This window comes from Brevundimonas sanguinis, assembly GCF_029636725.1.
Taxonomy (GTDB): Bacteria; Pseudomonadota; Alphaproteobacteria; order Caulobacterales; family Caulobacteraceae; genus Brevundimonas; species Brevundimonas sanguinis.
Genome location: NZ_CP116770.1, coordinates 2636727 through 2748335 on the forward strand (window position 1 = coordinate 2636727; position 111609 = coordinate 2748335).

At 68.6% G+C, this 111609-nt stretch carries 103 protein-coding genes, 2 tRNA genes, 1 pseudogene and 1 riboswitch (2 of these 107 running past the window's edge); of the genes and pseudogenes, 40 read left to right on the plus strand and 66 right to left on the minus strand.

What is annotated here, in order from left to right; all coding sequences use genetic code 11:
- The 4 genes from PIB44_RS12990 to PIB44_RS13005 all read right to left on the minus strand — a co-directional run.
- Positions 1-1268, minus strand: partial view of a PAS domain-containing protein gene (locus PIB44_RS12990; RefSeq protein ID WP_278069691.1) — the 5' portion only. Its footprint begins 1156 nt before the window's first position; only the first 1268 of its 2424 coding nucleotides appear in the window; the start codon lies at positions 1266-1268; its stop codon lies beyond the left edge, outside the window.
- A 43-nt stretch (positions 1269-1311) separates the two neighbouring features.
- Entirely contained in the window at positions 1312-1791 is a 480-nt protein-coding gene (locus PIB44_RS12995; protein WP_278069692.1) for a YcgN family cysteine cluster protein, read from the minus strand.
- Between the two features lie 143 nt (positions 1792-1934).
- A complete protein-coding gene (locus PIB44_RS13000; RefSeq protein WP_025977889.1) occupies positions 1935-2273 on the minus strand; it encodes a DMT family transporter in 339 nt (112 codons plus the stop codon).
- On the minus strand, positions 2270-2890 hold the full coding sequence (locus tag PIB44_RS13005) for a TetR/AcrR family transcriptional regulator (protein ID WP_278069693.1): 621 nt from the start codon (positions 2888-2890) through the stop codon (positions 2270-2272). The genes PIB44_RS13000 and PIB44_RS13005 overlap by 4 nt, the downstream gene beginning before the upstream one ends.
- Positions 2891-2977: 87 nt before the next feature.
- Between PIB44_RS13005 and PIB44_RS13010 the strand changes: the two genes are divergently transcribed.
- From PIB44_RS13010 to PIB44_RS13030, 5 genes are all read left to right on the plus strand, one after another.
- A complete protein-coding gene (locus PIB44_RS13010; protein WP_376787716.1) occupies positions 2978-4846 on the plus strand; it encodes an ABC-F family ATP-binding cassette domain-containing protein in 1869 nt (622 codons plus the stop codon).
- A gap of 40 nt (positions 4847-4886) precedes the next feature.
- Positions 4887-5429: a DsrE family protein gene (locus tag PIB44_RS13015; protein ID WP_278069695.1), complete on the plus strand. Its 543-nt coding sequence runs from the start codon at positions 4887-4889 to the stop codon at positions 5427-5429.
- A gap of 665 nt (positions 5430-6094) precedes the next feature.
- Positions 6095-7138, plus strand: a complete 1044-nt coding sequence (locus tag PIB44_RS13020; protein ID WP_278069696.1) for an ABC transporter substrate-binding protein — start codon at positions 6095-6097, stop codon at positions 7136-7138.
- A gap of 79 nt (positions 7139-7217) precedes the next feature.
- Positions 7218-8366 carry a hypothetical protein gene (locus tag PIB44_RS13025; protein WP_278069697.1) on the plus strand — a complete coding sequence of 383 codons (1149 nt, stop codon included), beginning with the start codon at positions 7218-7220 and terminating at the stop codon, positions 8364-8366.
- Positions 8363-9481 (plus strand): DUF2336 domain-containing protein, encoded by a 1119-nt coding sequence (locus PIB44_RS13030; protein WP_227157787.1) that lies wholly within the window; start codon positions 8363-8365, stop codon positions 9479-9481. The genes PIB44_RS13025 and PIB44_RS13030 overlap by 4 nt, the downstream gene beginning before the upstream one ends.
- A gap of 79 nt (positions 9482-9560) precedes the next feature.
- Here PIB44_RS13030 and PIB44_RS13035 read toward each other — a convergent pair whose 3' ends face one another.
- The 7 genes from PIB44_RS13035 to PIB44_RS13065 all read right to left on the minus strand — a co-directional run bounded on the left by PIB44_RS13035 (position 9561) and on the right by PIB44_RS13065 (position 14806).
- Positions 9561-9983 carry a Ros/MucR family transcriptional regulator gene (locus PIB44_RS13035; protein WP_025977896.1) on the minus strand — a complete coding sequence of 141 codons (423 nt, stop codon included), beginning with the start codon at positions 9981-9983 and terminating at the stop codon, positions 9561-9563.
- Positions 9984-10148: 165 nt separating this feature from the next.
- A complete protein-coding gene (locus PIB44_RS13040; protein WP_025977897.1) occupies positions 10149-11363 on the minus strand; it encodes a DUF2336 domain-containing protein in 1215 nt (404 codons plus the stop codon).
- 34 nt (positions 11364-11397) lie between these two features.
- Complete coding sequence (gene cysK, locus PIB44_RS13045) at positions 11398-12390, minus strand: cysteine synthase A (protein ID WP_025977898.1); 993 nt, start codon at positions 12388-12390, stop codon at positions 11398-11400.
- Positions 12391-12517: 127 nt separating this feature from the next.
- Positions 12518-13198: a GNA1162 family protein gene (locus PIB44_RS13050; RefSeq protein ID WP_278069698.1), complete on the minus strand. Its 681-nt coding sequence runs from the start codon at positions 13196-13198 to the stop codon at positions 12518-12520.
- A complete protein-coding gene (locus tag PIB44_RS13055; protein ID WP_278069699.1) occupies positions 13195-13560 on the minus strand; it encodes a DUF4810 domain-containing protein in 366 nt (121 codons plus the stop codon). Before PIB44_RS13055 ends, PIB44_RS13050 begins: the two co-directional genes overlap by 4 nt.
- The gene (locus PIB44_RS13060; protein ID WP_278069700.1) at positions 13557-13865 is read right to left on the minus strand and encodes a peptidase associated/transthyretin-like domain-containing protein; all 309 of its coding nucleotides are present in this window, start codon (positions 13863-13865) and stop codon (positions 13557-13559) included. The genes PIB44_RS13055 and PIB44_RS13060 overlap by 4 nt, the downstream gene beginning before the upstream one ends.
- Positions 13862-14806, minus strand: coding sequence for a CsgG/HfaB family protein (locus PIB44_RS13065; protein WP_278069701.1), 945 nt, complete (start codon positions 14804-14806; stop codon positions 13862-13864). Before PIB44_RS13065 ends, PIB44_RS13060 begins: the two co-directional genes overlap by 4 nt.
- A gap of 165 nt (positions 14807-14971) precedes the next feature.
- Here PIB44_RS13065 and PIB44_RS13070 point away from each other — a divergent pair, with 165 nt between their 5' ends.
- On the plus strand, positions 14972-16414 hold the full coding sequence (locus tag PIB44_RS13070) for an aldehyde dehydrogenase family protein (protein WP_278069702.1): 1443 nt from the start codon (positions 14972-14974) through the stop codon (positions 16412-16414).
- Between the two features lie 42 nt (positions 16415-16456).
- On the opposite strand, the gene gloB is transcribed toward PIB44_RS13070, so the two are convergent.
- Positions 16457-17188 (minus strand): hydroxyacylglutathione hydrolase, encoded by a 732-nt coding sequence (gene gloB / locus PIB44_RS13075; RefSeq protein ID WP_278069703.1) that lies wholly within the window; start codon positions 17186-17188, stop codon positions 16457-16459.
- A 123-nt stretch (positions 17189-17311) separates the two neighbouring features.
- Between gloB and PIB44_RS13080 the strand changes: the two genes are divergently transcribed.
- The 5 genes from PIB44_RS13080 (at position 17312) to PIB44_RS13100 (ending at position 21977) form a co-directional block, all read left to right on the plus strand.
- Positions 17312-18082, plus strand: coding sequence for a class I SAM-dependent methyltransferase (locus PIB44_RS13080; RefSeq protein WP_025977905.1), 771 nt, complete (start codon positions 17312-17314; stop codon positions 18080-18082).
- Positions 18083-18092: 10 nt separating this feature from the next.
- Positions 18093-18584, plus strand: a complete 492-nt coding sequence (locus PIB44_RS13085; protein WP_278069704.1) for a SixA phosphatase family protein — start codon at positions 18093-18095, stop codon at positions 18582-18584.
- Between the two features lie 3 nt (positions 18585-18587).
- Positions 18588-18947, plus strand: a complete 360-nt coding sequence (locus PIB44_RS13090; RefSeq protein WP_278069705.1) for a DUF952 domain-containing protein — start codon at positions 18588-18590, stop codon at positions 18945-18947.
- Between the two features lie 8 nt (positions 18948-18955).
- Entirely contained in the window at positions 18956-19993 is a 1038-nt protein-coding gene (locus PIB44_RS13095) for a quinone-dependent dihydroorotate dehydrogenase (RefSeq protein WP_278069706.1), read from the plus strand.
- A 64-nt stretch (positions 19994-20057) separates the two neighbouring features.
- Entirely contained in the window at positions 20058-21977 is a 1920-nt protein-coding gene (locus PIB44_RS13100) for an ATP-binding protein (protein WP_278069707.1), read from the plus strand.
- Here PIB44_RS13100 and PIB44_RS13105 read toward each other — a convergent pair.
- Together PIB44_RS13105 and PIB44_RS13110 are read right to left on the minus strand one after the other, a co-directional pair.
- Positions 21974-22351, minus strand: a complete 378-nt coding sequence (locus tag PIB44_RS13105; RefSeq protein ID WP_376787748.1) for a very short patch repair endonuclease — start codon at positions 22349-22351, stop codon at positions 21974-21976. The genes PIB44_RS13100 and PIB44_RS13105 overlap by 4 nt on opposite strands.
- A gap of 93 nt (positions 22352-22444) precedes the next feature.
- Positions 22445-22933, minus strand: a complete 489-nt coding sequence (locus PIB44_RS13110; RefSeq protein ID WP_025977911.1) for a peroxiredoxin — start codon at positions 22931-22933, stop codon at positions 22445-22447.
- 133 nt (positions 22934-23066) lie between these two features.
- Between PIB44_RS13110 and PIB44_RS13115 the strand changes: the two genes are divergently transcribed.
- Complete coding sequence (locus PIB44_RS13115; protein ID WP_278069709.1) at positions 23067-23648, plus strand: YqgE/AlgH family protein; 582 nt, start codon at positions 23067-23069, stop codon at positions 23646-23648.
- Between the two features lie 31 nt (positions 23649-23679).
- On the opposite strand, the gene PIB44_RS13120 is transcribed toward PIB44_RS13115, so the two are convergent.
- The 11 genes from PIB44_RS13120 to coxB form a co-directional block, all read right to left on the minus strand.
- A complete protein-coding gene (locus tag PIB44_RS13120) occupies positions 23680-25347 on the minus strand; it encodes a putative bifunctional diguanylate cyclase/phosphodiesterase (protein WP_253120707.1) in 1668 nt (555 codons plus the stop codon).
- Between the two features lie 10 nt (positions 25348-25357).
- Positions 25358-25960, minus strand: a complete 603-nt coding sequence (locus PIB44_RS13125) for a GNAT family N-acetyltransferase (RefSeq protein ID WP_278069710.1) — start codon at positions 25958-25960, stop codon at positions 25358-25360.
- 56 nt (positions 25961-26016) lie between these two features.
- The gene (locus tag PIB44_RS13130) at positions 26017-27237 is read right to left on the minus strand and encodes a M16 family metallopeptidase (RefSeq protein WP_278071000.1); all 1221 of its coding nucleotides are present in this window, start codon (positions 27235-27237) and stop codon (positions 26017-26019) included.
- A 65-nt stretch (positions 27238-27302) separates the two neighbouring features.
- On the minus strand, positions 27303-28013 hold the full coding sequence (locus PIB44_RS13135; protein ID WP_278069711.1) for an SURF1 family protein: 711 nt from the start codon (positions 28011-28013) through the stop codon (positions 27303-27305).
- Positions 28010-28375 (minus strand): DUF983 domain-containing protein, encoded by a 366-nt coding sequence (locus PIB44_RS13140; RefSeq protein ID WP_278069712.1) that lies wholly within the window; start codon positions 28373-28375, stop codon positions 28010-28012. The genes PIB44_RS13135 and PIB44_RS13140 overlap by 4 nt, the downstream gene beginning before the upstream one ends.
- A 59-nt stretch (positions 28376-28434) precedes the next feature.
- On the minus strand, positions 28435-29313 hold the full coding sequence (locus PIB44_RS13145) for a cytochrome c oxidase subunit 3 (protein WP_134581551.1): 879 nt from the start codon (positions 29311-29313) through the stop codon (positions 28435-28437).
- 54 nt (positions 29314-29367) lie between these two features.
- The gene (locus tag PIB44_RS13150; RefSeq protein WP_025977920.1) at positions 29368-29931 is read right to left on the minus strand and encodes a cytochrome c oxidase assembly protein; all 564 of its coding nucleotides are present in this window, start codon (positions 29929-29931) and stop codon (positions 29368-29370) included.
- Complete coding sequence (locus tag PIB44_RS13155) at positions 29928-30185, minus strand: cytochrome c oxidase system small membrane protein (RefSeq protein WP_025977921.1); 258 nt, start codon at positions 30183-30185, stop codon at positions 29928-29930. Before PIB44_RS13155 ends, PIB44_RS13150 begins: the two co-directional genes overlap by 4 nt.
- Positions 30186-30191: 6 nt before the next feature.
- Positions 30192-31169, minus strand: coding sequence for a heme o synthase (gene cyoE / locus PIB44_RS13160; protein WP_082891398.1), 978 nt, complete (start codon positions 31167-31169; stop codon positions 30192-30194).
- A 63-nt stretch (positions 31170-31232) separates the two neighbouring features.
- The gene (gene ctaD, locus PIB44_RS13165) at positions 31233-32879 is read right to left on the minus strand and encodes a cytochrome c oxidase subunit I (RefSeq protein ID WP_025977923.1); all 1647 of its coding nucleotides are present in this window, start codon (positions 32877-32879) and stop codon (positions 31233-31235) included.
- A gap of 23 nt (positions 32880-32902) precedes the next feature.
- Entirely contained in the window at positions 32903-33862 is a 960-nt protein-coding gene (gene coxB / locus PIB44_RS13170) for a cytochrome c oxidase subunit II (RefSeq protein ID WP_025977924.1), read from the minus strand.
- 275 nt (positions 33863-34137) lie between these two features.
- Between coxB and PIB44_RS13175 the strand changes: the two are divergent.
- The 4 genes and pseudogenes from PIB44_RS13175 to tldD all read left to right on the plus strand — a co-directional run.
- Positions 34138-34449, plus strand: a pseudogene (locus PIB44_RS13175) (PadR family transcriptional regulator); the annotation flags it as partial.
- A 116-nt stretch (positions 34450-34565) separates the two neighbouring features.
- On the plus strand, positions 34566-35132 hold the full coding sequence (locus tag PIB44_RS13180; RefSeq protein ID WP_278069713.1) for a DUF1700 domain-containing protein: 567 nt from the start codon (positions 34566-34568) through the stop codon (positions 35130-35132).
- 22 nt (positions 35133-35154) lie between these two features.
- Positions 35155-35934, plus strand: a complete 780-nt coding sequence (locus PIB44_RS13185) for a GIN domain-containing protein (protein WP_025977927.1) — start codon at positions 35155-35157, stop codon at positions 35932-35934.
- Positions 35935-36040: 106 nt separating this feature from the next.
- Positions 36041-37471 (plus strand): metalloprotease TldD, encoded by a 1431-nt coding sequence (gene tldD, locus PIB44_RS13190; RefSeq protein ID WP_025977928.1) that lies wholly within the window; start codon positions 36041-36043, stop codon positions 37469-37471.
- A gap of 16 nt (positions 37472-37487) precedes the next feature.
- Here the strand turns inward: tldD and PIB44_RS13195 are convergent, their stop codons facing one another.
- On the minus strand, positions 37488-38405 hold the full coding sequence (locus PIB44_RS13195) for a TraB/GumN family protein (RefSeq protein ID WP_278069714.1): 918 nt from the start codon (positions 38403-38405) through the stop codon (positions 37488-37490).
- A 170-nt stretch (positions 38406-38575) separates the two neighbouring features.
- Between PIB44_RS13195 and PIB44_RS13200 the strand changes: the two genes are divergently transcribed.
- Positions 38576-40639: a TonB-dependent receptor plug domain-containing protein gene (locus PIB44_RS13200; protein WP_278069715.1), complete on the plus strand. Its 2064-nt coding sequence runs from the start codon at positions 38576-38578 to the stop codon at positions 40637-40639.
- Positions 40640-40778: 139 nt separating this feature from the next.
- Here the strand turns inward: PIB44_RS13200 and PIB44_RS13205 are convergent, their stop codons facing one another.
- Complete coding sequence (locus PIB44_RS13205; RefSeq protein WP_278069716.1) at positions 40779-42629, minus strand: peptide MFS transporter; 1851 nt, start codon at positions 42627-42629, stop codon at positions 40779-40781.
- Positions 42630-42979: 350 nt separating this feature from the next.
- Here PIB44_RS13205 and PIB44_RS13210 point away from each other — a divergent pair, with 350 nt between their 5' ends.
- Complete coding sequence (locus PIB44_RS13210) at positions 42980-44146, plus strand: GNAT family N-acetyltransferase (protein WP_278069717.1); 1167 nt, start codon at positions 42980-42982, stop codon at positions 44144-44146.
- Between the two features lie 43 nt (positions 44147-44189).
- Here PIB44_RS13210 and mscL read toward each other — a convergent pair whose 3' ends face one another.
- The 5 genes from mscL to aroA form a co-directional block, all read right to left on the minus strand.
- Complete coding sequence (gene mscL, locus PIB44_RS13215) at positions 44190-44603, minus strand: large-conductance mechanosensitive channel protein MscL (protein WP_025977933.1); 414 nt, start codon at positions 44601-44603, stop codon at positions 44190-44192.
- Positions 44604-44625: 22 nt separating this feature from the next.
- Complete coding sequence (locus tag PIB44_RS13220) at positions 44626-44916, minus strand: integration host factor subunit beta (protein WP_025977934.1); 291 nt, start codon at positions 44914-44916, stop codon at positions 44626-44628.
- A gap of 233 nt (positions 44917-45149) precedes the next feature.
- Complete coding sequence (gene rpsA, locus PIB44_RS13225) at positions 45150-46847, minus strand: 30S ribosomal protein S1 (RefSeq protein WP_025977935.1); 1698 nt, start codon at positions 46845-46847, stop codon at positions 45150-45152.
- A 184-nt stretch (positions 46848-47031) separates the two neighbouring features.
- On the minus strand, positions 47032-47676 hold the full coding sequence (gene cmk, locus PIB44_RS13230; protein WP_278069718.1) for a (d)CMP kinase: 645 nt from the start codon (positions 47674-47676) through the stop codon (positions 47032-47034).
- Positions 47673-48923 (minus strand): 3-phosphoshikimate 1-carboxyvinyltransferase, encoded by a 1251-nt coding sequence (aroA, locus tag PIB44_RS13235; RefSeq protein ID WP_278071001.1) that lies wholly within the window; start codon positions 48921-48923, stop codon positions 47673-47675. The genes cmk and aroA overlap by 4 nt, the downstream gene beginning before the upstream one ends.
- A 226-nt stretch (positions 48924-49149) precedes the next feature.
- On the opposite strand from aroA, the gene PIB44_RS13240 reads away from it, so the two are divergent.
- The 3 genes from PIB44_RS13240 (at position 49150) to PIB44_RS13250 (ending at position 49990) form a co-directional block, all read left to right on the plus strand.
- Complete coding sequence (locus PIB44_RS13240) at positions 49150-49614, plus strand: TIGR02300 family protein (protein ID WP_025977938.1); 465 nt, start codon at positions 49150-49152, stop codon at positions 49612-49614.
- 133 nt (positions 49615-49747) lie between these two features.
- Positions 49748-49823 (plus strand) — tRNA-Ala (locus PIB44_RS13245).
- 91 nt (positions 49824-49914) lie between these two features.
- Positions 49915-49990, plus strand: a tRNA-Ala gene (locus PIB44_RS13250).
- A 62-nt stretch (positions 49991-50052) separates the two neighbouring features.
- Here the strand turns inward: PIB44_RS13250 and PIB44_RS13255 are convergent.
- Together PIB44_RS13255 and trhO are read right to left on the minus strand one after the other, a co-directional pair.
- The gene (locus PIB44_RS13255; RefSeq protein ID WP_278069719.1) at positions 50053-51684 is read right to left on the minus strand and encodes an acyl-CoA dehydrogenase family protein; all 1632 of its coding nucleotides are present in this window, start codon (positions 51682-51684) and stop codon (positions 50053-50055) included.
- Between the two features lie 195 nt (positions 51685-51879).
- Positions 51880-52893, minus strand: a complete 1014-nt coding sequence (trhO, locus tag PIB44_RS13260) for an oxygen-dependent tRNA uridine(34) hydroxylase TrhO (RefSeq protein ID WP_278069720.1) — start codon at positions 52891-52893, stop codon at positions 51880-51882.
- A 194-nt stretch (positions 52894-53087) separates the two neighbouring features.
- Between trhO and PIB44_RS13265 the strand changes: the two genes are divergently transcribed.
- Both PIB44_RS13265 and PIB44_RS13270 read left to right on the plus strand, forming a co-directional pair.
- Positions 53088-54791 carry an MFS transporter gene (locus PIB44_RS13265; RefSeq protein WP_278069721.1) on the plus strand — a complete coding sequence of 568 codons (1704 nt, stop codon included), beginning with the start codon at positions 53088-53090 and terminating at the stop codon, positions 54789-54791.
- 177 nt (positions 54792-54968) lie between these two features.
- Positions 54969-56228, plus strand: a complete 1260-nt coding sequence (locus PIB44_RS13270; RefSeq protein ID WP_025977942.1) for a D-amino acid dehydrogenase — start codon at positions 54969-54971, stop codon at positions 56226-56228.
- Positions 56229-56429: 201 nt separating this feature from the next.
- Here PIB44_RS13270 and PIB44_RS13275 read toward each other — a convergent pair whose 3' ends face one another.
- The 13 genes from PIB44_RS13275 to PIB44_RS13335 are packed head-to-tail and all read right to left on the minus strand — an operon-like array spanning position 56430 to position 66935.
- On the minus strand, positions 56430-56882 hold the full coding sequence (locus PIB44_RS13275; protein WP_278069722.1) for a chemotaxis protein CheE: 453 nt from the start codon (positions 56880-56882) through the stop codon (positions 56430-56432).
- A complete protein-coding gene (locus PIB44_RS13280; protein WP_025977944.1) occupies positions 56879-57466 on the minus strand; it encodes a response regulator in 588 nt (195 codons plus the stop codon). The genes PIB44_RS13275 and PIB44_RS13280 overlap by 4 nt, the downstream gene beginning before the upstream one ends.
- Positions 57467-57469: 3 nt before the next feature.
- Entirely contained in the window at positions 57470-57844 is a 375-nt protein-coding gene (locus tag PIB44_RS13285; RefSeq protein ID WP_134581566.1) for a DUF8776 family protein, read from the minus strand.
- On the minus strand, positions 57844-58389 hold the full coding sequence (locus PIB44_RS13290) for a chemotaxis protein CheD (RefSeq protein WP_278069723.1): 546 nt from the start codon (positions 58387-58389) through the stop codon (positions 57844-57846). Before PIB44_RS13290 ends, PIB44_RS13285 begins: the two co-directional genes overlap by 1 nt.
- Positions 58386-58775: a response regulator gene (locus PIB44_RS13295; RefSeq protein ID WP_025977947.1), complete on the minus strand. Its 390-nt coding sequence runs from the start codon at positions 58773-58775 to the stop codon at positions 58386-58388. The genes PIB44_RS13290 and PIB44_RS13295 overlap by 4 nt, the downstream gene beginning before the upstream one ends.
- A gap of 8 nt (positions 58776-58783) precedes the next feature.
- Entirely contained in the window at positions 58784-59821 is a 1038-nt protein-coding gene (locus tag PIB44_RS13300; protein ID WP_278069724.1) for a protein-glutamate methylesterase/protein-glutamine glutaminase, read from the minus strand.
- Positions 59818-60684: a CheR family methyltransferase gene (locus PIB44_RS13305; protein WP_134581569.1), complete on the minus strand. Its 867-nt coding sequence runs from the start codon at positions 60682-60684 to the stop codon at positions 59818-59820. Before PIB44_RS13305 ends, PIB44_RS13300 begins: the two co-directional genes overlap by 4 nt.
- Complete coding sequence (locus PIB44_RS13310) at positions 60681-61163, minus strand: chemotaxis protein CheW (RefSeq protein ID WP_134581570.1); 483 nt, start codon at positions 61161-61163, stop codon at positions 60681-60683. Before PIB44_RS13310 ends, PIB44_RS13305 begins: the two co-directional genes overlap by 4 nt.
- A gap of 3 nt (positions 61164-61166) precedes the next feature.
- The gene (locus tag PIB44_RS13315) at positions 61167-63500 is read right to left on the minus strand and encodes a chemotaxis protein CheA (protein WP_278069725.1); all 2334 of its coding nucleotides are present in this window, start codon (positions 63498-63500) and stop codon (positions 61167-61169) included.
- A 21-nt stretch (positions 63501-63521) separates the two neighbouring features.
- Positions 63522-63887: a response regulator gene (locus PIB44_RS13320; RefSeq protein WP_003169188.1), complete on the minus strand. Its 366-nt coding sequence runs from the start codon at positions 63885-63887 to the stop codon at positions 63522-63524.
- Positions 63884-64165 (minus strand): STAS domain-containing protein, encoded by a 282-nt coding sequence (locus tag PIB44_RS13325; protein WP_025977951.1) that lies wholly within the window; start codon positions 64163-64165, stop codon positions 63884-63886. Before PIB44_RS13325 ends, PIB44_RS13320 begins: the two co-directional genes overlap by 4 nt.
- Complete coding sequence (locus tag PIB44_RS13330; protein ID WP_278069726.1) at positions 64165-66165, minus strand: methyl-accepting chemotaxis protein; 2001 nt, start codon at positions 66163-66165, stop codon at positions 64165-64167. Before PIB44_RS13330 ends, PIB44_RS13325 begins: the two co-directional genes overlap by 1 nt.
- Before the next feature lie 50 nt (positions 66166-66215).
- A complete protein-coding gene (locus tag PIB44_RS13335) occupies positions 66216-66935 on the minus strand; it encodes a TorF family putative porin (protein WP_278069727.1) in 720 nt (239 codons plus the stop codon).
- Positions 66936-67296: 361 nt separating this feature from the next.
- Between PIB44_RS13335 and PIB44_RS13340 the strand changes: the two genes are divergently transcribed.
- From PIB44_RS13340 to PIB44_RS13360, 5 genes are all read left to right on the plus strand, one after another.
- Positions 67297-68619: a two-component system sensor histidine kinase NtrB gene (locus tag PIB44_RS13340; RefSeq protein WP_278069728.1), complete on the plus strand. Its 1323-nt coding sequence runs from the start codon at positions 67297-67299 to the stop codon at positions 68617-68619.
- The gene (locus tag PIB44_RS13345; RefSeq protein WP_278069729.1) at positions 68616-69218 is read left to right on the plus strand and encodes a response regulator transcription factor; all 603 of its coding nucleotides are present in this window, start codon (positions 68616-68618) and stop codon (positions 69216-69218) included. Before PIB44_RS13340 ends, PIB44_RS13345 begins: the two co-directional genes overlap by 4 nt.
- 91 nt (positions 69219-69309) lie before the next feature.
- A complete protein-coding gene (locus PIB44_RS13350) occupies positions 69310-70755 on the plus strand; it encodes an NAD-dependent succinate-semialdehyde dehydrogenase (RefSeq protein WP_278069730.1) in 1446 nt (481 codons plus the stop codon).
- Between the two features lie 393 nt (positions 70756-71148).
- The gene (locus tag PIB44_RS13355) at positions 71149-72819 is read left to right on the plus strand and encodes an MFS transporter (protein WP_278069731.1); all 1671 of its coding nucleotides are present in this window, start codon (positions 71149-71151) and stop codon (positions 72817-72819) included.
- A 283-nt stretch (positions 72820-73102) separates the two neighbouring features.
- Entirely contained in the window at positions 73103-76477 is a 3375-nt protein-coding gene (locus PIB44_RS13360) for a hybrid sensor histidine kinase/response regulator (RefSeq protein ID WP_278069732.1), read from the plus strand.
- A 170-nt stretch (positions 76478-76647) separates the two neighbouring features.
- Here PIB44_RS13360 and PIB44_RS13365 read toward each other — a convergent pair whose 3' ends face one another.
- A complete protein-coding gene (locus tag PIB44_RS13365) occupies positions 76648-77262 on the minus strand; it encodes a response regulator transcription factor (RefSeq protein WP_278069733.1) in 615 nt (204 codons plus the stop codon).
- A gap of 182 nt (positions 77263-77444) precedes the next feature.
- Between PIB44_RS13365 and PIB44_RS13370 the strand changes: the two genes are divergently transcribed.
- The 3 genes from PIB44_RS13370 to PIB44_RS13380 all read left to right on the plus strand — a co-directional run bounded on the left by PIB44_RS13370 (position 77445) and on the right by PIB44_RS13380 (position 82025).
- Positions 77445-78797 (plus strand): DcaP family trimeric outer membrane transporter, encoded by a 1353-nt coding sequence (locus PIB44_RS13370; RefSeq protein ID WP_278069734.1) that lies wholly within the window; start codon positions 77445-77447, stop codon positions 78795-78797.
- Positions 78798-78887: 90 nt separating this feature from the next.
- The gene (gene acs, locus PIB44_RS13375) at positions 78888-80771 is read left to right on the plus strand and encodes an acetate--CoA ligase (protein ID WP_278071002.1); all 1884 of its coding nucleotides are present in this window, start codon (positions 78888-78890) and stop codon (positions 80769-80771) included.
- A 195-nt stretch (positions 80772-80966) separates the two neighbouring features.
- The gene (locus PIB44_RS13380; protein WP_278069735.1) at positions 80967-82025 is read left to right on the plus strand and encodes a CaiB/BaiF CoA transferase family protein; all 1059 of its coding nucleotides are present in this window, start codon (positions 80967-80969) and stop codon (positions 82023-82025) included.
- Between the two features lie 142 nt (positions 82026-82167).
- Here PIB44_RS13380 and PIB44_RS13385 read toward each other — a convergent pair whose 3' ends face one another.
- On the minus strand, positions 82168-83748 hold the full coding sequence (locus PIB44_RS13385; protein ID WP_278069736.1) for a GNAT family N-acetyltransferase: 1581 nt from the start codon (positions 83746-83748) through the stop codon (positions 82168-82170).
- Positions 83749-83837: 89 nt separating this feature from the next.
- Between PIB44_RS13385 and PIB44_RS13390 the strand changes: the two genes are divergently transcribed.
- The 4 genes from PIB44_RS13390 (at position 83838) to alaS (ending at position 90575) form a co-directional block, all read left to right on the plus strand.
- The gene (locus tag PIB44_RS13390) at positions 83838-85346 is read left to right on the plus strand and encodes a CYTH and CHAD domain-containing protein (RefSeq protein WP_278069737.1); all 1509 of its coding nucleotides are present in this window, start codon (positions 83838-83840) and stop codon (positions 85344-85346) included.
- A 170-nt stretch (positions 85347-85516) separates the two neighbouring features.
- Entirely contained in the window at positions 85517-86596 is a 1080-nt protein-coding gene (recA, locus tag PIB44_RS13395) for a recombinase RecA (RefSeq protein ID WP_025977964.1), read from the plus strand.
- Positions 86597-87206: 610 nt separating this feature from the next.
- Positions 87207-87698, plus strand: a complete 492-nt coding sequence (gene rraA, locus PIB44_RS13400) for a ribonuclease E activity regulator RraA (protein ID WP_278069738.1) — start codon at positions 87207-87209, stop codon at positions 87696-87698.
- A gap of 231 nt (positions 87699-87929) precedes the next feature.
- Positions 87930-90575, plus strand: coding sequence for an alanine--tRNA ligase (gene alaS / locus PIB44_RS13405; RefSeq protein WP_278069739.1), 2646 nt, complete (start codon positions 87930-87932; stop codon positions 90573-90575).
- A gap of 216 nt (positions 90576-90791) precedes the next feature.
- Here the strand turns inward: alaS and PIB44_RS13410 are convergent, their stop codons facing one another.
- Positions 90792-91343: a DUF2939 domain-containing protein gene (locus PIB44_RS13410; protein ID WP_278069740.1), complete on the minus strand. Its 552-nt coding sequence runs from the start codon at positions 91341-91343 to the stop codon at positions 90792-90794.
- 362 nt (positions 91344-91705) lie between these two features.
- Complete coding sequence (locus tag PIB44_RS13415) at positions 91706-92926, minus strand: NADP-dependent isocitrate dehydrogenase (protein WP_278069741.1); 1221 nt, start codon at positions 92924-92926, stop codon at positions 91706-91708.
- Positions 92927-93120: 194 nt separating this feature from the next.
- Between PIB44_RS13415 and PIB44_RS13420 the strand changes: the two genes are divergently transcribed.
- A complete protein-coding gene (locus tag PIB44_RS13420; RefSeq protein ID WP_278069742.1) occupies positions 93121-94254 on the plus strand; it encodes a DUF1176 domain-containing protein in 1134 nt (377 codons plus the stop codon).
- A 3-nt stretch (positions 94255-94257) separates the two neighbouring features.
- Positions 94258-94821: a DUF4189 domain-containing protein gene (locus PIB44_RS13425; RefSeq protein WP_082891397.1), complete on the plus strand. Its 564-nt coding sequence runs from the start codon at positions 94258-94260 to the stop codon at positions 94819-94821.
- Between the two features lie 84 nt (positions 94822-94905).
- On the opposite strand, the gene PIB44_RS13430 is transcribed toward PIB44_RS13425, so the two are convergent.
- From PIB44_RS13430 to PIB44_RS13460, 7 genes are all read right to left on the minus strand, one after another.
- Positions 94906-96705, minus strand: coding sequence for a DUF885 domain-containing protein (locus PIB44_RS13430; protein ID WP_278069743.1), 1800 nt, complete (start codon positions 96703-96705; stop codon positions 94906-94908).
- Positions 96706-96800: 95 nt separating this feature from the next.
- Positions 96801-98624 (minus strand): DUF885 domain-containing protein, encoded by a 1824-nt coding sequence (locus PIB44_RS13435; protein WP_278069744.1) that lies wholly within the window; start codon positions 98622-98624, stop codon positions 96801-96803.
- A gap of 113 nt (positions 98625-98737) precedes the next feature.
- On the minus strand, positions 98738-98965 hold the full coding sequence (locus tag PIB44_RS13440) for a hypothetical protein (RefSeq protein WP_025977973.1): 228 nt from the start codon (positions 98963-98965) through the stop codon (positions 98738-98740).
- Between the two features lie 5 nt (positions 98966-98970).
- Positions 98971-99819: an S-formylglutathione hydrolase gene (fghA, locus tag PIB44_RS13445; RefSeq protein WP_278069745.1), complete on the minus strand. Its 849-nt coding sequence runs from the start codon at positions 99817-99819 to the stop codon at positions 98971-98973.
- An 18-nt stretch (positions 99820-99837) separates the two neighbouring features.
- Complete coding sequence (locus PIB44_RS13450) at positions 99838-100395, minus strand: hypothetical protein (RefSeq protein WP_278069746.1); 558 nt, start codon at positions 100393-100395, stop codon at positions 99838-99840.
- A gap of 11 nt (positions 100396-100406) precedes the next feature.
- Positions 100407-100793, minus strand: coding sequence for a VOC family protein (locus tag PIB44_RS13455; RefSeq protein ID WP_278069747.1), 387 nt, complete (start codon positions 100791-100793; stop codon positions 100407-100409).
- Positions 100794-100874: 81 nt separating this feature from the next.
- Entirely contained in the window at positions 100875-101981 is a 1107-nt protein-coding gene (locus tag PIB44_RS13460; protein WP_278069748.1) for an S-(hydroxymethyl)glutathione dehydrogenase/class III alcohol dehydrogenase, read from the minus strand.
- 173 nt (positions 101982-102154) lie between these two features.
- Between PIB44_RS13460 and PIB44_RS13465 the strand changes: the two genes are divergently transcribed.
- Both PIB44_RS13465 and PIB44_RS13470 read left to right on the plus strand, forming a co-directional pair.
- Positions 102155-103039, plus strand: a complete 885-nt coding sequence (locus PIB44_RS13465) for a LysR family transcriptional regulator (RefSeq protein WP_278069749.1) — start codon at positions 102155-102157, stop codon at positions 103037-103039.
- Positions 103036-103737, plus strand: a complete 702-nt coding sequence (locus PIB44_RS13470) for an NAD-dependent deacylase (RefSeq protein WP_278069750.1) — start codon at positions 103036-103038, stop codon at positions 103735-103737. The genes PIB44_RS13465 and PIB44_RS13470 overlap by 4 nt, the downstream gene beginning before the upstream one ends.
- 134 nt (positions 103738-103871) lie before the next feature.
- Here the strand turns inward: PIB44_RS13470 and PIB44_RS13475 are convergent, their stop codons facing one another.
- Together PIB44_RS13475 and PIB44_RS13480 are read right to left on the minus strand one after the other, a co-directional pair.
- Positions 103872-104195 carry a YnfA family protein gene (locus tag PIB44_RS13475; protein ID WP_025976865.1) on the minus strand — a complete coding sequence of 108 codons (324 nt, stop codon included), beginning with the start codon at positions 104193-104195 and terminating at the stop codon, positions 103872-103874.
- Positions 104192-104977 (minus strand): RNA methyltransferase, encoded by a 786-nt coding sequence (locus PIB44_RS13480; protein ID WP_278069751.1) that lies wholly within the window; start codon positions 104975-104977, stop codon positions 104192-104194. The genes PIB44_RS13475 and PIB44_RS13480 overlap by 4 nt, the downstream gene beginning before the upstream one ends.
- Positions 104978-105081: 104 nt before the next feature.
- Between PIB44_RS13480 and PIB44_RS13485 the strand changes: the two genes are divergently transcribed.
- Positions 105082-105750, plus strand: a complete 669-nt coding sequence (locus tag PIB44_RS13485; protein ID WP_278069752.1) for a DsbA family oxidoreductase — start codon at positions 105082-105084, stop codon at positions 105748-105750.
- Between the two features lie 99 nt (positions 105751-105849).
- Here PIB44_RS13485 and PIB44_RS13490 read toward each other — a convergent pair whose 3' ends face one another.
- From PIB44_RS13490 to PIB44_RS13515, 6 genes are all read right to left on the minus strand, one after another.
- Positions 105850-106722, minus strand: a complete 873-nt coding sequence (locus PIB44_RS13490) for a hypothetical protein (RefSeq protein WP_278069753.1) — start codon at positions 106720-106722, stop codon at positions 105850-105852.
- Between the two features lie 196 nt (positions 106723-106918).
- Positions 106919-107101, minus strand: coding sequence for a hypothetical protein (locus PIB44_RS13495; protein ID WP_278069754.1), 183 nt, complete (start codon positions 107099-107101; stop codon positions 106919-106921).
- Positions 107098-107604 (minus strand): ATPase, encoded by a 507-nt coding sequence (locus PIB44_RS13500; RefSeq protein WP_278069755.1) that lies wholly within the window; start codon positions 107602-107604, stop codon positions 107098-107100. The genes PIB44_RS13495 and PIB44_RS13500 overlap by 4 nt, the downstream gene beginning before the upstream one ends.
- A 6-nt stretch (positions 107605-107610) precedes the next feature.
- Entirely contained in the window at positions 107611-108702 is a 1092-nt protein-coding gene (locus PIB44_RS13505) for a TIR domain-containing protein (protein ID WP_278069756.1), read from the minus strand.
- Between the two features lie 176 nt (positions 108703-108878).
- The gene (thiC, locus tag PIB44_RS13510; RefSeq protein WP_278069757.1) at positions 108879-110813 is read right to left on the minus strand and encodes a phosphomethylpyrimidine synthase ThiC; all 1935 of its coding nucleotides are present in this window, start codon (positions 110811-110813) and stop codon (positions 108879-108881) included.
- Between the two features lie 61 nt (positions 110814-110874).
- Positions 110875-110983, minus strand: a riboswitch (TPP riboswitch).
- A gap of 233 nt (positions 110984-111216) precedes the next feature.
- Positions 111217-111609 carry the 3' portion of a DUF11 domain-containing protein gene (locus PIB44_RS13515; RefSeq protein WP_227157485.1) on the minus strand. 165 nt of this gene lie beyond the right edge of the window, so the window shows 393 of its 558 coding nt (coding positions 166-558); its start codon lies off the right edge, out of view; its stop codon occupies positions 111217-111219.

A 111609-nucleotide genomic window follows, 5' to 3' on the forward strand; every position in this document is an offset into this window, starting at 1 on the left:
GCCTGGGCGGCCTTCTCGGCTCGCTCCTTGGCCTCGATGACCTCGTCCTCCAGCACCTTGCGCTGGGTCATGTCGCGGATCACCACCACCACGTCGTCGACCTGGCCGTGCTCGTCGGTCAGGGCCTTGAAGGCGGACTCCACCCATACCGTGTGGCCCTGGCGGTGCACCGCCCGATGCTCCAGCCGCGTCGGCTGGCCTGTCTGGACCGCCGCGCTGATCGCCTGGAGCACCTGCAGCCGGTCCTCGGGGTGGACATAGTCGGTCGACTGGCCGCTCATGTCCTCAAAGGTCCAGCCCAGCAACTGCTGGATCGCCGGCGAGATGTATTTGCTCGACCCGTCCATCTTGACGCGGGTGATCACGTCGCCGGTGTTTTCGGCCAGCAGGCGATAGCGCCGCTCATTGGTCTGGGCCGCACGCAGCAAGGCCTCGCGCTCGGTCACGTCCTGCAGCACGCCGAACAGGGCGATCACCCGGCCGGTGGCGTCCTTCTCGGCGGCGCCCTCGGCGGCGACCACTCGTTCGACCCCGTCCACGCCTACTAGCCTCAGCTTGAAGGTATAGCCTTCGCCACTCTTCAGCGCCCGTTCGACCAGCCGCTGGACCTCGCCCCGGTCGTCCGCGTGATAGTGGCCGAAGACATCCTCCAGCTTCGGATGGAAGGCGCCCGGCGCCCGCCCGTGGATGCGATAGATCTCGTCCGACCAGGTCACCGCTCCGGTCGCGACCTCATAGCGCCAGCGTCCGACCCCGACCATGTCCTCGGCCAGCCGCAGCGTCTCCAGGCGCGCAGCCTCTTGGCGCATCGCCTCGGCGTGCTCCATCAACTGGCCCGCCAGGCCGGCCAGTTCGCGGATCAGGTCCAGCTCGGCCTGCGTCGGCGCCGAACGCGGCTGAACGTCCATCACGCCGATGGCCCCCGCGGGCCGCCCGTCAGCGCCGCACACCGTGGCGCCCAGAAAGAAGCGGACATGGGGCGCCCCGACCACCATCGGATGGCGGCGATAGACGGGATGCTCACGCGCATCCTGGATCACCATCACGGCGTCCGGCCCCATGGCCGCTAGCTGGTGGCTGACGCTGTCGAGGCGCGGCACGCTCACCTCGTCCAGCCCGACCCCGGACAGAAAGACCGCCCGGTCTTCAGCCAGCGTCGCGATCATGGCGTGGGGCGTGCGGAAGGTCGCGCAGGCGATCGCCGTCAGCCGGTCGAACGCGTCCCGCGCGCCGTTTCCCGACCCTTTTCCTGCTGCGACAATGTCCATTCCGCCCTCGCCCTGACCACGCCCCTAACCCCCAGGCGCCGAATTATTCGTTAGCGACGCCCCGTTCCGCCATCCATTCGGGCGCTTCGAACTCCAGGGCGTACTCGGGCTCCTTCAGCGCCGTCTCGCACACGGTCTGGCGACGCACCGACACCCCGGCCGTATGCACCGTCTCCCGGTCGCCGGAGACCAGCGGATGCCACCAGGCCAGCGGCCGCCCTTCATGCAGCCGACGATAGGCGCACGACAGCGGCATCCATTTCAGCCGCTCGATATTGTCGGGCGTCAGCTGCACGCAGTCCGGCACCTCGGCCTGACGATCGGCGTAATCGGTGCAGGTGCAGGCGTTCGTGTCGAACAGCTTGCAATGCACGCGCGTCGGGATGATCCGGCCGGTGTCCTCGTCCTCGAACCGGATGACGCAGCACAGGCCGCAGCCGTCGCACAGGCTCTCCCACTCGGCCGGATTCATCTCGGCGAGCGTCTTGGTTTCCCAGAAGGGCTTGGCGGGCGCGGAACTCATGGGCGCGCCCTATACGCCTCAAAACCCCCGCTGTCGCCTTCTCCCTCCCCTTCATGAGGAGGGTGGTCGAAGCGAAGCGAAGACCGGGTGGGGAAGGCCAGGCGATCCTGGTCTCGGCGTCTCAGCCGCCCCTCCGGCGCGCTTCAGTGCGTCACGCTTTTCGAGAACAGGTTGATCACCACCACCCCGCCGATGATCAGCCCCAGACCGATGATGGCCGGGCCATCCAGTTTCTGCTTGAACAGGACCAGGCCGATCAGCGAGATCAGCACCACCCCCAGCCCGCTCCAGATCGCATAGGCCAGCCCCACCGGCATCTGCTTCAGCGCCAGCGTCAGCAGATAGAAGGCGATGCCGTAACAGACCGCCAGCCCCGCCGTCGGCAGGGGTTTGGTGAACTGCTGCGACTGCTGCAGCAGGGTCGTGCCCATCACCTCAAAGCCGATCGCGCCCAGCAGGGCCAGCCAGGTGGTCGGGCTCATGCGCCGGTCTCCCCATTGGCGCCGGCCTCTGAATAGCCGTCCGTCAGCAGGCTGCCCGGCGTCAGCAGCGACAGCAGGGCCTGGCGCTGTTCCAGCGACACCTCATGCGTGCCGAACAGATCGCTCATCCACAGGCCGTCGGCGATCAGCCGCAGCATCAGGGCGTCGTCCCGGCCCATCGGATCTTCCGGGTCTCCCACCGTCAGGCTGCGGATCGCCTCGCGCCAGCGCGGGATCAGGCTGGGCTCTATGGCGCAGGCGGCCAGGACGGCGCGGCCGATGCTCACGTCGCGCTCGGTCGCCGGCTCATTGACCACCGTCCTCAGATAGGCCCGCGCATTGCGGCCATAGGGGTTGGGATCCCGCGCGGCCTCGGCCAGCACCGCCGTCGTCATCTCCAGCGCCAGATGATCCAGCACCCCTTCCAGCAACGCCTGTTTGGTCGGAAAGTGATGCAGCAGGGCGCCCTTGCTGAAGGGCAGCCGCCCCACCACGGCGTCTAGCGTCAGCGCCATCGCCCCCTGTTCGGCGGCCAGTTCGATGGCCGCTTCGATGATCTGGCGGCGGGTGTCTTCCGGCGTGCGGCGGTTCGGTTGGGCGTCCATGCGACGCGACATACCGTCTGGACGGTTTTTTGTAAATCCTGAAATATTGGCCCTTCGCCCCCTCGACGCGCTATAGGCGTCGCCTCCCTTTTCGGACTGGTGTCTATGGCCCCTCGCCCTCCTCTCGTCGCCCTCAAGGACGTCCGCCTGCAGGACGGCCCCCGCCCGCTGTTCGACGGCGTCGACATGGCGATGGAGCCGCGCAGCCGCGCCGCCCTGGTCGGCCGCAACGGGGCGGGCAAGTCCACCCTGATGAAGGTGGTCATGGGCCTGATCGAGCCGGACTCGGGCGACCGCTCGTTCCAGGCCGGCACCCGCTTCGCCTATGTCCCGCAAGAACCCGATCTCTCACCGCCCTCAAGCAGCGAGCGCGAAGTCGCGAGCGGTAGGGCCACTCAAGAATGGACCCTGGCCGACTACGCCGCCTCGGGCGAGGCCGAACGCTGGACCGCCGAAAGCTGGCTCGAGACCTTCGGCCTCAACCCGAACAAGTCGACGCAAGGCCTGTCGGGCGGCGAGATCCGCCGCGCCGCCCTGGCCAAGGCCTTCGCCGAAGAGCCCGACCTTCTGCTGCTGGACGAGCCGACCAACCACCTCGACATCCTGGCCATCGAACTGCTGGAAAACGAGCTGATCCAGGCCCGTTTCGCCCTGCTGGTGGTCAGCCACGACCGCGCCTTCCTGAACCGCGTCACCGACACCGTGCACTGGCTGGAAGGCCGCAAGGTCCGCACCCTGAACAAGGGTTTCATCGAGTTCGACGACTGGGCCGCCAAGGTCATGGAGGAGGAGGCCGAGTCCCTTCGCCGCCTGACCAAGCGCATCGAGGCCGAGACCTATACCTTCTACCGCTCCATCACCGCCCAGCGCACCCGCAATGAAGGTCGCGCCCGCGCCCTGCAACAGATGCGCCTGGACCGGGCCGAACGGGTCAAGGACATCCCGCGCGAACTGAACCTCGGCGTCGATTCCGGCGGCGCCTCGGGCAAGCTGGTGGCCGACATCAAGGGCGTCAGCAAGGCGTTCGGCCACCGCGTCATCTTCAAGAACCTGACCACCCGCATCATCCGCGGCGACCGGCTGGCCATCGTCGGCCCCAACGGCGCGGGCAAGACCACCCTGGTCAAGGTGCTGCTGGGCGAACTGGCCCCGGACGAAGGCACGGTCCGCATGGGCGCCAATCTGGAGCCCCTTTACCTCGACCAGTCGCGCGAGGGGCTGAAGTCGGACATGACCCTGTGGGACGCCCTGACGCCGGGCGGGGGCGACAGCATCCTTGTGCGCGGCCGCTCCATGCACGTCGCCGCCTACGCCAAGGACTTCCTGTTCCAGGAAGCCCAGTTGAAACAGCCCATCTCCACCCTGTCGGGCGGCGAACGCAACCGCCTGCTGCTGGCGCGCGCCCTGGCCCAGCCCGCCAACCTGCTGATCCTCGACGAGCCGACCAACGACCTCGACATGGACACGCTGGAGAAGCTGGAAGAGCTGCTCGAATCCTACGACGGCACCCTGATCCTGGTGTCGCACGACCGTGATTTCGTCGACCGCCTGGCCACCTCGACCATCGCCCTGAACGGCCGCGGCGACGTGGTCGAGACCCCCGGCGGCTGGCAGGACTTCCTGCGCCAGAACCCCGGCTTCCTCGCCCCGCCCCCGACGCACGCCGAAGCCGCCCCCGGGGCGCGTCGGGTCGAGAAGGCGGAGCCTTCTGACCGCGCCCCCAAGAAACAAGCGAAGCTCTCCTACAAGGACGCCCGCCGTCTGGAAGAGGTCGAAAAGCTGATGGAGACCCTGCCGGTCGAAATCGCCAAACAGGACGCCATCCTGGCCGACCCCGACCTCTATTCACGCGATCCCGCCGCCTTCGACCGCGCCATGAAGGCCGCCGAAAAGGCTCGCGCTGAACTGGAAACCGCCGAACTCGACTGGCTGGAGCTTGAAGAGAAGAAGGCGGCGCTGGCAGGGTGATCGCCTGCCTCTGCACCCCTCGTTAAATCAGGACCTCCGCATGAAAGCCGTTCTCTCCGCCCTCGTCCTGGCCCTCGGGGCTCTGGGCGTCTCAACCGTCGCCCTCCCGTCTCAAGCCCAAGCCCAGACGGTCGTCGGCCACGGCGCCTTCACCGCCCTGCCTGATGCGGGCGAACAACCTGACGCCGGGCGCGACTACAAGGTCATCCTCGACGTGGCCCAGGGCGGGCCGGACGACAAGCCGCTCAAGTCGCTCGACCGCGTGGCCCGCCTGACCAATCTGCTCGAAGCCGGCGGCGTGACGGGCGAGCGCCGCAAGATCGTCGCCGTCCTGCACGGAGGCGCCACGCTCGCCACCCTGTCCGACGCCGCCTGGGCCGCGCGCGGCAAGGGGCAGGTCAATCCCAACAGCGCCCTGATCCGCGCCCTCCTCGCCGCCGGGGTTCAGGTGCGCCTGTGCGGTCAGTCGATGGTCGCCAACGGCCTGACCCCCGCCGATCTGGAGCCTGGCGTTCAGGTCGATACCGCCGCCATGATGACCGTCATTCACCACCAGCAGGCCGGCTACGCCCTCATTCTCTAGAGTTTGCGACAGGCGCGGGGCCGAACGGCTTTTCCTGTGGACAGCGCAACATCCTGATCCGCCTGCGCGAATTTCGTCCGTCCACAGATATCCACAGACTTGCCCACCGGGTCCGGGATGGTTCCGCACAGACGCGCCGGTTTGGGCGCTTGCCCAATAACCGATTTCGCGGGAACGTCAACAGGCCGAAGGGACACGGAGGCGCGGAAATCCGGGGAGACCCGGACATCAAGCGGATCGGTCCGGCTCTCTGACCCAGGGTTCCAAGCCTCCTCGGAGGACGCGGAAACACCGACGCAGGGCCAAGGCTCCCGATCCTTTAGCGTTTCGGCGCAGGGATCACGGAGAACCAGGCCGGGATCGACGGACGGCGCGAGGTTCGCCTTGCGGAACGCCGAAGACCAGGAGCCGATGAAACAGGCGCTGAACGACGCCGGGTTCGCCCGCCGACGCTGAGGCGAAGTTTCGACCCTATAACGGTCAAGTCCAACCCGGACTTGGCGAGGGGACGCGATCCGCGATCTGACCGGCGACGGTCCGGCTCAAAGGATGACGTCCCCTCGCTCAATTCCGGCGCTGGATTGTTGGATTTCCGGTCGGAATTCGGCCTGGCGACGTCCCGCCGCCTTTCCAAGCGCGGCCCGCCCCCCTACACCCTAGACGTGATGACTCGCGCCCGCCTGAACCGACGCGGCCTGATGGCCGGCGCCCTTGGCCTAAGCGCCGTGGGCCTGAGCGCCGTGGGCGCGCTGTCGGCGTGCAGCCGCACGCCCGCGCCGACCGACGAGTCCGGCCGCGTGCGCCTGCGCGTCGCGGCGGGCGGGCCGGCCGACGCCCTGCACGGCGGCTTCTATCAGGCGCTGGCGGTCGGGGCCTATGAGCGGCGCGGCCTCAACGTCGAGATTCTGGCCGGTCCCTCGGGCGCCGACATTCCCGCCCTTCTGGCGGCCAGCGCGGTCGAACTGGCCATCGGCCGCGACAGCTTCCTGCCCCTGCGGCTGATCGCCGAGCGCGCCCCGGTCAAGGCCGTAGCCGCCTTCCTGCAGAAGGACCCGGTCGTCCTTCTGGCCCATCCCGGCCAGCAGCTGGAGGATCTGACCGTCCTGCGCGGCCGCAAGCTGCTGATGGAGCCCAAGGATCAGGACGGCTTCTGGGCCTGGCTGCGCGCCCGCTTCGATCTGGCCGCCGACCAGGCCCAACCCGGCGCGGTCGATGACAATCTGAAGGCTTTCCGCGACGATGCGGACAGCGTGCTGATCGCCCGCCTGACCGATGGGGGTCCAGAGGCGGTCGCCCGCGCGGTCGGCTTCCAGCCCCTGATCCTGTCCCCGGCCGAGGACGGCTACCCCTCCTATTCCGGCCTGGTGCTGGCGCCCAACGCCTTCGCCCGCGACAACGCCCAGGCCCTGCGCAACTTCATCGCCGCCTCGGTCGAGGGCTGGCGCGACTACGTCCACGGCGACGGGGCCAAGGGCGACGCCCTGATCCGCCGCGCCAATCCCGACCTGCCCCAGCGCGCGCTCGACGCCGCCCGCGCGGCCCTGCGCGCCCGCGCCATGGTCGACGGCGGCGACGCGGCCCTGTACGGCCTCGGCGCCATGACGCCCGAGCGTTGGCAGGCCTTCGCCGATCAGACGCAGGGCGCCTATCCCGCCGCCCCCGACTGGCGCGAGGCCTTCACCAGCCAGTATCTGCCCTCGCGCGGCTAAATCGCCGGACGTTAGGCGAGGATTAAGTCGCGCCGCCTAGGATGCCCGGCTGAACCTCTGCAGTTTTCACGAGGCGCCGTTGACGCGCACCCTGACCATCGCCGCCCTTCTGCCCGCGCTCGGCGCGGCCACGGCCGCCTGGGCGCAGCCCGTCCCGCCTCAGCAAGCCCCGGGCCAGACGCCCTATCCAGCGCCGCCCCACGCGCGCCAGCTGTCCTGGCCCGGCCGCCCTGCGGTCCATCCCGCCCCCCAGCCGGCGCCGGACTGGACCAGCGCCCCCGCCGACAGCTTCGCCCCGCCGCAACAGGTCGTGGCGGACCGCCCGACCTACGCCGCCCGCCCGCCGATCATCCCGCACGGCGGATACCCCTGGCGTCCCGCCCAACCCTACGGCGAGCCCCAGCAAGCCCCCGCGCCCGATTTCCGTCCGGTGACCAGCCACCCGGACGCCGTGTGGCGCCCCTATGTGAGCCCCCCGGCCGAGACCCCGGCGCCCGACTTCACGCCGCCCGCGCCCTATCAGCCGTCCTATCAACCCCCGCCCTGGACGCGCCAACCGACGCAGAGCCAGCCTCAGCCTGCGCCCTATGCCCCTCTGCCCCAGCCGACGCCCGCGCCGATGCCCGAGCCGTTGCGGCCGATGCCGCCGCCAGTTCAGCCCGTCCCGCGCGTCGTCGAACCTGCTCCTCAACCTGCCCCACAGCCGACGCCTGAACCGGTGCGACAGCCGCCGCAGGGCGTTGTCGCCCAGCCCCAGCCTGCGCCGCCCCCGCCGCCGGTCCAGCCTGCCCCCCCGCTCCCGCCCGAGCCTCGGCCCCAAGCTCAGCCAGACCCCGCGCCCGCACCGGCCCAGCCGACCGTCGATCCGTTGGCGCCCCGTCGCGACGCGCTGATCTTCCAGCTGCAAAGGAACGCGCCTCAGGCCCCCGCCGCATCGGCGCCCGCCGCGCCCGAGGCGCCCGCACCGCAACCCGCGCCCCAGCCCGCGTCCAGCGACGCCCCGGCTCAGAGCGGCGCCCGCTATTACTCCGTCCACCGTCAGGCGGGCCGCCAGCCGGACGCCACGCCCCTGCCCGCGCCCAACTATCTGGACGCCCTGCCGGTCGAACTGGATCAGCCCATCGCCTCGGACGACCTGGCTCAGCCGCCCGAGGCGCCCGCCGTCATGCGCGACGCCCAGGGCCGCCTGCGCGCCGCCCCCCTGACGGACGGTCCCGACCTGCCATGAGCGACGGCGCCGCCCTGCCTCCGCCGGCCAAGACCGGCTCGCGCCTGCCTGAGCTGATCGCCCTGGCCCAGGAAGACTCCAGCCCCAAGCGGCGCGCCCTGCTGCGTGAACTGACCGACTGCTTCTTCGGCGCCCCCCAGCGCACCGAGGCGGAAACCGCCCTCTATGGCGCCGTCCTGTCCGACCTCACCGACGCGATGGAGACGGCCGTGCGCGCCGAACTGGCCGAGCGGTTCGCCGAGGCGCCCGACGCCCCGCACCAGCTGATCCGCCGCCTGGCCAATGACGAAGCCGAGACCGTGGCCGCCCCCGTCCTCAGCGCCTCGCCCGTGCTGACCGAGGCGGACCTGATCGGCGTGGTGCGCTCGCGCGGTCAGGGGCATATGCGCGCCGTCAGCCGCCGCGCCGCCGTGTCCGAGGCCGTGTCCGACGCCATTGTCGAGCGCGGCGACGACGAGACCCTGGGCGTGCTGCTGGGCAATGAAGGCGCCAGCCTGTCGCGCGCCGCCTCGGAAACCGCCGTTGAACGCGCCCGCGCCAACCCGGCCCTGCACGCGGTGACGGTCGAACGCTCCAGCCTGCCGCCCGACCTGCTGAACGACCTGTATTTCGAGGTCGAGGCCCGATTGCGCCAGCGCATCCTGGAACAGAACGCGCGGATGGACCCCGCCCTGCTGGAAAGCGCCCTGGCCGCCGGGCGCACGCGCGTCGCCGCCGAAGACGGCGCCCTGCCGCCCGACTACGCCGAGAGCCTGGCCTATGTCGAAGAACTGCGCGCCGCCAACCAGCTGACGCCCCAGGTGCTGGCCCGCTTCCTGCGTTCAGGCGGCCAGACCGCCTTCCTGATCGCCCTGTCGCAGCTGGCTGACGTCGACTTCCACACCGCTCGCCAGATCATCGAGCGGCGCGAGCTGGACGCCCTGGCGGTGATCTGCAAGGCGGCCGACCTGGATCGCGCCCTGTTCCTGACCTACGCCGTCGTCCTGCTGAACACCGACGACAACGCCATGGGCAAGGCCCGCGCCTATGCCGGGATGTATCAGGAACTGACCCGAGAGGCGGCCCTGCGGACGATCCGCTTCTGGCGCGCGCGCAAGGCGATGCAGGCGGCCTGACCGCCTCTCCTTGTCCCGGACAGCAAAACGCCCGCCTTTCGCTGGAAAGGCGGGCGTCTGTTTTTGATTGGCGCCGCTTTTACTTGCGGGTCGCGCGGGCGGGTTTGCGGCCGCCCTGGCCCAGGCCCATCTGCTTGGCCAGTTCCGAACGCGCCTTGGCGTAGTTCGGGGCGACCATGGGATAGTCTTTCGGCAGACCCCATTTGGCGCGGTATTCTTCCGGGCTCAGATTGTATTTGGTGCGCAGGTGACGCTTCAGCGACTTGAACTTGCGACCGTCTTCCAGGCAGATCAGGAAGTCCGGCGTGATCGACTTGCGAACCGGGACGGCCGGTTCTTGCGGCTCGGGCTCGGCCTCGACCGGCGCTTCCGAAACGCCCGACAGGGCGGCGTGGATTTGCGCGATCAGGGTCGGCACAGTGTCGGCCGATACGGTGTTGTTGCTGACATAGGCCGACACGATGTCCGCCGTCATCTCAAGCAGTTCGGGTTTTTCTTCCATCTGGATCAGCCTTCTGTCGTCCCAAATTCATTCGACTGATCTGAAAGGATCCGCCGCTTGTCGGTTTCATACGGATGTTCGAGTTTGAAAGCAATGCAGCCGTCTTTTATCGCTTGATAAGCGAGTTCAACTGCCCTGATCAGTAATTACGACAACGCCGATTTTTTATCGACCGAAGTTCTCCGCAAGGGCCAGCAGGGCTGCACGCTCAGGCGCCGAGTATTCGTCGATCAGCGCCTCCTCCCCCTCGCGGATCGCCCGTAGAAGCGTCGGCGTCAGCGCCGAGGACAGAGACCAGTTCCAGTAACGCAGCACCGTCTGGGCCCGGTCCACCGCCAGCATTTCATAGATGATCTGCACCCGGCGCCAGTCGGGGTGCTCGGCGCCGTCCGCCGTGGTCTCGGGACGCCGCATGGCCCGCCACAGGGCCGCCAAGTCGCGCCGCGCCAACCCCGTCGCCTTGCACAATATGGCCAGGGGCTCGCCACCCGCATCGCCCATGATCTTGGCCGAAGTCAAAGGCTTGATCCCCGACAGATAGCCGATCTCGGCGACCAGTTCGCGCGTCAGCCCCCCGGCGCCCGCCGCCGCGACGGCCGCTTCCAGATCGGCGTAAGGGCTCTTGGCGACCGCCGCGCGGTTGCGCTGGCGTCGCTCGATGAACTGCAGCGCCTTGCGCGCGACCGGGTCGCTCCACCCCTCCTCGGCCGCCAGGGCGAAGACGTCCTCGACGCTGCTCTGCATCACCTCGCGCGACACCGCGAAGCGTTGCAGGATGATGCGCCGCTCCTCGGCCCCGCACCACCAGAACATGACATAGGCGCCCGAGGGCCGCAGTTCCGGGCGCCGCAGGATCAGGGCGCACAGCGCCGGCGCGTTGCGGCTCAGGGCGATCACGCTCTCGACGGCGGATTGCGGCAGGCGCGCCGTGTCATTGCGCAGGACGGCGGCGATCACCGCCTCCTCGGCCCAGTTGAACAGGGCCTCGGCCACGACCTCGGACAGGCCGCGCCGCGCCGCCATCATCAGGCGATGCTCCAGCCCCGCATCGCGCGCGCAGCCGATCAGGTCCGCGTCCGACAGGGCCGCGCACTCCTCCAGCAGCGGCCGCGCCACCTCGGGCTCGTCGCGCAGCAGCAGCCGTTTCAGCGCATCGGGCAGTTCGCCCAGCGGGGCCAGCCGCTCGGCCACCCGGCGGCGCTCATCCGTCGCCGCCGTCCGCAGCACGTCGACCAGCAGGTCGCCGACCACCGAACGCTCGAAGACGTTGATCCGGCTCGCCGGCAGGCTGACCACGTCGGCCAGACGACGCAGCAGGGCGCGGCGCGCCCGCAACGGCCGCGTCCCTGTCTCTTCCGCCCTGACCCTGGGTTCGCTCATGAGCGCAGCCTAGCGCCGACGCGTTAACCGGCCGTCACAGCCCTTCGAACAGGGCCGTGGACAGATAGCGCTCGGCGAAGCTGGGGACGATGGTCACGATGGTCTGACCGGCATAGGCGTCCTGCGCCGCCAGCCGGAAGGCCGCCGTCAGGGCCGCGCCCGAGCTGATGCCGACCGGGACGCCGTCCTCGCGCGCGACGCGGCGGGCCATGGCGAAGGCGTCCTCGTTGGTGACCTGCTCGACCCCGTCGATGACGGCGCGGTCCACCACGGCAGGGATGAAGCCCGCGCCGATGCCCTGGATCTTGTGCGGCCCCGGCGCGCCGCCGGACAGGACGGGAGAGTCGGTCGGCTCGACCGCGATCATCTTCACCGACGGCTTCTTCGCCTTCAGCGCATGGCCGACGCCGGTGATGGTGCCGCCGGTGCCGACGCCCGCCACCACCACGTCCACGGCGCCCGCCGTGTCGTTCCAGATTTCCTCAGCCGTCGACGCCTCATGGATGGCGGGGTTGGCCAGGTTCTCGAACTGGGCCGGGCTGACCGAGCCGGGGATTTCGCTCAGCAGCTCTTCGGCGCGGGCGATGGCGCCCTTCATGCCCTTTTCGGCCGGCGTCAGCTCCAGCTTGGCGCCCAGCAGGGCCAGCATCTTGCGCCGTTCGATCGACATGCTCTCGGGCATGACCAGGATCAGCTTGTAGCCCTTGGACGCCGCGACGAAGGCCAGGGCGATGCCGGTGTTGCCGCTGGTCGGCTCGATCAGGGTGGCGCCCGGCTTGATCTTGCCCAGTTGCTCCAGCGCCTCGACCATCGCCACGCCGATACGGTCCTTGACCGAGGCGATCGGGTTGAAGAACTCCAGCTTGGCCAGCACCGTGGCCTTGGGCTTCAGCGCCGCCGTCAGATTGGGCAGCCGCACCAGAGGGGTATCGCCGATGGTGTCGACGATGCTGTCATAGACCCGCCCCCGCCCCGCCTTCCTGTGGCGGCTGGCGTCATAGGCTTGGGTTTGAGCAGTGTCGGACATGGCGAGGTCTCCGTACGTTCGGGGGGCGGCGTAACAGATAAGGCTTATACGCGCGAGGCAAGGCCCCGCTCCGCAGCTTTTCTGTCGCGGTGTTTAGCCGCGCTGACCGCTCCCGGACGCAACGGACCTATTCGTCCGGAAAGCTCTTGTGATCCTGCCGGTGCTGGGCCGGCAGATAGGGACCGGCGGGCAGGCCCTGACCCAGCGCATGGGTCGCCGTCAGATTGGCCTGCTGGGTCAGCGGCATATAGTTGGGCTTGGCCTTCTCCAGCGCCGAAACGACGGCCTGGACCAGCAGATCGGCCAGCGGATTGCCCGAGTTTGACGCCTGCGGACTGTAGGTCATGGACTGATGATCCGACCACAGCACCTGACCGCTGCGACAGCTTTTCAGCGTGTATTCGAACGCCACATTGGTCGAGGTGGAGATGACGGCGTATTGCGACTCCCACTTCTGGATTTCGACGAACAGCACCGCGTCGCAGCCGAACAGGGGACCGAAGCGCGCGGCGTCGGCCTGATGCACCAGACCGGCGTCCGACAGGCCTTCGTCCTCCAGCACCCCCTTCACCATATAGGCGGGGAAGACATAGTAGCCGCGCTCGGCCACCGGCCGGGAAATGGTCGAGACGAAATAGTCCGCCGCATCCACGTTGACCGTCGAGTTCAGCGCTGGAACCACCATGACGCTGCGCGGATTTTCGGCGCGAAGGGCGGCGTAGCTCTTGGGCGCAGGCCCCGTGGCGCAGGCGGTCAGCAGGGCGGCGCAGGCCAGGGCGGCGACGGCGAGCGATTGGCGGATAATCATTGCGCCTCTCCTCCGGCGACGGCGGCCTGACCGCCGAGGCCGACGATCACCCGATCCATGAAGACGGCGGATTCGGGGAAGCGCGCGCGCTCTTCCTGAAACAGCGTCAGGGCCTGCGCCGTCTCGCCCGCCTGCAGATGCAGATAGCCCAGCTCGGCCAGCAGCCCGGGAGCCACGGCGTCGCGCTTGCGCCCCGCCTCGATGGCGCGCTCCAGCGCGATGCGATAGGCCTCGCGGTTCTCGGGGTTCGGGGCATAGGCGTAGAGCGCGGGCTCATAGGCGCCCCACTCGAACCGCGCGGCGGGCGCGCAGGCGGCGAGGCCGGTCAGGGTCATCAGGGCGGCCATCATCAGACGTTTCACGGCAGCACCACCACAGCCTGCGTCCCGGCGGCGACGATCACCGTCTGGGCGTGAAGGATCCGACCGCCCTGACTGACGACGATCTCATGACGGCCCGGCGTCAGGGCCGCGCCCCCGCCAAGGGCGCTGACCGATCCCAGATCGCGCCCGTCCACGATCAGGCGGGCGTCGGCCGGGGCGTTACGCAGCGTCAGCGTGCCCGCGGATGCGCCCTGCACCGCCTCGCGCGCAGGATAGTTTTGGACGCACCCTCCGGCCGCCAGCGCGGCGCACAGGACGGTCAGCACGACCGCGCTCGTCTTCATGGTCTGATCTCCGTGACCCGCAGGCCGGTTGGATCGGCAGGCAGTTCGCCCTCGATCAGGCGGGCGGTCGCGCCCTCGGTCTCAGGGCTGTCGCCGAAGAAGCCGGTGATCTCGATCTGCGCCACCCGGCTGCCCGGCAGAGTGATCGGCAGGCCCGACTGGCCGCTGACCACCGTCTCGCCCGGCGTTTCGACGTGGAAGCGGTCGCCGGCGCGCAGACCCTGGCTGGGACCGCCGCTGACATAGACGGTCGGGCCGGACACCCGAAGGATGTCGGTGAACCAGGCCCGCTGCTGCAACTGGTTGACAATATTGGTCATGGCGTCCGCGATGGCCGCCGATATGGCCCGATCGTTCAGGGTCGAGTCATAGCCGGCGCGGCTGCCGAAGCCCGCCACCTCGCCCGTCTCCGTCGTCGCCTCCCCGGCGCCCGAGGCGGTGAAGAAGACGCGGCCCGTGCGCACGTCGACCAGACGGATCTCGACCGTGGCGTTGACCGCCTGGCGCCGCTGGGAGTTGAGGAAGCCCTGCTTGCCCTCGTTGCGACGGCCCAGTTGGGTGATCGAGCCCAGCAGCAGGGCGTCGACCCCGCTCAACGCCTGGCCGTCCGCCTCGGACAGCACCCGCTCGGCGTTCAGCGCGGTCAGATCGGATCGCTCGAAGACGAAGAAATGGTCGGAGGCGACCAAAGCGTTGACCAGCATGTCGCCCGCCTGGCTCGCCACCGGATCAGCCTGCCCCGGCGACAGCAGCAGGCGGCCATAGGGGGTGCTGTTGCTGAAGCGCCCGACCGCCACCCGGCGCTTCAGCCCCGCCCGCGCTGAACCCGGCGGCACCGTCTCGACCTCAACCGCGCCGGGCGCGGCGAACGCTGAGGCCGGGCAGGCCGACGCACACACGGCCAGAGCCGCCAAAGCTGCGAAAACCCGCTGGAAAATCATCTGAAACCGCCCCCGGCCGATCAGCGTTATTCATGACACGCCTTGTGCGCTCAGCGCAATCCCTTCGCCAAACCCGCGCCAATTCAACAGAAACATCCGGCGCCGACGCCTTGTCGCCGGTCGCTGCGTCAGGCAATCCAGATGCTGAACCAAGGGAATGACCAGATGACCGACACGCTTGAGCTTTCGCACTGGATCGGCGGCGAGAAGGTCGCCGGAACGCGCACGGGCGAGAGCCTGAACCCATCGGACACCCGCGATGTAGTCGCCCGCACGCCCCAGGGCGGCGCCGCCGAGGTCGATCAGGCGGTCGCCGCCGCCCGCGCCGCCTTCGGCCCCTGGGCCGACGCCTCGCCTGAAGTCCGTTCGGATGTGCTGGATCGCGCCGGGACCCTGCTGATGGAGCGGCGCGAAGCGGTCGGCCGCCTGCTGTCGCGCGAAGAGGGCAAGACCCTGGCCGAGGGCATCGGCGAGACGGCCCGCGCCGCCCGCATCCTGAAGTTCTTCGCGGGCGAGGCCCTGCGCCTGCACGGCCAGAACCTGGCCTCGACCCGCCCCGGCGTGGAAATCCAGACCTATCGCCAGCCGGTCGGCGTGTTCGGCCTGATCACGCCGTGGAACTTCCCCATCGCCATCCCGGCCTGGAAGATCGCCCCCGCCATCGCCTTCGGCAACACCGTGGTCATCAAGCCCGCCGGCCCGACCCCGGCCACGGCCGAGGCCCTGATCGCCATCCTGCATGAGGCGGGCCTGCCCAAGGGCGTGGTCAACATGGTCATCGGCGACGGCGACGTCGGCCGCGCCATCGTCGCCCACCCGGACGTGGACGGCATCAGCTTCACCGGCTCGCAGAAGGTCGGCGCCGGGGTGGCCGAAGGGGCGATGAAGCGTCAGGCCCGCGTCCAACTGGAAATGGGCGGCAAGAACCCGCTGATCGTGATGGACGACGCCGATCTGGACCGCGCCGTGAACATCGCCCTGGACGGCAGCTTCTTCGCCACCGGCCAGCGCTGCACCGCCTCCAGCCGCCTGATCGTTCAGGACGGCATCCACGACCGCTTCGTCGCCGCCCTGGCTGAGAAGGTCGCCGCCTTACGCGTCGGCGACGCCCTGGACCCGTCCACCCAGATGGGCCCTGCCGTGACCGAGGCCCAGCGTGATGTGTCCTATGACTACATCGACATCGCCGCGTCCGGCGGCGGCCGCGTCGTGGCGGGCGGTCAGCGCCTCAGCCTCGACAAGCCGGGCTGGTACGTCCAGCCGACCCTGATCGTCGACACCCTGGCCGACGCCCGCATCAACAACGAAGAAGTGTTCGGCCCCGTCGCCTCGACTATCCGCGTGGCCGATTTCGAGGAAGCGCTCGCCATCGCCAACGGCGTCGAGTTCGGCCTGTCGGCGGGCATCGTCACCCAGTCGCTGAAGCACGCGCGCGAGTTCCAGCGCCGGGCGCGGGCGGGCATGACCATGGTCAACCTGGCCACCGCCGGGGTCGACTATCACGTCCCGTTCGGCGGCACGAAGAAGTCCAGCTACGGCCCCCGCGAACAGGGCTTCGCCGCCGCCGACTTCTACACCCAGATCAAGACCAGCTACTCGGCCTCTTAAGAGTAAAGCCCTCCCCCTTTGCGGGGGAGGGTTCGCCGGCGACTAGCCTTTGAACCCGTCCTTGGCCGCACGGCGCTGGGCGAAGTCTTCGGCGTCGCGGGCGCGCAGGAAGGGGTTGAAGCGGCGCTCGAGCCCGACCGTCGTCGGCACGGTGGCCTCGCCCCGTTCGCGCGCGACGAAGATGGCCTCGGCATGGGCCTGCAAGGCCGCGTCGGCGCCCGGCAGCGCCAGGGCGAAGCGGGCGTTCGACGCCGTATATTCATGGGCGCAGTACAGGGTCGTCGTCTCGGGCCAGGCGGCGATGCGGTTCAGGCTCTCCCACATCTGCTCAGGCGTCCCCTCGAACAGCCGCCCGCAGCCCAGGGCGAAGATGACGTCGCCGACGAAGGCCAGGCCGTCGTCCGCCGCATGATAGACCATATGGCCCAGCGTATGGCCGGGCGACAGCACCACGTCGAAGGCCGTTTCGCCCAGCCGCACCGCCTCGCCGTCGACCAGCACGTGATCCAGCGGCGCCGCGCGGCGCACCTCCTCCGGCCCGGCGATCTCGCAGCCCGTCTCGGCCTGCAGCCGTTCGTTGCCGCCGGTGTGGTCGGGGTGCCAGTGGGTGTTCAGGATCAGGTCCAGCCGCCCCCAGCCCGACGCCTCCAGATCGTCCAGGATCGCCTCGGCGTCTGGCGTGTCGATGGCCGCAACCAGCCCGGTCGCCTCATCGCGGATCAGAAAGCCGTAGTTGTCGGACAGGCAGGGAAACTGGCGGACGGTCAGGGTCATGAGGAGGTCTCCGATCAGGCGGCATCCTAGCAGGCCTATATATAGTTTTCCGCTCATCCGCCGGGATGAGCGGTTTTCAGCAGGAAGGCCGACATCCGCCGCGAAATCCGCCATACTGCTCCCATGCGCCGCAGCATCGACGAGCTCCGCACCTTCTACGGCGAACCGACCGGGGCGCTGGCGCGGCGCATGCTGGCGCGGCGTCTGGACGACGCCTGGGGCGAGGCGAACGGCTGCGACGTGCTGGGGCTGGGCTACGCCACCCCCTGGCTGGACGCCTTCATCGGCGCGCGCCGCGTCATCGCCGCCATGCCGGGCGCACAGGGCGCGGAGCAGTGGACGGCGGGCGGGCGCAACCGCACCGTCCTGATCGACGAGCGCCGCCTGCCTTTCGCCGCCGGGACCTTCGACCGCATCCTGCTGGTCCACGCCTTGGAAGAGGCGGACGACCCCAAGGCCTTGCTGACCGAGGCGGTGCGGGCCCTGGCGCCGTCGGGCCGCGTCATCCTGGCGGCGGCGGCGCGCGGGGGACTGTGGGCCCGCGCCGAGGCCACCCCCTTCGGCCACGGCCGCCCCTTCACCCGCGGCCAGTTGGAGCGGCTGGTGCGCGAAGTCGGCCTGGAGCCGGTCGCCTGGTCCCAGGCGCTGTACGTCCCCCCGTGGCGGCCTCTGCTGGGTCTGGCCGACGGGCTGGAGCAGGTGGGCCCGAAATTGTTTCCCGGCGCGGCGGGCCTGATCATGCTGGAAGCCACGCGCCAGGCCTACGCCCGCGTCCGCCCGCGCGGCCTGGCCCAGACGGTGCTGGCCGGACGGCCCGCCCTGACCCCCTCGCCCGCCGCCCGTGACCACGCGCCTGCGTCGCACCCTATGGGCGCCGCGCGCAAACAGCCTTAAAGCCAGCCTCATGCAAAGACTGATCCTGATGCGTCACGCCAAGGCCGAAGCCTCGGCGCCCGGCGGCGACGTGGACCGCGCCCTGAGCGAGCGCGGCCTGCGCGACGCCGCCGCCATCGGCCGCGCCCTGGCCGCGCGGGGACTGAAGCCGGACATGGCTTTGGTGTCCGGCGCCCGGCGCACGCGCCAGACCTGGGATCAGGTCAGCGACCATTTCGGCGACGTCGAGCTGCGCGTGTCCGACACCCTCTACAACGCCTCGGCCGACACCCTGCGCCGCGCCGTCGAGGCGGCCGAGGACGAGGCGGGCTGCCTGCTGCTGATCGCCCATAACCCCGGCGTGCACCAACTGGCGGTCGAATATCTGATCGAGAGCGCCGCCTCCCCGTCGGTGCTGGACAAGATGAGCGGCGGCTTCCCCACCGGGGCGGCGGCTGTCTTCACCGTCGATGTCGCCGGGCGCCCCTCCTATGAGGGCTGGCTGACCCCGGAGACGCTCTAGGCCATGACCGACCTGCCCGACATCGCCTTCAAGATTTTGAGCCGCGCCGACTGGCGCGCGGCCCTGGCCGAGGGCCGCTACGACGGTTCGGCCGTGGACCTGGCCGACGGGTACATCCACCTGTCGGCCGCCGATCAGCTGGAGGCCACGGCGGCCAAGCATTACGCGGGACAGAGCGACTTGATGCTGGTCGAGGTCGACCTGACGGCCCTGGGCGACGCCTTGATCTGGGAGCCGTCGCGCGGCGGCGCCCTGTTCCCCCACATCTACGGCCCCCTGCCCGTCGCGGCGACGCGCGGCGCGCGCGGCCTGTCGGTGAGCGCCGACGGCCGCATGGTCATTGAAGAGACCGCCCGAGCCTGAACATGAGCATGAGCCTGACCGACCTGGGCGCCGTCCTGCTGCGCCAACTCGACCCCGAAACGGCCCACCGCCTGGCCATCCGCGCCCTGCAGCTGACGCCCCTGCCCGCGCCCGGCGCCGACGATCCGATCCTGAAGACCACGATCGCCGGGCTGCAGATGTCCAACCCCGTCGGTCTGGCGGCGGGCCTCGACAAGAACGGCGAGGCGCTGGAAGGCCTGTCGCGGCTGGGCTTCGGCGCCGTGGAGTGCGGCTCGGTCACGCCGCGCGCGCAAGCGGGCAACCCCAAACCGCGCCTGTTCCGCCTGGCCGAAGACCGGGCGATCATCAACCGCATGGGCTTCAACAACGAGGGGCTGGAGCCCTTCGCCGCACGTCTGGCCCGGCGCCCGACCCGCACCGCCATCGGCGCCAACCTGGGCGCCAACAAGGATACCGAAGACAAGGCCGCCGACTATGTCGCAGGCCTGAAGCGGCTGGCGGGACTGGCCGACTATTTCACGATCAACATCTCCTCGCCCAATACGCCCGGGCTGCGCGCGCTGCAGGGCCGCGAGGCGCTGGACGACCTGCTGGGCCGCATCAACGAGGCGCGCCCCGGCGACGGCGCCCCGGTCTTCCTGAAGATCGCGCCCGACCTGATCGGCGAAGAGATCGGCATGATCGTCGAGGCTTCCCTCGCCCACCGGATCGACGCCCTGATCGTGTCCAACACCACGCTGGAGCGGCCCGCCTCCCTGCGCTCCGCCTTCGCGGGCGAGAGCGGCGGCCTGTCCGGCGCCCCGCTGAAGCCCTTCGCCCTGAAGGCCCTTGAGGCGGCGGCCGAAGCGGCGGACGGGCGCCTGCCCCTGATCGCCGTGGGCGGGATCGCCAGCGGCGAGGACGCCTTCGCCCGCATCCGGGCCGGCGCCTCGGCGGTCCAGGTCTATTCGGCCCTGATCTATGAAGGTCCGGGCCTGATCGGCCGCATCAAGCGCGACCTGGCCGCCCGCCTGCGCGCCGAAGGCTTTTCCAGCATGGCCGAGGCGACCGCCGCCCGGCGTTGACGGAGCATTAGCAACCCTCGGTCGATGATGAACCAATGGGCCCAGCGCCCGTTTGGAACGTCGTATGTCCGACACTATCGCCGACGCCCATATCGGGTGGGCGCCCGCCATTCGCCAACGTCGCAAGGCGACAATGCAGCGCCTTGTCACGGGCGGCGCCACGGCGCTTGTCTTCAGCCCCATTCTGGGACTGGGGCCCGCTATGGGGTGGCTGGCTGTCTATGTCCTGATCCAGGGGGTTGAGGCCTGGCTGGCCCAGCCCGTGCTGCAAGACCGCCAGGAGACGCCAAAGGGCTGGCGCGGACTGGCGATGGACGCCGTGCTGGCGCTGAACGCCGGCTGGCTGGGTTTCCTGTCTGTGCCCCTTTGGCTGATCGGCGGTCCGATGGGCGGTTTCGCCGCTTCCGTCCTGCTTTCGGCAGGCTCGATCAACTCCGTGATCATGTCGGCCGGCAATATGCGGGTGTTCAGCTTCACCGTGCTGCCCCAGCTGGGCTTCATGGCCCTGACGCCCATGTTCATGGCCTTGTGGGGGGCCGAGCGGTCTCTGATCATCGCCGTGGCGATCGGCATCTTCTGTTACGCCCTGTTCTGCTTCAACACGCGCGCGCGCCTGCGCAGCGCCACGCTGGCCGAGCGCCACGCCCTGGCCGAAGCCGAGCGGGAACGCCGCCAGGTCGAGACCGCCATGACCGAGCGCAGCGCCTTCCTGGCCGCCGTCGGCCATGACCTGCGCACGCCCATCAGCGCCATCCTGACGGGCGCAGACTATCTGCGCGCCGCCGCCCCGTCCGCCGCCGCGCGCCAGCAGGTCGCCCTGATCGAGCACGCCGGCCTCATGATGAAGGCCCTGCTGGACGATCTGCTTGATCACGCACGGCTGAACGCAGGCCGGATGCACGTCGAGAGCAATGAGTTCGACCTGCGCCTGTTGCTGGCCCAGACCGCACGGCTGTGGCAGGGCCAGGCCCGCGCCCAGGGTCTGCGGTTGCGGCTGGAAGGCGCGCGCGAGACGCCCCGCTGGGTGCGCGGCGACGCCATGCGCCTGCGCCAGGTGCTGAACAATCTGATCTCCAACGCCATGAAGTTCACCGAGGCCGGGACGGTGACGCTGAAGGCCCGTTGCTGGGTGGACGATCAGGGCGCCTGCGCCCTGCTGATCGACATCGCCGATACCGGGCGCGGCATGAGCCCCGCGCAGCTGCAGAGGCTGTTCAACCCGTTCGACCAGACCCAGGACGGCGTCGCCGCCCGCTTCGGCGGTTCTGGCCTGGGGCTGGCGATCAGCCGCGACCTGATCGAACTGATGGGCGGGCGCCTGACGGTGCGCAGCGAACCCGGCTGCGGCTCCCAGTTCACCGTGGCCCTGAGCCTGCCTCAGGGACGCCGCGATGCGGCCGCCGACGACATCCGCGACGAGCCGATCACCCCGCTGGCCGTGTCCGGCCGCCTCGACCCGCTCGCCCCCCCGCCGGACAGCGCTCCGGCGGCCCAGCCTTCGCAGCACCCGCCTTCGCCGTCCCTGCCTTCGCCGCCGGCCTTCGAGAAGGTCGCGCTCGATGACGACGCGGCGGACGCCCGGCCTCTGCGCGTCCTGGTCGTCGACGACCACGCCATCAACCGGCGCGCCATCCAGCTGATCCTGCAGGCCTTCGACTGCGAGATCGTCATGGCGGAAAACGGCCTGGCCGCGCTTCAGGCCTGCGAGGACCAGCTCTTCGACGTCGTTTTCATGGATGTGCGGATGCCCGAACTGGACGGCCGCGAAACGACCCGACGGCTGCGCAGCGGCGGCGGCCCGAACGCCCGCGTTCCCGTCATCGCCGTGACCGCCGACACCGAGCCGGAAGACATGAGCGCCTGCCTGGCCGCCGGCATGAACGCCTTCGTGTCCAAGCCCCTGACCCCGGCCGCCCTGCTGGAGGCCCTGTCCCGCACGCTGGACGCCGCAGCCCAAGACGAAGCGGACGCGGCCGCCGCCTAGGCGGTTTGCGGGCGCAGGGCCGCGATCAGGCGCTCTTCCCAGCCCGGCTGTCTGAGGTCGCATTCCCACAGCGTTAGGACGCGCCAGCCCGCCGCCGCCAGTTCGTCGGCCACGCGGGCGTCCCGGGCGCGGTTGCGGTCGATCTTGGCGATCCAGTAATCGGCGTTGCCCTTGGGCTGGCGGGCGCCGCGCGGGCAGTCGTGGCCGTGCCAGAAACAACCGTGGACGAACACGACCGTCTTGCGCCCCTTCATCACCAGATCCGGCCGCCCCGGCAGGCCGCAGCCGCCGAGGCGATAGCCGATGCCCGCCGCACGCAGGGCGCGCCGGACCTTGATCTCTGGGCCGGTGTCGCGACCCTTCACGCGCCGCATGACGGCGCTGCGTTGTTCGGGCGTGAAGACGTCGCCCGCCACGGCCTCAGCCCCGCGCGCTGCAGGCCGGCCAGCGGCGGGCGACGCCGGGGATCACAGCTGGGCCAGAAGGTGCTCGGCCGAGGACACCTTGAACTCGCCGCCCTGCTCGATGTTCAACTGGTCGATGACGCCGTCCTTGACCAGCATGGAGTAACGCTGCGAGCGCTCGCCCATGCCGAAGCCCTTGGCGTCCAGCGCCAGGCCCACGGCGCGGGTGAAGTCGCCGTTGCCGTCGGCCAGCATGACGATGTCGTCGGTCCCGTTCAGGTCGTTGGCCTGGGCCCAGGCGCCCATGACGAAGGCGTCGTTGACCGAGACGCAGGCCACGGTGTCCACGCCCTTGGCCTTCAGGTCGGCGCGGTGGTCGACATAGCCCGGCAGGTGGCGCGCCGAGCAGGTCGGGGTGAAGGCGCCCGGCACGGCGAACAGGGCGACGGTCTTACCGCCGAACAGCTCGGCCGTCGTGACCGGCTTGGGGCCCTCGGCGGTCATGGTGGTCAGGGTCGCCTCGGGAATGCGGTCGCCGATCGAAAGGGTCATGTCGGGATCTCCGGATGTCGGCCCGGCCGATCCGGAGCGCGATGGAGTTCAGATAGAGATCCCCGGCCCGAACGCCAAGCGCCCCGGCGCCCGCCGTCTTGCGCCCGAAGGCCGGCGCCCCGATGATAGGGGGATGAAGACCTCCTCCTCCCCGGCGGCCTCCTCCCTGACCGGACGTCTGCTGGTCGCCATGCCCGGCATCGACGACGACCGCTTCCGCCACGCCGTCATCCTGATCTGCGCCCACGACGATGATCACGCCCTGGGCGTGCGCCTGGACCAGCCCGCGCCCGGCGTGTCCCTGGCCGAGGTGCTGGAGACGCTGGATACGCCCAGCGATGACCGCCTGCGCGACCGGCGAGTGCTGATCGGCGGCCCGGTCGAGCGCGAGCGCGGCTTCGTTCTGCACACCGACGACTGGATCAGCGACGAGACCAGCCTCAGCTTCGGCGAGGGGCTGGCCCTGACCGGCACCCGCGACGCCCTCACCGCCATGGCCGACGCCGAAGGCCCGCGCCGGTCGATCCTGCTGCTGGGCTACGCCGGCTGGGGCGAGGGTCAGCTGGAGGAAGAGCTGAACGAAAACGTCTGGCTGACCGCAGAAGCCGACGACGCCCTGATCTTCGACACCGACTACGACACCAAGTGGAGCCGCGCCCTGGCGGGCCTCGGCGTCGACGCCGCCCGCCTGTCCAGCCAGAGCGGCCGGGCCTGAACGCTCCCTCTCCCGCCGGGAGAGGGGATCGCTAAGCCGAGCGCCCCTTGATCGGCGCGGAACCGTCGGCGAGGGACTCGTTCAAATAGACCTCGGCCTCCTGCGCGGGCAGGGCGGGCGCATAGCCGAATCCCTGACCATAGTGGCAGCCGTCGGCCAGCAGCAGCCGGGCCAGGCCGGCGTTCTCGACCCCCTCGGCCACGACTTCCAGCGCCAGGTCGCGGCCCAGGTTGACGACCGATTTGACGATCTTGGCCGAGCCCTCGTCCTTGTCCATCGTCAGCACGAAGTAGCGGTCGATCTTCAGCGTGTCGAACGGCAGCTTGGCCAGGTAGGACAGCGACGAGAAGCCGGTGCCGAAGTCGTCCAGCGCCAGGCTGGCCCCGGCTTCGCGCAGGGCCTTCAGCACCTCGGCGGCGCGGGCGGTGTCGCGCATGATGTCGCCTTCGGTGACCTCCAGCTTCAGGGCGCCGCGCGGCAGGCCCGTCTCCTTGATGATGCGGGCGACGTCCTCAACCAGATAAGGGCGTTCGATCTCGCCGACCGACAGGTTGACGCTGCAGAACAGCCGCCCCGCATTGGGGTGGCGGGTCAGCCACTCGTCCAGCTGACGCGCCGCCTGGGTCATCATCAGCAGGCCCAGTTCGTTCATCAGGCCCATTTCATCGGCCAGGGTCAGGAACTCGTCCGGCGGGACCAGACCGCGCCGGGGGTGGCGCCAGCGCGCCAGCGCCTCGAACCCGGCGACGGCGCCGGTGTTCAGGTTCACGATCGGCTGGAAGAAGGGCTCGATCTCGCCGCGCACGAAGGCGTTGCGCAGGTCCGCCTCCAGCGCCAGACGCGACAGGCTGTCGCTTTCCAGCGCCCGACCATAGGCGGCGGCCCCGCCGCGCCCGGCGGTCTTGGCCTGCTCCACCGCCAGTTCGGCCCGGCGCAGGAGTTCGGCCGGGTCCGGGGCGTCCGGGCCGCCCTCGGCCGTCACCGCCCCGATGGACAGGGTGGGATAGATGTCGAAACCGGCCATGCGCAGCGGCTGTTCCAGCGCCTCGCGCATCCGGGCCCCGCCGCTGGTCCCGCCGCGCTTCACCAGGATGGCGAACTCGTCCTCGCCGATCCGGGCGGGGGCGCAGCTTTCGGAAAAGGCCGCCGACAGTCGCGACCCCAAGGCCGACAGCACCAGGTCCGCCCGCTCGTGCCCCAGGGCCTCGTTCAGGCGGCGCAGGCGGTCCAGATCGCCCACGACCAGTTCATACTCGCCCGGCTGCGCCAGGGTTTCGGCGACGCGGACGCGAAAGGTCCGCCGGTCCAGCAGCCCGGTCAGCGTGTCGCGATCCGCCCCGGCGAACTTGGTCTCCAGGGCGACGATGCCCGCCGCCCGCAGGCCGTCTTCCAGCCAGACCCCGCGCCATAGACAGGTCTCGCACCCGCGCATCCGCAGACGCACGGCGATCTCGGTCCCCTCGGCTTGCGGCTTCAGCAGCCGATCGGCCAGGGCGCGGTCCTGCGGCATGGTCAGGGCGGTGAAGGCCGCGCCCGAGCATTGCGGCGCCAGCGGCCCCAGCCCCAGCGGCCGGGTGGCGCCGGTGAAGCGGATCTGATCCTCGGCGGGGGTCCAAATCCAAAGCGCGGCGTCCGCCGCAGCCAAGGCTTCGATGGCCGTGGTGGGGTCCCACGTCAACGCTCTGGATCTTGCACTCAAAGCGTACCCGCTAACATGACTGAGGAAGGGTGGGCGCGAACTCGGTGTTCAGGACGCCGAACAGCAGATGATCTGCCCAGCGGCCGTTAATTTTCAAATAAGCCCGCGCCAGTCCCTCATGACGGAACCCCGCCTTTTCCAGCACCCGGCGCGAGGCGTAGTTGGTCGGAAGGCACGCCGCCTCGACCCGGTGCAGCTTCAACGGGCCGAAGGCGTAAGCCAGCATGGCGCGCACCGCCGTGGTGCCGACCCCGCGCCCTGCGTGCGGCTGGCCGACCCAATAGCCCAGCGTCCCGGTCTCGGCGACGCCGCGCCGGATGTTGGACAGGGTGACGGCGCCCAGCAGGGCTTCATCATCGCCATCGAAGATGAACAGGGGCCAGGCCGTGCCCAGCTCCATTTCGCGCGCATAGACGCCCAGCCGGCGCCGAAAGGCGGCCCGGGTCAGATCGTCCTCGGGCCAGGCCGGCTCCCACGGCTGCAGATAGGCGCGCGACTCCTCGCGCAGGGAGGCCCACGCCATATAATCAGAAGGGCGCGGCGGACGCAGCACGACCCCCTGCCCGTTCAGGACCGGTCCGGTCGCCTCGGCCATCCAGTCGAACAGGGCCATGGGATCAGGATAACCCGTCGCAGCCCCGGCGTCAGCCGCCGGCGACAAAGATGACGTCAGCCGCCGGCTGCCAACATGGCGGCGCGGAAGGCGGCGCCCGCCCCGCCCGCCCCGCGCGGCCCCAGCACGGCGCTGGCCGAACGGCCCGTCGCCGCCAGCTCACGCCCCACGGCGCGCAGGTCCTCGGCGCTTTGAGCCTCGATGCGGGCCGCCGTCGCCTCGGACGAGACCGGCGCCCCGAACACCAGGGTCTGGCCGGCATTGCGGCCCGCGCGGCTGGCCGGGCTTTCGTCGGCCATCCACAGGCTGGCGTTCAACACCGCCTTGGCGCGCGCCAGTTCCTGCGGCGTGGGCCCCCGCTCGGCCAGGTCCAGGATTTCGGCGGCGCACAGTTCGGCCAGCTCGACCGAGCGTTCGGCCGCCGCCCCGGCGTAGACGCCCAGCAGCCCCAGATCGTCATAGGTCTCGTGATAGGCGTCGATGGCGTAGGCCAGGCCGCGATCCTCGCGCGCGCTCTGGAACAGGCGCGAAGCCATCCCCCCGCCCAGGATTTCGGTGAACAGGCGCAGGGCGGGCAGCCGCTCGTCGCGCGCGCCGATGGTCGGCAGCTGGAACACCAGATTGGCCTGTTCGATCTTGCGCGCCAGCCGCGCCTCGCCGCCGACGAAGACGGCCGGCGGCAGCGCCTCGGTCGGCGTCGCCGTCTGATGGCCGAACCAGGCCTCGGCCAGCGGCAGAAGCTCGTCTTCGTCCACCCCGCCGGAGACGGCCACGACCATGCGGTCGGGCGAATAGAGACGTCGGCGCCAGTCGCCGATCGTCTCGCGCTCGACCGGCGCCAGGCTGGCGATGGAGCCCAGGATCGGCCGACCCAGCGCCTGCCCCACGAAGGCGCGGGTCTGGGCCATCTCGAACACATGGTCGTCGGGGGTGTCGAAGGCCTCGGCGATCTCCTGGGCCACCACGTCCTTCTCGCGCTCGATCTCTTCGGGCGCCAGGGTCGGGCGGAACACCAGATCCGACAGCACCTGCATGGCCAGAGGCAGGCTGCCCTTCAGGGCGCGGATGTCGAAACTGGTGCGCTCATAGCCGGTCGCGGCGTTGATGGAGCCGCCCTCAGCCTCGACACGCTCGACGATCTCGCGCGCGCCCATGTCGCCCGCGCCCTTGAAGACCAGATGCTCCAGCAGGTGCGACCAGCCGGACTGCGCCTCGTTCTCCATACGGGCGCCGCCGTTGACGGCCACCGTCACGGCGATGGTGCGCAGGCCGGGCATGGGGTCGCACACGACGCGGACGCCATTGGACAGGGTGTGAAGGCGAGCAGTCAGATCGATTGTCCTCAGGCAGAACGGTAACGGCGGACCATCACGGCCGCATAGAAGCCGACCAGCACGGCGGCCAGGCCGAACCAGGTCAGGGCGTAGCCCAGGTGATTGTTGCTGAAGGCGGCGGGCGGCGCCACGGGCCGCAGCGCCGTCAGCTCGGGATTGGCCGAGGTGGTCGCATAGACGGTGTAGGGCGACACCGGCCCGGTCACGCCCAGAGCCTTGGCCATCGCCGTCTGGTCGCGGCCGTAGAAGACCTGGCCCGAGGGCGGCGGCGTCATGGCGTTCGGCTCAGTCGCCCGGCGCACCACGCCCGCGATCACGACCGGCATGGCCGCATCGGCGCGAACGGCGGGACGTTCGGCGACCTCGGCAGGCAGGAAGCCGCGATCGACCAGAATGGTCCCCCGCCCCTGAATCGGACAGGCCGAGATCAGCCGCACGCCGGCGTCGCCGTCCTCGATGGTCTGCAACTCGACGAAGGGCGCCGTGTTCAGGCCGCGGCAGGTGACGATCGCCTGACGGAACTCGGGGTCCTCCAGCGCCAGCGCGGTCTCAAGCGGAACCGGCGCCTGACGGGCGGCCGCTTCGGAGCGGGCGATCAGGTCCAGCTTCCACTGCAGCCGCTGCGCCTGCCACACGCCCAGCGTCAGCAGCAGGGCCAGCGCCAGCACCGTCACGACAGTCAGGACATAGGGAAAACGAGGCCGGGCGGCGTCGGTCATCGGGTCTCTCGGTGTGAATCGTCGCTGCGCTGACGCAGCATCTGAAGCGCCGTCATCAACCCCTTTCCCGGCCGCATCAAGGCCAGGGCCAGACCGGCGACCAGCGGCAGCCAGATGATAAGGTGCAGCCAGATCGGCGGGCTGAAGGCGATCTCGACCGCCAGCGCCGAAAACCCGACCAGGAAGCCGACGATCTGCATGATGAAGGTGGCCGCGCCGTCGCCCGTCTCGACCGCGCCCAGATCAAAGCCGCACGCCTCGCAGGACGCACGGCGCTTCAGGAAGCCATCGAACAGCGGCCCGCGCCCGCAGGCGGGACAGCGCCCCCTCAGCCCTGCGCGCACGGCAGGCCAGACAAGCAAATCGGCGCGGGACCTGGGGCCCCGCGCCGACGAAAGCTCGACTTGTCCGTCGTGTTCGATCAACCGAAGACGACGTACATGAAGACGAACAGGAACAGCCACACCACGTCGACGAAGTGCCAGTACCAGGCGGCGGCTTCGAGGCCGAAGTGCTTCTGCGGCGACATCTGACCGACTTGGAGGCGCAGCAGGCAGACAGCCAGGAAGATGGTGCCGACCGCGACGTGGAAGCCGTGGAAGCCCGTCGTCATGAAGAAGATCGAACCGTACAGCTTGGCCTGGGCCGCGTCTTCGCTGAAGAACAGGTGGCCGTGCAGGATGTGGTAATACTCATAGGCCTGAACGCCGGTGAACAGCAAGCCCAGCAGGACGGTGATCAGCAGGCCCATCTTGGCGGCCTTGCGGTCGCCGGCGATGATGGCGTGGTGCGCCCAGGTCAGGGTCGTGCCCGACAGCAGCAGGATGACCGTGTTCATGAGCGGCAGGCTCCACGGATCCAGCAGCTCGACGCCCGTCGGCGGCCAGGTCTTCCAGGCGGCGGCGGTGTCCATCCAGTTGCCGACTTCCGGGATGATCGCACGCGATTCATTGAAGATCGCCATGTCGAAGAACATCCAGAAGAAGGAGACGAAAAACATCACTTCCGACGCGATGAACAGCACCATGCCGTAACGCAGGCCGATGCCGACGACGGGGGTGTGGTCGCCCTTGCGGCTTTCCTTCACCACGTCCGACCACCACGAGAACATGGTGAACAGGACGCCGGCCAGGCCGACGAAGAACATCCACTTGGTGCCGGCTTCGAGGCCGAACAGCCCCTTCATCCACACGACGGCGCCGATGAACATGACGCAGGCGGAGAAGGAGCCGACCAGCGGCCACGGGCTGGGGTCGACCAGGTGGTAGTCGTGTTGCGGTTTCGCGTGCGCGTCGGCCATTCCTGGAGTCTCTGTAATCAAGGCGAGAATGTTTGAAGAGGGCTATAGCCCTCGCTATCCGGCTTTGCCAACAGCAGAGTCGTTCGCAGCCGCCTGCTGGAAGCCCTTGGTCGGGAAGAAGGTGTAGCTCAGCGTGATCTGGCGCACGCCCTTCACCTCGGCGTCGGTCGCCAGTTCGGGCGCCACGAAATACTGAATCGGGAAGGAAACCGTCGCGCCCGGCGCGATTTCCTGACCTTCGAAGCAGAAACACTGCAGTTTCTGGAAATAAGGCCCCGCCCGCTCGGGCACGACATTATAGGCCGCCGTGGCGTGCAGGGTCTGGTTCGAGGTGTTGGTCACCTCGAAATAGGCCATGCCGGTCTCGCCGATCCGCACCTTCTGGCTCAGGGTTTCGGCGCGGAAGGTCATGGGCAGATCGCGCACATTGGTGTCGAACCGAATCAGCACCTCCTGATCCAGGATCTGCGTCGGGGCCGCCTCGGCCCGCTTCACCGTGCCGTCAAAGCCCGTCACCTGACAGAAGATGCGATAGAGGGGCACCGCCGCAAAGGCCGCGCCGGTCATCGTCAGCACCAGAGCCGCGCACAGGATCGCGACCTTGTTCTGCTTGGTCACGGCCGGGCTGCCTCCGAGGACGCGGGCGCGTCCGGCTGAACCGGAGGCGGCAGGGCCGGATCGGCGCGCTCCAGCGTCGCCAGGGCCTCGGCCTCGGCCGCCTTGCGCGCCTCGTTGTTGGCGCTCATCCGCGACAGGGTGACCAGGTAGACCAGGGCGATGAACCCCAGCAGGCCCAGGGCGATGGCCACATTGCGACGCTTGCGCGCGCGGGCCTGCTCATCGGTCAGCTTGATGTATTTGAGTTGGGACATAGGGGTTTAGCCTCCAACGCCGGGCAAATGCTCGACCAGGAGGGCCGAGAACAGCGCCATAAGATACAGAATGGAAAAGGCGAACAGGTTGCGGGCCGGTTTGGCCTCGGCCCGGACGTCATACAATGCGGCCTCTCGTCCCACGGCCTCGGCCTTGTCGGGCTGATCGCCCGCGCGCGAGCGATAGAGCCGCAGCGCCAGGCCCAGGAAGGCCACGCCGCCGACGATCGACACCACCAGATAGATGGGCCCGCCCAGCCCCGTCAGCGCCGGGGCGATCGCCACCGGCACGAAGACCAGGGTGTAGAGTAGGATCTGCAGGCGGGTGGACTTGGCGCCGCGCGCCACCGGCATCATCGGAATGCCCGCCTTGGCGTAATCTCCGGCCGAATAAAGAGCCAGGGCCCAGGTGTGCGGCGGGGTCCAGGTGAAGATGATCAGGAACAGCAGCCAGGCCTGCCACGGGGCGTCGCCCGTCACGGCGGCCCAGCCGATCACCGGGGGAAAGGCGCCCGCCGCCCCGCCGATGACGATGTTCTGGGGCGTGCGGCGCTTCAGCACCAGGGTGTAGAGCCAGGCGTAGTAGACGATGGTCAGGGCCAGCAGTCCGCCCGCCAGCCAATTGGTCGTCATGCCCAGCAGCATGACCGAGAAGACCGACAACACCATGCCGAAGGCCATGGCGTCGTTCTTGCGCACCCGTCCGGCGGCGACGGGCCGGCCCCGGGTGCGGCGCATCAGGGCGTCGGTCTCGCCCTCGATCGCCATGTTGAGCGCGCCGGCGGCCCCCGCCCCCATGGCGATGCACAGGATGGCGACGACGGCGTTGATCCAGTCCAGCCGTCCCGGCGCGACGATCAGTCCGGTGACCGCGGTGAACACCACCAGCGACATGACGCGCGGCTTCAGCAACTGGAAGAAATCTTCCGGCTGGGCGCTGGTGACAAGCGGGGTTTCGCGGGCGGGGTGATCGGTCATGGTCATAAAGAGCAAAGGCCGCCCTTCCGGTTGCGGAAGGGCGGCCTCTCCGGGTCTATCCGATAAGGATCAGTGGTTGTCCGCCTTGACCACCGGCAGTTCGTTGAACTGGTGGTGCGGCGGCGGCGAGGACAGGGTCCACTCCAGGGTGGTGGCGCCTTCGCCCCACGGGTTGGCCTCGGCCTTGCGGCGACGGATGGCCGACTCCAGCAGCATCACCAGGAAGACGCCGACGCCGACGATGGTGATGACGTAGCCCACCGAGGACACGTAGTTCCAGTAGGTGAAGGCTTCCGGATAGTCGACGTAACGACGCGGCATGCCCTGCAGGCCCAGGAAGTGCTGCGGGAAGAAGATCAGGTTCACGCCGATGAACATGATCCAGAAGTGCGCCTGGCCCAGGAACTCGTTGTACTTCACCCCGAACATCTTCTCGTACCAGTAGTAGAAGGCGGCGAAGATCGAGAAGATGGCGCCCAGCGACAGCACGTAGTGGAAGTGCGCCACGACGTAGTAGGTGTCGTGCAGGCTGTAGTCGATGCCGGCGTTCGACAGGACCACGCCGGTCACGCCGCCGACGGTGAACAGGAAGATGAAGCCCATCGCCCACAGCATGGGCGTCTTGAAGGTGATCGAGCCGCCCCACATGGTGGCGATCCAGCTGAAGATCTTCACGCCCGTGGGCACGGCGATGATCATGGTCGCGGCCACGAAATAAGCGCGCAGATTCACGCTCATGCCGACCGTATACATGTGGTGCGCCCACACGATGAAGCCGATGAAGCCGATGGCGACCATGGCGTAGGCCATCGCGAGGTAGCCGAAGATCGGCTTCTTCGAGAAGGTCGAGACGATGTGCGAGATCATGCCGAAGCCCGGCAGGATCATGATGTACACTTCGGGGTGGCCGAAGAACCAGAACAGGTGCTGGTACATCACCGGGTCGCCGCCGCCGGCCGGGTCGAAGAACGACGTGCCGAAGTTACGGTCCGACAGCAGCATGGTGATGGCGCCCGCCAGAACCGGCAGCGAGATCAGCAGCAGGAAGGCGGTGATCAGCACGCCCCAGGCGAACAGCGGCATGCGGTGCAGGGTCATGCCCGGCGCGCGCATGTTGAAGATGGTGGTGATGAAGTTGATCGCGCCCAGGATCGACGAGGCGCCGGCGACGTGCAGCGAGAAGATCGCCAGGTCGAACGACGGCCCTGCGTGACCCATGGTCGACAGCGGCGGATAGGAGGTCCAGCCCCCGCCGAACCCGCGCCCCGGCCCGCCGTCGACGAACATCGACAGGATCAGCAGCACGAAGGCGAAGAAGATCAGCCAGAACGAAATGTTGTTCAGACGCGGGAAGGCCATGTCCGGCGCCCCGATCATGATCGGGATGAAGTAGTTGCCGAAGCCGCCCATCGTCGCCGGCATGACGACGAAGAACACCATGATCAGGGCGTGCGCCGTGACGGTGGCGTTGTAGCCGTGCTTGGAAGCCTCAACCAGGCCCAGATACTGGACGAAGGAGCCTTCCTTGAAGATCTGGATGCCCGGCTCCGCCAGCTCCCACCGGATCAGGCCCGACAGGGCGCCGCCGATGAGGCCGGTGAAGATGGCGAACATCAGGTACAGAAGCCCGATGTCCTTATGGTTGGTCGACAGGAACCAGCGGGTGAAGAAACCCGGCTTGTGGTCGTGCGGATCGTGAACAGCTGCGGTGGCCATCGGTCTGGGCTCTCGCGTCTCTCTTACTGAGCAGCCGGCGCGGCGGGCGCGGCGGCGGTTGCGGGGGCCGCAGGCGCGGCGTCGGTCGGGGCGGCGGCGCCGGCAGCCGGAGCGGCGGGCGCTTCGGCGGCGGCGGGCGCGGCCGCAGCAGCGGCTTCGTCAGCCGCCTTGGTCATCGAGCCGCCCTTGGAGGCGACCCATTCGGCGAAGGCCTGCTTGCTGACCACCTTGACGTGGATCGGCATGAAGGCGTGGTCGACGCCGCACAGTTCAGAGCACTGGCCGTAGTAGTCGCCTTCCTTCTCGGCGCGGAACCAGGTCTCGTTCATACGGCCCGGAACGGCGTCGACCTTGATCGCGAAGGCCGGAATGGCGACGGCGTGGATGACGTCCGAAGCGGTGATCAGCAGGCGGACGTTCTCGCCGACCGGCACCACCATCGGCTCATCGGCGGCCAGGCGGTACAGTTGCTTGGTCGTCTTGTCTTCCGGCAGCATGTTCGAGATGTACTCGGCCACGCCCTGGTCCGGATATTCATAGCCCCAGTTCCACTGGTTGCCGGTGATCTTCACCGTGACGTCCGCATCCGGATAGTCGTGGTAGGCGAACAGCAGGCGGAACGAGAAGAGGGAGATGCCGACCAGGATCAGCACCGGCACCACCGTCCAGATCACTTCGATCAGGGTGTTGTGGCTCCACTTGGCCGGAGTCGGATTGGCGCGCTTGTTGTAGCGGATCGCGATCCACACCAGCAGAACCAGCACCAGCACGCAGATGGCGGTGATGACCGGCATCAGCACGATGTTGTGGAAGAAGTGAGCCTCATGCGCCAGCGGCGCGGCGGCCGTCTGCAGGCCCAGGCCCGCCGGAACCGGCTGACCCAACACATCCTGCGCCATCGCCGGCGCGGCGAAAATGGCGGCAAGGGCGGTCGCGGCGATACCGCCTCCCAACCGCGCCATGGCTCGCATGCCCATCCCCATTAGAGAAGTCCTCATAAACCGTTCAGCAGCAGACGTTTGCGAGCAATTCGCAAGCGTCGCCGGGCCCAGAGGACCTCGGCGTGTCATGGGCCGGTCCTTATCGGCTCGGATCGCCCTTGCCAAGCGATCAAGCGCACCTAGGGCGCCGTCTCGACAAAATGCGGTCGATTAATTCGCTGTCATGTTTGAACAGCTACCTTGCACCACAAGATACCTTGCGATACCTCTTCGTCATCCAGACAGGGATGCCCAAGAGGGAGGCCCGCAGGGAGGCCATGCGCGACACCATCGACATTCAACTGAAGAAAGGCGTGCTGGGGCTGTGTGTCCTGGCGCTGCTCGCCCGGCGCGACAGCTACGCCTATGAGATCGCCAGCCGCCTGTCCGACGCCATCGGCATGGGCGAAGGCACCATCTATCCGCTGATGCGGCGGATGCAGACCGACGGCCTGGTCGAGACCTATATGGTCGAATCATCCAGCGGCCCGTCGCGGAAATATTATCGACTGACCGATGCGGGGCGCCGCGCCCTGGACGGCCAGACCGGCGAGTGGCGGGCCTTCGCCCGCGCCGTCGAGGCCCTGATCGCGGGCGATGAAGGCGAATCCGTCATCGTCGCCCAGGCCCCGGCGGAAACGCCCGCCCTGCTCGACCAGAGCGCCCAAACCGAATCGACCGCCCAAGCTGACAGGGGAGAGGACCAATGAACCGCGCGGAATTTCTGGCGCGCCTGCGCCGCGGCCTGGTGGGCCTGCCCGCCGCCGCCGCCAATGAGATCGTCGCCGACTACGAAGCCCACTTCGCCGACGGCGCCGCCGCCGGACGCAGCGAGGCCGAGGTGGCTGAGGCCCTGGGCGATCCCGATCGCCTGGCCCGCGAACTGAAGGCCGAGGCCGGCGCCAAGCGCTGGCGTCAGGAGCCGTCGGCGTCGTCCGCCGCCGGGGCCGTGTTCGGCATCCTGGGTCTGGGCGCCATCGACATCCTGATCCTGCTGCCGATCGCCCTGCCCGTCTTCGGCACGGTGCTGTCCCTGCTGCTGGGAGGGGTCGGCGTCTTCATCGCCGGCGGCTTCGTCATGGTGGCGGGCGCCTTCATGGGCCTGCCGGGCGGGGCGCTGGCCGCCGCGCTGCTGGGCGTCGGCCTGATGGGTCTGGGCATCTTCATGGTCGGAACCATGGCCTTGCTGACCAAGTGGCTGATCGACGCCACCGTCTGGTACGCCCGGCTGCACTACCGCGTCATCAAACCCGCCCTGGAACCCCAGGCCTAAGCGACAGAGGGGAGAACACGTCATGATCCGCAATCTGCTCATCATCTCCGGCGCAGGCCTGATCCTGGCCATCGTCGGTTTCGGCGGCGCCTTCGCCGTGGGCGGCCGCGACCTGGCCCGCCACGACTGGACCTGGGTGATCACCGACGACGAGGCCGGCGACAGCGGCTTCACCGTCGAGCGCGGCCAGGTGTCGCCGGACGCCACGCGCACCATCGCATGGACGGGCGACGAGCGTCTGGCCATCAACATCCCCGCCGACGTCGTCTACGACCAGCAGGCCGACGCGCCGGGCATCACCGTCACGGGCGCCGAGACGGTGGTGAACCGCGTCCGCTTCGCCAACGGCCGCCTGACGCTCGAGGAAGCCCCGCGCGGCGACCGCAGCTATGTCCGCTGGACCCGCACCGGCATTCGCGGCTGGAGCGAGACCGACGCCCTGAAGATCATCATCAAGGCGCCCTCGGTGAAGGCCTTCGACCTGTCCGGCCCGACCGAGCTGAAGATCCGCGGCTATGACCAGCCGACGCTGGACCTGACCCTGACCGGCGCGTCGGACGTGCGCGTTCAGGGCCGCACCGGCGCCGTAACGGTGGACGCCTCGGGCTCCAGCGACGCCCGCCTCGACGAACTGATCGTCGAGGACGCCAAGGTCCAGGTCAGCGGCTCGGGCGATGTCCGCGTCGGCCCCAGCGGCAAGGCCGAGGTCGACGTCTCGGGCAGCGGCGAGGTCCGCCTGACCCGCCGCCCCGGCGAACTGCGCCAGTCGGTCAGCGGCTCCGGCGAGGTGTCGCAGGACTGATCCACGCCCACCGACTGACCGCCTGATCGGCCCCTTTCGCACGGCGAGAGGGGCCGATTGCTTTGCGGGCCGTGACGCGGCGCTCCTCAGCCCCTATCTAGCCTCCATGAGCAACGCCGCCTCCCCCTCCCCCATCCTCGACGCCGCGGGCGTAGCCCCGGACGAGGCCCTGTCGATCCTGCAGACCGCCCTGGCGGGCGCCGACGACGGGGAGCTGTTCCTCGAAAAGACCGAGAGCGAATCCCTGGTCTTCGACGACGGTCGGCTGAAGGGCGCCTCCTATGACGCGGTGGAGGGCTTCGGCCTGCGCGTGGTGGCGGGCGAGACGGCCGGTTACGCCCACGCCAACGAAATCTCCGCCGCCGCCATCCGCCGCGCCGCCGACAGCGCTGCGCTCGCCAAGCGCGGCTATGACGGAACCGCCGCCGAGGCGCCGCGCGCCACCAACCAACGCCTCTATGATCCGGTCGATCCGCTGCTGGCCCCGGCCTTCTCGGACAAGATCGCCCTGCTGGCCGAGATCGACGCCTGGGCCCGCGCCCGCGATCCGCGCGTGGTGCAGGTCTCGGCCTCCCTGGTCGGCGAGCGCCGCGCCATCGACATCCTGCGCGGCGACGGGCGGCTGCTCAGCGACCTGCGCCCGCTGGTGCGGCTGAACGTCTCCGTCACCGTCGAGAAGGACGGCAAGCGCGAAAGCGCCTCGTCCGGAGCCGGCGGCCGCGCGGGCTTCGAGGAATGGATCGCCCCCGAACGCTGGCAGGCCCAGGTCGACGAGGCCCTGCGTCAGGCCCTGGTCAATCTGGAGGCCGTCGACTGCCCGGCGGGCGAAATGGACGTGGTTCTGGGCGCGGGCTGGCCCGGCGTCCTGCTGCACGAGGCCGTCGGCCACGGTTTCGAGGGCGACTTCCACCGCAAGGGTTCGTCGGTGTTCACCGGCATGATGGGCAAGCGGGTCGCCGCGCCGGGCGTGACGGTCGTGGATGACGGCTCCATCGCCGGCCGTCGCGGCTCCCTGTCGTTCGACGACGAAGGCACCCCGACCTCGCGCACCGTGCTGATCGAGGACGGCATCATGGTCGGCCTGATGCACGACCGGCTGTCGGCGCGTCAGTTGGGCGCGAACGCCACCGGCAACGGCCGCCGCCAGTCCTTCGCCCACACGCCGATGCCGCGCATGACCAACACCTTCATGGAAGGCGGCAAGGATTCGCAGGCCGACATGATCGCCTCGACCAAGCGCGGCCTCTACGCCGCCAACTTCGGCGGCGGCCAGGTGGACATCACCAACGGCAAATTCGTCTTCCAGTGCACCGAGGCCTATCTGATCGAGGACGGCAAGATCACCGCGCCTGTGCGCGGCGCCACCCTGATCGGCGACGGGGCCACGGCCCTGACCCAGATCCAGATGATCGGCGACGACTTCGCCTTCGACCCCGGCGTCGGCACCTGCGGCAAGGCCGGCCAGGGCGTCCCCGTCGGCATCGGCCAGCCCAGCCTCAAGATCGGCGGCTTGACGGTCGGCGGCACGGCGGTCTGACCGCCCCGGTCTTGCATCAAGGCTGGGGGGCGCGCCAATCGGGACCCAGCGGATCGAGCCCCTCTCGCGCCAGTTGATCCAGCATACCGTTCGGTTCGGCCAGCAGCCTGAGCGGCACTATGGCGACAGTGACCCCCGCCTCGGACAGGGACTGGGCCATGCCTTGACGCCAGACATCACGCAGCCGTTTGCCCTGCCCCATCACCGACCAGTAGGAGCAGGCGTCGACCGCTTGATCCAGCGTCGAGGCCAGGACGTCGGGGACGCGTCGCTGCCGCCAGTCCTCGACCCGCTGGGCGCCGTTTCCCGGCCCGGCCTCGGCCGCCGTCGTCGCGGCCTCCATGCAGTTCAGATACGCTTCGGGCGGCGTGGTCAGCACCTTGTCGATCATCTCGTCGCCGCGATAGACGCCCACCGGCTCAGCCGCCTTCTTGTTGGCGCGGGCGGCGCGGCGCACGATTTCGGAGACGGGGCGCGCCCGGCGGGCGTAGCCGCCGTGCTCCATCAGGTCCGCCGACAGCATCATGAAACTCTTGCGGCTGGGCCCCTCGCCCGTGATCCGCTGGACCCGCGCCTCCAGTTCTGGCGACAGGTAGTCGGCGCTGGTCCGTCCATCCGGCTGGCGCGTCAGGGTGCGGATGCGCCAGACGAGGCGTCCGACATCCGCCAGAGACGCCTGCCCCTGAATAGGAAACAGCACCCGGTCGGCCCGCTCGACCGCCGAGAGCAGGGCGTCGGTGCGCCATTCCATGTCGCGCGGCAGGCCTTCTATGGCCCCGACCAGGAACAGCACGCTGTCGCCGCGCCGGACCTCCCACATCGGCCCCTCGATACGACGGGCGGTGACCACGACGTCCTCGACCGTATTGGGAGCCGCCGCCTCTTGCGCTTTCGCCGTCCCGACCGACAGGGCGAAAGCCGAAACTAACGACAAGACTAGGGAAGAAGAGCGGCTATGCATTTCAGCGTTATATTCATTCCTTTTTCCTGGCTGTAATGAAATCCCCGTAATGCTGTCCGCGATTTAATCCACCTGTCCAGCTTGTAACTGGAGATCGCAACACGGCCCGTCCACACCTCGGCCGACACCGAGGGAGAGGACAGATGAACACCAAGAGCGCCCTGCTGGCGACCACCGCACTGCTGCTGGCCGCCGCCGCGCCGGCCGCCGCCCTGGCCGCTGATCGGGCCGCTGATCGGGCCGACGCCCCGGCCCGGCAGTCCGCCGTCCCCGGCGACCAGGCCGTGCTGATCTTCACCCCCGACTTCTTCGTCGACGCCCGCCCCAACACGGCGCTGGACATGGTCAACCGGGTGCCGGGCTTCTCGGTCAACGACGGCGACGGCGCGCGTGGCTTTGAAGGCGCCGTCGGCAACGTCCTGATCAACGGCTCGCGCCCGGCCTCCAAGAACGACACCGGCTCCAACGTGCTGAGCCGCACCGTGGCCAGCCAGGTCGAGCGTATCGAACTGATCCGCGGCGGGGCGCCGGGCATCGAGATGCAGGGCTATTCCGTCGTCGCCAACGTCATCCTGAAAAACACGGTCAGCCGCGAGCATATCGCCACCTTCAACGCCAATCTGTTCGAGGGCGGCCAGGACCTGTTCGGCGGCTCCTATCAGTTCACCGAGCGCAAGGGCGATCGCACCTGGGGCGTGACCTTAAGCGACGGCATCTCCATGAGCGACTCCAACGGCGCCGGTCCGCTGCGCCGGGTCGGCCCGAACGGAGAGACCCTGCGCGCCGAAGATTACTACAACGACGGCTACGGCGGCGGGAACTCGATCCGCGGCAACTTCTCCAGTCCTTTCCTGGGCGGCAAGGTCGACCTGACGGCGCGTTATGGGATCAACGACTGGCACAACATCAACCGCCAGACCGCGCCCGGCGTGCTGCGCGAAAGCCTGTATGATGAAGACGGTAATAGCGGCGAGTTCGGCGTCGTCTACACCCGCCCCCTGTCCGAGAAGCTGAAGCTGGAAACCCGCTTCATCCATGAGTTCGGCGACTATGACTCGGCCTCGGTCTCACGCGGCCGGGTGGTTGACGTCCAGAGCCCGGAACAACTGTTCAGTTCTGACGGCAAGTCATCCGAAACCATCCTGCGCGGCCTGGTGCGCTATGAGCGGACCCCGTCGATGGATTTCGAGGCGGGCGGCGAAATCGCCTACAACATGATGCAGCGCGACCAGGCCTATTCGGTCGACGGCGTCGGCGTTCCCCTGCCCTCCGCCTCGGTCAAGGTCGAGGAGACGCGCGGCGAACTGTTCGGCAAGGCGACCTGGCGCATCAACCCGAAGTGGACGCTGGAAAGCGGCCTGCGGCTGGAATCCTCGACCATCAGCCAGTCCGGCGACGCGGATCAGGAAAAGAGCTTCTTCTTCGCCAAGCCGCGCCTGCTGGCCACCTGGACCCCGGCGGCCAACAATCAGCTGCGCCTGCGGCTGGAGCGCACCGTCGGTCAGCTGGACTTCAGCGACTTCGCCGCCTCGGCCGAGTTCGCCGACGGCAATGTCTTCGGCGGCAATGTGAACCTGCATCCCGAATCGCGCTGGGTCGCAGAACTGACCTATGAAAAACGCTTCTGGGGCGAAGGCGTCGTCAGCATCGGCCTGCGCCATGACGAGATCACCGACGCCATCGACGTCATCCCCCTGGAAGGCGGTTACGCCGCCGTGGGCAATATCGGCGACGGGACGCTGGACCAGCTGGTGCTGAACGTCACCGTTCCGACCGACAAACTGGGCGTCTCGGGCGGCAAGTTCGGCTTCCGCAACACCTGGAACCACACCGAAGTCACCGACCCGACCACCGGCGAGATCCGCCCCATCTCCGGCGTCCGCGCCAGTCAGGCGACCATCACCTTCCAGCAGGACATCACGCGCTGGAAGATGCAGTGGGGCGGCGCCTGGATCCCCCTTCTGGGCCAGCAGAACTATCGTCCGGACCAGATCTCGGGCTGGCGCGGTCACGACTACTATGAGCTGTGGGGCGAGTATAAGCCGACGCCGACCCTGTCGATCCGCGCCCAGATCAACATCTGGGACGACTTCAACGTCCAGCTCACCCAGTTCGCGGATCGCGAGACGCGGCCGATCGCCTTTGTCGAGAACCGCTTCATCGACCCGCGCACCTTCTATCAGATCCGGCTGCGCAAGACCTTCTGAGGAATTGAAACCACGCGCCCCGGAACCAGCCGGGGCCTTTCCCCGGACAACTGAAAAGGGCGGCGCCTCCTGCGAGACGCCGCCCTTTCCTTTGATGGTCGGCCGGTCCGGCGCGCGAACGCCGGACCGGCTTTTTGCTCTAGTGCGGCGCCTTCTCGTGCGACCAGCCCTTGATGAAGAAGCTGAGGACGATGAAACCGACGCCGATGCCCATGCCCCACACGCCCAGCATGCCGAACACCTCCAGCGAGGTGCGCAGCGCGGCGCCCGGGTCCAGCACCTGGCCGCCGACCGTCTCGGTCCCGGCCAGACCGGCGATCCAGCCGCCGACGTACTGAGCAATCGACGAGGCCAGGAACCACACGGCCATCATGAAGCTGACGACCTTGGCCAGCGACAGCTTGGTGATTTCCGACAGGCCCACCGGCGACAGGAACAGCTCGCCAAGGGTGTGGAACATGTAGAGCAGGCCCAGCAGCAGCACCGGCATCTGGAAGGCCGAATCGGCCAGGCCGGCGCCCCACACCACGATCATGAAGCCCAGGCCGACCTGCAGCAGGCCGAGGCCGAACTTCAGCACCGGGTTGGGGTCCATGTTGCGTCGGCCCAGGAAGGCCCACAGGGCCGCCATGATCGGCGCGAAGATCAGGATGAAGCCGGCGTTGAACGACTGGGTCTGCGCCGCCGTCACCGTGGCGTCGATCCAGAAGCCCGTGGGCGTGATGCCCGCCGCCGCCAGTTGGGCCGGGGTGCCGACGGTGACGCCCAGGAACTGAACCGCCGTCGGCGTCAGGCTGAGGTCGACGTTACGGTCGGCGAACAGGTTCAGCGAGGTGCCGGCCTGTTCGAACAGGGTGAAGAAGACCACCGAGCCGAAGATCAGCACCACCGCCAGCATCATGCGTTCGCGCTGGATGCGGTTCTCGCAGACCTTGACGATGATATAGGCGATGAAGGCCAGCGACGCGACGGTGGCGGCGCCCAGCACCCAGCCCACCAGGGCGTTGCGCTGAACCATGAACCACACCACGCCGACGCCCAGCACGCTGAGCAGATAGATCGACCACTCGCGGTTCAGCGGGCCCAGGAAGGGCTTGTTGAGCTCGCCTTCGACCGGCGGCTCGCCCTTGCCCTGCAGCAGCGGCTTGCCCAGGACGAAGACGACCCAGCCCAGCGCCATGCCGACCCCGGCCAGGCCGAAGCCCGCCCACCAGCCGACCGTCTGGCCCAGATAGCCGCACAGCACCGCGGCCCAGAAGGCCCCCAGGTTGATGCCGTAATAGTAGAGGGTAAAGCCCGAATCCCGGCGCGGGTCGCCGTCAGGATACAGCTGCCCCACGATGGTGGAGATGTTCGGCTTCAGATAGCCCACCCCCATGATGATCAGGGCGATGGCCAGGTAGAAGACGTTGATGCCCGCCAGGTCGCGGGTGACCTCGATCTTGTAGTCGCCGGTCGGCAGCACGGCCGGGATCGGCGCGTCCTGCGGCAGGTTCTGGATCGCCAGGCCGTTCTCGACCGGGGCGAAGGCGTATTTCTGGCCGTTGACCATCAGGCCCACGTCGCGCGCGGCGCCGCGGCCCTCGGCCGAGATTTCATAGGCCGCGCCCTGATAGGTCAGGGTTTCGGTGGCGGGACGCCCCTCGAAGGCCATCATGCCGTGACCGGCCACCAGCAGCAGGGCGCCGAACGCCACGGCCTTGCGCGTGCCGATGAAGCGGTCGGCCATCATGCCGCCCAGCAGCGGCAGCAGGTACACCAGCGAGGTGTAGGAGCCGTAGGCCGAACCGGCCTGGGCGTCGTCGAACAGGAAGTGCTGGGTCAGGAAGAAGATCAGGATGCCGCGCATCCCATAGTAGGAGAAGCGCTCCCACATCTCCGCGAAGAACAGGATGATCAGTCCGCGCGGGTGGTGTTTCAGGATCTGCATCAGCACGGGCACGCCCGTGACCAGGGTGATGATCAGACCGATGGCGATGACGATATTCATGCCTGGGCCCCCGCGCAGATCATGATCGACTTCGCCTTATTCACAGTCACCGTCTGGGCCATCGCCTGGGCGTCGCCCCCTCGAGTGCCGGGCCGGCGCGCAGGTCGCGCGCCCCCTCCGTCCGTCGTGCTCAACGGCAAGCTCCATTGTCTGACGCCCCCGACGGGCGTGGAAGCGTCCAGAAACAGCACGGTCACGGATTGCAAACAAGCGTTAACGGCCAAATCTTGGCCGCCGACGGGCGCCTGATCGTCGCAAAGTTCGCGTTTTGAGGGTGATTAGATCATTCTACACATATTTCGCGCACGCTCCTCGAACGCCGAAACTGGGCTGGGGAGATTCAAACAGACATGTCGTTGCGCCCGTTCAACGAAAGCGATCTCGAGGCCGTCAATCGACTGCACAGCAGCGTATGGTGGCCGGAACGGTCGGCGGCGGGCTGGCGCTGGTTGATGGCGAACCCGGCCTCGGCCGAGATCGACGCCCCGCACGGCTGGGTGATCGACCACGGCGCCGGGCCTGAAGCCTTCGTCGGCAACTTCATCCAGCGCTTCTGGAGCAACGATCAACGCCTGCACGCCGCGACGGGCTATTCCATCGTCGTGCCTCCGGCGCAGCGGGGCCGCAGCCGGGCCCTGATCAACGCCTTCATCGACCAACCCGCCTGTTTCGCCCGCTACACGCTGAACGCCAACGCCCGCTCCAGTCCGCTGTACCAGCGGCACGGCATGGTTCCCTGGCCGCCCGAAACCCATACGCTGAAGCTGTCCTGGCTGATCGACCCGGCGGCCTGCCTGTATGGACGGGGCCTGCGCGAGGTCGTGGACCGCGCTCCGACGCTGGCGCGCCTGCTGGGCGAGCAGCTGTCCCCCCTGCCCCGCCTCAACGGCGAGCGCCGCCTGCGTCAGGCCGAAAGCCGCCTGCCAGACGGGGTCAGCCTCAGCCCCGACCTGTCGCAGCGCTCGGACTACGCCCGGTTCTGGACGGCCCTGCGCGCCGAGGGGCGGCTGATGGCGGACCGCAGCCCGGACATCATGCGCTGGCGTCTGTCGGACCCCGATCTGACGGTGCCGCCGCTGAGCCTGGCCTATCGCGACGGCGGGCGCCTGACGGGTTTCGCGGTGGCCATGCTGAACAAGCAGACGCCGCTGGAGCCGCCGATCCTGGAGATCATCGACCTGGTCGCGCTGGACAATGATTCGACGGCGGTCCAGGCGCTGGTCGAGGGCCTGCGTCGCATGGCGCCGGCGCTGGGCGCCGCCAAGGTGCGGCTGCAGGTGGTGTCGCCCGACCTGCTCGCCGCCCTGGGCCGACTGGGCCAAAAGGCCTGGCGCGAGGGCGGCTGGGGCCACTGTCACATCGCCTTCGACGATGGGATGCAGGACGCGGGCTGGCGGCCCACGCCCTATGACGGCGACTATTCCTTCTGTCTGCGCCCCCTGCCGGCGCGCGCCAGCGCCGCCCTGAGGCTGGCGTCGACGCCCCTGCGCGCTCAAGCGGTGCAGGCGCGGGCATGAAGGGAAACGAGGGCCGGTTGCGGCCCTCGTCCGGCGCCGCCGTTTAGGAGCGCGCCTTCAGCTCGTCGCGGATTTCGGCCAGCAGCGCTTCGGTCGGCGTCGGCGCAGCGGGCGCCTCAGGCCCGGCCGGCTGCTCGCGGCGCAGCTTGTTGACCATCTTGACCATCAGGAAAACCACGAAGGCCACGATCAGGAATTGGATCAGGGTGTTGATGAAGGCGCCGTATTGAATGGCCACCTTCTCGACCGCCTCTGTCGCCGGGTCTTCCGGCACCAGGACCCACTCCAGCTTGGAGAAGTCCACCCGGCCCAGCAGCAGGCCGATTGGCGGCATCACCACCTGATCGACCAGGCTGGTGACGATCTTGCCGAACGAGGCCCCGATGATGACCCCGACCGCCAGGTCGACGACGTTGCCGCGCGCGGCGAATTCCCGAAACTCGGACAGCAGGCTCATTGAATCAGTCTTTCAGATGATATCAGGCGTCGCCGGAGGCGTTCAGCCGCTCGCGCAGCTCCTTGCCGCTCTTGAAGAAGGGCACGGCCTTGGCCGGGACCTCGACCGTTTCGCCGGTGCGGGGGTTGCGCCCCGTCCGCGCCGGTCGGCTGCGCACCGAAAAGGCGCCGAAGCCGCGAAGCTCGACCCGTCCGCCTTCGGACAGGGTGTCAGTCATGCAGCCGAGGATCACATTTACGACCCGCTCCACCTCGGCATGGGTGAGGTGCAGGTTCTCAGCCGCCAACTTCTCGATCAGTTCAGACTTGATCATTCAGGCCCCCGCCATGGTTTCACCGTCCGGGAAGACACCCTAACCGCCTGTCGCCACAGGAAGAAAGGGCAAAACGCATCGTCGTGAAGGTTTCTTGCATTCCAGCGTGGCAGGTTTCGCCGCCGATGGGCCGCGTGAGGAAGAAAATACGTCGCAAAGAGCCAGGGTCGCGGCCAAAGAAAAAGGGCGGCCGGATCGCTCCGGCCGCCCCGTTTCCCGATCACCGAGGACGATTAGTCCTTGGCTGCGTTCTTGAGCGCGGCGCCCAGGATGTCGCCCAGCGAGGCGCCCGAGTCCGACGACCCGAACTGCTCGATGGCTTCCTGTTCGTCCTTCATCTCGAGGGCCTTGATCGAGACGGAGACGCGGCGCGTGGCCTTGTCGACGCCGGTGATCATGGCGTCGACGCGGTCGCCCACGGCGAAGCGCTCGGTGCGCTGCTCGTTGCGGTCGCGCGAGAGGTCCGACTTGCGGACGAAGGCCGTGACCGGCGCGTCGTCTTCACCGAACTTGACCTCGATGCCGCCGGTCTCGATCGCCGTCACGGTGACGGTGATCTGCTGGCCGCGCTTGTAGACGTCGCCTTCCATCGGGTCGCCGCCGAGCTGCTTGACGCCCAGGGAGACGCGCTCCTTGTCGATGTCGACGTCCAGGACCTTGGCCTTGATCGTCTCGCCCTTGCGGTAACGCTGGATGGCTTCTTCGCCCGACACGTTCCAGTCCAGGTCCGACAGGTGGACCATGCCGTCGATGTCGTTGTCCAGGCCGACGAACAGGCCGAACTCGGTGGCGTTCTTGACTTCGCCCTCGACGGTCGAACCGACCGGGTGAGCCTCCAGGAAGGCCTCCCACGGGTTGTTCTGGGCTTGCTTCAGGCCCAGCGAGATACGACGCTTGGCGCTGTCGACGTCCAGGACGACCACGTCCACTTCCTGCGAGGTGGAGACGATCTTGCCCGGGTGGACGTTCTTCTTGGTCCAGGACATTTCCGACACGTGGACGAGGCCTTCAACGCCCGGCTCCAGCTCCACGAAGGCGCCGTAGTCGGTGATGTTGGTGACGCGGCCGGTGTACTTGGCGTTGACCGGGTATTTGGCTTCGACGCCGTCCCACGGATCCGACTGCAGCTGCTTCATGCCGAGCGAGATGCGCTGGGTGTCCGGGTTGATCTTGACGATCTGGACCTTGACGGTGTCGCCGACGGCCAGGACCTGCGACGGGTGCGACACGCGCTTCCACGACATGTCCGTGACGTGCAGCAGGCCGTCGATGCCGCCCAGGTCGACGAACGCGCCGTAGTCGGTGATGTTCTTGACGACGCCTTCGCGGACTTCGCCCTCTTGCAGCTGGCCGACCAGCTCGGTGCGCTGTTCAGCGCGGGCTTCTTCCAGGATGGCGCGACGCGAGACGACGATGTTGCCGCGCGGACGGTCCATCTTCAGGATGGCGAAGGGCTGTTCCTTGCCCATCAGCGGGCCGACGTCGCGGACCGGACGGATGTCGACTTGCGAGCCGGGCAGGAAGGCCGAGGCGCCGCCCAGGTCGACCGTGAAGCCGCCCTTGACGCGGCCGACGATGGCGCCGTTGACCGGCTGGCCTTCGGCGAACACGGCTTCCAGACGGGTCCAGGCCTCTTCGCGGCGAGCCTTGTCGCGGCTGATGACCGCTTCACCCAGGGCGTTTTCGACGCGCTCCAGATAGACTTCGACGTTGTCGCCGACCTTGGGCAGGACAGCGCCGTCGCCCTGGCCGAACTCGCGCATGGCGATGCGGCCTTCGGTCTTCAGACCGACGTCGATGATGACGATGTCTTTTTCAATGCCGACGACGCGGCCGTGGACGACCTGGCCTTCGCCAAGGTCGCGGCCTTGCAGTTGTTCGTCGAGGAGCGCGGCGAAATCGTCGCGAGTGGGGTTGAGGGTTTCGGTCATGGAAACTCTTGAGGTTGATGAAAGCGAAACGCGCACGGCCGGATGGTCGCGCGCGAAGGGGGTGAGAAAGGGGAAGTCAGGTCGTCACGAGGCGAGGCGACACGCGCTGGAAAAGCGCGACGACAGAAAGCCAGAACGCCCGCGGCCGTCGAGGAGATCGGAGCGTTGGATTCGCCCGGCAGGATCAGATCCCGGCCCTGGCTCGCGCCGCCTCGACGATACGGCGGGCCGCATCGAAGGCGGCCTCTATACCTAGATCGGTCGTGTCCAGCAAGACGGCGTTGTCCGCCTGGACCATCGGGGCGTCGTCGCGGCCCGCGTCGCGGGCGTCGCGGCGGCGGATATCGTCCAGCATGTCGTCGAAGGCGATGACCTCGCCGCGCGCGGTCAGCTGCTTCCAGCGGCGCTCGGCCCGCACCTCGGGGCTGGCGGTGATATAGAGCTTGGCCGGAGCGCCCGGCGCGATCACCGTGCCGATGTCGCGCCCGTCCAGCACCGCGCCGCCCGCCTGCGCCGCGAAGTCCTGCTGCAGCTTCAGCAGGGCCGCGCGCACGCCCGGATGGCTGGCCACGCGGCTGGCCGCCTCGCCCGCGCCGCGATCGGTCAGGCGGGGGTTGTCGCTCAGGCTGGCCAGATCCAGCGCCCGCGCCGCCCTGGCCGCCGCCTCGGCGTCGCCGAGATCACCGCCCACATCCAGCACCGCCAGGCCCACGGCGCGATACAGCAGGCCGGTGTCCAGATACGGCAGGCCGTAGTGGGCGGCCAGACGCGCGGCGATGGTGCCCTTGCCCGAGGCGGCGGGGCCGTCGACGGCGATGACGAGGTTCATGCCGCGTCTCCTTGGGCAATGGCGCCGCCCAGCCCGTTCATCATCTCGACAAAGCCGGGGAAGCTGGTGGCGATCATCTCGGGGTCGCGGACCGAGACAGGCTGTTCAGCGGCCAGACCCAGCACAAGGTGGCTCATGGCGATGCGGTGGTCGTGAGCGGTGTCGACGGTCGCGCCGCCCTTCACAGCCCCTCCGGTGACGATGAAGCCCTCAGGCTCTTCTGCCACCTGCACCCCGCAGGCCGACAGACCCGCCGCCATCAGGGCGATGCGGTCGCTTTCCTTGACGCGCATCTCGCCGATGCCGCGCATGACGGTCGCGCCTTCCGCGAAGGCGGCGGTCACCGCCAGGATCGGGTATTCGTCGATCATGGAGGCGGCGCGGTCCTCGGGGACCACAACGCCCTTCAGCGCCGAGTGGCGGGCGGTGATGTCGCCGACCTCTTCACCCCCGGCCGTGCGGCGGTTGGCGATGGTCAGGTCCGCGCCCATGTCGATCCAGGTCTGGAACAGGCCGATGCGCAGCGGGTTCAGCATCACCGCCTCGACCGTCACCTCCGACCCCGGCGTGATCAGGGCCGCCGCCAGCGGAAAGGCGGCCGAGGACGGGTCGCCCGGCACGGCGACGTGCGTTCCCTCGAGCTTCTGGCCGCCCGGCAGGCGGATGCGCCAGCCCTCGCCCTCCTCGGTCACCTCGATCTCGGCGCCGAAGGCGCGCAGCATCCGTTCGGTGTGGTCGCGGCTCTTCTCCGGCTCGACCACGACGGTCTCGCCCGCCGCGTTCAGCCCGGCCAGCAGGATGGCCGACTTCACCTGCGCCGAGGCGACGCTCTGGACGAAGGTCACGCCCTTCAGCCCGCCGCCGTGCAGGGTCAGCGGCGCCCGGTCCTCGGCCGCGTTCCAGTCGAAGCGCGCGCCCATGTCGGCCAGCGGCCCGGTGACGCGCTTCATCGGCCGTTTGCGTAAGGAGGCGTCGCCGTCGAACGTCGCGGTCAGCTCATAGCCCGCGACCGCCCCCATCAGCAGGCGCACGCCCGTGCCGGCGTTGCCGCAGTCGATAATGCTGTCCGGCGAGCGCAGCGGCCCGCGCCCCTCGACCCGCCAGCGCCCCGGGCCAAGGCGCTCGACCGACGCGCCGAACGCCTGCATGGCGCGGCCGGTGGCCAGGATGTCGTCGCCCTCCAGGAGCCCCTCGATCTCGGTCACGCCCTCGGCCATGCCGCCGAAGATCAGGGCGCGGTGCGACATCGACTTGTCGCCGGGCGCGCGGACCACGCCCTTGAGCCCTGAATTGACGCCTGAAACGGGGGACGCGGTGAAGGTCTGGGGAGTGCTCACCCTGATGCAGGCTCCGGTTGTCAGGAGGGCCGCGAAACGCGCGGAAAAGAAGGCTTTTGACAGCGGCCCCCGCCAGTGGCAAGGGAGCCGCCCTATTTCCGATTTTTCCCCTTAAACCCGCCGAAGGTCTAATCACGTGGCCAATCCCGAACTGGGCCAAAAGCAGGTCTGCCCGAACTGCCAGGCCAAATTCTACGATCTGAACCGTCGCCCGGCCCGTTGCCCCAAGTGCGACACCGAGTTCGACCCGATGGAAGAAGCCGTCCGCAGCCGTCGCGCGCGCCGCGGCGCAGGCTTCGCCGCTGACGAAGAGGAGGCCGAAGATCAGGTCGCCGACAAGTCCGCCGACGCCGAAGAGGATGAAGAGGACGTCGAAGGCTCCACGCCCGAGATCGACCAGGAAGGCCACGAGCCGATCCTGACGCCGGACGACGACGACGGCGAACCCGGCGCCGACGACGCCGGCATGGGCACGGCCGACGGCGACGACGACGACGACGTTCTTGACGATGACGACGACGATTCCGTGCCCTTCATCGAAGACGAAGACGAAGACGACCTCGAAGAAGAGCTGACCAAGCCGTCGCGCGACGACGACTAAGCGGCAAAGGTCGGAAAAATAAGCGGAAAAAAATGTGTCAGACCCGCTTGATCTTCAAAACGGCCTGACCTAGTTTCCGCGCCTCGCCGGGGGGCGACATTGTCACTCCCCGGCGGGACCGACCGAAAGGTTCGGGGCTTTAGCTCAGTTGGTAGAGCGCTTGCATGGCATGCAAGAGGTCAGCGGTTCGACTCCGCTAAGCTCCACCATCGAAGGCCTCGCGGAACGCCCGCGGGGCCTTCGTCCTTTCCAGACTTTCCGTCTGGGACGGTCGATCACATAACCCAGCCGATACGGCACGGGGCTTTAGCTCAGTTGGTAGAGCGCTTGCATGGCATGCAAGAGGTCAGCGGTTCGACTCCGCTAAGCTCCACCATCGAAGGCCTCGCGGAGCCCCCCGCGAGGCCTTCGTCCTTTCCGGCCCCCCTTTTCGGACATTCAGGCCGGCATGGCCCGTTCCAGCACCGCCCGCTGGTCCACCTCGACCTCATAGGCCCCATAGGCCATGCCGCGCGGGCGCAGGCGAAGGGCGATGAAGGCCTCGGCCGAGGGACTGTCCATTTCCAGCAGGGCCGCCGCCTGGGCCGCCAGCGCCAGCCGCTCGACCGCCAGCCGCGCCCCGGCCTCGTGCGCGGTCACGTCCAGCCCGGCGATGAAGCGGTCGTAGTCGGCGGACTTGCCCGCCTGCGACGCCAGCCAGTCGCGCAGGGCCTGGACGGCCTCCGGCTCGCGCCCCGCCGCGCGCAAGACATCCAGGGCGATGACGTTGCCCGAGCCTTCCCAGATGGCGTTCAGCGGCGACTGGCGGAACAGGCGCGGCATCGGCCCCGTCTCGACGTATCCGGCGCCGCCCAGCGCCTCCATCGCCTCATAGACCAGGTTCGGCGCCCGCTTGCAGACCCAGTATTTGGCCACCGGCGTCAGCAGGCGGCCCACGGCGTCGTCGGTATCGAAAGTCGCCGCCAGCCGCATCGACAGGGCCGTCGCCGCCTCGCTTTCGACCGCCAGGTCGGTCAGGACGGCGGCCATCATCGGCTGGTCGATCAGCCGCTTCTGGAAGGCGGTGCGGTGGGCGGCGTGCCACACCGCCTGCGCCAGCGCCCCGCGCATCTGCAGCGCCGAGCCGACCACGCAGTCCAGCCGCGTGTGCTGGACCATGCGGATGATGGTGGCGACGCCGCGCCCCTCTTCGCCGAGCCGCTGAGCCAGCGCGCCGTGATACTCCACCTCGGACGAGGCGTTGGAGCGGTCGCCCATCTTGTCCTTCAGCCGCATGACGCGGAACCCCGCATTGCGCGTCCCGTCCGGCAGCCAGCGCGGCAGGACGAAGCAGGTCAGCCCGCCCGGCGCATAGGCCAGCGTCAGAAAGGCGTCGCACATCGGCGCCGAACAGAACCATTTGTGCCCGGTCAGCGCATACCAGCCGTCCTCGCCGACCGGCCCAGCTCGAGTCATATCGGCCCGGGTGGTGTTGGCGCGCACGTCCGAGCCGCCCTGCTTCTCGGTCATGGCCATGCCGATCGTCACGCCCGCCTTCTCGCCCGCCGGGCGCACGGCCGGGTCGTAACGGCCTGACAGCACGCCTTTGATCCACGGCTCGCCCACGGCCGGATCGGCCTGAAGCGCCGCGACCGAGGCGTAGGTCATGGTCATGGGACAGCTGGTCCCCGAGTCCGCCTGACCGGTCAGGAACAGGATGGCCGCGTGCAGCAGATGGCCGTTCGGCGTCCCGTCCCAGGCGCTGGCGGCCACCCCCGCGCCCAGTCCCAGATCCATCAGCTGGTGATAGGCGGGGTGAAACGTCACCTCGTCGATGCGGCGGCCGTAGCAGTCGTGGGTATCCAGCACCGGCGGCGCGCGGTTAGCCTGCACGCCCCAGTCGATCACCTCGGCCGAGCCGCAGCGGCGGCCCAGGTCGCTCAGCCGCTCGACGTGCCCGGCCCCGCCCCAATGGCGCACGGCGTCGTGCAGGGCCCGGTCGCCGCTGAACACGTCGACGTCCTCCAGCGGCGGGGGCTGGTTGGTCACCTCATGGGTGTCGAGCCGCTCGACGGGACGCAAGGGGGACATGGCCGGCCTTCGTATTCAGCGAGACGGGGAGGATGGCACGGGCGGGCCACGGCGGCGACCCTCTCCCGATGGGAGAGGGCTTGAGCGCACGAGAGCGCAGCGATCGTTCTTGCGCGAAAGGGTGAGGGTTCGCGGGTGATGCAGTCGCGCCACGGCTTGCGCCGACTGACGGGACAAGCCCCTCACCCCTTCGCCTTAGCCAATCGGCTTTGGCTCTTGGAGGCTCAAACCCTCTCCCGCCGGGAGAGGGTTGGCTAAGGTCGCCCCCACGTGCGCCACGCCACGGCCGCGGGCGATCTGCATCTGCCTATGCCGTTCGGCGTAGCCTTCGCGCTGAGCCGCGTCGCGGCTCTCCCAGCAGCGGTCGCAGGCCACGCCCTCGACATAGCGCGGCGAGAGCCGCCCCTCGGGGCTGACCGGCATGCGGCAGGCGCGGCACAGGCTGTGCTCGCCCTCGACCAATCCGTGCCCCACGGCCACCCGCTCGTCGAAGACGAAGCATTCGCCGCGCCACAGGCTTTCCGGCTCCGGCACCGTCTCCAGATATTTGAGGATGCCGCCCTCCAGATGGTGCACGTCGCGCACCCCCTCGGCCTTCAGGAAGGCGGTGGCCTTTTCGCAGCGGATGCCGCCGGTGCAGTACATGGCGACCTTGGGCGGCGTCGGTCGGTCGAGCAGGGCGCGGCCCTCGGTGCGGAACCAGTCGGCGAACTCGCGGAAGGTGCGGGTGTTGGGCTGGACCGCGCCCTCGAAGGCCCCGATCTCGCCTTCGTAGTCGTTGCGCGTGTCGATGACGACGGTGTCGGGGTCGGCGATCAGGGCGTTCCAGTCCTGGGGCGAGACATAGGTCCCGACGCCCTCGACCGGGTCGATGTCAGGCTGGCCCATGGTGACGATCTCGGCCTTCACCCGCACCTTCATGCGGTGGAAGGGCATGGCCGAGGCGGTCGAATACTTCAGCTCCAGCCGGTCGAAACCCGGCAGGGCGCGCACGCCGTCGATGACGCGGGCGATGGCGGCCTGCGGCCCCGCAATGGTGCCGTTGATGCCCTCATGCGCCACCAGCAGGGTGCCGCGCACCTGGCTCCCGCACAGGTCGAGCAGGTGCAGGCGCAGGGCCGCCGGGTCGGCGACGGGCGCGAAACGATACAAGGCCGCCACGGTGAAGGGGGCCGAAGGCGACGGAGAGGGAACGGCTGGGTCGGTCACGGCCTTCCTATAGCGTCCCGTCGCGGCCCCCGCGACGCCAATAATCCGGAACCCCAAGTGACCGCTTACCGGCTTGCTTCCCCCGCCGAAGCCGTGTGGATTGACCCCATGGTCGTCGTTGGTTCTCGCCTGCTCCCTATCGCCCATGCCCCGGTCGCCGATGCCCCGGTCGCCGATGCGAGGAGCCGTCAGGCATGAGTTCAACCGCCGACGCATCCTCCTCCGCCCCCCCCTCTGGCCCCGCGCCCCTCCCGCCCGGCCGACCCTCGGCGCTGGCGCCGCTGCGGCACCCGATCTTCCGGGCGGTGTGGATCACCAGCCTGGTCACCAATTTCGGCGGGCTGATCCAGTCGGTCGGCGCCGCATGGATGATGACCTCCATCGCCTCGGCCCAGATGGTCGCCCTGGTGCAGGCCTCGGTCACCCTGCCGATCATGCTGCTGTCGCTGGCGGCCGGGGCGCTGGCCGACACGGTGGACCGGCGCAAGATCATGCTGGCGGCCCAGACCTTCATGCTGCTGGTCTCGGCGGGGCTGGCGGCGATGACTTGGATAGGCTGGATCACGCCCTGGGTGCTGCTGACCTTCACCTTCCTGATCGGCTGCGGCGTCGCCTTCAACGGCCCGGCGTGGCAGGCGTCGGTCGGCGACATGGTCCCGCGCGAGGACCTGGCCGGGGCCGTGACCATCAACTCCATGGGCTTCAACATGGCCCGCAGCGTCGGCCCGGCGCTGGGCGGCCTGATCGTGGCCGCGGCCGGGGCGGCGGCCGCCTTCGCCGTCAACGCCGTCAGCTATCTGGGCCTGCTGTTCGTGCTGTTCCGCTGGAAGCCCGAGCGGCCCAAGCAGACCCTGCCGCGCGAAGGCCTGCTGGCGGCCATGGCGGGCGGGGTGCGCTACGCCTTCCTGTCCCCGCGCGTGACGGCGGTGCTGCTGCGCGCCGTGGTGTTCGGCGTGGGCGCCAGCGCGGTCCAGGCCCTGATGCCCGTGGTCGCGCGCGAGAACGGCGGCGGTCCGCTGGCCTTCGGCCTGCTGCTGGGTTCGTTCGGCGTGGGCGCGGTCGGCGGCGCCCTGTTCGTCGGCCGGCTGCGCGCCAAATACGAGACGGAGACCATCGTCCGCGTCGCCGCCCTGGTGTTTGCGGCGGCTGCGGTCGGCCTGGGCTACATCCCCTGGCTGGCGGTCACCCTGCCGGCGCTGATGCTGGCCGGGGCGGGCTGGGTGCTGGTGCTGTCCAGCTTCAACGTCACGGTGCAGATGTCGGTGCCGCGCTGGGTCGTGGCGCGAGCGCTGTCGCTCTACCAGATGGCGGCCTTCGGCGGCATGGCCGGCGGCAGCTGGCTGTGGGGGGCGCTGGCTCAGGCCTATGGCGTCGATATCGCCCTGGCGGTCTCGGCCGGGGTGCTGGTGCTCTGCGTGCTGATCGGCCTGAGGGTGCCGCTGCCCTCGACCGCCAACCTGAACATGGACCTGCTGCGCCGCTGGACCGAGCCGCAGACCACCCTGGCGATAGAGCCCCGCAGCGGGCCGATCATCGTCTCCATCGCCTATCGCATCCGCGAGCAGGATATCGACGCCTTCCTGGCGCTGATGGACGAGCGGCGCCGCATCCGCCGCCGCGACGGCGCGCGCCAATGGCGGGTGATGCGCGACCTGGCCGAGCCTGAGATCTGGGTCGAGAAGTATCAGACGCCGACCTGGCTGGACTACATCCGTCACAACCAGCGCATCACCCACGCCGACGCCGCGATCAACGAGGGCATCCGCGCCCTGCACCAGGGACCGGACAAGCCCGTCGTGCACCGCATGATCGAGCGCACCACCGTCCCCCTGGCCGCCAATCTGCACGGCGACCGCCACTATGGAGAGCCCCTGACGGACCCGACCCGATCCTCCTGACGCCGACCCGACGCGCCTGCTCAATATGCTGAGCAAATAATCGACCGTGATTGGCCGAACACAGGCAGTCCTTATCAAGCCTGTCGATATTGCGGCGCACACAAACTGCGGCTTGCGCGAAGGGCGCAAAATCTGGTCTAGGGAGCCACGCGTCTGGTTCGCGCAAGGTCAAGACCCATGAAGATCGCAATCCTCGGCGCCGGCGTGATCGGCGTGACGACCGCCCACTACCTGGCCCGCCAGGGCCATGAGGTCACCGTCATCGACCGCCAGAGCGGTCCGGCGCTGGAGACCAGTTTCGCCAACGCCGGCGAGATCTCGCCCGGCTATTCCTCGCCCTGGGCCGCGCCCGGCATTCCCGCCAAGGCGGTGAAGTGGCTGTTCATGCGCCACGCGCCGCTGATCCTGCACCCCCAGATCAACGCCCCGACCGTGGCCTGGCTGCTGTCGCTGCTGCGCAACTGCACCTCGGCCCGCTATGCGCTGAACAAGGCCCGCATGGTGCGTCTGGCCGACTACAGCCAAGTGGTGCAGACGGCGCTGAACGAGGAACTGGGCCTTCAGTACGACCACCGCACCCAGGGCACGCTGCAGCTGTTCCGCACGCAAAAGCAGCTGGACGGCATCTACAAGGACACCGAGGTCCTGCGCGAAGGCGGCGTGCCGTTCGAGGTGCTGGACCAGGACGGCTGCATCGCCGCCGAGCCGGGCCTGAAGGCGACGCGCGACCTGTTCGTCGGCGGCCTGCGCCTGCCGCGCGACGAGACGGGCGACTGCTTCAAATTCACCGTCGCCCTGGCCGACCACGCCGCCGCGACGCAGGGCGTGACCTTCCAGTACGGCACGACCATCCAGGGCCTGATCGCCGAGGGCGGCCGCGTCACTGGGGTCAAGACCGACAAGGGGCTGGTCACGGCCGACGCCTATGTGCTGGCGCTGGGCTCCTATTCGCCGATGCTGGTCAAGCCGCTGGGCATGACCCTGCCGGTCTATCCGGTGAAGGGCTATTCGATCACCGCCCCGATCATCAATGAGCCCGCCGCCCCCGTCTCGACCATCATGGACGAGAGCTACAAGGTGGCCATCACCCGCCTGGGCGATCGCATCCGCGTCGGCGGCATGGCCGAGATCGCCGGCTTCTCGGACGCTCTTCCCGAGCGCCGCCGCAATACGCTGGAACACTCGGTCGGCTCGCTCTTCCCCGGCGCGGGCGACCTGAAGGCGGCCAGCTACTGGTCGGGCCTGCGCCCCATGACGCCGGACGGCACCCCGGTCATCGGCAAGACCAAGATCGACAATCTGTTCCTGAACACCGGCCACGGCACCCTGGGCTGGACCATGGCGTGCGGCTCGGCCCGCGTCATCGCCGACCTGATCAGCGGCCAGACCCCGGATATCGAGACGGCCGACCTGGGCATCGCGCGATACGGCCGCTGATTCATTCTGAGGCGATAACACGCACAAATCCTTCTCCCCTTGTGGGAGAAGGTGGGCGCCGCAAGGCGCTCGGATGAGGGGTGCTAGCGCCTCATTATCCGAACAAGGCGTCGGCCTCAGTCAACAATGGCCAGGCTTCTCGTCGACACCCCTCATCCGTCTCGCTCCGCGAGCCACCTTCTCCCACAAGGGGAGAAGGGCCTAGCTTCTTGCCTTCGCCGCCACGGCCTTCAGGCCGTTCAGCAACTGCTGCGTCGCCGCATTGCGCTCGCAACCGGCGTTGAGGATCAGCCGCAGCGCCTGGACGTGCACCTGCACCGGCGGCCAGTCCCAGGCGTCCGCCGACGTCATGCGATCGGCTGTATCGGCCAGGCTGTAGCCCGCGTCGAACAGCGGCCCGGTGTCGAAGAAGCCCGCCAGGTCCACCACGCGCGAGGCCAGGCGATAGACTTCGGCGCCGGACGCCTGCGGCCGCGCTGCGCACAGGCTTTCCAGCCCCGCAACGGCGGCTTCGATCTCGGCCATGACCTCAGTCTTGTGGCGGCCCAGTCGTTCGTCAGCGCGGCGCTGAACATCGCTTAGGGTCCGGCCGCCCGGCTGGGCCATCTGCTGCGCCAGAGAGGTCTTGATCCGGGTGATCACAGGCTCGGTCACAGCGACACCCTCTGCGGTTTCAGCAGCATGTCGATATCGGCCTGATCCATATTCTCCTCGACGGCGTGGCCGACGTGGGCCGAAAGGTCGCCCTTGCGGCGCCCGGTCATGCCCACGGGCGGGCCGAAATTACGGACGCGCCGATCGGGACCGACATAGGTGGCGCACTCGACGAATTCGCGCTCATCGCCCGCCAGCCACAGGATGCGTTTCAACAGCACGGCCGGCGTCAGAGGCTTGGTGATGACGAAGCTGACGCCGCAGTCGCGGCCTTCCTGCACCTTGGACTGGGAGGCGTGGCCGGTGACCAGGATGACCGGCGTATAGCGCATCGGCGCAGGCGTCTCGCGCCGCAGCCAGCGGGTGAAGGCGTAGCCGTCCATCTCCGGGTCGCCGCAGTCGATGACGATCAGATCGACCGGACGCTGTTGCAGGAGCTTCACCGCCTCGACGGCCGAGGGGCGTTTGATCTGCTCCTTGACGCCGAAGCCCTGAAAGATCGAGCCGAGCATGTCCAGCGCCTGCGGCGTGTCGTCGACCAGCAGCACCGTCGACTGCTCCAGATTGATGCGGTCGTCGGCCATCGCTCAGAACAGTTGCAGCACGCCCGGCGCCGAGGCGCCGGACGCCGCGTCCGGATCGTCAGCGGGCGCCGCCGAGGGGCGGGCGCGGTGGGCCGTTTCCTGCATGCGCTCGGCCATCTCGGCCAGAGGCAGAGCCGCCAGGGCGGTGTCCATCGGCTGCTCCTCGGCCACGGCCTGCGCCAGTCCAGCCAGGGCCTCGATGCGCTGAGACAGAACGTCGAAGCTCTGGCTGCGCGTCAGATAGCCCAGCCGCGTCTCGGCCGGCAGCTGGCGCAGCACCTCGGACACCAGCCCGCCCGCCGCCTCGATCTCGGCGCGGATGTCCGACAGCTCCGCCGCCATGGCGGCCAGCAGGTCGCGATTGTCTGTTTCAGCCATCAGAACAGCTCCAGATCCCCGGCAGCGACAGGCGTCGGCGGCGGCGTCGCGGGCGGCAGGCTGGCGCCGTCCGTCACCACGCGCTGACGCGCCCGACCGCTGACCGGCCAATAGTGAATACGGCGCCCGCCGGCGCCCCTCAGACTGCGGCTGACGACGGGAATGCCCTCGTCCGCCAGGAATTTCTCGGCGAAGTCGGCGTTGGCCGACCCGATGTCGGTCAGGGCGTCGAACATGCGGCCGCCGCCGAACAGCTTGGCCTCCAGCCGGTCGCGGCGACCGCCCGCCTTCAGGACATCGTTGATCAGGACTTCCATCAGATAGGCCCCGTAGCGGCGGCTGGCCCCGCTCTCGGCCCCGGCGCCTTCGGGCAGCAGAAAGTGGTTCATCCCCCCGACCCCCGCCTGCGGGTCGCGCAGGCACAGGGCTACGCAGCTGCCCAGAACCGTCGTCAGCACGACGTTGGGATCGGACGACACATAGTGATCGCCCTGCCCCACGTGCACGCGCCGTTCGACCGGCTCCTGGACCGCCGCGCCGGTCACGTCAGCGGGCCGAAGACCGCTTCCAGCTTCTCTTTCAGCTGGGCGGTGGTGAAGGGCTTCACCAGATAGTTGTTCACCCCGAACTGGACGGCGCGCTGGACCAGCTCGCGGTCGGCCCGGCCGGTCAGCATGATGAAGGCCGTCTTGGAGAGCGGCGGATGCGCCCGGATGGCGCGCAGCAGGCTCAGCCCGTCCAGATTTGGCATGTTGAAGTCCGAGATCACCAGATGGACCGGCTGCACCAGCAGGGAGCGCAGGGCCGCCTCGCCGTCGGGCGCTTCCTCGATGTCGCGCACGCCGATCTGCTGCAGACTGGCGCGGACAAGCGAGCGCATCGTCAGCTGATCATCGACGACGAGGGTGCGGATGGCGGAGGCGGCGGGCATGAACGTCCTTACGCGACAGACTGGGGCGCGGCCGTGCGGGCGGCGCAGGATTCGAGGATGGCGGAGGCCATGCGGGACAGGGGCAGCTGGCGCTCGACGGCGCCCAGTTCGAAGGCCGCGCGCGGCATGCCATAGACGACGCAGGACGCCTCGTCCTGGCCCAGGGTGCGGGCGCCGGCCTGGCGCATGGCCAGCAGGCCCTTGGCCCCGTCCTTGCCCATGCCGGTCAGGATGACGCCCGTCATCGGGCGGCCCAGCTGGGCGACCGAACCGAACAACACGTCGACCGAGGGGCGGTGGCCGTTGACCGGATCGGCGGCGATCAGGCGGCAGCGTCCGCCCGAGGCGACCAGGTGGGCGTCCCCGCCCGGCGCGATGTAGACATGGCCCGGCTTCAGCGGCGCCCCATCCTCGGCCTCGCTGACCGCAGCGGCCGAGGCCTTGTTCAGGCGGGCGGCGAAGCTCTTGGTGAAGCTGGCGGGCATGTGCTGGGTCACCAGCGTCGGCGGGCAGTCGGCGGGGAAGGCCGACAGGATGGTCAGCAGGGCCTCGACCCCGCCGGTGGACGAACCGATGGCCAGCACATGGTTGGGGTCGGCGTGATAGGCGCCCTCATGGCCCTGAACCGCGCGGGTCTCCAGCGGACGGACGCGCGAGCGGGCGGCGACCTTCACCTTTTCCGCCAGATCGCCAAAGGCTTCCTGAACCGGCACGCCCGGCGCGGGCTTGGCCACGGCGTCCACCGCCCCGACCTCCAGAGCGGCCAGGGTCACGTCGGTCCCCGCCTGGGTCAGGGTCGAGACCATGACCACGGGCATGGGCCGCAGCCGCATGATCTTCTCCAGGAACTCCAGCCCGTTCATATTGGGCATCTCGACGTCCAGGGTGATGATGTCGGGGTTCAGCTCCTTGATCTTCGTGCGCGCCTCCAGCGGATCGGCGGCCGTGCCGACCACATTGATCTCAGGATCGCGGCGCAGGACGGCGCTGATCAGGCTGCGCATGGTGGCGCTGTCGTCCACCACCAGGACCGAGACCGCGCTCACGCCCCCGCTCCCTTGACGTAGGTGGTCAGGCCGGCGGGTTGCAGCTGTTGCGCCGCCGGACCCGTCACCCGCTCGGAATGGCCGATGTAAAGGACGCCGCCGGGGTTCAGGATCGGGGTGAACCGGCCCCAGACGCGCTCCTGGGTCGCGTCGTCGAAATAGATGACCACGTTGCGGCAGAAGATGACGTCGAAGCGGCCGCGCATCGGCCAGTCGCCGATCAGGTTCAGTTCCTTGAACGTCACCAGACGCCGCAGGGCCGCATCGGCGCTGAAGCGGCCGGGCGCGCCCGCCACCGGCTCGAAATGCCGGCGCGACGCGGCCGGGACCGGGGCCAACAGGTCGTCGGAATAGACGCCCGCCGCGCCCTCGGCGACCATGTTGGGGTCGATGTCGGTGGCCAGGATGCGCACGTCCAGCTCGGCCGCCTCGGGCAGGACATCCAGCACCGTCATCGCCATCGAATAGGGCTCCTGGCCGTTCGAGCAGGCGGCGGACCACAGGCGCACGCGCCCGCCCGCCCGCGCCTTGGCGGCCAGGTCCGGCATCACCTTGTCGCGCAGGTGATCGAAGTGGTGCGGCTCGCGATAGAAGCGGGTGACGTTGGTGGTCAGGGCCGCCATCATCGCCTGGCGCTCGTCCACGCCCTGCGCCCCGTCGATCAGGGCGCAGTAGTCGCGGAAGCTGCGCAGGCCCAGCAGGCGCAGGCGTTTGGCCAGGCGCGAATAGACCAGCGCCGCCTTGCCTTCGCTGAGGGCGATGCCGGCGTGCGCGTGCAGGGTTTGGGCGATGTGGCGGAAATCCTCGGCCGTGAAGACGAACTCGCCTTCGACCAGAGCCCCCCGCCCGGCGACGGTCGTCATGCCGCTTCGGCCTCGCTTTCCGGCAGGACGTGATCCAGGTCGATCAGGCTGATCATGCGGCCGCCCTCGACGGCGAAGATGCCCTTGACGAAGGACTTCACATGATCGCTGGCCACGTCCGGGGTCGGCTGGATGGCCGCGTCCGACAGTTGCACGATGTCCGACACCGCATCGACCAGCAGGCCCACCAGACGCGAGCCCACATGGGCCACCATGATGACGTGACGCTCGGTCGGCTCGCCGGTCTGCAGGCCGAAGCGCGCGCCCAGGTCGATGATCGGCAGCACCACCCCGCGCAGGTTGATGACGCCCTTCATATAGGCGGGCGAGCGCGGCAGGGGCGTGGCCGGGGTCCAGCCGCGGATCTCGCGCACGCTCATGATGTCGACGCAGAATTCCTGTTCGCCGATGCGGAAGGCGATCAGTTCACGATCGGTCCCGGCGACGTTGGGGGTGAGAATGTGGTCAATGTGGGTCATGGTTCAGCTCGCCATTTGCAGGTCGGAACGCGACGGGGTTCGGGAACGCTTGGCGGTCACTAGGGCGTCGATATCGAGGATCAGGGCCACGCGGCCATCGCCCAGTATGGTGGCGGCGGCCACGCCCTCGACGTGGCGGTAGTTGGATTCCAGGCTCTTGATGACGACCTGGCGCTGGCCGTGGATGGCGTCGACCAGCAGGGCGGCGCGCTGGCCGCTCTCGGTCTCGACGATCATCACCACCCCGCCCTTAAGGGCCGCCGGGTCGTCGCGGAAGCTCATGGCCAAGCCGACGTCCACCAGCGGCACGAAGGCCTCGCGGAAGCGCAGCACCGGATCAACGCCGCCGACGTAATGGATGTCGGCCTCGTTCGGCGTCAGGCTCTCGACGATGGCGGCCAGGGGCGCGACCAGGGTCTGTTCGGCCGCGCCGACCACCATGCCGTCCAGCACGGCCAGGGTCAGCGGCAGGCTGAGGGTGAAGGTCGAGCCCTTGCCCGGCACGGAGCTGATCGAAATGCGCCCGCCCAGCGACTGGATCGAGCGGCGCACCACGTCCATGCCGACGCCCCGGCCCGACAGGTCCGACACCTCGGTCGCGGTCGAGAAGCCGGGCAGGAAGATCAGATTGTCGATCTCGTCGTCCGACAGGATAGCGTCCTCGGCGATCAGGCCGCGCTCGACGGCGATGCCCCTGACGCGCGGGCGGTTGATGCCCTTGCCGTCGTCGGAGATCTCGATAACGATCCGGCCCGAGCGGTGCAGGGCCGCCAGACGCACCGTCCCCTCGGCCGGCTTGCCCGCCGCCAGACGCTCGTCCGGCCCTTCCAGCCCGTGGTCGATGGCGTTGCGCAGCATATGGGTGATCGGGTCGGACAGGCGTTCGATCACGGTCTTGTCGACCTCGGTGTCCTCGCCGGACGTGACCAGCTTCACCTTCTTGCCGGTGGCCTCGGCCGCCTCGCGCACCAGGCGAGGCATCCGCTGGAACACCGACTTCACCGGCTGGGCGCGGATGGCCATGACGCTGTCCTGAATCTCGCGCGTCAGCAGTTCCAGGTCTTCGAGGCCCAGGCCGATATCGGACGAACGGGCCAGACCGCTCTCGGTGACGCGCTGGGCCAACATGGCCTGCTGGATGACCAGTTCCCCGACCGCATTGATCAGGCGATCGACCCGCTCCAGATCGACGCGGATGGTCACGGGCGCGGCGGCGGCGGGCGTCGCTTGCACAGGCGCCGGAGCGGCCGGCGCAGGCTTGGCGACGACCGGCGGCGGCGCGACAGGTTCAGGCGCGGCGATCACAGGCGGGGCGATCACAGGCGGGGCGACGACAGCGGCAGGCGCCTCCGCCGGCGCGGCGCCGACCGAGGCCAGCAGGGCGGCGATATCCAGTTCCGACGACGCGGCGCGGGCCAGGGCCGAGGCGTCACTTTGCGCCTCAGCCGCCGCAGGCGCAGCCTCGGCGGGGCCGTCGCCGGACAGCGGCGTGATGCTCAGGTCGCAGTCCATCTCCACGAAGTCGAAGACCTCGCGCACCTCGGCCTCGCTGGCGTCGCCGTCCAGTTCGATGGTCCAGATCAAATGGCTGTCGGTCGGCTCCAGCGCGTCCAGCAGCGGCACGCCGCTGTCGTCCAGCTGCACCCGCGTCGGACCCAAACGGGCCAGTTCGCGCAGCAGCAGCCCGGTCTCATTGGCGCTGGCGTACAGGCGCGGATGAGGGCGCAAGACGATCTTCCAGCCGCCCGCCGCGGCCGGGGCCGACAGGTCAGGCAGAGGCGCCGGATCAGGCAGGGGCGCCAAGGCCGCCAGATCCGGCAAGGGCGGCAGATCGGCCAGATCCGGCAGGCCCGCCGGCGCTTCGAACGCGCCCAGATCCATGGCCACCGGCGTGAAGCCGAAGTCATCCTCTTCCGGCTCGACGGCCGCGGCCGGGGCGGCGCCGCCATAGGTCAGGGCCTCAAGCTCGGCGACCAGTCCGGCCGAACGCGCCGGGTCGACGGGCGCGCCCGCGCCGCGCGCAGCGGCGACGTGGTCGGCCAGCACGTCGGCGGCGCGCAGCAGGGTCTTCACGGTCGCATCGTCGCACGGTTTGCGCCCCGAGCGCAGCTCGTCCATCAGCGTCTCGAAGACGTGGGCGAAGCGGACCAGGTCCTCCAGCCCAAAGGCCCCCGCCCCGCCCTTCACCGAGTGAACGGCGCGGAAGACGGCGTTGATGACCTCGATGTCCGTCGAACCGGACTCCAGCGTCAGCAGATTGCCTTCCAGATCGGCGAGCAGCTCCTCGCACTCCTGAAAGAAGGTCGCCTTGATCGCCTCGAACGGATCGTCGCTCATCGCCCCGCGCCCCTTTTTTTCTTACGCCGCCACGCGACGCACGGCGTCGACCAGACGCACGGGATCGAACGGCTTGACGATCCAGCCGGTGGCCCCAGCCTCGCGGGCGCGCTGCTTCTTGGCGGCGTCGCTTTCGGTCGTCAGGACCAGCACGGGCACGGCGCTGAAGGCCGGGTCCGCCCGCATCCCCTCGATGAAGCCGAAGCCGTCCATGCGCGGCATGTTGATGTCGGTGATGACGATGTCGGGGCTCTCGGCCTGAAGCACCTCCAGCCCGTGGACGCCGTCCTCGGCCTGGACCACGCGATAACCCGCGTCCTTGAGCGCCAGCATCAGCATGTCGCGCATGGTGCGTGAATCGTCGACGGTCAGAACGGTCTTGGTCATTGCAGGGCGTCCTGTGTGGAAAGGTCGGAGAGCGAAGCGCCGAAGGCGCTCCATTGGGTCGTCATGGCCTCGGAGGCATTGACGAAGGTCAAAGCCTGGCCGTCGGCGCGCCAGGTGCGGATCGCCGACAACAGCAGCTGAAGGCACAGCCCGCCCAGCCGCTCGACGGCCGAACCGTCCAGCGTCAGGGCCTGACCGCGCGCCGCCAGCAGTTCGCCCTTCAGCGGCTCGGCCGCGCGCAGGTCCAGAACCGGGGCCAGAACGACCACAGCCGCCATCAGAACTCCTCCCAGCCGTCTTCGATGATTTCAGCCTTCAGGGCCGCGCCGCCGCGTCCCATCGTCTTCAGGGCGGCGACCGTCTCGGCCACCGGCTGGGGCGTGCGGGCCGGCGCAGCGTCCGCCGCGACCGGCGCCGGCTTCGCCTTGAACGGCGGCTTGCCTTGCGACGGAGAGGCCGAAACGCGCGCCGGGGCCGCGACCCCGTTGGCGCCCTGAGCGACCTTGAAACGCGCCACCGAGGCGGCCAGGACGTCGGCTTCCTGAGCCAGGGAATGGCTGGCGGCGGTCGATTCCTCGACCATCGCGGCGTTCTGCTGGGTCACCTGATCCATCTGGTTCACGGCGGTATTGACCTGTTGCAGGCCCGTCGCCTGCTCCTGGGCCGAGGCCGAGATTTCCGACATCAGCCCGTCGATCTCGGCGACCTCGGCGACGATGCGGCCCAGGGCCTGGCCGGTCTGGCCGACCAGAGCCACCCCCTGCTCGACCTGACGGCCCGAGGCGGTGATCAGGGTCTTGATCTCCTTGGCCGCGTCGGCCGAGCGCTGGGCCAGCGCCCGCACCTCCGAAGCCACGACGGCGAAGCCGCGCCCGGCGTCGCCCGCACGCGCCGCCTCGACGCCCGCGTTCAGGGCCAGCAGGTTGGTCTGGAAGGCGATTTCGTCGATCACGCCGATGATGGCGCCGATCTGGTTGGAGGACTGTTCGATGGCGGTCATGGCGGCGACGGCGTCGCTGACGACTGCGCCCGACGCCTCGGCCTCATTGCGCGCCGTCTGGACGACGCGGGACGCCTGACGGGCGCCGTCGGCGGTCCGGTTCACCGTGGCGGTGATTTCATCCAGAGCCGCTGCGGTCTCTTCCAGGCTGGCGGCCTGCTGTTCGGTGCGACGCGACAGGTCATCCGACGCCTGGCTGATCTCGCCCGAGCCCGAGCGGATCGCGGCCACGTTGTCGACCACCACGGCCACCGCCTGCTCCAGCTGCGAAATGGCCGCGTTGAAGTCAGCCTTCAGCTGTTCCGCCTTCGGCGCGAAGGGAACGTCGATCCGGTAGGTCAGATCGCCTGCAGCCATCGCATTCAGGCCCTCAGCCAGGGCGGTGATGGCGACGCGGTCCTCTTCGGCCGCCCTGGCCTTTTCGGCTTCGACGCGGGCGCGCTCCTCCTCGACCGCGCGACGCTGGGCCGCGGTCTCGGCTTCGAGAGCGTCCTTGGCGATGGCGGCGTCCTTGAAGGTCTGGACGGCGGCGGCCATCTGGCCGACCTCGTCCTTGCGGCCGGCGGCCGGCACCGGAACGGAGGTGTCGCCCGACGCCAGGCGGCGCATGGCCGTCGTCATCGCCGTCAGAGGCTTGGCCAGGACATTGGTCAGCATCACCGCCATGCCGCCCGCCAGCGCCAGCGCCAGCAGCAGGCCGCCGATCAGCACCATGCGGGCCGTCTTGGCGGCCGCCACCTGCTTCTCGCCATAGAGGCGGCTTTCCTGAACCTTCTTCTCGATCAGGCCGTCCAGCGCGCTTTCCGCCGGATCGATGAATTTGTCGGCCTGACCGTCGCGACCGACCATGGCGATGGCCTGCATCCAGCCCGCCTGATCGGCGACCATGACCCGGCCGCGCTGAACCACCTGCTTGTTCCACTCATCCGCCGCCGTGCGGGCCGCGCGCGCCTGCGCTGCGCTGGAGCGGTCCAGCTGGACCAGCCGGTCCAGGCTCTGGTTGAAGCTCTTGCGATGCTCTTCGACACGCTGAAGATAATAGGGGTCGCGCGACACCAGGAAGCCGCGATAGCTGGCCTCCTGACGCGCCAGATAGAATTGCGCCGCCTCGGCCTCGCGCTGGACCACGCCCGCGCGCGAACGATCCGTCCGCGCCGCATCAAGCGCATTGATCTGCAAAAACACCGTCAGCCCCATGGCGACGATGGCCAGGATCACGACCGCAAAGGCCGCCATCAGTTTCTTTTCGATCTTCAGGTCGCTCAACATGGCGTCCATCTAACTCTTCCCCCGTGAAGATTCTCTTGAGAGCCGAAACCGGCTTTCGATCAGAAGTTGAAGCTGAGCGCCCCCACCAGGCGCCCGTCGTAGTTCTCGCCCAAGGCGTGGCTGTCGGTGTCGTACCAGCGGGCGTCGATCGCCCATCGCTCGCTCAGGTTGTATTTCACGCCCATGTTCCAGGCGTTGTAGTCGGCCCCGCCGTCGGCCGAACGAACGGCGAAGGCCGCCGAGGCCCGGGCGCGCGGGCCCAGCGGCGTGGCGGCCTGAGCCTCGATCCACCAGGCCTGCCGCGTCGCGGCGAAGCCTTCGGGCGTGTAGTTGACGCGCAGCCGCCCGGACACGCGCCCGATCCTGCGCGAGACGTCCGCCTGATATTCCCAATAGTTGGCGTCGACGCCGGCCCGCGTCCCAGGCAGGTCGCGGTTCATCACCGACAGGTCAAAGGCGAAGCCCGCCGCCCTGGGCCGCCAGCCCAGAGCCGCGACGATCTCGGCGTCCGCCCCCTGAGACAGGCGGGCTGTCGAGGCGAAGACGCTGCCGTAGAGATCGCCGTACGACGCCTCCAGCGTTCCGTTCAGGCTGGGATCGCCCGCGCTCTTGCCCAATCCCTTGCCGACGTATTCGCTGGCGAGACCCAGCTGGCCGCTCCAGCGGCCATCGACGGACTGCGCCGTCGCCGGGCCAGCAGCACAGGCGATCGCGACCAGAGCCGCCGTACAAAGCCCGCGCACGCCGTTCTGGCGGGGGGCTGAAACATGAAAGGGCATTCGGACCTCTTTTAAGCGAGACCGTCTTGCCCGGCATTTCCGTATGGAATCGTAAACTGCCGCCTACGTATAAGTCCGCATGTCCCAACAAGGGACGCCGCAACCGCAAGATCGACCTCTGCAGACGACATGAAGCGCCAACGTCGAAACTGTAGAGTTAAGCAATAGCGTTAACAAGACGATTGATATCATCGTTATTCTGAGAAACGGCGGTTTCTATGATCGCGCTGATCACGGGCGCTGATTGCAACATTCTCAACGAATATTTAGAACGCCCCGACGTCTCGATTCCTGACAACACTGTTATGAAGGATCCCGGCCTTGGTCGGGGGCGCCAGGAGGACTTTCGATTTATTCCGCATTGGACCGCCGCCCCGTCGCCGCGCATCGCAAACCCCACGCCTGGGCCGCGGCTCTGGCGTTCTCGACGCTGACGGGCGCCGGTCTGTTTTTGGCCCTGGCGTTTGCGTGGACCCCGACGCGCCCCGCGCTCGTGATCGCGCTGGTCTTTACCCTGCTGTCGATCCTGAGCCTGATCGCCGCCTGGCGTCAGGACCGCGACATGGCGCGCCAGCTGACCGCGCGCGACGCCATGCTGCACGCCGCCTTCCTGTCGACCCCCGCCCTCACCCTCAGCCGGGACGGCCTGATCCAGCGGATGAACGGCGCCGCCGTGGCCCTGTTCGGCCTGCCGCGCGAGGCGGCGCTGGGACGCCCCTTTTCCGATCTGACGGCCGAGTTCGACATGGACGCGGTCCACCAAGCCAACGACCAGGCGGGCCAGCTGGAAGCCCGCCGCGGCTACTGGACCGGCCGCCGCGCCGACGGCTCGACCTTTCCGCTCAGCCTGCGCTTCGGCCTGATACCGCCCACGCCCGGTCCCGGCGGATCGGGCGTGGAGCACGTCGCCCTGGCCCTGACCGACCTGACCCGTTCGCACGCCGCCGAGGCGCAGGCGCGCGAACTGCACGCCCAGCTCAACAAGGTCTGGCGGCTGAATTCCCTAGGCGAGATGGCCGCCACCCTGGCCCACGAGCTGAACCAGCCGCTCAGCGCCGCCACCGCCTATATGCACGCCAGCCAGGCGGAAATGCTCAAGGCCGGCCCCGCCGCCGAGCCCGCCCGGCCCCCGCTGGACCTGGCCAAGGGTCAACTGCTTCGCGCCGGCAAGCTGATCCACCGCATGCGCGAGCTTCTGACCATTGAAACCAGCGTGCTCGGGCGCGAGCGCGTCTCTTCGATGATCGAGGATCTGGCGCCCATTCTGCAGATGATCGGCCAGGACAAGAAGGTCGAGGTCCGCCTCGACGCCGAGGCCGAGGACGACGACGTCCGCGCCGACCGCATCCAGTTCCAGCAGGCTCTGGTCAATCTGGTGCGCAATGCGGTCGAGGCGGCGGCGGAGCGCCCCGACGGCGCGGTCGTCAGCGTCACCGGCCGGGTCGAGGGGCCCGTCTATCGCATCAGCGTCGAGGACAACGGGCCCGGCATCGCCGAGGCGGATATCGAACGCATCTTCCAGCCCCTGACCACCACCAAGTCGGCAGGCATGGGGCTGGGGCTATCGGTCACCCGCACCATCGTCGAGCGTCACGGCGGCGCTCTGTCGGCGCGCCGCAGTCCGTCGCTGGGCGGCGCCGCCTTCGCCTTCGCCCTGCGCCGTCACGAGGGAGGTTCGCGATGAGCCGTTCCGTCTTCGTCATCGACGATGATGACGCCGTCCGGGATTCCCTGCTGGCCCTGCTGCGGGCCGACGGCGTGCGGGCGCGCGGCTTCGCCGGAGGCGCCGACTTCTTCGCCGCCCTGCCCGGTGACGCCGCCGCCTGCGTCATCACCGATGTGCGGATGCCCGGCATGGACGGCGCCGAGCTGGTGCGCCGTCTGATCGAGCTGCGCGGCAACGCCTTGCCCATCATCGTCATCACCGGCCACGCCGACGTCACCATGGCGGTGCAGATGATGAAGTCCGGCATCGTCGACTTCATCGAAAAGCCGTTCGACCCCGAGCGCCTGATCGAGACCGTCCGCGCCTGTCTGAACCGGATGGACGATCTGGACCAGCGCCAGCAGGCCCGTCAGGCGGCGCAGATGCGTCTGGGACGGCTGACCCCGCGCGAGCGCCAGGTCTTCGACGCCCTGATCGCGGGCCTGTCCAACAAGGAGATCGCGCTGCAGCTGAAGATCAGCCCGCGCACCGTCGAGGTCTTCCGCGCCAAGGTCATGGCCAAGATGGAAGCCGACAGCCTGTCGGCCCTGGTGCGCATGGGGCTGATGCTCGTCTAGACTTTCGCGCGGGCGTGCAGCCTCGTCCGCGCCGAGGCGTTATGACGGCTCCCCGCCCCGTCCCGTGTCTTGCGTCCAAGGAGTCCGCCCCATGTCCGATCCCGCCCGTCTGCTGCGTCATCAGGCCTATGTCGACGGCCGCTGGATCGACGCCGACGGCGGCGGAACCCTCGAAGTGACCAACCCGGCCACGGGCGAGGTGCTGGCGACCGTCCCCGACATGGGCGCATCTGAGACCCGCCGCGCCATCGCCGCCGCCGAGGCCGCCATGAAGCCTTGGGCCGCCAAGACGGCCGGCGAGCGCGCCCGCATCCTGCGCCGCTGGTTCGACCTGATGATGAGCGAGCAGGACGCGCTGAGCCGCCTGTTGACCCGCGAACAGGGCAAGAGCCTGACCGAGGCCAAGGGCGAGATCGCCTATGCCGCCAGCTTCATCGAATGGTTCGCCGAGGAGGGCAAACGCACCTATGGCGAGGTCATCCCCAGCCACGACGCCTCCAAGCGGCTGGTGACGCTGCGCCAGCCGGTGGGCGTCGTCGGGGCCATCACGCCGTGGAACTTCCCCGCCGCCATGATCACCCGCAAGGTCGGCCCGGCCCTGGCCGCCGGCTGCGCCGTGGTGCTGAAGCCCGCCAGCCAGACGCCGCTGTCGGCGCTGGCTCTGGCTGTTCTGGCGGAAGAGGCGGGCCTGCCGCCCGGCCTGTTCAACGTCGTCACCGGCTCGGCCTCGGCCATCGGCGGCGAGCTGACGTCGAATGAAACGGTGCGCAAGATCAGCTTCACCGGCTCGACCGAGATCGGCCGCCTGCTGATGGAGCAGTCGTCACAGACCATCAAGAAGATGAGCCTGGAGCTGGGCGGCAACGCCCCCTTCCTGGTCTTCGACGACGCCGACATCGACGCGGCCGTGGCGGGCGCCGTGGCCTCGAAGTACCGCAACGCGGGCCAGACCTGCGTCTGCACCAACCGCTTCTATGTCCAGGCCGCCGTCTACGACGAATTCGTCGCCAAGCTGACCCAGGCCACCGAAGCGCTGAGGGTCGGAAACGGACTGGACGACGGCGTCCAGATCGGCCCCCTGATCGACGAGAAGGCGGTGAAGAAGGTCGAGGACCACGTCGCCGACGCCCTGGCCAAGGGCGCGACCCTTTTGACCGGCGGCGAGCGCCACAAGCTGGGCCGCACCTTCTTCCAGCCGACGGTCCTGTCGGGCGTGACCCAGGACATGCAGATGTGCCGCGAGGAGACCTTCGGCCCCGTCTCGGGCGTCGTTCGCTTCGAGACGGAAGAGGAAGGCGTTGCGCTGGCCAACGACACCATCTTCGGCCTGGCAGGCTATTTCTACGCCCGCGACCTGAGCCGCGTCTGGCGCGTGGCCGAGGCGATGCAGACCGGCATGATCGGCGTCAACACCGGCCTGATCTCCACCGAGGTCGCCCCCTTCGGCGGCATCAAACAGTCCGGCCTGGGCCGCGAGGGCTCCAGCCACGGCATCGAGGACTACCTGGAGATCAAATACCTCTGCATGGGCATCTGATCCCTCTCCCGATGGGAGAGGGCTTGAGCCTCCAAGAGCGCAGCGATTGGAACAGGCGAAAGGGTGAGGGTTCGCGGTGAACGTCGGCCGAAGGCCGTTGCGCAGCCTCTTCATCCTCTCTGGCTTGTCGAATAGAAGGCGATCTGCGGTTGCGCGACGGCTTACGCCGACTGACGCCTTAGCCCCTCACCCTTTCGCTTTGCGGATCGCCTTCGGCTCTCCGAAGCTCAAGCCCTCTCCCGTCGGGAGAGGGAAGCATAATTATTCGACCAAGGTCGGTCTGCGCAAACCGCCGTTCCTGCTGTCACTCTCCCTTCCGACGCTCGGCGCAAAGCACGCCGGGCGCGAGGGAAACGCGCCGCGCATCGCGGCCGCACAGGAAGGGAACTGCCCATGACCGACCGCGCCATAGGTGCGGCGGACGGCGGCGAGCACACGGTCGACAAGAACGACCGGCTGGTGATTCTCGCCTCCTCCGTCGGCACCGTCATCGAATGGTACGACTTCTATCTTTACGGCTCGCTGGCCGCGATCATCTCCGCCCAGTTCTTTTCCGGCGTGAATGAGACCACCGGCTTCATCTTCGCCCTGATGGCCTTCGCCGCGGGCTTTGCGGTCCGTCCGTTCGGGGCCATCGTCTTCGGCCGCATGGGCGATCTGTGGGGACGCAAGAACACCTTCCTGGTGACCATGCTGCTGATGGGCGTCTCGACCTTCGTGGTCGGCCTGTTGCCGCCCTACGCCGCCATCGGCATCGCCGCGCCGATCATCCTGGTGCTGATGCGCCTGATCCAGGGCCTGGCGCTGGGCGGGGAATACGGCGGCGCCGCCACCTATGTCGCCGAGCACGCCCCGGAGGGCAAGCGCGGCTTCTACACCTCCTTCATCCAGATCACCGCCACCGTGGGCCTGCTGCTCAGCCTGGCCGTGATCCTGGGCGTCCGTTTCAGCGTCGGCGAAGAGGCCTTCGTCGCATGGGGCTGGCGCATCCCCTTCCTGGTCTCGATCCTGCTGCTGGGCGTGTCCCTGTGGATCCGCCTGAAGCTGTCGGAAAGCCCGGCGTTCAAGCGCATGAAGGCCGAAGGCAAGGGCTCGACCACCCCGCTGAAGGACAGCTTCATGAAGTGGCCGAACCTGAAGCTGGTGCTGATCGCCCTGTTCGGCCTGGCCGCCGGTCAGGCCGTGGTCTGGTACACGGGTCAGTTCTACGCCCTGTTCTTCCTGGAAAAGACGCTGAGGGTCGATCCGACCCTGGCCAACATCCTGATCGCCGCCGCCCTGGCGCTGGCGACGCCCTTCTTCATCATCTTCGGCTGGCTGTCGGACAAGATCGGCCGCAAGCCCATCATCATGGCGGGCTGCCTGCTGGCCGCCGTGACCTATTTCCCGCTGTTCGGCGCCCTGACCGAGGCGGCCAACCCGCGTCTGGCCGCTGCGGCGGCCTCGTCGCCGGTGACCGTCGTCGCCGACCCGGCCGACTGCCACTTCCAGTTCGACCCCGTCGGCAAGACCGTCTTCAACAGCTCGTGCGACGTCGCCAAGACCCACCTGGCCAAGGCGGGCGTCACCTACGTCAATGAGGCCGCTCCCGCCGGGACCGTGGCCCAGGTGCGCATCGGCGATCGCGTGGTCGACAGCTTCAACGGCAAGACCATGGCCAAGGCGGACTTCGACGCGCAGAAGAAGACCTGGGACGCCGGCCTGACCGCCGCCCTGACCGAAGCCGGCTATCCGGCCAAGGCCGACAGCGAACTGGTCAACAAGCCGCTGGTGATCGGCATCCTGTTCCTGCTGGTCCTGTATGTGACCATGGTCTACGGCCCGATCGCCGCCGCCCTGGTCGAGATGTTCCCGACCAAGGTGCGCTACACCTCGATGTCCCTGCCCTATCACATCGGCAACGGCTGGTTCGGCGGCTTCCTGCCGACCACGGCGTTCGCCATGGTCGCGGCCACGGGCAACATCTACTATGGCCTGTGGTACCCCATCGCCATCGCCGTGCTGACCCTGATCATCGGCGTCCTCTTCGTGAAGGAAGGCAAGGACGTGAACATCCACGACTAAGGCGCGCGCCTCTCCCTCCCCGTCCCGGGGAGGGTGGCTGAGCCCGACAGGGCGAGGCCGGGTGGGGGCGGCCTGGCTGTTCAAGCGCCGACATCAGCCAGGCGTAGAGGCCAGGATCGCCTGGCCCTCCCCACCCGGTCTCCGCTTCGCTGCGACCACCCTCCCCGGGACGGGGAGGGAGAAGGTCGCGCAACTTTTCGCCAACCTGCGGGCGGTCCGGCTTCGGCCTGACCGCCCTCTTTTTCACTTGCCCGCCTGATCGCGCCCGGCCCAGATGACGCCCATGTTCAGCCTCGCCACCCTGGCCCTGACGGCCTTCTACATGGCCGCCCTGTTCGGTATCGCCTGGTGGTACGAGCGGCCGCAGATCAAGGCGCGGCGCGGGATGCTGGGGCCGTCGCTCTATGCCCTGTCGCTGGCTATATACTGCACGTCGTGGACCTACTACGGCGCCGTCGGCACGGCGGCGCGCGACGGGTGGGAGTATCTGCCCATCTACGCCGGGCCGATCCTGGGGCTGACCCTGCTGCTGCCGCTGTGGCGGCGCATCGCCTCGGCCGCCCGGCGCGAGAACGTCGGCTCGATGGCCGACTTCATCTCGTCGCGCTACGGCAAGAGCCCGGCGCTGGGCGCGGCGGTGGCGGGCGTCGCCATCCTGGGCTCGGTCCCCTACATCGCGCTGCAGCTCAAGTCGCTGTCGATGGCGGGCGAGCTGATCACGGCCGGCACCCCGGTCGCCGGGTCCGAGAGCCTGACCGTTCTGGTCATGGCGGCGGTTCTGGCCGGGTTCGCCATCCTGTTCGGCGCACGAAGGCCCGACCTGACCGAGCACAACCGCGGCCTGATCCAGGCCATCGGCATCGAGTCCATCGTCAAACTGGCCGCCCTGCTGGCCGTGGCCGTCTTCGCCGTCCTTCTGCTGGCCGCCTCGCCGTCGCGACAGGCCGTCGCCAACAGCTTGGGACAGTTGGGAACATGGCCGCACATCGACGCCCGCTTCATGGCCATCACCCTGGTGGCGACCCTGGCCATCTTCTGTCTGCCGCGTCAGTTCCATGTCGCCTTCGTCGAGGGCGGCGATCCGGCCCAGGTGCGCCGCGCGCGCTGGATCTTCCCCCTCTATCTGATCCTGACCACGCTGGCGGTCCTGCCGCTGGTGGCGGCGGGCGGGCTGTTCACGCCGCAGACCAATCCCGACCTGCTGGTGCTGGCCCTGCCGCTGGGCGCGCGGCAGAGCCTGCTGACCGCCGTGGTCTTCGTCGGCGGCTTCTCGGCCGCCACCGCCATGGTCATCGTCGAGGCCGTGGCCCTGTCGGCCATGGTGTCGAACAACCTGGTCCTGCCGTTGATGGCCGCCGGACGGCGGCGCGGCGCGGCGCCGCCGGACATGGCCCGTACCCTGCTGAACATCCGCCGCCTGGCCATCGTCGGCCTGCTGCTGCTGGCCTGGCTCTATTATCTGGCGATGGATCGATCCAGCGGTCTGGCGGCGATCGGCCTGGTGTCCTTCGCCGCCCTGGCCCAGTTGGCGCCGTCGCTGTTCGGAGCGGTGCTGTGGCGCGGCGGGCGGGCCAGCGGGGCGCTCGCGGGGCTGGCGGCGGGGATGACGGTCTGGGCCGTCATGCTGGCCGCGCCGCAGTTGGCCCCCGGTTTCGGCCTGAACGTGCCCGCCCTGCTGGGGCTGGAAGATCCGTTCGCCGCGGGCGTCTTCCTCAGCCTGTCGCTGAACCTGGGCGTCTTCGTCCTGGTGTCGCGGGCGCGGCCGCCCCGCCTGATCGACCGGGTCCAGGCCCGCGCCTTCGTCGACCGGCTCGGCCCGGACTGGATGGAGGGGCGCGGCGGCTCGGCCGGGGCCTCGGTCGGCGACCTGCGCGCCCTGGTCGCCCGCTTCATCGGCGACGAGCGGGCCGAGCGCGCCTTCGCCGCCTGGGCGCGAGAGACGGATATCAAGCTGAAGGACGCCGACCCGGCCGACGCGACGCTGGCCCGCGCCGCCGAGCGGATGCTGGCGGGGGCCGTCGGCGCCGCCGCCGCCCGCCGCGTCCTGGCCGCCGCCCTGGCCGCCGGAGGCCGCGCGCCCGAGGACGTGGTGCGGATGCTCGACGAGGCGTCCCAGGCCGTCCAGTTCAACCGCGACCTGCTGCAGACCACGCTGGACAACATCGACCAGGGCGTCAGCGTCGTCGACGAAGACCTGCGCCTGACCGCCTGGAACCGCCGCTATGTCGAGATGTTCGACCTGCCCGCCGGCTTCGTCCACGTCGGCCTGCCCATCGCCGCCGTCTATCGTCTGAACGCCGAGCGCGGCGAGGCGGGCGTACCGGCTCACGAGATCGACGCCTGGGTCGAGCGGCGGCTGGAGGCCCTGGCCCGCCGCATCCCCCACGACCACGAGCGCGAACAGCCCGACGGCCGCATCCTGCGCTCGTCCGGCGCGCCCATCCCCGGCGGCGGCTACGCCACCAGCTATACCGACATCACCGCCCTGCGCCGCGCCGCGCGCGAGCTGGAGGAGGCCAACGAGCGGCTGGAGGCCCGCGTCGCCGACCGCACCGAACGGCTGGAGGAGGCCCGCCGCACGGCCGAGGACGCCACCGCCTCCAAGACCCGCTTTCTGGCCGCAGCCAGCCACGACCTGCTGCAGCCGCTGCACGCCGCGCGTCTGTTCATCGCCGCCCTGAGGGAGGACGCGGATCTGGCCGGATCGCCCGCGCGCGGCCTGGCGACCAACGCCGACCGCGCCATCGACAGCGCCCACCGCCTGCTGACCGCCCTGCTGAACCTGTCCAAGCTGGAGGCGGGCGGAGTCCGGCCCGCCGTGGCGCCGTTGGCCCTGGGCGGCCTGTTCGACGAACTGGCGCGCGAGTTCGCCCCGGTCGCCCGCGCCAAGGGGCTGACGCTGACGGCGGCGCCGTCCAGCCTGTGGATCGCCTCGGACCGCGACCTGCTGCGCTCCATGCTGCAGAACCTGATCGCCAACGCCATCCGCTACACCGACCACGGGCGGGTGCTGATCGGGGCCCGGCGCGACGGCGAGCGGGTGCAGATTCTGGTCAGCGACACCGGGCGCGGCATCGCCGAAGCCGACCGGCAGGCGGTCTTCGGCGAGTTCGTGCGCCTGCCCGGCGCCCCGGTGGACGAGCCGGGCGCGGGCCTGGGCCTGGCCATCGTGCAGAAGCTGTCGGACCTGCTGGGCCACCCGCTGTCGCTGGCCTCGCACGTCGGGCGCGGCACGACCTTCCGCGTCGCCGTCCCGCGCGCCGCCGCCCGGCCCGAGCCGGAGATCACGCCCGACGACCTGCGCCTGCCTTTGACCGGTCTGCGGGTGCTGTGCGTGGACAACGAGCCGGCCATCCTCGACGCTCTGACGGCCTTGCTGGATCGTTGGGGCGCGCAGGCCGTGACCGCGCGCTCGGTCGCCGAAGCCCGCGCGGCGGTCGGCCCGTTCGACGCGGCCCTGGTCGATCTGCATCTGGGCGACGACGAGCCCGACGGGCTAGCCGCCGTCGATTGGCTGCGCGCGCGGGGAGTCAGGCGGATTGCGCTGGTGACGGCCGACACGCGCGAGGGGTTGAAAGAGAAGGCCGCGGCGGCGGGGGCGGTGCTGCTGCCGAAACCGGTCAAGCCCGCGGCGTTGAAGGCGTTTCTGCGCAGCTGACCCTTCTCCCCTTGTGGGAGAAGGTGGGCGCGGAGGCGCTCGGATGAGGGGTGTCGGCGCAGCGCTCAAAAGTCATTCAGGACGGGCTGCGCCTACTCGGACGCCATGGCGTTCACACCCCTCATCCGTCAGGCTTCGCCTGCCACCTTCTCCCACAAGGGGAGAAGGATTTAGATATCCAGCGACTGCGCCAGGATCACCGCCTGGGTCCGGTTCTGCACGCCCAGCTTGCGGAAGACGCTGGTCAGGTGCGCCTTGATCGTCGCCTCGGTGACGCCCAGGTCGAAGGCGATCTGCTTGTTCAGCCGCCCGACCTTCAGCCCCTCCAGAATCCGCAACTGCGACGGCGTCAGGCTGGCGATGCGGGCTTGCAGGTCGGCCTCCTCCTCGCCCGCCGCCTCGACCTCGGGCGCCCAGGTCTCGCCGTCGAGAATAGCCCGGATCGCCTCGACCATTTCAGGCAGGGCCGCCGATTTCGGAATGAAGCCCGCCGCCCCCAGCGACAGGGCGCGGCGGATGGTCGGCGCCTCCTCGCTGGCCGAGACGACGGCGACCGGCACGGCCGGATGATCGGCGCGGATCAGGGTCAGGCCCGTCATGCCGTCCACATCCGACAGCTTCAGGTCCAGCAACAGCAGGTCCACCGGCCCCGCGCCCAAGGCCGCCTGCGCCTCGGCCAGGCTGGCGCATTCGACGATCTGCGCGCCCTCGGACGCCTTTTCGACGGCCGACCTCAAGGCCGCGCGAAACAGGGGATGGTCGTCGGCGACGACGATGCGATCCATGAAGGTCCTTCCCACGCGCGGTTCTTGTTCATCGGGCCGCGTCGCGACGACACCATGCCGCGCCTCGACTTTGGTCGAAACTAGACGAATGGCTAATGGCCGCAAACCCGGACCGCGCGGAATGCTGCCGTCCTGAGGCCTGCGACAGACGGGCCCGGAACAACGGTCTGGGAGGACCTCGCATGGGAAGCTGCCGTCTGTTCGGCGGCGTGGCTGCGGCCGCGCTGCTGCTCGCGCCCGACGCCGCACTGGCTCAGGACGCCAGCGCCGCACTGGAAGCCCGTATCGCCCAGCTCGAAGCCGAGCTGAACAGTCTGAAATCCGAAGTCGCCGCTGCCAGAACGCAGCAGGCCTCGCAGGCGCAGGACATCGTCCGCCTCGAAGCGCGCCCTGCGCCCGTCCCGACGCCGACGCCCGTCTCTGACGCCCCGCGCGAGGAAGGCTTCCGCATCGGCGACCACACGGTGAAGTTCGGCGGCTTCATCAAGACCGACTTCACGGCGTCGAAATATTCCGGCGGCGACCCGGCCAACGGCGATCCCTTGCGCGACTATCACCTGCCCGGCTCCATTCCGGTCGGCGGCGCGGACGAAGACGTCGCCACCGACTTCAACGCCCGCCAGACCCGCTTCTGGCTGACCACCGACGGCGTGGTCGGCGGCCACAAGATCGGCACGCGTCTGGAGATGGACTTCCAGACCCTGCCCGGCTCCGGCGACCAGCGCACGACCAGCGGCTCGAACCCCGCCCTGCGCCGCGCCTTCGTCACCATCGACAACTGGCTGATCGGCCAGGAGTGGACCAACTTCCAGAACACCGCCGTCCTGCCGGAATCGGCGGACTTCGTCGGCGCGGCCGAGGGCACGGTCTTCGCCCGCCAGGCCCAGGTCCGCTATACGCGCGGCCCCTTCTCCATCGCGCTGGAGAACCCCGAGACCACCGTCACCCCCTTCGGCGGCGGCGCCCGCATCGTGGCCGACGACAACAGCCTGCCCGACCTGACCGCCCGCTATGGCCTCAGCCGTCCGTGGGGCGACGTGCAGCTGTCCGGCCTGGTGCGCCAGCTGAAGTATCAGAACCCGGCGACCAACGTGGATGCCACCGCTGTGGGCTGGGGCCTGTCGGCCTCGGCCAAGGTCAAGGTCGGGGCGCAGGACGACATCCGCCTGATGCTGACCGGCGGCGAAGGCGTCGGCCGCTATGTCGGGCTGAACTTCTCCAACGACGCCGTGCTGGACGCCTCGGGCGAGCTTGAGGCCATCGGCGTGATCGCAGGCTTCGCCGCCTATCGCCACGTCTGGGCGCCCGGCTGGCGCTCCAGCCTGATCTGGTCGACGCAGAGGGTGGACAACGACGTGCTGCTGACCGGGACCGGCGTCAACCGCTCGGCCCAGAGCCTTCACGCCAATCTGATCTGGTCGCCGGTCGCGGCGTTTGATGTCGGGGCCGAGGTGATGTTCGCTGACCGCAAACTCGAGTCAGGGCTGGACGGCGACATGACCCGTCTGATCCTGTTCGTGAAATACGGCTTCTAAGGCCGAAGAAGAAAAAGACTGCTGGAGGAAAAACGCGTGTCTGATCCGGAAATCTATCCCGTCCCCGCTGAACTGGCCGCCCGCGCCCACATGGACCGCGCCGGCTATGAAGCGGCCCGGATGCAGGCGCGTGAGACCCCCGAGGCCTTCTGGGCCACCCAGGCCGAGCGGCTGGACTGGATGACCTTTCCGACCAAGATCAAGGACGTGTCCTTCAACAAGGAAAACTTCCGCATCCGCTGGTTCGAGGACGGAGTGCTGAACGTCTCGGCCAACTGCATCGACCGCCACCTGCCCGCCCGCCGGGACGAGGTCGCCATCATCTGGGAAGGCGACGAGCCGACCGACAGCGAAACCGTCACCTTCGGCCAGCTTCATGAGCGCGTCTGCCGTCTGGCCAATGTGCTGAAGGCCAACGGCGTCCAGAAGGGCGACCGCGTCACCATCTATCTGCCGATGATCCCCGAAGCAGCCTACGCCATGCTGGCCTGCGCCCGCATCGGCGCCGTGCATTCGGTCATCTTCGGCGGCTTCTCGCCCGACAGCATCGCCGGGCGGATCGAGGACTGCGAATCCACCTTCGTCATCACCGCCGACGAAGGCTGTCGCGGCGGCAAGAAGGTCCCGCTCAAGGCCAATGTCGATAAGGCGCTGGAAAAGGTCGCGGGCGTGAAGACCGTCGTCGTCCTGCGCCATACCGGCGCCGACGTTCCCTTCGTCGAAGGCCGCGACCTGGACTGGGGCGTCGAGGCGGACAAGGCCTCGCCCGACTGCGCGCCCGAACCGATGAACGCCGAAGACCCGCTGTTCATCCTCTACACCTCGGGCTCGACCGGAAAGCCCAAGGGCGTGCTGCACACCACCGGCGGCTATCTGTTCTGGGCCAGCTATACGCATGAGCTGGTGTTCGACTATCGCCCCGGCGAGGTATTCTGGTGCACCGCCGACGTGGGCTGGGTCACGGGCCACACCTATGTCGTCTACGGCGCCCTGGCCAATGCGGCGACGACTTTGATGTTCGAAGGCGTGCCCAACTATCCGACCGTCAGCCGCTTCTGGGAGGTGGTGGACAAGCATCAGGTCAACATCTTCTACACCGCCCCCACGGCCCTGCGCGCCCTGATGCGCGACGGCGACGCCCCGGTGAAGGCGTCCAGCCGCAAGAGCCTGCGTCTGCTGGGCACGGTCGGCGAGCCGATCAATCCCGAGGCGTGGCGCTGGTACCATGAGGTAGTCGGCGAAGGCCGCCTGCCCATCGTCGACACCTGGTGGCAGACCGAAACGGGCGGTGCCCTGATCTCGCCCCTGCCCGGCGCGACGGACCTGAAGCCTGGCTCGGCGACCCGGCCCCTGCCCGGCGTCGAACTCGAAATCGTGGACGCGGAAGGGGGCGTGCTGAGCGGCGCGACCGAGGGCAATCTGTGCATCACCGACAGCTGGCCGGGCCAGATGCGCACCGTCTACGGCGACCACCAACGCTTCTTCGAGACCTATTTCTCGACCTATCCGGGCAAGTATTTCACGGGCGACGGCTGCCGCCGCGACGAAGACGGCTATTACTGGATCACCGGCCGGGTCGATGACGTCATCAACGTCTCGGGCCACCGCATGGGCACCGCCGAGGTCGAGAGCGCCCTGGTCCTGCACGACGACGTGGCCGAGGCCGCCGTCGTCGGTTTCCCTCACGACATCAAGGGCCAAGGCATCTACGCCTATGTCACGCTGAACAAGGGGGTCGAGGCGACCGACGACCTGCGCAAAGCCCTGGTCGCCCAGGTCCGCAGCGAGATCGGCCCCATCGCCGCCCCGGACGTAATCCAGTGGGCGCCGGGCCTGCCCAAGACCCGCTCGGGCAAGATCATGCGGCGCATCCTGCGCAAGATCGCCGAGAACGAACTGGGCGCCCTGGGCGACACCTCGACGCTGGCGGATCCGTCGGTCGTGGACGATCTGGTGAAGAACCGGGCGGCCTAGGTTTCATATCCGCTCATCCCGGCGGACGCCGGGATCCAGTAAGAGCCACGCGCACCCAGGGTCGCGCCCTTGGCCAAAGCACTGGGCCCCGGCGTCAGCCGGGGTGAGCGGGTTCATCATTCAGTTCCCCCCGAAGAGGCGGTCCCGGACGGCGCAAGCTGGACGGGGCCGCCCGCCTCGGCTTCAGTGCGGGGCATGAGCGGAACCCTCGACGGCCTGACCATCATCGAAATCGGCGGCATCGGCCCCGCCCCCTTCTGCGGCATGATGCTGGCCGATCACGGCGCCGAGGTGGTGCTAGTCCACCGCCCCGGCGCGGCGCCCGACCTGCGCGATCCCCTGAACCGCAGTCGCGCCCGCCTGGTCGAAGCCGACCTGAAGACGCCAGAGGGCGCCGCCCTGGTCCGCGACCTGGCCCGTAACGCCGACGGCCTGATCGAGGGCTTTCGTCCCGGCGTGATGGAGCGTCTCGGCCTCGGTCCCGACGTGCTGCTGGCCGACAATCCGCGCCTCGTCTACGGCCGCATGACCGGCTGGGGTCAGGACGGGCCGCTGGCTTCGGCGCCGGGCCACGACATCGACTACATTGCCGTCTCAGGGGCCCTGCATGCCTTCGGCCGGGCGGGCGAGAAGCCGACCCCGCCGATCAACATGGTCGGCGACTTCGGCGGCGGCGGCATGCTGCTGGCCTTCGGCATGGTGGCGGGCCTGCTGAAGGCCCAGCGCACCGGGCGCGGCGACGTCATCGACTGCGCCATGACCGACGGCTCGGCCCTGCTGATGAGCATGATCTGGGGCTTCCGCCAGAACCTGCCCGCGCCCCTGCCGCCCAGCCTGGCCTGGCGCGACGAGCGCGGCGTCAACCTGCTGGACACCGGCGCGCCGTTTTACGAGGTCTATGAGACGGCGGACGGCAAATACGTCGCCGTCGGGGCCATCGAACCGGCCTTCTATATCGCCCTGATGCGGCTGACGGGACTGGGAAGCGATCCCGACTTCGCCATGCCGTTCGACCCCGCCCAATGGCCGAGGCTGAAGGACAGGCTGGCCGCCGTGTTCCGCACCCGCACCCGCGACGACTGGTGCAGCGATCCAGAGGCGCAAGGAGCCTGCGTCGCCCCCGTCCTGTCCCTGACCGAAGCGCCCGACCACCCGCACAACCGCGCCCGCGAGGCCTTCGTCACCGCCCAGGGCGTGGTGCAGCCCGGGCCGGCCCCGCGGTTCCGGGACAGCCCGGCGCGGCGGCCGGAATAGAAGGCCGGTCACGAAATCACCGCTCACCCCGGCGGACGCCGGGGCCCAGTGCTTTGGCCTCAAACGCGCGGCCTGAATAGGCAAGTCCTGTGCGCGCGCTCTCACTGAATCCCGGCGTCCGCCGGGATGAGCGGGGGTAAGGTCACCCCCCGTCCGTCCACACCGTCTTGTACAGATCGAACCGGCGGTCGCGCAGGTTCCGCACCGTCCCCTGCGCCTTGGCCCAGGCCAGGTCGGACAGGTCCAGGTCCGCCACCGTCACCGTCTCGACGTTCTCGCTGGCCTCGGCCGCCACCCCGTCGCGCGCGAACGGGAAGTCGCACGGCGTCAGGATGCAGGACTGGGCATACTGGATGTCCATGTTCTCGACGTTGGGCAGGTTGCCGACATTGCCCGACAGGACGACGTAGCACTGGTTCTCGATGGCCCGCGCCTGCGAGCAGTAGCGCACGCGTAAGTACCCCTGCCGGTTGTCGGTGCAGAAGGGGGTGAACAGGATGCGCGCGCCCTCGTCCGCCAGACGCCGCGCCAGTTCGGGGAACTCCGAATCGTAGCAGATCATCACCCCGATCGGCCCGCAGTCGGTGGGGATGGCGTGGACTCGGTCGCCGCCCTTGATGTTCCACCAGTGGCGCTCGTTCGGGGTCGGGTGGATCTTCTCCTGCTCATGCACCGAGCCGTCGCGCAGGAAGACATAGGCGACATTCTGGATCTCGCCGTCCTCGGTCCGCGTCGGGTGCGAGCCGCCGATGATGTTGACGTTGTAGCCGACCGCCAGCTCACGCATCGCCTCGACGAAGCGCGGGGTGTAGCGGGTCAGCGCCTCGATCGATTCCGCCGGGGTCAGCTTCTTGGTCGCCAGCGACAGCAGCTGAAGCGTGAACAGCTCGGGAAAGACCACGAAGTCGGCGCGATAGTCGGACACGACGTCGACGAAATATTCGACGTTGTCGATAAACTCCTGGAAGCTGTCGACCTTGCGCATCTGCAGCTGGACGGTGGCGACCCGCACCGTCTCCTTGACCGCAAAGGCCGCCCCTTTGCCCGTCGCCTCGACATAGTAGGGGTTGCGCCAGACCCAGCGCGCCGCGTGGCCCAGCGACGCCTTGTCCGACGGCAGATAGTTCAGCAGCACCCCCGCCGGCTCGAACCCTGAGCGCTGGTGAAAGGCCATGATCGGGTCCTTCACCTTGCGGTCGCGCACCGCCTCGACATAGGCGTTCGGGTCGGGATAGGCCGAGCGGCGCCGCGCCAGCCCGGGCATCCGGCCGCCGAAGACGACGCCCTTCAGGTTCTGCGCCTCGCACAGGTCGCGGCGCGCGTCATACAGGCGCTGGCCGATGCGCAGGCGGCGTCGGGCGGGGTCGACGCAGACCTCCATGCCGTACAGCCACTCGCCGGCCGGATCGTGCCGGGCGCCATAGCCGCCGCCGGTGATCTGGTCCCAGGTGTGCGGGCCCATGGCGGACTTTTCGTCGATGCGGAAGCTGGCGGCGTAGCCGACGATCTCGCCTTCGAACTCGACCACGAACTGGCCGTCGGGATAGGTGGCGATCTGGCCCCGCAGCATCCCCGCCGTATAGGGCGGCATGTCCTTGTAGACCCGCGCCACCAGGGCGCTGATGCCGGGAATGTCGCCCATGCGGGCGTTGCGGATGGTCAGGACGGCGGGTTTGGCCGGTTCGGCGTTCTGGGCGGTGTGGGCGGTCTGAAGATCAGTCATGCGACACCTAACGCTCGACCTTGGCCGTTGGATCATTTCATCGTCTTGGACCGGCATGAGGATAAGCGCACAATGGCGACATGTCCGGCATGGCGCAGGAAGTTGAACTCAAATTTCGGCTCGGCCCCGGCGCCGCCGCGCGCCTGGACGCCCATCCGGCCCTGGCGGGCGAGGAGAGCGTGCACGCCCTGCGCTCCGTCTATTTCGACACGCCGGACCAGGCCTTGCGGCGCGCGGGCTGGGGCCTGCGGGTGCGCGGGACCGAGCGCGGCTTTGTCCAGACGCTGAAGGGCCAGACGGGCGGCGACGTCCTCAACCGCGTCGAATGGGACATGCCGGTACCCAGCGAGGCCCTGGACTGGGCGGCGCTGAAGACGACGCCGGCGGCCTCGCTGCTGAAGGGCCGCCGCCGCGATCTCGCCCCTCGCTTCGCCAGCACGGTGCGCCGCCGCGTCCGTCTGGTCGCCTTCGAGGGCGCCGTGATCGAGGCCGCCTATGACGAGGGCCAGCTGTCGGCAGGCGGCCGCGCCGAGCCCTTGCGCGAACTGGAGCTGGAGCTGAAGGACGGCCCGCCCCCGGCCCTGTTCGCCCTGGCCCGGCGCCTGTCGGCCGACATCGCCCTGGTCCCCCTGTTCGAGAGCAAGGCCGAACGCGGCTGGCGTCTGGCCGAGGGGCTGGAGCGCGCGCCCCGCACCGCCGGCGCCGATCCCCTGCCCCGCGCCCTGACGGCCGAGGAGGCCTTGCGCCGCACGGCCCTGGCCGCCCTGGGTCAGGTCTCGGCCAACGCCGAACTGCTGAGAAGGGTGCGCCGGCCCGAGGCCCTGCATCAGCTGCGCGTGGGCCTGCGTCGGCTGCGCGCCGCCCTGTCCGTATTCAGTCCCCTGCTGGGCGAGGACGCCGCTCCCGTCGTCGCCGAGTTGAAATGGCTGGCGCGTGAGACCGACGCCGCGCGCGATCTGGACGTCTTCATCCGCGACGTCTTCCACCCCGCCGCGCTGGAGACGCCCGACCCCCGCCTCGCCCCGCTGGGCCTGCGCCTGCTGGCGGCCCGCAGCGGCGCCTATCGCCGGACCATGGCGGCCATCGATTCGCCGCGCTACGCCGCCCTGATGCTCGAGACCCTGGCCTGGATCGAGGCCGGCGCCTGGCGCAGCGACCCCGATCCGGTGCGGACCTGGCGGCGGCGGCGGCCGGTCGCCGACTTCGCCGCTGAGGCCCTGGAGCGGCTCAACCGGCGCGTGCGACGCGGCGGCCGTCGCCTCGACCGCCTGGACGCGGCGGGCCGCCACCGGCTGCGCATCCGGGTGAAACGCCTGCGTTACGCGGCCGAGTTCTTCGTCGGCCTGTTCGACCATCCCCGCCGCGAAAGACGCTTCCTCAAGGCGCTGGAGACAACGCAGGACGCCTTCGGCGCCCTCAACGACCTGGCCGTCGCCCGCGACCGCATCCCCGCCGACGCCCGCCTGACCGCGCCCGAGATCGCCTTCGCCGCCGGGCGCCTGATCGGCCGCCGCGAGCAGGGCGCCGCCGCCCTTCACGCCGCCTCAAGCCGCGCCTTCGCCCGCCTGTCGCGCGCCCGGTCCTTCTGGTCCCGCTAAGACAGACACGACAGTATCGGTCGCATGCCAGTCAGTGTTCTTGTTCAGTTCACGAGAACATCTTGCGAACAAGAACAAACCGTGTCCATAGTCCGCTTCACCAAGGGAGCGGGTCCGTGGCGGGTCTCTCCCGAAGTCAGATGGGAATCATGGCAAGGGAGAGAAAACCAATGTCACAGGCGGCACTGAAGCTCGTGGGTAAAGAAGACAGCGACAAACAACGCGCTCTAGAGGCGGCGATCGCGCAGATCGATCGCGCCTTCGGCAAGGGCTCGGTCATGAAACTGGGCAAGGCCGGCGTGGTGGCCGAGATCGAGAGCGTCTCGACCGGCTCGCTCGGCCTCGACATGGCGCTCGGCATCGGCGGCCTGCCGGTCGGGCGGGTGATCGAGGTGTTCGGTCCCGAATCCTCGGGCAAGACCACCCTGGCCCTGCACACCGTGGCCGAGGTCCAGAAGAAGGGCGGCGTGGCCGCCTTCGTCGACGCCGAACACGCGCTGGACCCCGTCTATGCGCAAAAGCTGGGCGTCAATCTGGACGACCTGCTGGTGTCGCAGCCCGACACGGGCGAACAGGCGCTGGAGATCGTCGACACCCTGGTGCGTTCCGGCGCCGTGGACATCGTGGTGATCGATTCCGTCGCGGCCCTGACGCCCCGCGCCGAAATCGAAGGCGAGATGGGCGACAGCCTGCCCGGCCTTCAGGCGCGTCTGATGTCGCAGGCCCTGCGCAAGCTGACGGCCTCGATCTCCAAGTCGAAGTGCATCGTCCTGTTCATCAACCAGATCCGTCATAAGATCGGCGTCATGTACGGCTCGCCGGAAACGACGACGGGCGGCAATGCGCTGAAGTTCTACGCCTCGGTGCGCCTGGACATCCGTCGCACCGGCGCGATCAAGAACCGCGACGAGGTGGTCGGCAACACCACCCGCGTCAAGGTGGTGAAGAACAAGGTCGCCCCGCCGTTCCGCGAGGTCATCTTCGACATCATGTACGGGGAGGGCATCTCCAAGATCGGCGAGATCATCGACCTGGGCGTCAAGGCCGGCATCGTCGAGAAGTCCGGCTCCTGGTTCTCCTACGACTCCACCCGCATCGGTCAGGGCCGCGAGAACGCCAAGGAGTTCCTCAAGAACAACCCCGACATGGCCGCCTCGATCGAAAAGGCGGTGCGCCAGTCCACCGCCAAGATCGCCGACGACATGCTGGGCGCCCCCGAACCCGACGAGGGCCAGGACCTGGAGGGCTGATCGGCCACCCCCAACGCCGCCATCCTCGGGCCTGACCCGAGGATCCAGCCAGGCAGCGTCCCCTTCCTTTCAGGCCGTGATCGCGCTGACGATCCTCGGGTCAAGCCCGAGGCTGACGGCCGGAGGCAAGGGCACCCTGACGGCCAGAGCTTCTCCGTTCGCCGCCTCGCGACCCGCCTACCGACCCCGCGGGGCCGGTCGGACGGAGACAGGCCCGCCCGACCTCCGTCGGGCGGGCCTCTTTTTTCATCCTAAAGCTGAAAAATTGACCTCAGCTCAAACCGGTCCCCCAGGACGGCACTCGTGCCCCCGCTCGGCCGTATAGTAAGGCGTAGGGAACAGGGGCGTGATTACCGTCACATTGCCTCCCGATTCCATGCAAACATCATTCCCATACCCCACGATGGTCGTCATGGATGCGTCCGAATAGAATGTATAATAGTACACATACTCCCATGATTTGAACGCAACCGCCGGCGAAGCGGTCATGGCGAGAAGAATTCCGGACATTGCCAATTTAGCTAGCGTCCGCACACGTATTCTCCCTAAATTTAAAGTCTGAAACATCCATCAGACCAGATCACATAACAACGATTCCTGATAAATGAGAATGAACGCCATGCCCCCCGCCACCGCCGACCTCTGCGACGCCCATCCTGACGCGGTGAGGGTCTGCCAGACCCCCTTCCGCAGCTTCGGCCAGGTGGCGGCCTTCCACGGCCCGATCCGCACCCTCAGCGTGCTGGACGACAACGCCCTGGTGCGCCAGACGCTGGAGCGCCCCGGCCAGGGCGCCGTGCTGGTGGTCAACGGCGGCGGTTCGCTCAAACGCGCCCTGGTCGGCGACAATCTGGCCAAGCTGGCCATCGACAACGGCTGGGCCGGCGTCGTCGTCCACGGCGCCGTGCGCGACACAGCCATCATCAACACCCTGCAGGCGGGCGTCAAAGCCCTGGGAACCACCCCCTTGCGCGCCGAGCGCGACGCCGTCGGCGAGATCGACATCCCCACCGCCTTCGGCGGCGTCATCTTCACTCCCGGCGACTGGCTCTACGCCGACGCGGACGGGGTGATCGTCGCGCCGCATCGGCTTCACGACTGAGCGCGTTTCCTCCCCATGCAAATGGGGAGGTGGATCAGCGGCGCAGCCGCTGAGGCGGAGGGGCTTCTTGGTTGCACCGCCAGGCCCTCCACCACTACGTGGTCCCCCTCCCCATTTGCATGGAGAGGAAATCTGAAGTCACGCGTCAGTGATGCACTCAGTGCAAAATCCCTATATGACGCCGGTTCCGCTATTTCCTCCCGCGCGCCCGAGTTCCAGAGCGATACGCCCATGACCAGCCTGAAGCAGATCCGTTCCACCTTCCTCGACTACTTCGCCGCCGACGGCCACGAGAAGGTGCAGTCGGCTCCGCTCGTGCCGCAGAACGACCCGACCCTGCTGTTCGTCAACGCGGGCATGGTGCCGTTCAAGGACTATTTCACCGGCGGCGCAGTCCCGCCCTACAAGCGCGCGACCAGCTCGCAGAAATGCGTCCGCGCCGGCGGCAAGCACAACGACCTGGACAACGTCGGCTACACCGCGCGTCACCACACCTTCTTTGAAATGCTGGGCAATTTCTCGTTCGGCGACTACTTCAAGGACCACGCCATCGAGAGCGCCTGGGGGCTGCTGACCAAGGAGTTCGGCCTGGACCCCGCCCGCCTGCTGGTCACCGTCTATCACACCGACGACGAAGCCTTCGACATCTGGAAGAAGGTCACCGGCTTTGCGGACGAGAAGATCATCCGCATCCCGACGGCCGACAACTTCTGGGCCATGGGCGACAGCGGCCCGTGCGGTCCGTGCACCGAAATCTTCTACGACCACGGCGACCACATCTTCGGCGGCCCTCCCGGTTCGCCGGACGAGGACGGCGACCGCTTCGTGGAGATCTGGAACAACGTCTTCATGCAGTACGAGAAGGAGAACGATCAGATCGTTCGCGACCTTCCCAAGCCCTCGGTCGACACCGGCATGGGTCTGGAGCGCATCGCCGCCGTGCTGCAGGGCGTCCACTCTAACTATGAAGTCGACCTGTTCAAGAGCCTGATCGGCGCCTCGGAAGAGCTGACCTCGACCAAGGCCGAGGGCGAGCGCGCCCCGTCGCACCGGGTCATCGCCGACCACCTGCGTTCGACCGCCTTCCTGATCGCCGACGGCGTGACCCCGTCGAACGAGGGCCGGGGCTATGTCCTGCGCCGCATCATGCGCCGCGCCATGCGTCACGCCCACCTGCTGGGCGCGCAGGACCCGCTGATGCACCGTCTTGTGCCGACCCTGGTCGAGGAGATGGGCGAGGCCTATCCCGAACTCGGCCGCGCCCAGGCCTTCATCGAAGACACGCTGAAGCAGGAAGAGATCCGCTTCCGCACCACGCTGGGCCGCGGCATGAACCTGTTCGACCAGGCGACCGCCGACTTCAAGGCGGGCGACATGCTGGACGGCCAGACGGCCTTCACCCTCTACGACACCTACGGCTTCCCGCTGGACCTGACGCAGGACGAGGCGCGTCGTCGCGGCTTCAGCGTCAACGTCGACGGCTTCGAGGCCGCCATGGCCGAGCAGCGCGATCGTTCGCGCGAGCACTGGAAGGGCTCAGGCCAGACCGCCTCGGCCGGCGCCTGGCTCAGCCTGCGCGACCAGCACGGCGGCACCGAGTTCACCGGCTATGAGTCCGAAACCGGCGAGGGCAAGGTCCTGGCCATCGTCAAGGACGGGGCCGAGGCCCCCTCAGCGACGGCGGGCGAGACGGTCGAGGTCCTGCTGGACAAGACCCCCTTCTATGGCGAAGGCGGCGGTCAGGCGGGCGACAAGGGCGCCTTGGTCTGGAGCGGCGGCGAAGGCCGCGTGCTGGACACCAAGAAGCACGCTGGCGACCTGCACGTGCATACCGTCGAGGTGACGCAAGGCTCGCTGGCGACCGGCGCGGTCGTGACCGCCACGGTCGAGGACGGCTCGCGCCCGACCACTCGCGCCAACCACTCTGCCGCCCACCTGGTGCACGCCGCGCTGAAGAACGTGCTGGGCCCCCACGTCGCCCAGAAGGGTCAGATGGTCGACGCCGAGCGCATGCGCTTCGACTTCAGCCACAACGCCCCGCTGACGGACGAGGAGATCGCCCGCATCGAGGACGAGGTGAACGCCGTCATCCGCCAGAACGCGCCGGCCACGACCGAGCTGATGACGCCCGACGCCGCCATCGCGGCGGGCGCCGTGGCCCTGTTCGGCGAGAAATACGGAGACGAGGTCCGCGTCCTGACCCTGGGCCACGCCCTGAACGGTCCGGGCGCTTATTCGGTCGAACTGTGCGGCGGCACCCACGTCTATCGCACCGGCGACATCGCCCTGTTCAAGATCGTGTCCGAAGGCGGCGTCGCCGCCGGCGTGCGCCGCATCGAGGCCCTGACCGGCGACGCGGCCCGCCGCTTCCTGCTGGATCAGGCCAACGTCGCCCGCCAGCTGGCCCAGGGCTTCAAGATCCAGCCCGCCGAGGTTCCGGCCCGCGTCGAGGGCTTGCAGGCCTCGGTCAAGACGCTGGAGAAGCAGGTCGCCGAGCTGAAGAAGCAGCTCGCTCTGGGCGGCGGCGCGGGCGCCAATGCGGCGCCTGAGGAGATCGGCGGGATCAAGCTGATCGCCCGCGTTCTGGAAGGCGTCGACGGCAAGGGCCTGCGCGGCGTCGCCGAGGACTTCAAGAAGCAGCTCGGCTCGGGCGTCGTCGCCCTGGTCGGCGTCACCGACGGCAAGGCGGCCATCACCGTCGCCGCGACGTCGGACATGGCCGGCAAGGTCAATGCGGCCGACCTGGCCCGCGACGCCGTCATCGCCATGGGCGGCAAGGGCGCCGGCGGCAAGCCCGACTTCGCCCAGGGCGGCGCGCCTGATGGGTCCAAGGCCGAGGACGGCCTGAACGCCATCCGGGCCTCGCTGAAGGGCTGATCGTCTCTCCCCTCTCCCGGTGGGAGAGGGTTTGAGCCTCCAAGAGCGTAGCGATTGGCGAAGGCGAAAGGGTGAGGGTTCGAGTGTGAAGTCGGCCAAAGGCCGTGGCGCGACGGCTTACGCCGACAGACAGGACAAGCCCCTCACCCTTTCGCGCAAGAACGCCGGCTGCGCCGCCGTGCGCTCAAGCCCTCTCCCGCCGGGAGAGGGAAGTCGTTACTCCGGCGCCCCCAGATCGATCGCCGCCAGCTTCCAGCCGAACAGGTTGCGGCGCTTCATCAGCAGGGAGACCTGCTCGTCCGGCTGGTCGTCGCGGGTCAGGGTGACGGCGAAGGTGTCCAGGTCGCGATAGCCCCACGACTGGCGCACGCGCTTGTTTTCGGACTTCGGCTCCGCAGGCTCCGGGCGTTTGATCTCCGGCTTCGGCGCGCGGCCCTCCTGCACCATCAGGGCGATGGCCTGCGGGGTGACTAAGGCGTCGACCGCCCCGCCCACCAGGGCGGGCGCCAACAGCATCCCCAGCCCCGACAGGCCGCTGTCGCCGAGGCGTTTGTCCTTGCGAATCTCGACCATCATGCGGGCGTTCAGCTCGTCTTTCAGGCTGGCTCGAAAGGCGGGAAAGTCGACCTGGCGCTCCAACGCCCTTTCGTCGCCGGTCTTGGCCGCCTGGATCAGCGACCGCGCCGCCAGCAGGGGCGAGGCCCCGTAGGCGAGCACGAACACGGCCGCCGCCGCCAATCCCAGACGTATGATCAGTTTGCGGTTCATCGGCCCTCCCCTGCCTTACGAACGCGACGGGACGACGACGAAACGGCGCCAAAATCCCCAAGCGGATTAGGGACATGGATCACAGGCGGGTTCAATGCGTGTTTTCACCGGCTCCGTCCCGCGGTCTTGCCGTCTTCGCCGTCCCCTCTGCACATGCCGCACCCGACACCCCCGCGCCGTCATCCTCGGGCTTGACCCGAGGATCCAGCCATCCGCGTGCTGGACGTGGGCGAGGTCGAGTGCGCCGCCACACTGGATCCTCGGGTCAAGCCCGAGGATGACGGCAGAAGATTGAATGACGCCACCAACAAAAAAGCCCGCCGGATCGCTCCGGCGGGCCTTGATGTCATACCGAGCTAAGCTCAGCCGATGCCCGGCAGGGCCTTCTTCAGGTTCTCGGACACCTTGTCCAGGAAGCCTTCGGTCGTCAGCCAGGACTGCTGATCGCCGACCAGCAGGGCCAGGTCCTTGGTCATGAAGCCCGACTCGACGGTCTCGACGACCACGCGCTCCAGCGTGTCGGCGAACTCGGCCAATTGGGCGTTGTCATCCAGCTTGGCGCGGTGCTTGAAGCCGCGCGTCCAGGCGAAGATCGAGGCGATCGAGTTGGTCGAGGTGGCCTCGCCCTTCTGGTGCTGGCGGTAGTGGCGGGTCACGGTGCCGTGGGCGGCTTCCGTTTCCATGACCTTGCCGTCCGGCGTCATCAGCACCGACGTCATCAGGCCCAGCGAGCCGAAGCCCTGGGCGACGATGTCCGACTGCACGTCGCCGTCGTAGTTCTTGCACGCCCAGACGAAGCCGCCCGACCACTTGATCGCAGCCGCGACCATGTCGTCGATCAGGCGGTGCTCATAGGTCAGGCCGCGCTTCTTGAATTCCTCGGCGTAGTCGGCGTCGAACACTTCCTGGAAGATGTCCTTGAAGCGGCCGTCGTAGGCTTTGAGGATGGTGTTCTTGGTCGACAGATAGACCGGATAGTTGCGCTGCAGGCCATAGGCGAAGGAGGCGTGGGCGAACTCGCGGATCGAGGCGTCCAGGTTGTACATGCCCATGGCGACGCCGGCGCCCGGCGACTTGTAGACCTCGTGCTCGATCACTTCGCCGTCGTCGCCGACGAACTTGATGGTCAGGGTGCCCGGCCCCGGCATCAGGAAGTCGGTGGCCTTGTACTGGTCGCCGAAGGCGTGACGGCCGACGACGATCGGCTGGGTCCAGCCCGGCACCAGACGCGGCACGTTCGAGCAGATGATCGGCTCGCGGAAGACGACGCCGCCCAGGATGTTGCGGATGGTGCCGTTCGGCGACTTCCACATCTTCTTCAGGCCGAATTCGGCGACGCGCGCCTCGTCCGGAGTGATGGTGGCGCACTTCACGCCGACGCCGTGCTTCTGGATGGCGTGGGCCGCGTCGATCGTGATCTGATCGTCGGTGGCGTCACGGCTTTCCATGCCGAGATCGTAATAGTCGAGTTCGAGGTCCAGGTATGGGAAGACCAGCTTGTCCTTGATCATCTGCCAGATGATCCGGGTCATTTCGTCGCCGTCGATGTCCACGATGGGATTGGCGACCTTGATCTTGGCCATGCTTACGCCTCTGTCTCTCAAATCAGGGAAGGAATTCGGTGCAGGGGATATAGCGACCCCCGCGCGCGGGCGCAAAGGGGACGAGAGCCGCACGGCCTGAACGGCGGGCCGGAACGAAACGACGGCTTGGCCGCTTGGCTTCTTCACGGCTACGCTTGACGCCGCCGATCGGTCAAAACCGCATGGAATCCCTGATGACGCCTCGCCTCCGGTTCGCCGCCGCCGTCGCCCTGGTCCCTCTGGCGCTTCCTCTGGCGCTGGCCGCTTGCAAGGGACAGGAGGCCGCCGCCCCGCCAGAGGCGCCGACGGCTCAGCCGACCTCCGAGGCCGCCGTCGCTGCGCCCGCCATACTGGGCGGCGCCCATCCGCCCAGCGCGACGCGCGAATTCCGCGACTGGACAGCGACATGCGACAACACCAATCACTGCGTCGCCTTCGGATCGGCCGAGGAAAACATGGGCTTCGTCATGGTCTCCCTGGCGCCGGGCCCTCAGGCGCGGCCCGTCGTCCATATGGGCGGCTGGGGGCTGGAGGACGGACAAGGCGACGTCTACGCCGAGATCGACGGCCGCCGCTATGCCGGCAAGAATTCCAAGATGGATGAGGAGGGCGACGTCATCGCCTTCCAGACGCCGTCGGCCCAGCTTCTGCATGATCTGGGCAATGGCTCTTTCATGGCGCTGAGGCGCGGCGACGAGAAGATGAAGGTCAGCCTGGGCGGGGCCGCCGCCGCCTTCCTGTGGATCGACGAACGTCAGGGACGATTGAGCACGCCCACGGCGCTGATCCGGCGCGGCGACCAGCCCGCGTCCAGCGTGCCGGCGGCCCTCGTCGCGCCGCGCGTGACCCTGGCCGCCGCCGTTCCCCAGAACGGCCTGCCTCAAGATGACCTGTCGCCGGCGCTGCTGGCCCATGCCAGGGTCAAGGAATGCCTGGCCGAAACCCGCCGGGGCGAGCGCTTCGAGGCGGAGGTCGAGGTCGCTCGCCTGGCCGCTGACAAGCTGCTGTGGAGCGTGCCGTGCGGCGAGGGCGCCTATAACTTCAGCCAGGCCTATTTCCTCACGACGGCAGACGGGAACGCGCCTCAGCCGGTCGCCTTCCCCACGGCCGCGGGCAGCGAGCAGACCCTGGTCAACAGCCGTTATGATCCCAAAACCCGCACCCTGTTCGCCTTCGCCAAGGGACGCGGCCTAGGCGACTGCGGCCACATGGGAGTCTGGGGCTGGACCGGCGAACGCTTCGCCCTGCTGGAGGAGAAGTCGATGCCGACCTGCACCGCCATGCCTCAGGACCTGTGGCCATCCACTTGGCGCGCAACCAAGGATTAAGTCATGAAATTCATTGCACTTTCAGGCGCTATGGCCGTGGGCTTTCTGCTGATGGCGGGACTGCCCTCCGGCAAGGCCTCAGCCCAGACACAATGCCCCGTCGGCACGGCGGCCGGTGCGGCGACCTGCGCGCCAGACGCCCCGCAGGGCGTGGACACGAGCACCATGGGCTATCGTGAACGTGTCGAGGGTCTGGGGGCCTTTGCGTTCAACACCGACACGGGCGCGGTCTATGCCTATGTCCTGCAGGGCCGCAACATCGACGCCGCCATGTTCAACGCCATGAGGAAATGCGAGCAGCCCGACCATGCCTGGGGCGTCAGCATGCGCGCGCCGACCGAACCCGACGCCAACTGTGCGCCGGTGGCCTCCTGGCGCAACGCCTGCTCGGCCGTGGCTTCGGGTCAGGTCGACGGCGTGACCCGCTATTTCTCAACGCCTGCGCGCAACGCCCGCTCGGCCCGCGCCGACGCCATCAGCCAGTGCCAGGCCAACGGCGGATCCGATTGCGCAATGGCCCATGACGCCGTCTGCACCTCGCGATCCACCCGCGTGACGCGTTACTGACAAGGCGGCCGACGCCACCCGATGGCAGGTCAGGAAAAAGGGCCGGAGGATAATCCTCCGGCCCTTCTTGTTTCTGGAAGGCGGTTAGCCGCGCATCCGTCCTTCCAGCACCGCCAGCGGCATGGAGCCGTCGCCCAGCACCTTGTCGTGGAAGGCGCGCAGGTCGAAGCCGTCCTTGGCTTGGGCTTCCTCGCGCAGGCGGGCGATGACGGTGTGACCGACCTTGTAGGCGCAGGCCTGGCCCGGCCAGACGCAGTAGCGGTTGATCTCGCTGTTCGAGGCGTCCAGCGGCTTGGCCCCGGAGGCCGCCATGTATTCGACCGCCCGTTCACGGCTCCAGCGCTCGGAGTGGATGCCGGTGTCGACCACCAGACGCACCGCGCGGAACAGATAGGACATCAGGAAGCCGACGCGACCCAGCGGATCGGTCGCATAGGCGTCCAGATCGTTGGCGGCCACCGCCTCGGCGTACAGCGCCCAGCCCTCGTTGAAGGCCGAGAAGCCGCCCGCGCGGCGCCATTGCGGCAGCTCCCCCGACTCGCGTTGCAGCGCCACCTGCAGGTGGTGACCCGGCGAGGCCTCGTGATAGGTCAGGGTCGGCAGGGCGAACTTCGGCCAGTTCCCGCTGTCGCGCAGGTTGATGTAGTAGGCGCCCGGGCGCGAGCCATCCAGCGGCGGCCCCTGATAATATCCGCCCGGCGCGCCCGACTGGATCGACACCGGCACGCGGCGCACCTCGACGTGGGTCTTGGGCAGGCGGCCGAAGACGGCGGGCAGTTTCGGTTCAAGCGCCGCGACCTGTTCGTTCAGCCACTTCAGCAGGTCTTCCTTGCCCGCGTCGGTGTTGGGGAACAGCTGGGCCGGGTCCTTGTTCAGCGCCTGAACCCGCTCGCCGACCGTGCCCTGGGTCATGCCCTGAGACTTCAGGATGGCGTCGATCTCGGCGGTGATCTCGGCAACCTGTTCGACGCCCATAGCGTGGATTTCCTTGGCCGAGAGGGTTGTCGTCGTGTTCGACTTCAGCCCGGCGGCGTAGAAGGCCTCGCCGTCCGGCAGGCGCCACACGCCCGCGTCGTGCACGGCCTTCGGCCGAACCGCCTCCAGCGCCTCGATCTGGCGGGCCAGGGCCGGTTTGACCTTCTCGTCCACCAGGGCGGCGGCGCGCGCGTCATAGCCCGACAGGTTCAGCGCCCCGGCCTTGCGGACCAGCGACTGGATCATGGCCATGTCGGCGGCGGGCGTGTCGCGCAGGGTGCGGATCTGCGGCAGCATCCGGTCGATGATGAAGTCCGGCGCGATCACGCCCAGACCGGCGTCTTCCTTGATCTTGTCCGTCTCGCCGTCCAGCACGCCCGCAAAGGCCTCCAGCCGCGACAGGAAGGCGTCGGCGCCGGCCGCGTCCTCGATGCGGTGCTGGTTGTCCATGAAGTCGGGCGTCGAGAAATAGGCGCCCGACAGCTGGGTCACGACATAAGGCGACGGGCGGCCCGGCCCCGCGCCATAGTCGAAGCGCGCCGTCTGAGCCGACGTCTCGCGCCCGAAGGCGGCGATGGCGTAGTTCAGCGCCCCGGCCTCGGACAGGCCCTTCTGGTCAAACGCCTTCAGCTCGTCCCAGCGTTTGATCGCCTTTTCGCGATCCTTGCGGATGGCGTCCGGGCCGGCCTCGCTGAGCTTGGACGACAGGCCCGCGCGGGCGTCCTTGTCCAGACCCAGGTTGGTGGCGCGCTCGGGCGCCTCGTCGATGTCGGCCTCGAACCAGCCGTCCAGCAGGGCGTTCAGGCGCGCGTCGGCGTCGCTGGCGGCGGCGGCGGCGCACTGGGCCAGCATGGGCGCTGCGACGGCGGTCGCAGCGGCGCTCAGCAAGAGATTGCGGCGATTGATCATTCAGGTACTCCCCCCAAAAGAAGCCGCGCCGCGCCGGGCGTTGCTCCACACTCACGCTCAATGAAGGACCGGCGCGTCCCGAAATCCGGTCGCCGTCAGACCGGGGTCCAGGCGTTCATGGTCCGCTCCAGCACCGTCAGCGGCACGCCGCCCAGAGCCAGCCCCGTGTCATGGAAGCCCTTGATGTCGAAGCGCGGTCCCAGGCGCCGTTTGGCGTCTTCGCGCAGCTTGACCCAGGTGGTGTGGCCGACCTTGTAGCTGGAGGCCTGCCCCGGCCAGACGCAGTAGCGCTCGACCTCGGTGGCGATGCTGGATTCCTGATCGCCCAGCGTATCGACCATGTAGCGGATGCCCTGTTCGCGGCTCCAGCGCTTGTGGTGCAGACCCGAGTCCACGACCAGACGCGCGGCGCGGAACATCAAGGATTGCAGGTAGCCGATCTGGCCAAAAGGATCGTTCTCATAGGCGCCGATCTCGTCCGCCAACTGCTCCGAATACAGGCCCCAGCCCTCGGAATAGGCCGAGAAGCCCATGACCTTCATCAGCAGCGGGGTGTCCGGCTGCTCCATCTGCAGGGCGATCTGGAAGTGATGGCCCGGCACGGCCTCGTGATAGGTCAGGGTCGGCAGTGTCCACTTGGGCCACTCCGCCGTGTCGCGCAGATTGATGTAGTAGGCGCCCGGCCGCGAGCCATCCAGGGCCGGCGCCATGTAGTAGCCGCCCGGCGCCCCGGCCTCGATGGCCTTGGGCACGCGACGGATGTCGCAGGGCGACTTGGGCAGGCGGCCGAAATAGTCCGGCATGCGGGCCTGCATGGCCGCCATCTGGACGTTCAACTCCTTCAGCAGCTCTTCCTTGGCCTCGTCCGTGTTCGGATAGACGAAGCGCGGATCCTTGCCGAGGGCGGCGATGCGCTGGCCGACCGTGCCTTGCGTCAACCCTTGCGCCTTCAACAGGCCGTCGGCGCGGGCCGAGATCTCGGCCACCTGGTCCAGCCCCATCTGATGCACCTCGTCCGGCGTCATCGAGGAAGTGGTGTAGTTCTTCAGCCCATAACGATAGTAGGCCTCGCCGTCCGGCAGACGCCACACGCCGCCGTCGTGCGTCGCGCCCGCGCGCACCGCCTTCAGGGCGTCGGCCTGGCGTTGGATGGCCGGATAGACCTCTCGCGTCAGGATCGTCTGCGCCCGTGCGGCCCAGTCGCCGGGGATGTTCTTCTCGGCCGTACGGCGCGCGATCGACTGGCTCATGACCGAGTCGGCCACGGCCGTGCCGGTGATGGCGTCCATCTGCGTCAGGGTGCGGTCGATGACGAAGTCCGGCGGCACGGCCCCGGCGGCGTAGTCGATCTGCATGCGCTCGCGTTCGTCGTCCAGGCTGCGGGCGAAGTCCGACAGGCGCGACAGATAGGCCTCGGCGTCATCCGCCGCCTCGATGCGGTGCTGGCTGTCGAGGAAGTCGGGGATCTGCTGATAGGACCCGCCCAACTGGCTGATCGTATAGGGCGAGGGATACATGCCGCCGCCATAGGGGAAGGCGTAGCCTTCCATCACCGTCTCGCCGAAGAAGGTCAGGGAGTCGTGATAGATCTGCTCCTTGGCCGGCAGGGCGTTGCGGTCGATGGCCGCCATGTCCTTCATGGCGGCGACGAACTTGACCTTGTCGGCCTCGACCTTGGCCTGGCTGCGGTCGCTCAGCTTGAAGCGGGCGTCGGCCATCGGCCCCCGGTCCATGCCGAGCATGGTCAGGGCTTCCGGATCGCTCAGCAGCATCTCCTGCGCGATCCGGTCCATCAGGGCGTTGAAGTCGGCCGAAGCGGTCTGCGCCGCAGCGCCATGGGCAAGGGCGCGCACGGGTCCGATCGCGGCCAGCGCTCCCCCCGCGGCGACCGACATCAACAGGCGGCGGCGATCCATCATGAGCTTCCTCCCAAAAGCGATGGGCCGGGATGCTAGCGAAGCGATGGCCGCCCGCAAGGCTTGATCGTCGCCTTGCGGGTTAAGTCTGCGTCATTCGTCGTGCAAAAGCGCGCTCAGCGCGTCACGTGGGCCTTGATGCAGTCGCGCACGGCGCGCTTCAGGTCGCCCGGCGCGTTCGGCTCGTCCACGCCCTCGGCGGCGAAGACGGCGCGCACGGCGGCGTCCAGCCCCTTGGGCAGGGCGGCGATAACCTTCTTCTGTCCCTTCTCATGCAGGCAGAAGCCGACCTGGTTGCACAGGTCGGCGAACATGGAATCGAAATCGGGGGCGGCGTCGGTCATTTTACTCAGGCTTTCAGCCGCTTGGCGTGGAAGGCCACATGGTCGTCCACGAAGCTGGCCATGAAGAAGTAGGAATGGTCATAGCCCGGCTGCATCCGCAGGGTCAGCCCCTGACCGGCCTTTTGCGCCGCCGCCGTCAGCAGTTCCGGCTTCAGCTGATCGGTCAGGAAGGAATCGGCGTCGCCCTGATCCACCAGAATGTCGTCGAACACGCGGTTTCCATCTGCATCTTGGGCCGCCCCGCCCTCGATCAGCAGGGCCGCGTCATGCTTGGCCCATTGCGTCCGATCCTCGCCCAGATAGGCGGTAAAGGCCTTCTCGCCCCAGGGACAGCGCGTCGGTGACGAGATCGGCGCAAAGGCCGAGACCGACTTGAACAGTTCCGGATGACGCAGCGCCAGCGTCAGCGCCCCGTGCCCGCCCATCGAATGGCCGAAGATCGAGCGCGTCTTCGTCGTCGGGAACTGGGCGTCGATCAGCTCGATCAGCTCGCCCGTGACATAGCTTTCCATGCGGAAATGCGGCGCCCACGGCGCTTGCGTCGCATCGACATAGAAGCCCGCGCCCTGCCCCAGGTCATAGGCGGCGTCGTCGGCCACGCCTTCGCCGCGCGGCGAAGTGTCGGGCGCGACGATGATGACGCCGTGTTCGGCGGCGGCCTTATAGGCGCCCGCCTTGGTGGTGAAGTTGTCCTCGGTGCAGGTCAGCCCCGACAGCCAGATCAGGACCGGGAACGGCCCCTCGCCAGCAGGCACAAAGACCGACAGCGTCATGGGCGTGCCCGTCGTCGCGCTGTCGTGCTTCAGATAGCGCAGCGTCCCGCCGTGAACGACGTGGCTCTTGACCGTTTCCATAAGCTCTACTCCTGAAGATCAGTCCGGCCAGACCTTGGCCATGAAGTCGTCGTCGAGGACGCCGCCGTCCTCGGAGAAATGCGCGTACCAGTCGCGCGGGATCGGGGCGACCGCGCCTTCGGGCGGGGCGCCGCCGCCCCAGGCGTCGAACTGCAGACCCACCAGGATCGGCCCTTGGCGCACGGGCGGCGCCTTCACGGCCTCGGCCGCGGCGGTCAGGGCCGCGACGACCTCCGGCTGCATCGGCGGCTCGCCGGTGACGACCCAGGCCCTGGAGCGTTCGCCCGGTTTGACCATCAGCAGCATCATGCCCGAGGCGCCCGTTTGCGTCGGCTGGGCCGTGGCGGCGGCGCTGACCGCCTCCTCTACGCGCAGAAGATAGGGCGAAAGGTCGGAAACCTCGATCCGCGCCTTCATCAGGCGGTCGGGCAGATAGAGCACCACCTGCTTGCGGACCCAGGCCGGCGCGGACGCTTCGGCCGGGGGCGGCGTCTCGCCCTCGCGCGGCGTGCAGGCGGCCAGCGCCGCGACCGCCGCAACGCTCATGATCGACACGATAGCCGCCCTGGTCGTCATCGCTTCAGCCCTCAGCCCGGCCGGTGAACGGCGCAGATCTTGTTGCCCGCCGGATCGCGCAGATAGGCCAGGTGCAGCACGCCGAAGGGGCTGTTGCGCGGGCCGGCCGGATCCTCGATCGCCACGCCGCCCGCCGCCACTCCGGCCTCGGCGAAGGCGACGACCGCCTCGGGACTGGCCGCCGCAAAGCCGATGGTGCCGCCGTTGGCGTGACAGGCCGCCTGACCGTCGCGCGGCTTGACCACGCCCAGCATTCCGCGCGGCGTCATATACCAGACGCCCGGCATCGGCGCTTCGCTCAGCGTGCCCGGCGGGTGGCCCAAGGCGCCCATCACGGCGTCATAGAACTTGTGCGAAGCCTCGAGATCGTTGGCCCCCAGGGTGACGTGCGTGAACATAGTCTTCTCCCGATTGTGCTCCCGGCCGGCTGACCGGGAGCCGCAAGCTAGGCGGCCTTAGTTTCGTTTGGCAACGCTCTTTTAGAAGACGATGACCGAACGGATGCTCTTGCCTTCGTGCATCAGGTCGAAGGCCTTGTTGATGTCTTCCAGGGCGAAGGTGTGGGTGATCATCGGGTCGATCTCGATCTTGCCGTCCATGTACCAGTCGACGATCTTGGGCGTGTCGGTGCGGCCGCGCGCGCCGCCGAAGGCCGAGCCCTTCCAGACGCGGCCGGTGACCAGCTGGAACGGACGCGTCGCGATCTCCTTGCCCGCCTCGGCCACGCCGATGATGATGCTCTCGCCCCAGCCGCGGTGGCAGGATTCCAGCGCCTGGCGCATGACGTCGGTGTTGCCGGTGCAGTCGAAGGTGTAGTCGGCGCCGCCGTCGGTCAGGCGCACCACCTCGGCCACCACGTCGGAGACGTTCTTCGGATTGATGAAGTCCGTCATGCCGAAGCGACGGCCCCACTCTTCCTTGTCGTCGTTGATGTCCACGCCGATGATCTTGTCGGCGCCGACCATCTTGAGACCCTGGATGACGTTCAGGCCGATGCCGCCCAGGCCGAAGACCACGCAGTTGGAGCCCGGCGTCACCTTGGCGGTGTTGGTCACGGCGCCCACGCCCGTGGTCACGCCGCAGCCGACGTAGCAGGCCTTATCGAACGGGGCGTCCTTGCGGATCTTGGCCAGGGCGATCTCGGGCAGCACCGTATAGTTCGAGAAGGTCGAGCAGCCCATGTAGTGGGCGATCGCCTGGCCCTTGTAGCTGAAGCGCGAGGTGCCGTCGGGCATGAGGCCCTTGCCCTGGGTCGCGCGGATCGAGGTGCACAGGTTGGTCTTGCGCGACAGGCACGACTTACACTGGCGGCATTCCGGCGTGTACAGCGGGATGACGTGGTCGCCGACCTCGACCGAGGTCACGCCTGCGCCCACCTCCACCACCACGCCCGCGCCCTCGTGGCCGAGGATCGACGGGAAGATGCCCTCGGAATCCAGGCCGTCCAGCGTATAGGCGTCGGTGTGGCACACCCCGGTCGCCTTGATCTCGACCAGCACCTCGCCGGCGCGCGGCCCCTCCAGATCGACCTCGACGATCTCAAGCGGGCGTTTGGCTTCGAAGGCGACGGCGGCGCGGGTTTTCATGATCTTGATCCTTGGGAGGTCCCTAACGCTCGCCGCACGGCGGCTCGCTGCTTGAGGGACAGAAGGCTTGAGTAGTGATTTGCGTCTGTTCTACGCCCGTCGCGGCGGGGCGGATATGGCGACAACCGCAAAACATTATTGCCCTACTGCAACAATCATGATCGAACGTCCCCATGAGCCGCTGGGACGGGATCGACGAATTCACCGCTGTCGCCGAACAGGCCAGCTTTTCGGCCGCCGCCCGGCGCCTTAGCCTGTCGACCTCGGCCGTCAGCCGCGAGATCGCGCGGCTGGAGGATCGGCTGCAGACCCGCCTGCTCCACCGCACCACCCGCCGGGTCGAGCTGACCGACGCGGGGCGCGACTTCCTGGCCCGCTGCCGCCGCCTGATCGACGAACGCGACGAGGCCCTGGCCGCCGTCCAGCCCGACGATCAGGCCCCGCGCGGCCTGCTGCGGATGACCTGCTCCGTCTCCTATGGCGAGCGCTTCATCGCCCCCGCCGTCAACGCCTTCGCACGCCAGAACCCGGAACTGCGCATCGAGCTGGACCTCGACAATCGTCTCAGAGACCTGGTCGGCGACGGCTATGATCTGGCGGTGCGCTTCGGCCACCTGACCGACTCCCGCCTGATGGCGCGACGGCTGGCGTCGCGGCGGCTGATCCTGTGCGCCAGCCCCGACTATCTGGCCCGGCGCGGCGCCCCGCGCGACCTGTCCGAGATCGCTAGCCACGACGGCCTGATCGGCTCGGCCGAGCACTGGCGCTTCACGGAGGCGGGGCGCGAGGTCAGCCTTCGCCCCACCGGCCGCTGGCGCTGCAACTCCGGCGCGGCGGTGCTGGACGCGGCCCTGCAGGGCCTCGGCCTGTGCCAGCTGCCCGACTTCTACGTCGCCGAGGCCTTGGCCAGCGGCGCCCTCGTCTCCCTGCTGGATGGGGCCCGCCCGCCCGACGAAGGCGTCTGGGCCGTCCACCCACACCCCCGCCACGTCCCGCCCAAGGTCCGAGCCATGATCGACTGGCTGCACGAAAGTCTCGCCCAGAGGAGCCCCGCATGAACCTTGTCGTCCTGACCGGCGCCGGCGTCTCGGCCGAGAGCGGCGTGCCGACCTTCCGCGCCTCGGACGGTCTGTGGGAGGGGCATCGCGTCGAGGCGGTGGCGACGCCCGAGGGCTTCGCGGCGAACCCGGCCTTGGTGCAAGACTTCTACAACCAGCGCCGCCGCCAGTTGGGGAGCGTCCACCCCAACGCCGCGCACCGGGCGTTGGCTGATCTCGCGGCACGGTGGGCGGGCGACTTCCTGCTGGTGACCCAGAATGTCGACGACCTGCACGACCGGGCGCACGCGCAGACGCCGCCCGCCGCAGGCTTCGAGCTGATCCACATGCACGGCGAGCTGAAGAAGGCGCGCTGCACCGCCTCGGGCGTGGTCTGCGACTGGGACGGCGACCTGGCGCCCGCCCACCCCTCGCCCCATCACCCGCGCGGTCGTTTGCGCCCGCACATCGTCTGGTTCGGCGAGATTCCGCTGGAGATGGAGCGGATCGAGCGGGCGCTGTCCGCTTGCGACCTGTTCGTCTCCATCGGCACCTCGGGCGCGGTCTATCCGGCGGCGGGCTTCGTCCAGCTGGCGCGCATGGCTGGAGCACGGACGGTGGAGATCAATCTGGAACCGACGCAGGGCGCGCGCCTGTTCGACGAGGGCGTCTATGGCCCCGCCAGCGAGACCGTGCCCGCGTTCTTCGAGACGCTGTAAGGCTCCCCCTCGCCGTCATCCTCGGGCTTGACCCGAGGATCAAGGGAAGCGGTGCGCTCATGCTTTCCAACCGGCCGCAGGCGGGCAACCCGATCCTCGGGTCAAGCCCGAGGATGACGGCGGATAAGAGAACACTACCCCCTCGGCCCGAACAGGATGATCGCGGCGCCGATCAGGCAGACCGCGCCGCCGATGAGGTCCCAGCGGTCCGGCGTCGTCTTCTCGACCAGCGCCATCCACGCCAGCGAGGCGACGATATAGACCCCGCCATAAGCCGCGAACGCCCGCCCCGCCGCCTCGGCCGGGACCAGCGTCAGCAGCCACGCAAAGGCGATCAGGCTGAGCACGCCCGGCGCCAGCCACCACGGCGAACGATCCAGCTTCAGCCAGGCCCAGAAGGCGAAGCAGCCGCCGATCTCGGCCAGGGCCGCGAGGGGATAGACGAGGGCGAGTTTCACTCCCCCTTCTTCGCCGCCTCAGCCCGCTCGGCCGCCAGCTTGGCCAGCACCCGGCCGCGGCCCTTGGCCAGGGCGTGGATGGCGCCGCGCATGGTGGCGACTTCCTGTTCGGTGAAGGCGGCGCGGCCCAGCATGACGCGCAGGTTCTGGCTCATCGAGCGCTTCTTCTCGGGCGGATAGAAGAAGCCGCCGTTGTCCAGCTCCGCCTCCAGATGTTCGTACATGCCTAGCAGCAGGTCGTTCGACGCGGGCGGCTCGCCCTCGCGGAAACGCGGCGGCGGGGCGTCCAGGATCAGGGTGCGCCACTCATAGGCGTTGATCGCCACCGCCTGCGCCAGGTTCAGCGAATGGTGCTTCGGGTCGATCGGAATGGTGGTGATCCCGGCGCACAGGGCGATGTCGCCCGTCTCTAGCCCCGCCCGCTCGCCGCCGAACAGCAGGCCGGTCTTCAGCCCCGAGGCCGTGTCGTCATACAGAAGGCGGGCGCTCTCGCGCGGGGTGCGCACCGGCTGGCGCGTCTCGCGCGGGCGGGCGGTGGTGGCGAAGACGGTGTGCAGATCGGCCACCGCCTCGGCCACGCTGTCGAACACCTTGACCCCGTCCAGCACCCAGTCGGCGCCGGACGCCGTGGCCCAGGCGCGCTCCTGGGGCCAGCCGTCGCGCGGGCTGACCAGCCGCAGCTCGGACAGGCCGAAATTGGCCATGACGCGGGCGACCGCGCCGATATTGTCGGCCATCTGGGACTTGTCGAGGACGACGACGGGAGGGGTGAGTTCGCTCATGGGCGCTGTGTAATCCTTCTGCCCCGGCGCGAGAAGCGCGCTTGCCTCCTTCTTCGCCGCACCCATATCCTCGGCAACACCTTCTGTTTCCGAAAGCCGCCGCCATGACCGCGCCCGCCTCCAAGCCGCTGAAGATCGACTTCGTCTCCGACGTCATGTGCCCGTGGTGCGCCGTGGGGCTCGGCGGACTCGAACAGGCTTTGGAGCGTCTGGAAGGCGAAGGGATCGCCGCCGACATCGCCTTCCAGCCGTTCGAGCTGAACCCCGACATCGCCCCCGAGGGCGAGAACATGGGCGAGCACCTGGCCCGCAAATACGGCTCCACCCCCGAACAGTCGGCCGCCAACCGCGCCGCCATCACCGCCCGCGCCGCCGAGGTCGGGGTCGAGATGAACTTCCGCGACGACAGCCGCATGTGGAACACCTTCGACGCCCACCGCCTGCTGCACTGGGCCGGTCTGACCGCGCCGGACAAGCAGGCGGCGCTGAAGCACGCCCTGTTCGGCGTCCACTTCACCAAGGGCCTCAACGTCTCGGACGCCGGCGTCCTGACCGAGGCCGCCGAGGCCGCCGGGCTGGACCGCGCCGAGGCGGCCGAGGTGCTGGCGTCCGGCCGCTATATGCAGGAGGTCCGCACGGCGCAGGCCCTGTGGCGCGCGCGGGGCATCACTTCCGTCCCCGCCGTGGTGGTGGAGGACAAATACCTGATCTCCGGCGGCCAGCCGACGCAGGTGTTCGTCAACGCCCTGCGCGAGATCGCGGGCAAACGCTAAAGCCCTTCTCCCCTTGTGGGAGAAGGTAGACGGCGAAGCCGGACGGATGAGGGGTGCGAGCGCCCCGTTTTCCAATCAACCCGAGGGAGCGAAAGCGCGTCATGTCGCGCCGACACCCCTCATCCGGCCCTTACGGGCCACCTTCTCCCTCAAGGGGAGAAGGGTTGGAAAAACAGAGTCCAATTCGTCTGAATCGTCTGCAATCGCCGCCCTCTCTTCCCGCTCGATGCGGGCGCTGAGGACGGCGAGGCGGGCCTCGACGGCGCGGCGGCCGAGCAGGTCGTCGGGGGCCAGGCGGGCGGCGTCGCGGGCGACGGCGGCGACCGCCTTCATGTCGGCTTCCAGCGTGTCGAGCGGGTCCGGTTCAGGCGCAGGCGGCGGGCTTTCCGGCTCGGCGGCGGCCAGAAGGGTTGGGTCGGTCAGCGCCCGCCAGGTGCGCAGCCACGACGCCGCCTCGGCCGCCCGGCCGCGCCGCACAGCCCGGTTCAGCCGCATCAGGGCCTGAGCCGCCATCGCGGCCAGATCGGGGGCGTCCGCGGCCGCATCCTCGACCGGATCGTCCTCGTCAGGCCACGGATCGGGGTCCCCCGCGTCGCAGCGGCGCCAGCCCTCGCGCGCGGCGCGGGACCGCAGCGTCCCCAGCTTCAGCCCATAGCGGTCGCAGACGGCCTCGGCCGTATCCCCGGCCAGATAGTCGCGCCGCGCCGCCGCCCAGGTCGCCTCGGAGCGGACGCGATAGCCGTCCCGCGGCGCCGGGTCTTCGCCGTCATGGCCGCGCGGGGCGTCATCGTCGTTTGGAGGGGGCGTCTCGGCCCGCTCGGCGGTCGAGGGCCGCACATGGTCGGGGATGTAGGTGGTGTCGCCGTACTCGTCCTGCTCCCACCGTCCGGAGGCGATGATGCGCGGCGCCTCCTCATGCCATTCCTTCTCGGGCCAGTCCTTCTCCCGCCCGCCCGAAGCCTGATGGTCCATCGCGCCGCCTCCTGCCTGAAAGGCGGAGGATGAAGGGCGGGTGCGTCAGGATCGGACGGGGCTTCTCCTCCCTACGCAGTGGGGAGGTGGATCGGCGGCGAAGCCGACGAGACGGAGGGGCCGCTTGGTTCCGCTGCTGTAAAGCCCCTCCACCGCTACGCGGTCCCCCTCCCCATTGCATGGGGAGGAAAGAGAATCAGGCCCGCTTGCGTTTGGGTTCTAGCTTCGGCGCGGCGGCGCCCGTGACCAGATGGCCCTTCCAGCCGGGCGGCGGCAGGAACTTGCCGGACTGCTCCTCGCGCGTGCCATGCTTGGCCATCTCGGCGGCGCGACGGCCAGCCTTGAGGATGGTTTCGTGGTCGAAGAATGACTTGGTCATCGTGGATGCCAGTCTAGCAGTTCGAGGGTGTCGCCGCCACTTGCATAGACTTTCCACTCGTCGGCCAGCGGCTTGTAGACGGTTTCGAGGTAGTCGAGGCTGAGCGGATAACGCCGTCTCAGCGTCTCTTCGGGAATGCCGTGGCCGCCGCGCGCGACCCGATGCGCGACGCGGGCGATGGAGGCCTCGACCGAGGGCAGGCGCAGATAGACCAGTTCGAAACGGTATCCGGCCGCCTTCCAGTCGCGGATGCGGCGGGCGTGGGTGCGCGTGGCCAGCGTCGTCTCCAGCACCACGTCGGCGCGGGCGGCAGTCAGTTCGTCCAGCCGCTCCAGCACCAGCCGCCCGGCGGTCAGATCACGACCGGGGCCATGCGGCAGGGACCGCGCCACTTCGTCGGGATTGACGAACTGAAACGCCTCGGCCCGTTCCCGCAGGAAGCCGTTGATGAAGGTGGTCTTTCCGGCGCCGTTCGGCCCGGCGAGGAGGACGAGGGTGGGCATGACTGCCTACTGCGCTTTTAACCCTCTCAGCGCTTTTAGAATTCTCATGCCCGCCTGAAATTCTATGGCACTACCAGTATAGCGAGATTCATAAAGACCTTGGAGATTGGAAGGCAGCGATACGCCCTGCTCGACAACCAATATGAACCTCCCTCGGTAGAGGGCCATCGCGGCGCCAATTTCGATCAAGACGTTCGGGTTGATCTGCGGATGCTCCTTGCCATCTGCGTCGGTTAGGACACCCTCCGAGCCTACGTGGATTACGGCAGCGCTACAGCTCCGCATGTCATCCATTACTTTGTCGGGGATTGGCTTGGCAGCGGTCTCAGTTCTAGTTGAGATTATAGGTTCAAAACCGCCTAGCTCGACGACTTCCTTAATCTGATCCAAGATCGCATGGTTCTTGCCATGCGTGATAAAGACACGGTTTGTGTTGCTGGCGTTAGCCGCAACTGCCGGGGCCGAAACAGCAGGAGGCAGCACTGAAACTGGCACCTCATGCTCGCTTTGTGTGATGTCACAGTCATCAAGCTCGGAGTGCTGGGGCGAGCGGTCGGCGACCGGTTGCGCGACGTCTAGGGACACAAACGGACCGGTCTTTGTTTGTTTGATGAAGCCGACGTGCTCGCCGTTCCGCTTGAGGAGCGAAAGTACGCTGTCAGCCCGATCTTTGGGAATGCCCTTCTGAATCAAGACATTGGCCGCGATGTCGTCACGCGGGAATTTTGCGCGGTCATAGTGACGGAAAAACTCGCCAAGGATGCGTGGCTTGAGCGCCGCTTCCTGTAAAGCAATGGTGTCCTCGCCTTCGCTCGTGGGAGCTACTACTCGGCGGCCTAAATCAGTGAGACTAATTTCGGATGCGTTATATCCACCGTCCGTCAAACCGTATGCTAGCGAAGCTCCGCATAAGTTCCGCCAGCTTCCACTCGTAGGGCTTAGATTTAAGGCCATAGCTACGTTGTGAGGAGCTGTTGCCTTACCAGCATAGTGTTCCCAAAGTCCTGCGGGAATGCGTAGAGCCTCTTCAAGGGAAAAGTTGGGGGAGTCGGATTGGCTGATCCGCGTCCGTTTCGGCTCGTTCTTTGGTTCAGGCATCACCGATTTTCCTTTGCTCATGGAACAAAGGTGGTACACGAATCCATGTTCGTCAACCGTCGTTCAATCGAAAAATTGGTTCGATTTGGCTACGGCTCATCAATGCAATGATTTTAAAGAAAAATTCTTATCGGATCGAAACGGCGTGACCGCTTGGTCACGCCGTTTTCCGTAGTTCACACCTTCACCTCAATCTCCCCGCCCCCGGCTCTGAACTTCGCGCTCATCTCGGCCATGCCCGCCTCGGCGGCCGTCAGGCTGGCGCCCGCGTCGTTCTGGGCCTTGGCGGCGTCGCGGATGTCCTGGCTGATCTTCATGCTGCAGAACTTGGGGCCGCACATGGAGCAGAAGTGGGCGGTCTTGTGCGCCTCCTTCGGCAGGGTCTCGTCGTGGAATTTGCGGGCGGTCTCGGGGTCCAGGGAGAGGTTGAACTGGTCCTCCCAGCGGAACTCGAAGCGCGCTCTGGAGAGGGCGTCGTCGTGGGCGCGGGCGCCGGGGTGGCCCTTGGCCAGGTCGGCGGCGTGGGCGGCGATCTTGTAGGTGATGACGCCGTCCTTGACGTCCTGACGGTCGGGCAGGCCCAGATGCTCCTTGGGCGTGACGTAGCAGAGCATGGCCGTGCCGAACCAACCGATCATGGCCGCGCCGATGGCCGAGGTGATGTGGTCGTAGCCGGGGGCGATGTCGGTGGTCAGCGGGCCAAGCGTATAGAAGGGCGCCTCGTGGCAGTGCTTGAGCTGCTCGTCCATGTTGGCCTTGATCTTGTGCATCGGCACGTGGCCGGGGCCTTCGATCATGACCTGGCAGCCCTTGGCCCAGGCGATCTTGGTCAGTTCGCCGAGGGTGCGCAGCTCGGCGAACTGGGCCTCGTCATTGGCGTCGGCGATGGAGCCGGGGCGCAGGCCGTCGCCGAGGCTGAACGAGACATCATAGGCGCGCATGATGTCGCAGATGTCCTCGAAATGCTCGTAGAGGAAACTCTCCTTGTGGTGGGACAGGCACCACTTGGCCATGATGGAGCCGCCGCGCGAGACGATGCCCGTCACGCGTTTCGCCGTCATCGGCACGAAGGGCAGGCGCACGCCCGCGTGGATGGTGAAGTAGTCCACGCCCTGTTCCGCCTGTTCGATCAGGGTGTCGCGGAAGACTTCCCACGTCAGATCCTCGGCGATGCCGTTCACCTTCTCCAGCGCCTGATAGATGGGGACGGTGCCGATCGGCACGGAGCTGTTGCGGATGATCCAGTCGCGGATGTTGTGGATGTTGCGGCCCGTCGACAGGTCCATGACGTTGTCGGCGCCCCAGCGGGTGGCCCAGACCAGCTTGTCCACCTCGTCATCGACGCTGGACAGGACGGCCGAGTTGCCGATGTTGGCGTTGATCTTCACCAGGAAGTTGCGGCCGATGATCATCGGCTCGACTTCGGGGTGGTTGATGTTGTGCGGGATGATGGCGCGGCCGCGCGCGATCTCCTGACGCACGAACTCGGGCGTGACGAAGTCGGGGATGGCGGCGCCGAAGTCTTCGCCGTCGCGGATGCAGGGGGCGTTCTGCTCGCGGCGCAGGTTCTCGCGGATGGCGACGTATTCCATCTCGGGCGTGATGATGCCCGCCTTGGCGTATTCGTACTGGGTGACGGGGCGGCCTTCGACGCCCTTGAACACCTGATGGTTAGAGGTGTCGAAGCGGGGAGCCAGGTGCTTGCCGGAGGCGTGGCCGTTGTCTTCGGGTTTGACCTCGCGCGGGTTGGCGACGGGGGCGATGTCGCCGCGATCCAGCTGCCAGCTGGATTTGACCTTGGGCAGGCCCTTCTTGATGTCGATGGTCACGGACGGGTCGGTGTAGGGGCCGGAGCTGTCATACATCGTCACCGGCGGCTCATTGGCGCTGGGGTGGACGGCGACCTCGCGGAAGGGGACGCGGATGTCGGGGAAGAGCTCGCCCGCGACATAGACCTTGCGGCCGCCCGCGCGGGGGCCGGTGGGGATCGTGCCGTGCTCGGCGGCGACTTGTTGGCGCGCTTCGCTGAGAGGGAGGCTATCGCTCGCGACGCGGTCGCTCGCTGCTTGAGCCTCGGTCGGCGTTTGGGTGTCGGTGACGTGGATATTCATTGTGGCGGCCTCCTGCGAGAAGAGGTCCGCCGGCGCGGTATGAGCGCCCCGACGCCGGGCGTCGAAAGCGGTGAACTCGTCCCTTCGCCGGCATGACCCGGATCAGGTTCGACGGGTCAGGCGCCTACGCCAATCTCAGCCGCTCGATCGCGACCCCCCGGAGAACACGGCAAGCCTAGCCCGTTTGCGGGGCGGGTCAAGCGAAGCGATGGGAATAAGAGAGGGGGCGGCCCGGCTTCTCAGTCGGGGGGGCGTTAAGGCCGGGCCGCCGCAGACTGCGTCGGGGTTGGGGGGGCGTCCGACGGGTCCGATTGCTGAACCCCCGACCGCGAGGTTGGTTCCGCCGCCGGTCGCCTGTTAACGCGCTTTATCGAACAATAATCATTTTTGTGGGGCCGCCGCTTCAGACGGCGCGTCGGCGGCGCTCTAGTTGCAGCACAGCGCCGCCCGCCAAGAGGCCGCCCAGCAGGATCATGGCCCATTCGGTCAGTGTCGGAACGGGCGCAGGCGGGGGGACTACGGCGCCGATTGTCCTGGTCAAAGACGCCGAGTTGTTGACTGGATTAGAATCTGGCGTATCGGAGGTCACTGACGCGACGTCGACAATATCGTCGCCAAGCGACGCGCTCGACGACAGCGACGTAACGACCGTGTAGGTGACCCGATCCCCAGGCGAAAGCGCCCCCGAACACTGAATGATGGAGCCGGACTGGTGTCCGACGCACCCGCCGGTGGCGCTTACCCAGATCAGATGAGGCGACAGCGTATGGGTCGTCACCACATTCGCAGCTGCAGC

What these genes read in the sequence shown, in the direction of transcription:
- PIB44_RS12995 (WP_278069692.1), bottom strand. Translation starts at nt 1,791, where the DNA reads ATGAGTTCCGCGCCCGCCAAGCCCTTCTGGGAAACCAAGACGCTCGCC.
- PIB44_RS13000 (WP_025977889.1), bottom strand. Translation starts at nt 2,273, where the DNA reads ATGAGCCCGACCACCTGGCTGGCCCTGCTGGGCGCGATCGGCTTTGAG.
- PIB44_RS13005 (WP_278069693.1), bottom strand. Translation starts at nt 2,890, where the DNA reads ATGTCGCGTCGCATGGACGCCCAACCGAACCGCCGCACGCCGGAAGAC.
- PIB44_RS13015 (WP_278069695.1), top strand. Translation starts at nt 4,887, where the DNA reads ATGAAAGCCGTTCTCTCCGCCCTCGTCCTGGCCCTCGGGGCTCTGGGC.
- PIB44_RS13020 (WP_278069696.1), top strand. Translation starts at nt 6,095, where the DNA reads ATGACTCGCGCCCGCCTGAACCGACGCGGCCTGATGGCCGGCGCCCTT.
- PIB44_RS13030 (WP_227157787.1), top strand. Translation starts at nt 8,363, where the DNA reads ATGAGCGACGGCGCCGCCCTGCCTCCGCCGGCCAAGACCGGCTCGCGC.
- PIB44_RS13035 (WP_025977896.1), bottom strand. Translation starts at nt 9,983, where the DNA reads ATGGAAGAAAAACCCGAACTGCTTGAGATGACGGCGGACATCGTGTCG.
- PIB44_RS13040 (WP_025977897.1), bottom strand. Translation starts at nt 11,363, where the DNA reads ATGAGCGAACCCAGGGTCAGGGCGGAAGAGACAGGGACGCGGCCGTTG.
- cysK (WP_025977898.1), bottom strand. Translation starts at nt 12,390, where the DNA reads ATGTCCGACACTGCTCAAACCCAAGCCTATGACGCCAGCCGCCACAGG.
- PIB44_RS13050 (WP_278069698.1), bottom strand. Translation starts at nt 13,198, where the DNA reads ATGATTATCCGCCAATCGCTCGCCGTCGCCGCCCTGGCCTGCGCCGCC.
- PIB44_RS13060 (WP_278069700.1), bottom strand. Translation starts at nt 13,865, where the DNA reads ATGAAGACGAGCGCGGTCGTGCTGACCGTCCTGTGCGCCGCGCTGGCG.
- PIB44_RS13065 (WP_278069701.1), bottom strand. Translation starts at nt 14,806, where the DNA reads ATGATTTTCCAGCGGGTTTTCGCAGCTTTGGCGGCTCTGGCCGTGTGT.
- PIB44_RS13070 (WP_278069702.1), top strand. Translation starts at nt 14,972, where the DNA reads ATGACCGACACGCTTGAGCTTTCGCACTGGATCGGCGGCGAGAAGGTC.
- gloB (WP_278069703.1), bottom strand. Translation starts at nt 17,188, where the DNA reads ATGACCCTGACCGTCCGCCAGTTTCCCTGCCTGTCCGACAACTACGGC.
- PIB44_RS13080 (WP_025977905.1), top strand. Translation starts at nt 17,312, where the DNA reads ATGCGCCGCAGCATCGACGAGCTCCGCACCTTCTACGGCGAACCGACC.
- PIB44_RS13085 (WP_278069704.1), top strand. Translation starts at nt 18,093, where the DNA reads ATGCAAAGACTGATCCTGATGCGTCACGCCAAGGCCGAAGCCTCGGCG.
- PIB44_RS13090 (WP_278069705.1), top strand. Translation starts at nt 18,588, where the DNA reads ATGACCGACCTGCCCGACATCGCCTTCAAGATTTTGAGCCGCGCCGAC.
- PIB44_RS13095 (WP_278069706.1), top strand. Translation starts at nt 18,956, where the DNA reads ATGAGCCTGACCGACCTGGGCGCCGTCCTGCTGCGCCAACTCGACCCC.
- PIB44_RS13100 (WP_278069707.1), top strand. Translation starts at nt 20,058, where the DNA reads ATGTCCGACACTATCGCCGACGCCCATATCGGGTGGGCGCCCGCCATT.
- PIB44_RS13105 (WP_376787748.1), bottom strand. Translation starts at nt 22,351, where the DNA reads ATGCGGCGCGTGAAGGGTCGCGACACCGGCCCAGAGATCAAGGTCCGG.
- PIB44_RS13110 (WP_025977911.1), bottom strand. Translation starts at nt 22,933, where the DNA reads ATGACCCTTTCGATCGGCGACCGCATTCCCGAGGCGACCCTGACCACC.
- PIB44_RS13115 (WP_278069709.1), top strand. Translation starts at nt 23,067, where the DNA reads ATGAAGACCTCCTCCTCCCCGGCGGCCTCCTCCCTGACCGGACGTCTG.
- PIB44_RS13125 (WP_278069710.1), bottom strand. Translation starts at nt 25,960, where the DNA reads ATGGCCCTGTTCGACTGGATGGCCGAGGCGACCGGACCGGTCCTGAAC.
- PIB44_RS13130 (WP_278071000.1), bottom strand. Translation starts at nt 27,237, where the DNA reads ATGCCCGGCCTGCGCACCATCGCCGTGACGGTGGCCGTCAACGGCGGC.
- PIB44_RS13135 (WP_278069711.1), bottom strand. Translation starts at nt 28,013, where the DNA reads ATGACCGACGCCGCCCGGCCTCGTTTTCCCTATGTCCTGACTGTCGTG.
- PIB44_RS13145 (WP_134581551.1), bottom strand. Translation starts at nt 29,313, where the DNA reads ATGGCCGACGCGCACGCGAAACCGCAACACGACTACCACCTGGTCGAC.
- PIB44_RS13155 (WP_025977921.1), bottom strand. Translation starts at nt 30,185, where the DNA reads ATGTCCCAACTCAAATACATCAAGCTGACCGATGAGCAGGCCCGCGCG.
- cyoE (WP_082891398.1), bottom strand. Translation starts at nt 31,169, where the DNA reads ATGACCATGACCGATCACCCCGCCCGCGAAACCCCGCTTGTCACCAGC.
- ctaD (WP_025977923.1), bottom strand. Translation starts at nt 32,879, where the DNA reads ATGGCCACCGCAGCTGTTCACGATCCGCACGACCACAAGCCGGGTTTC.
- coxB (WP_025977924.1), bottom strand. Translation starts at nt 33,862, where the DNA reads ATGGGGATGGGCATGCGAGCCATGGCGCGGTTGGGAGGCGGTATCGCC.
- PIB44_RS13180 (WP_278069713.1), top strand. Translation starts at nt 34,566, where the DNA reads ATGAACCGCGCGGAATTTCTGGCGCGCCTGCGCCGCGGCCTGGTGGGC.
- PIB44_RS13185 (WP_025977927.1), top strand. Translation starts at nt 35,155, where the DNA reads ATGATCCGCAATCTGCTCATCATCTCCGGCGCAGGCCTGATCCTGGCC.
- tldD (WP_025977928.1), top strand. Translation starts at nt 36,041, where the DNA reads ATGAGCAACGCCGCCTCCCCCTCCCCCATCCTCGACGCCGCGGGCGTA.
- PIB44_RS13200 (WP_278069715.1), top strand. Translation starts at nt 38,576, where the DNA reads ATGAACACCAAGAGCGCCCTGCTGGCGACCACCGCACTGCTGCTGGCC.
- PIB44_RS13205 (WP_278069716.1), bottom strand. Translation starts at nt 42,629, where the DNA reads ATGAATATCGTCATCGCCATCGGTCTGATCATCACCCTGGTCACGGGC.
- PIB44_RS13210 (WP_278069717.1), top strand. Translation starts at nt 42,980, where the DNA reads ATGTCGTTGCGCCCGTTCAACGAAAGCGATCTCGAGGCCGTCAATCGA.
- mscL (WP_025977933.1), bottom strand. Translation starts at nt 44,603, where the DNA reads ATGAGCCTGCTGTCCGAGTTTCGGGAATTCGCCGCGCGCGGCAACGTC.
- PIB44_RS13220 (WP_025977934.1), bottom strand. Translation starts at nt 44,916, where the DNA reads ATGATCAAGTCTGAACTGATCGAGAAGTTGGCGGCTGAGAACCTGCAC.
- rpsA (WP_025977935.1), bottom strand. Translation starts at nt 46,847, where the DNA reads ATGACCGAAACCCTCAACCCCACTCGCGACGATTTCGCCGCGCTCCTC.
- cmk (WP_278069718.1), bottom strand. Translation starts at nt 47,676, where the DNA reads ATGAACCTCGTCATCGCCGTCGACGGCCCCGCCGCCTCGGGCAAGGGC.
- aroA (WP_278071001.1), bottom strand. Translation starts at nt 48,923, where the DNA reads ATGTCGCACCGCGCCCTGATCTTCGGCGGCATGGCCGAGGGCGTGACC.
- PIB44_RS13255 (WP_278069719.1), bottom strand. Translation starts at nt 51,684, where the DNA reads ATGTCCCCCTTGCGTCCCGTCGAGCGGCTCGACACCCATGAGGTGACC.
- PIB44_RS13265 (WP_278069721.1), top strand. Translation starts at nt 53,088, where the DNA reads ATGAGTTCAACCGCCGACGCATCCTCCTCCGCCCCCCCCTCTGGCCCC.
- PIB44_RS13270 (WP_025977942.1), top strand. Translation starts at nt 54,969, where the DNA reads ATGAAGATCGCAATCCTCGGCGCCGGCGTGATCGGCGTGACGACCGCC.
- PIB44_RS13280 (WP_025977944.1), bottom strand. Translation starts at nt 57,466, where the DNA reads ATGGCCGACGACCGCATCAATCTGGAGCAGTCGACGGTGCTGCTGGTC.
- PIB44_RS13285 (WP_134581566.1), bottom strand. Translation starts at nt 57,844, where the DNA reads ATGGCTGAAACAGACAATCGCGACCTGCTGGCCGCCATGGCGGCGGAG.
- PIB44_RS13295 (WP_025977947.1), bottom strand. Translation starts at nt 58,775, where the DNA reads ATGCCCGCCGCCTCCGCCATCCGCACCCTCGTCGTCGATGATCAGCTG.
- PIB44_RS13305 (WP_134581569.1), bottom strand. Translation starts at nt 60,684, where the DNA reads ATGACGACCGTCGCCGGGCGGGGGGCTCTGGTCGAAGGCGAGTTCGTC.
- PIB44_RS13310 (WP_134581570.1), bottom strand. Translation starts at nt 61,163, where the DNA reads ATGACCCACATTGACCACATTCTCACCCCCAACGTCGCCGGGACCGAT.
- PIB44_RS13315 (WP_278069725.1), bottom strand. Translation starts at nt 63,500, where the DNA reads ATGAGCGACGATCCGTTCGAGGCGATCAAGGCGACCTTCTTTCAGGAG.
- PIB44_RS13320 (WP_003169188.1), bottom strand. Translation starts at nt 63,887, where the DNA reads ATGACCAAGACCGTTCTGACCGTCGACGATTCACGCACCATGCGCGAC.
- PIB44_RS13325 (WP_025977951.1), bottom strand. Translation starts at nt 64,165, where the DNA reads ATGGCGGCTGTGGTCGTTCTGGCCCCGGTTCTGGACCTGCGCGCGGCC.
- PIB44_RS13330 (WP_278069726.1), bottom strand. Translation starts at nt 66,165, where the DNA reads ATGGACGCCATGTTGAGCGACCTGAAGATCGAAAAGAAACTGATGGCG.
- PIB44_RS13335 (WP_278069727.1), bottom strand. Translation starts at nt 66,935, where the DNA reads ATGCCCTTTCATGTTTCAGCCCCCCGCCAGAACGGCGTGCGCGGGCTT.
- PIB44_RS13345 (WP_278069729.1), top strand. Translation starts at nt 68,616, where the DNA reads ATGAGCCGTTCCGTCTTCGTCATCGACGATGATGACGCCGTCCGGGAT.
- PIB44_RS13350 (WP_278069730.1), top strand. Translation starts at nt 69,310, where the DNA reads ATGTCCGATCCCGCCCGTCTGCTGCGTCATCAGGCCTATGTCGACGGC.
- PIB44_RS13355 (WP_278069731.1), top strand. Translation starts at nt 71,149, where the DNA reads ATGACCGACCGCGCCATAGGTGCGGCGGACGGCGGCGAGCACACGGTC.
- PIB44_RS13360 (WP_278069732.1), top strand. Translation starts at nt 73,103, where the DNA reads ATGTTCAGCCTCGCCACCCTGGCCCTGACGGCCTTCTACATGGCCGCC.
- PIB44_RS13365 (WP_278069733.1), bottom strand. Translation starts at nt 77,262, where the DNA reads ATGGATCGCATCGTCGTCGCCGACGACCATCCCCTGTTTCGCGCGGCC.
- PIB44_RS13370 (WP_278069734.1), top strand. Translation starts at nt 77,445, where the DNA reads ATGGGAAGCTGCCGTCTGTTCGGCGGCGTGGCTGCGGCCGCGCTGCTG.
- acs (WP_278071002.1), top strand. Translation starts at nt 78,888, where the DNA reads ATGGACCGCGCCGGCTATGAAGCGGCCCGGATGCAGGCGCGTGAGACC.
- PIB44_RS13380 (WP_278069735.1), top strand. Translation starts at nt 80,967, where the DNA reads ATGAGCGGAACCCTCGACGGCCTGACCATCATCGAAATCGGCGGCATC.
- PIB44_RS13385 (WP_278069736.1), bottom strand. Translation starts at nt 83,748, where the DNA reads ATGACTGATCTTCAGACCGCCCACACCGCCCAGAACGCCGAACCGGCC.
- PIB44_RS13390 (WP_278069737.1), top strand. Translation starts at nt 83,838, where the DNA reads ATGGCGCAGGAAGTTGAACTCAAATTTCGGCTCGGCCCCGGCGCCGCC.
- recA (WP_025977964.1), top strand. Translation starts at nt 85,517, where the DNA reads ATGTCACAGGCGGCACTGAAGCTCGTGGGTAAAGAAGACAGCGACAAA.
- rraA (WP_278069738.1), top strand. Translation starts at nt 87,207, where the DNA reads ATGAACGCCATGCCCCCCGCCACCGCCGACCTCTGCGACGCCCATCCT.
- alaS (WP_278069739.1), top strand. Translation starts at nt 87,930, where the DNA reads ATGACCAGCCTGAAGCAGATCCGTTCCACCTTCCTCGACTACTTCGCC.
- PIB44_RS13410 (WP_278069740.1), bottom strand. Translation starts at nt 91,343, where the DNA reads ATGAACCGCAAACTGATCATACGTCTGGGATTGGCGGCGGCGGCCGTG.
- PIB44_RS13415 (WP_278069741.1), bottom strand. Translation starts at nt 92,926, where the DNA reads ATGGCCAAGATCAAGGTCGCCAATCCCATCGTGGACATCGACGGCGAC.
- PIB44_RS13420 (WP_278069742.1), top strand. Translation starts at nt 93,121, where the DNA reads ATGACGCCTCGCCTCCGGTTCGCCGCCGCCGTCGCCCTGGTCCCTCTG.
- PIB44_RS13425 (WP_082891397.1), top strand. Translation starts at nt 94,258, where the DNA reads ATGAAATTCATTGCACTTTCAGGCGCTATGGCCGTGGGCTTTCTGCTG.
- PIB44_RS13430 (WP_278069743.1), bottom strand. Translation starts at nt 96,705, where the DNA reads ATGATCAATCGCCGCAATCTCTTGCTGAGCGCCGCTGCGACCGCCGTC.
- PIB44_RS13435 (WP_278069744.1), bottom strand. Translation starts at nt 98,624, where the DNA reads ATGATGGATCGCCGCCGCCTGTTGATGTCGGTCGCCGCGGGGGGAGCG.
- PIB44_RS13440 (WP_025977973.1), bottom strand. Translation starts at nt 98,965, where the DNA reads ATGACCGACGCCGCCCCCGATTTCGATTCCATGTTCGCCGACCTGTGC.
- fghA (WP_278069745.1), bottom strand. Translation starts at nt 99,819, where the DNA reads ATGGAAACGGTCAAGAGCCACGTCGTTCACGGCGGGACGCTGCGCTAT.
- PIB44_RS13450 (WP_278069746.1), bottom strand. Translation starts at nt 100,395, where the DNA reads ATGACGACCAGGGCGGCTATCGTGTCGATCATGAGCGTTGCGGCGGTC.
- PIB44_RS13455 (WP_278069747.1), bottom strand. Translation starts at nt 100,793, where the DNA reads ATGTTCACGCACGTCACCCTGGGGGCCAACGATCTCGAGGCTTCGCAC.
- PIB44_RS13460 (WP_278069748.1), bottom strand. Translation starts at nt 101,981, where the DNA reads ATGAAAACCCGCGCCGCCGTCGCCTTCGAAGCCAAACGCCCGCTTGAG.
- PIB44_RS13465 (WP_278069749.1), top strand. Translation starts at nt 102,155, where the DNA reads ATGAGCCGCTGGGACGGGATCGACGAATTCACCGCTGTCGCCGAACAG.
- PIB44_RS13470 (WP_278069750.1), top strand. Translation starts at nt 103,036, where the DNA reads ATGAACCTTGTCGTCCTGACCGGCGCCGGCGTCTCGGCCGAGAGCGGC.
- PIB44_RS13480 (WP_278069751.1), bottom strand. Translation starts at nt 104,977, where the DNA reads ATGAGCGAACTCACCCCTCCCGTCGTCGTCCTCGACAAGTCCCAGATG.
- PIB44_RS13485 (WP_278069752.1), top strand. Translation starts at nt 105,082, where the DNA reads ATGACCGCGCCCGCCTCCAAGCCGCTGAAGATCGACTTCGTCTCCGAC.
- PIB44_RS13490 (WP_278069753.1), bottom strand. Translation starts at nt 106,722, where the DNA reads ATGGACCATCAGGCTTCGGGCGGGCGGGAGAAGGACTGGCCCGAGAAG.
- PIB44_RS13495 (WP_278069754.1), bottom strand. Translation starts at nt 107,101, where the DNA reads ATGACCAAGTCATTCTTCGACCACGAAACCATCCTCAAGGCTGGCCGT.
- PIB44_RS13500 (WP_278069755.1), bottom strand. Translation starts at nt 107,604, where the DNA reads ATGCCCACCCTCGTCCTCCTCGCCGGGCCGAACGGCGCCGGAAAGACC.
- PIB44_RS13505 (WP_278069756.1), bottom strand. Translation starts at nt 108,702, where the DNA reads ATGCCTGAACCAAAGAACGAGCCGAAACGGACGCGGATCAGCCAATCC.
- thiC (WP_278069757.1), bottom strand. Translation starts at nt 110,813, where the DNA reads ATGAATATCCACGTCACCGACACCCAAACGCCGACCGAGGCTCAAGCA.